The organism is Aureispira sp. CCB-QB1, assembly GCF_000724545.1.
In the GTDB taxonomy this organism is placed as follows: domain Bacteria; phylum Bacteroidota; class Bacteroidia; order Chitinophagales; family Saprospiraceae; genus Aureispira.
Genome location: NZ_JHBV01000008.1, coordinates 57672 through 173014, shown reverse-complemented (window position 1 = coordinate 173014; position 115343 = coordinate 57672). Strand labels below are relative to the sequence as shown.

At 35.6% G+C, this 115343-nt stretch carries 95 protein-coding genes (1 of these 95 only partly in view); 32 read left to right on the top strand and 63 right to left on the bottom strand.

What is annotated here, in order from left to right:
• Nucleotides 1-192: the 5' portion of a helix-turn-helix domain-containing protein gene (locus tag CG11_RS03800; protein WP_052593300.1), read on the bottom strand. 168 nt of this gene lie to the left of the window's left edge; only the first 192 of its 360 coding nucleotides appear in the window; it begins with the start codon at nucleotides 190-192; its stop codon lies off the left edge, out of view.
• A 111-nt stretch (nucleotides 193-303) separates the two neighbouring features.
• Here CG11_RS03800 and CG11_RS03795 point away from each other — a divergent pair, with 111 nt between their 5' ends.
• Nucleotides 304-693 (top strand): hypothetical protein, encoded by a 390-nt coding sequence (locus CG11_RS03795; protein WP_052593298.1) that lies wholly within the window; start codon nucleotides 304-306, stop codon nucleotides 691-693.
• An 11-nt stretch (nucleotides 694-704) separates the two neighbouring features.
• A complete protein-coding gene (locus tag CG11_RS03790) occupies nucleotides 705-1016 on the top strand; it encodes a monooxygenase (RefSeq protein ID WP_052593296.1) in 312 nt (103 codons plus the stop codon).
• 260 nt (nucleotides 1017-1276) lie between these two features.
• On the opposite strand, the gene CG11_RS03785 is transcribed toward CG11_RS03790, so the two are convergent.
• Together CG11_RS03785 and CG11_RS03780 are read right to left on the bottom strand one after the other, a co-directional pair.
• Nucleotides 1277-1753 carry an Lrp/AsnC family transcriptional regulator gene (locus tag CG11_RS03785; protein ID WP_052593294.1) on the bottom strand — a complete coding sequence of 159 codons (477 nt, stop codon included), beginning with the start codon at nucleotides 1751-1753 and terminating at the stop codon, nucleotides 1277-1279.
• A gap of 164 nt (nucleotides 1754-1917) precedes the next feature.
• Nucleotides 1918-2454 carry a cysteine dioxygenase family protein gene (locus CG11_RS03780; RefSeq protein WP_052593293.1) on the bottom strand — a complete coding sequence of 179 codons (537 nt, stop codon included), beginning with the start codon at nucleotides 2452-2454 and terminating at the stop codon, nucleotides 1918-1920.
• 160 nt (nucleotides 2455-2614) lie between these two features.
• On the opposite strand from CG11_RS03780, the gene CG11_RS03775 reads away from it, so the two are divergent.
• The 3 genes from CG11_RS03775 to CG11_RS03765 all read left to right on the top strand — a co-directional run bounded on the left by CG11_RS03775 (nucleotide 2615) and on the right by CG11_RS03765 (nucleotide 4605).
• A complete protein-coding gene (locus tag CG11_RS03775) occupies nucleotides 2615-4000 on the top strand; it encodes an aminotransferase class V-fold PLP-dependent enzyme (RefSeq protein ID WP_052593291.1) in 1386 nt (461 codons plus the stop codon).
• A gap of 93 nt (nucleotides 4001-4093) precedes the next feature.
• Entirely contained in the window at nucleotides 4094-4279 is a 186-nt protein-coding gene (locus CG11_RS03770) for a hypothetical protein (RefSeq protein WP_052593289.1), read from the top strand.
• The gene (locus CG11_RS03765; RefSeq protein ID WP_052593287.1) at nucleotides 4261-4605 is read left to right on the top strand and encodes a hypothetical protein; all 345 of its coding nucleotides are present in this window, start codon (nucleotides 4261-4263) and stop codon (nucleotides 4603-4605) included. The genes CG11_RS03770 and CG11_RS03765 overlap by 19 nt, the downstream gene beginning before the upstream one ends.
• Before the next feature lie 35 nt (nucleotides 4606-4640).
• Here CG11_RS03765 and CG11_RS03760 read toward each other — a convergent pair whose 3' ends face one another.
• The 4 genes from CG11_RS03760 to CG11_RS03745 form a co-directional block, all read right to left on the bottom strand.
• Nucleotides 4641-7562 (bottom strand): CHAT domain-containing protein, encoded by a 2922-nt coding sequence (locus tag CG11_RS03760; protein ID WP_052593285.1) that lies wholly within the window; start codon nucleotides 7560-7562, stop codon nucleotides 4641-4643.
• An 88-nt stretch (nucleotides 7563-7650) separates the two neighbouring features.
• On the bottom strand, nucleotides 7651-8781 hold the full coding sequence (locus CG11_RS03755; RefSeq protein WP_052593283.1) for a hypothetical protein: 1131 nt from the start codon (nucleotides 8779-8781) through the stop codon (nucleotides 7651-7653).
• Between the two features lie 312 nt (nucleotides 8782-9093).
• Complete coding sequence (locus CG11_RS03750) at nucleotides 9094-9486, bottom strand: hypothetical protein (RefSeq protein WP_052593281.1); 393 nt, start codon at nucleotides 9484-9486, stop codon at nucleotides 9094-9096.
• Nucleotides 9487-9761: 275 nt separating this feature from the next.
• Nucleotides 9762-10190: a hypothetical protein gene (locus tag CG11_RS03745; protein WP_052593280.1), complete on the bottom strand. Its 429-nt coding sequence runs from the start codon at nucleotides 10188-10190 to the stop codon at nucleotides 9762-9764.
• 350 nt (nucleotides 10191-10540) lie between these two features.
• Between CG11_RS03745 and CG11_RS03740 the strand changes: the two genes are divergently transcribed.
• On the top strand, nucleotides 10541-11671 hold the full coding sequence (locus tag CG11_RS03740) for a 5-(carboxyamino)imidazole ribonucleotide synthase (RefSeq protein ID WP_231512757.1): 1131 nt from the start codon (nucleotides 10541-10543) through the stop codon (nucleotides 11669-11671).
• Nucleotides 11661-12167, top strand: coding sequence for a 5-(carboxyamino)imidazole ribonucleotide mutase (purE, locus tag CG11_RS03735; RefSeq protein ID WP_052593278.1), 507 nt, complete (start codon nucleotides 11661-11663; stop codon nucleotides 12165-12167). The genes CG11_RS03740 and purE overlap by 11 nt, the downstream gene beginning before the upstream one ends.
• Nucleotides 12168-12458: 291 nt before the next feature.
• Here the strand turns inward: purE and CG11_RS03730 are convergent, their stop codons facing one another.
• The 9 genes from CG11_RS03730 to CG11_RS03690 all read right to left on the bottom strand — a co-directional run bounded on the left by CG11_RS03730 (nucleotide 12459) and on the right by CG11_RS03690 (nucleotide 28533).
• A complete protein-coding gene (locus tag CG11_RS03730; protein WP_052593276.1) occupies nucleotides 12459-12860 on the bottom strand; it encodes a hypothetical protein in 402 nt (133 codons plus the stop codon).
• A gap of 99 nt (nucleotides 12861-12959) precedes the next feature.
• Complete coding sequence (locus CG11_RS03725; protein ID WP_197043776.1) at nucleotides 12960-13391, bottom strand: ferritin-like domain-containing protein; 432 nt, start codon at nucleotides 13389-13391, stop codon at nucleotides 12960-12962.
• 88 nt (nucleotides 13392-13479) lie between these two features.
• Nucleotides 13480-13902 (bottom strand): hypothetical protein, encoded by a 423-nt coding sequence (locus tag CG11_RS03720; protein ID WP_052593272.1) that lies wholly within the window; start codon nucleotides 13900-13902, stop codon nucleotides 13480-13482.
• Between the two features lie 316 nt (nucleotides 13903-14218).
• A complete protein-coding gene (locus tag CG11_RS03715; RefSeq protein ID WP_052593270.1) occupies nucleotides 14219-15202 on the bottom strand; it encodes a PEP/pyruvate-binding domain-containing protein in 984 nt (327 codons plus the stop codon).
• Between the two features lie 103 nt (nucleotides 15203-15305).
• The gene (locus CG11_RS03710; RefSeq protein ID WP_052593268.1) at nucleotides 15306-16388 is read right to left on the bottom strand and encodes an AAA family ATPase; all 1083 of its coding nucleotides are present in this window, start codon (nucleotides 16386-16388) and stop codon (nucleotides 15306-15308) included.
• 267 nt (nucleotides 16389-16655) lie between these two features.
• A complete protein-coding gene (locus CG11_RS03705) occupies nucleotides 16656-25250 on the bottom strand; it encodes a T9SS type A sorting domain-containing protein (protein WP_052593266.1) in 8595 nt (2864 codons plus the stop codon).
• Between the two features lie 327 nt (nucleotides 25251-25577).
• Complete coding sequence (locus CG11_RS03700) at nucleotides 25578-26468, bottom strand: T9SS type A sorting domain-containing protein (RefSeq protein WP_052593264.1); 891 nt, start codon at nucleotides 26466-26468, stop codon at nucleotides 25578-25580.
• Between the two features lie 168 nt (nucleotides 26469-26636).
• A complete protein-coding gene (locus CG11_RS03695; RefSeq protein ID WP_052593262.1) occupies nucleotides 26637-27521 on the bottom strand; it encodes a T9SS type A sorting domain-containing protein in 885 nt (294 codons plus the stop codon).
• A 406-nt stretch (nucleotides 27522-27927) separates the two neighbouring features.
• Nucleotides 27928-28533 (bottom strand): hypothetical protein, encoded by a 606-nt coding sequence (locus CG11_RS03690; RefSeq protein WP_052593260.1) that lies wholly within the window; start codon nucleotides 28531-28533, stop codon nucleotides 27928-27930.
• Between the two features lie 138 nt (nucleotides 28534-28671).
• Between CG11_RS03690 and CG11_RS03685 the strand changes: the two genes are divergently transcribed.
• The 3 genes from CG11_RS03685 (at nucleotide 28672) to CG11_RS03675 (ending at nucleotide 31994) form a co-directional block, all read left to right on the top strand.
• Nucleotides 28672-30120, top strand: coding sequence for an RNase adapter RapZ (locus CG11_RS03685; protein ID WP_052593258.1), 1449 nt, complete (start codon nucleotides 28672-28674; stop codon nucleotides 30118-30120).
• Nucleotides 30121-30845: 725 nt separating this feature from the next.
• A complete protein-coding gene (locus tag CG11_RS03680) occupies nucleotides 30846-31430 on the top strand; it encodes a hypothetical protein (RefSeq protein WP_052593256.1) in 585 nt (194 codons plus the stop codon).
• A 75-nt stretch (nucleotides 31431-31505) separates the two neighbouring features.
• Nucleotides 31506-31994, top strand: a complete 489-nt coding sequence (locus tag CG11_RS03675; protein ID WP_052593254.1) for a hypothetical protein — start codon at nucleotides 31506-31508, stop codon at nucleotides 31992-31994.
• 310 nt (nucleotides 31995-32304) lie between these two features.
• Here CG11_RS03675 and CG11_RS03670 read toward each other — a convergent pair whose 3' ends face one another.
• From CG11_RS03670 to gyrA, 26 genes are all read right to left on the bottom strand, one after another.
• Nucleotides 32305-32775, bottom strand: coding sequence for a hypothetical protein (locus CG11_RS03670; protein WP_052593252.1), 471 nt, complete (start codon nucleotides 32773-32775; stop codon nucleotides 32305-32307).
• 192 nt (nucleotides 32776-32967) lie between these two features.
• Nucleotides 32968-33387 carry a hypothetical protein gene (locus tag CG11_RS03665; RefSeq protein WP_052593250.1) on the bottom strand — a complete coding sequence of 140 codons (420 nt, stop codon included), beginning with the start codon at nucleotides 33385-33387 and terminating at the stop codon, nucleotides 32968-32970.
• 203 nt (nucleotides 33388-33590) lie between these two features.
• Nucleotides 33591-33743: a hypothetical protein gene (locus tag CG11_RS30090; protein WP_156039646.1), complete on the bottom strand. Its 153-nt coding sequence runs from the start codon at nucleotides 33741-33743 to the stop codon at nucleotides 33591-33593.
• The gene (locus CG11_RS03660) at nucleotides 33740-34021 is read right to left on the bottom strand and encodes a hypothetical protein (RefSeq protein ID WP_052593248.1); all 282 of its coding nucleotides are present in this window, start codon (nucleotides 34019-34021) and stop codon (nucleotides 33740-33742) included. The genes CG11_RS30090 and CG11_RS03660 overlap by 4 nt, the downstream gene beginning before the upstream one ends.
• Before the next feature lie 13 nt (nucleotides 34022-34034).
• The gene (locus tag CG11_RS03655; RefSeq protein WP_052593247.1) at nucleotides 34035-34595 is read right to left on the bottom strand and encodes a hypothetical protein; all 561 of its coding nucleotides are present in this window, start codon (nucleotides 34593-34595) and stop codon (nucleotides 34035-34037) included.
• A gap of 2 nt (nucleotides 34596-34597) precedes the next feature.
• Complete coding sequence (locus CG11_RS03650; RefSeq protein WP_052593244.1) at nucleotides 34598-35212, bottom strand: hypothetical protein; 615 nt, start codon at nucleotides 35210-35212, stop codon at nucleotides 34598-34600.
• Between the two features lie 11 nt (nucleotides 35213-35223).
• Nucleotides 35224-35925: a hypothetical protein gene (locus tag CG11_RS03645; protein ID WP_052593242.1), complete on the bottom strand. Its 702-nt coding sequence runs from the start codon at nucleotides 35923-35925 to the stop codon at nucleotides 35224-35226.
• A 5-nt stretch (nucleotides 35926-35930) separates the two neighbouring features.
• Nucleotides 35931-36107 (bottom strand): hypothetical protein, encoded by a 177-nt coding sequence (locus CG11_RS30085; RefSeq protein ID WP_156039645.1) that lies wholly within the window; start codon nucleotides 36105-36107, stop codon nucleotides 35931-35933.
• Nucleotides 36100-36372 (bottom strand): hypothetical protein, encoded by a 273-nt coding sequence (locus CG11_RS03640; protein WP_052593239.1) that lies wholly within the window; start codon nucleotides 36370-36372, stop codon nucleotides 36100-36102. Before CG11_RS03640 ends, CG11_RS30085 begins: the two co-directional genes overlap by 8 nt.
• On the bottom strand, nucleotides 36365-37255 hold the full coding sequence (locus tag CG11_RS03635) for a hypothetical protein (RefSeq protein WP_052593237.1): 891 nt from the start codon (nucleotides 37253-37255) through the stop codon (nucleotides 36365-36367). Before CG11_RS03635 ends, CG11_RS03640 begins: the two co-directional genes overlap by 8 nt.
• Nucleotides 37256-37258: 3 nt before the next feature.
• Complete coding sequence (locus CG11_RS03630) at nucleotides 37259-38158, bottom strand: hypothetical protein (RefSeq protein WP_052593235.1); 900 nt, start codon at nucleotides 38156-38158, stop codon at nucleotides 37259-37261.
• A gap of 80 nt (nucleotides 38159-38238) precedes the next feature.
• On the bottom strand, nucleotides 38239-38970 hold the full coding sequence (locus tag CG11_RS03625) for a hypothetical protein (RefSeq protein WP_052593233.1): 732 nt from the start codon (nucleotides 38968-38970) through the stop codon (nucleotides 38239-38241).
• 60 nt (nucleotides 38971-39030) lie between these two features.
• Nucleotides 39031-39525, bottom strand: coding sequence for a hypothetical protein (locus CG11_RS03620; RefSeq protein WP_052593231.1), 495 nt, complete (start codon nucleotides 39523-39525; stop codon nucleotides 39031-39033).
• Between the two features lie 50 nt (nucleotides 39526-39575).
• Complete coding sequence (locus tag CG11_RS03615) at nucleotides 39576-39824, bottom strand: hypothetical protein (protein WP_052593229.1); 249 nt, start codon at nucleotides 39822-39824, stop codon at nucleotides 39576-39578.
• 24 nt (nucleotides 39825-39848) lie between these two features.
• The gene (locus CG11_RS03610) at nucleotides 39849-41783 is read right to left on the bottom strand and encodes a hypothetical protein (RefSeq protein ID WP_052593228.1); all 1935 of its coding nucleotides are present in this window, start codon (nucleotides 41781-41783) and stop codon (nucleotides 39849-39851) included.
• Entirely contained in the window at nucleotides 41780-42277 is a 498-nt protein-coding gene (locus CG11_RS03605; protein WP_052593226.1) for an LEA type 2 family protein, read from the bottom strand. The genes CG11_RS03610 and CG11_RS03605 overlap by 4 nt, the downstream gene beginning before the upstream one ends.
• Nucleotides 42278-42334: 57 nt before the next feature.
• Nucleotides 42335-42511, bottom strand: a complete 177-nt coding sequence (locus CG11_RS30080; protein WP_156039644.1) for a hypothetical protein — start codon at nucleotides 42509-42511, stop codon at nucleotides 42335-42337.
• A gap of 239 nt (nucleotides 42512-42750) precedes the next feature.
• Nucleotides 42751-42990 (bottom strand): hypothetical protein, encoded by a 240-nt coding sequence (locus CG11_RS03600; protein WP_052593224.1) that lies wholly within the window; start codon nucleotides 42988-42990, stop codon nucleotides 42751-42753.
• Nucleotides 42991-43012: 22 nt separating this feature from the next.
• Complete coding sequence (locus CG11_RS03595; RefSeq protein WP_052593222.1) at nucleotides 43013-43987, bottom strand: hypothetical protein; 975 nt, start codon at nucleotides 43985-43987, stop codon at nucleotides 43013-43015.
• 90 nt (nucleotides 43988-44077) lie between these two features.
• Nucleotides 44078-44434, bottom strand: a complete 357-nt coding sequence (locus CG11_RS03590) for a hypothetical protein (RefSeq protein WP_052593220.1) — start codon at nucleotides 44432-44434, stop codon at nucleotides 44078-44080.
• Nucleotides 44418-44837, bottom strand: a complete 420-nt coding sequence (locus CG11_RS03585) for a hypothetical protein (protein WP_052593218.1) — start codon at nucleotides 44835-44837, stop codon at nucleotides 44418-44420. Before CG11_RS03585 ends, CG11_RS03590 begins: the two co-directional genes overlap by 17 nt.
• A gap of 2 nt (nucleotides 44838-44839) precedes the next feature.
• Nucleotides 44840-46363, bottom strand: coding sequence for a hypothetical protein (locus tag CG11_RS03580; protein ID WP_052593216.1), 1524 nt, complete (start codon nucleotides 46361-46363; stop codon nucleotides 44840-44842).
• Nucleotides 46364-46796: 433 nt separating this feature from the next.
• The gene (locus CG11_RS03575) at nucleotides 46797-47360 is read right to left on the bottom strand and encodes a hypothetical protein (protein ID WP_052593214.1); all 564 of its coding nucleotides are present in this window, start codon (nucleotides 47358-47360) and stop codon (nucleotides 46797-46799) included.
• A 2-nt stretch (nucleotides 47361-47362) separates the two neighbouring features.
• The gene (locus CG11_RS03570) at nucleotides 47363-47677 is read right to left on the bottom strand and encodes a hypothetical protein (RefSeq protein ID WP_052593212.1); all 315 of its coding nucleotides are present in this window, start codon (nucleotides 47675-47677) and stop codon (nucleotides 47363-47365) included.
• A gap of 274 nt (nucleotides 47678-47951) precedes the next feature.
• Entirely contained in the window at nucleotides 47952-49259 is a 1308-nt protein-coding gene (locus CG11_RS03565) for a lipopolysaccharide assembly protein LapB (protein ID WP_052593209.1), read from the bottom strand.
• A gap of 503 nt (nucleotides 49260-49762) precedes the next feature.
• Nucleotides 49763-52375, bottom strand: a complete 2613-nt coding sequence (gene gyrA, locus CG11_RS03560; protein ID WP_052593207.1) for a DNA gyrase subunit A — start codon at nucleotides 52373-52375, stop codon at nucleotides 49763-49765.
• A 489-nt stretch (nucleotides 52376-52864) separates the two neighbouring features.
• Between gyrA and CG11_RS03555 the strand changes: the two genes are divergently transcribed.
• Together CG11_RS03555 and CG11_RS03550 are read left to right on the top strand one after the other, a co-directional pair.
• The gene (locus CG11_RS03555; RefSeq protein WP_156039643.1) at nucleotides 52865-53668 is read left to right on the top strand and encodes a hypothetical protein; all 804 of its coding nucleotides are present in this window, start codon (nucleotides 52865-52867) and stop codon (nucleotides 53666-53668) included.
• Nucleotides 53665-54534: a ChaN family lipoprotein gene (locus CG11_RS03550; RefSeq protein ID WP_052593204.1), complete on the top strand. Its 870-nt coding sequence runs from the start codon at nucleotides 53665-53667 to the stop codon at nucleotides 54532-54534. Before CG11_RS03555 ends, CG11_RS03550 begins: the two co-directional genes overlap by 4 nt.
• A 47-nt stretch (nucleotides 54535-54581) precedes the next feature.
• On the opposite strand, the gene CG11_RS03545 is transcribed toward CG11_RS03550, so the two are convergent.
• The 5 genes from CG11_RS03545 to CG11_RS03525 form a co-directional block, all read right to left on the bottom strand.
• Nucleotides 54582-55724 carry a VWA domain-containing protein gene (locus tag CG11_RS03545; RefSeq protein WP_052593202.1) on the bottom strand — a complete coding sequence of 381 codons (1143 nt, stop codon included), beginning with the start codon at nucleotides 55722-55724 and terminating at the stop codon, nucleotides 54582-54584.
• 132 nt (nucleotides 55725-55856) lie between these two features.
• Complete coding sequence (locus CG11_RS03540) at nucleotides 55857-56819, bottom strand: toxin-antitoxin system YwqK family antitoxin (RefSeq protein ID WP_052593200.1); 963 nt, start codon at nucleotides 56817-56819, stop codon at nucleotides 55857-55859.
• A 161-nt stretch (nucleotides 56820-56980) separates the two neighbouring features.
• Nucleotides 56981-59815 carry a gliding motility-associated C-terminal domain-containing protein gene (locus CG11_RS03535; protein WP_052593198.1) on the bottom strand — a complete coding sequence of 945 codons (2835 nt, stop codon included), beginning with the start codon at nucleotides 59813-59815 and terminating at the stop codon, nucleotides 56981-56983.
• A gap of 198 nt (nucleotides 59816-60013) precedes the next feature.
• Complete coding sequence (locus tag CG11_RS03530) at nucleotides 60014-60409, bottom strand: RNA-binding S4 domain-containing protein (RefSeq protein ID WP_052593196.1); 396 nt, start codon at nucleotides 60407-60409, stop codon at nucleotides 60014-60016.
• A gap of 208 nt (nucleotides 60410-60617) precedes the next feature.
• Nucleotides 60618-61391, bottom strand: a complete 774-nt coding sequence (locus tag CG11_RS03525; RefSeq protein WP_052593194.1) for a Bax inhibitor-1/YccA family protein — start codon at nucleotides 61389-61391, stop codon at nucleotides 60618-60620.
• A gap of 357 nt (nucleotides 61392-61748) precedes the next feature.
• Here CG11_RS03525 and CG11_RS03520 point away from each other — a divergent pair, with 357 nt between their 5' ends.
• Nucleotides 61749-63560 (top strand): ABC transporter ATP-binding protein, encoded by a 1812-nt coding sequence (locus CG11_RS03520; protein ID WP_052593193.1) that lies wholly within the window; start codon nucleotides 61749-61751, stop codon nucleotides 63558-63560.
• Nucleotides 63561-63631: 71 nt separating this feature from the next.
• On the opposite strand, the gene CG11_RS03515 is transcribed toward CG11_RS03520, so the two are convergent.
• From CG11_RS03515 to CG11_RS03505, 3 genes are all read right to left on the bottom strand, one after another.
• Nucleotides 63632-64768: a T9SS type A sorting domain-containing protein gene (locus CG11_RS03515; protein WP_052593191.1), complete on the bottom strand. Its 1137-nt coding sequence runs from the start codon at nucleotides 64766-64768 to the stop codon at nucleotides 63632-63634.
• 173 nt (nucleotides 64769-64941) lie between these two features.
• Nucleotides 64942-65301, bottom strand: a complete 360-nt coding sequence (locus CG11_RS03510; protein WP_052593189.1) for an MmcQ/YjbR family DNA-binding protein — start codon at nucleotides 65299-65301, stop codon at nucleotides 64942-64944.
• Nucleotides 65298-65963, bottom strand: a complete 666-nt coding sequence (locus tag CG11_RS03505) for a hypothetical protein (protein ID WP_052593187.1) — start codon at nucleotides 65961-65963, stop codon at nucleotides 65298-65300. The genes CG11_RS03510 and CG11_RS03505 overlap by 4 nt, the downstream gene beginning before the upstream one ends.
• A 116-nt stretch (nucleotides 65964-66079) precedes the next feature.
• On the opposite strand from CG11_RS03505, the gene CG11_RS03500 reads away from it, so the two are divergent.
• The 6 genes from CG11_RS03500 to CG11_RS03475 all read left to right on the top strand — a co-directional run bounded on the left by CG11_RS03500 (nucleotide 66080) and on the right by CG11_RS03475 (nucleotide 72629).
• A complete protein-coding gene (locus CG11_RS03500) occupies nucleotides 66080-66580 on the top strand; it encodes a hypothetical protein (protein ID WP_156039642.1) in 501 nt (166 codons plus the stop codon).
• Nucleotides 66581-67405: a hypothetical protein gene (locus tag CG11_RS03495; protein ID WP_052593183.1), complete on the top strand. Its 825-nt coding sequence runs from the start codon at nucleotides 66581-66583 to the stop codon at nucleotides 67403-67405.
• Nucleotides 67406-67598: 193 nt separating this feature from the next.
• Nucleotides 67599-69791 carry a PD40 domain-containing protein gene (locus CG11_RS03490; protein WP_052593181.1) on the top strand — a complete coding sequence of 731 codons (2193 nt, stop codon included), beginning with the start codon at nucleotides 67599-67601 and terminating at the stop codon, nucleotides 69789-69791.
• 16 nt (nucleotides 69792-69807) lie between these two features.
• Complete coding sequence (locus CG11_RS03485) at nucleotides 69808-71097, top strand: MFS transporter (RefSeq protein WP_052593179.1); 1290 nt, start codon at nucleotides 69808-69810, stop codon at nucleotides 71095-71097.
• 20 nt (nucleotides 71098-71117) lie between these two features.
• Nucleotides 71118-72215 carry an energy transducer TonB gene (locus tag CG11_RS03480; RefSeq protein ID WP_052593177.1) on the top strand — a complete coding sequence of 366 codons (1098 nt, stop codon included), beginning with the start codon at nucleotides 71118-71120 and terminating at the stop codon, nucleotides 72213-72215.
• 48 nt (nucleotides 72216-72263) lie between these two features.
• On the top strand, nucleotides 72264-72629 hold the full coding sequence (locus tag CG11_RS03475) for a hypothetical protein (protein WP_052593175.1): 366 nt from the start codon (nucleotides 72264-72266) through the stop codon (nucleotides 72627-72629).
• Between the two features lie 3 nt (nucleotides 72630-72632).
• Here the strand turns inward: CG11_RS03475 and CG11_RS03470 are convergent, their stop codons facing one another.
• The 4 genes from CG11_RS03470 to CG11_RS03455 all read right to left on the bottom strand — a co-directional run bounded on the left by CG11_RS03470 (nucleotide 72633) and on the right by CG11_RS03455 (nucleotide 79484).
• A complete protein-coding gene (locus CG11_RS03470; protein ID WP_052593173.1) occupies nucleotides 72633-73304 on the bottom strand; it encodes a 4'-phosphopantetheinyl transferase superfamily protein in 672 nt (223 codons plus the stop codon).
• A gap of 103 nt (nucleotides 73305-73407) precedes the next feature.
• Entirely contained in the window at nucleotides 73408-75132 is a 1725-nt protein-coding gene (locus CG11_RS03465) for a leucine-rich repeat domain-containing protein (protein ID WP_052593171.1), read from the bottom strand.
• Nucleotides 75133-75264: 132 nt separating this feature from the next.
• Entirely contained in the window at nucleotides 75265-76572 is a 1308-nt protein-coding gene (locus tag CG11_RS03460) for a hypothetical protein (protein ID WP_052593169.1), read from the bottom strand.
• Between the two features lie 8 nt (nucleotides 76573-76580).
• Complete coding sequence (locus tag CG11_RS03455) at nucleotides 76581-79484, bottom strand: leucine-rich repeat domain-containing protein (RefSeq protein WP_197043775.1); 2904 nt, start codon at nucleotides 79482-79484, stop codon at nucleotides 76581-76583.
• Nucleotides 79485-79826: 342 nt separating this feature from the next.
• Between CG11_RS03455 and CG11_RS03450 the strand changes: the two genes are divergently transcribed.
• The 8 genes from CG11_RS03450 (at nucleotide 79827) to CG11_RS03415 (ending at nucleotide 99163) form a co-directional block, all read left to right on the top strand.
• The gene (locus tag CG11_RS03450; RefSeq protein WP_052593165.1) at nucleotides 79827-80444 is read left to right on the top strand and encodes a TetR/AcrR family transcriptional regulator; all 618 of its coding nucleotides are present in this window, start codon (nucleotides 79827-79829) and stop codon (nucleotides 80442-80444) included.
• A gap of 50 nt (nucleotides 80445-80494) precedes the next feature.
• A complete protein-coding gene (locus CG11_RS03445; RefSeq protein WP_072010987.1) occupies nucleotides 80495-84802 on the top strand; it encodes a type I polyketide synthase in 4308 nt (1435 codons plus the stop codon).
• Between the two features lie 17 nt (nucleotides 84803-84819).
• Entirely contained in the window at nucleotides 84820-87321 is a 2502-nt protein-coding gene (locus CG11_RS03440) for an SDR family NAD(P)-dependent oxidoreductase (protein ID WP_197043774.1), read from the top strand.
• Between the two features lie 63 nt (nucleotides 87322-87384).
• A complete protein-coding gene (locus tag CG11_RS03435) occupies nucleotides 87385-94188 on the top strand; it encodes a PfaB family protein (protein WP_052593160.1) in 6804 nt (2267 codons plus the stop codon).
• Nucleotides 94189-94296: 108 nt separating this feature from the next.
• Nucleotides 94297-95598, top strand: a complete 1302-nt coding sequence (locus tag CG11_RS03430) for a hypothetical protein (RefSeq protein ID WP_052593158.1) — start codon at nucleotides 94297-94299, stop codon at nucleotides 95596-95598.
• Nucleotides 95599-95645: 47 nt separating this feature from the next.
• On the top strand, nucleotides 95646-97271 hold the full coding sequence (locus CG11_RS03425) for a PfaD family polyunsaturated fatty acid/polyketide biosynthesis protein (protein ID WP_052593156.1): 1626 nt from the start codon (nucleotides 95646-95648) through the stop codon (nucleotides 97269-97271).
• Between the two features lie 348 nt (nucleotides 97272-97619).
• Nucleotides 97620-98438 (top strand): outer membrane beta-barrel protein, encoded by an 819-nt coding sequence (locus tag CG11_RS03420; protein ID WP_052593154.1) that lies wholly within the window; start codon nucleotides 97620-97622, stop codon nucleotides 98436-98438.
• 83 nt (nucleotides 98439-98521) lie between these two features.
• Complete coding sequence (locus tag CG11_RS03415) at nucleotides 98522-99163, top strand: hypothetical protein (RefSeq protein WP_052593152.1); 642 nt, start codon at nucleotides 98522-98524, stop codon at nucleotides 99161-99163.
• Between the two features lie 85 nt (nucleotides 99164-99248).
• Here CG11_RS03415 and CG11_RS03410 read toward each other — a convergent pair whose 3' ends face one another.
• From CG11_RS03410 to CG11_RS03375, 8 genes are all read right to left on the bottom strand, one after another.
• On the bottom strand, nucleotides 99249-99707 hold the full coding sequence (locus CG11_RS03410) for a DinB family protein (protein WP_052593150.1): 459 nt from the start codon (nucleotides 99705-99707) through the stop codon (nucleotides 99249-99251).
• A 57-nt stretch (nucleotides 99708-99764) separates the two neighbouring features.
• The gene (locus CG11_RS03405; RefSeq protein ID WP_052593148.1) at nucleotides 99765-100472 is read right to left on the bottom strand and encodes a hypothetical protein; all 708 of its coding nucleotides are present in this window, start codon (nucleotides 100470-100472) and stop codon (nucleotides 99765-99767) included.
• Between the two features lie 33 nt (nucleotides 100473-100505).
• Nucleotides 100506-101210: a hypothetical protein gene (locus tag CG11_RS03400; protein ID WP_052593147.1), complete on the bottom strand. Its 705-nt coding sequence runs from the start codon at nucleotides 101208-101210 to the stop codon at nucleotides 100506-100508.
• 4 nt (nucleotides 101211-101214) lie between these two features.
• Entirely contained in the window at nucleotides 101215-102066 is an 852-nt protein-coding gene (locus CG11_RS03395; RefSeq protein WP_052593145.1) for an ABC transporter ATP-binding protein, read from the bottom strand.
• A gap of 2 nt (nucleotides 102067-102068) precedes the next feature.
• Nucleotides 102069-102734, bottom strand: a complete 666-nt coding sequence (locus CG11_RS03390) for a TetR/AcrR family transcriptional regulator (protein WP_052593144.1) — start codon at nucleotides 102732-102734, stop codon at nucleotides 102069-102071.
• A 170-nt stretch (nucleotides 102735-102904) separates the two neighbouring features.
• Nucleotides 102905-105172 carry a hypothetical protein gene (locus tag CG11_RS03385; protein ID WP_052593141.1) on the bottom strand — a complete coding sequence of 756 codons (2268 nt, stop codon included), beginning with the start codon at nucleotides 105170-105172 and terminating at the stop codon, nucleotides 102905-102907.
• A gap of 70 nt (nucleotides 105173-105242) precedes the next feature.
• Nucleotides 105243-106220 (bottom strand): tRNA dihydrouridine synthase DusB, encoded by a 978-nt coding sequence (dusB, locus tag CG11_RS03380; RefSeq protein ID WP_052593139.1) that lies wholly within the window; start codon nucleotides 106218-106220, stop codon nucleotides 105243-105245.
• A gap of 234 nt (nucleotides 106221-106454) precedes the next feature.
• Nucleotides 106455-107705 carry a VWA domain-containing protein gene (locus CG11_RS03375; RefSeq protein WP_052593137.1) on the bottom strand — a complete coding sequence of 417 codons (1251 nt, stop codon included), beginning with the start codon at nucleotides 107703-107705 and terminating at the stop codon, nucleotides 106455-106457.
• 461 nt (nucleotides 107706-108166) lie between these two features.
• On the opposite strand from CG11_RS03375, the gene CG11_RS03365 reads away from it, so the two are divergent.
• The 3 genes from CG11_RS03365 (at nucleotide 108167) to CG11_RS03355 (ending at nucleotide 110979) form a co-directional block, all read left to right on the top strand.
• Entirely contained in the window at nucleotides 108167-108976 is an 810-nt protein-coding gene (locus tag CG11_RS03365; protein ID WP_052593133.1) for a helix-turn-helix transcriptional regulator, read from the top strand.
• 62 nt (nucleotides 108977-109038) lie between these two features.
• Nucleotides 109039-110094, top strand: coding sequence for a two-component regulator propeller domain-containing protein (locus CG11_RS03360; RefSeq protein ID WP_197043773.1), 1056 nt, complete (start codon nucleotides 109039-109041; stop codon nucleotides 110092-110094).
• Nucleotides 110095-110322: 228 nt separating this feature from the next.
• Entirely contained in the window at nucleotides 110323-110979 is a 657-nt protein-coding gene (locus tag CG11_RS03355; protein ID WP_052593129.1) for a hypothetical protein, read from the top strand.
• 122 nt (nucleotides 110980-111101) lie between these two features.
• Here CG11_RS03355 and CG11_RS03350 read toward each other — a convergent pair whose 3' ends face one another.
• Nucleotides 111102-112904 carry a hypothetical protein gene (locus CG11_RS03350; protein WP_052593127.1) on the bottom strand — a complete coding sequence of 601 codons (1803 nt, stop codon included), beginning with the start codon at nucleotides 112902-112904 and terminating at the stop codon, nucleotides 111102-111104.
• A 194-nt stretch (nucleotides 112905-113098) separates the two neighbouring features.
• Between CG11_RS03350 and CG11_RS03345 the strand changes: the two genes are divergently transcribed.
• Together CG11_RS03345 and CG11_RS03335 are read left to right on the top strand one after the other, a co-directional pair.
• Nucleotides 113099-113635 (top strand): M20 family metallopeptidase, encoded by a 537-nt coding sequence (locus CG11_RS03345; protein ID WP_052593125.1) that lies wholly within the window; start codon nucleotides 113099-113101, stop codon nucleotides 113633-113635.
• A gap of 565 nt (nucleotides 113636-114200) precedes the next feature.
• Complete coding sequence (locus tag CG11_RS03335; RefSeq protein WP_052593121.1) at nucleotides 114201-115175, top strand: ribonucleotide-diphosphate reductase subunit beta; 975 nt, start codon at nucleotides 114201-114203, stop codon at nucleotides 115173-115175.
• Nucleotides 115176-115343 lie beyond the last annotated feature (168 nt).

Sequence of the window (115343 nt, the reverse complement as noted above, 5' to 3'; positions counted from 1 at the left end):
ATTGGATAATTTTTTAGGAGCAATCCCATCCAAAATTCTTTTCAACTGCATAAATCTCAGTGTGCCACTGCGTATCAATGCTCCTATGATTTGTATTTTCCATTTGCCTGAAAGTAATTCCATGGTATCCTTAATAGCTTTTAAATCTCGGACACACTCCTGTGATAGATCATCGTGTTGCTTAATTCTCATTATAATATTGATTATTAGTTTCCTAAAGGAAACTAGTAGTTTTTTTAAAGTTAGTATCAAAAGTAAACTATTTGATCTACATTTGAACTATAAATTAAAAAAAAAAGAATCATGAGCAACAAAACATTTTTGACCATTCATGGAATGGTTTACGCAATTTTTGGATTGGGTTTATTTTGTATTCCTAATTTATTATGGCCTTACTATGGTCTTCAACTGAATGATGAGTATAGCGTTTTCCTATCTCAGCATACAACCATTTTCTTAATGGGAATTGCAACAATCTCTTTTTTATTTAGGGATGTAGAAGAAAAAAGCGTTTATGCAAAGAAGATCTTAACAGGATTGTTATGGACAAATATTTTAGGAGTCGTAATAACGCTTTATGCCGTGTACATAGGAGTTTTTTATGGACTTGGATGGTCGGACCCTGCATTTTTTAGTTTTTTCTCTATTCTGTGTTTTATCAATCTGAGACGAAATCAACAACCAAACAATTAAAAATTAATACAATGAGTAAACAGAAAATTTGGGATTTGCATTTGAAATATAATGGTCCAATAACGGAAGAATTCATAGAAGGCAACAAGCAGTTGGCAGAGAGTATAGCAAAAGAAGAAGGTATTATTTGGAAAATATGGACGCATGAAGAAGGGACAAGTCATTATGGGTCAACTTATTTGTTCAAAAATTTAGATTGTTTAACTAAGTACAAAGAGATGCATATCAAAAGATTAAATGCCATTGGTATAACTGATATTACAGAATATACCTTTGATATTTTGGAAGATTTGAGTAAGATCAATCATGCACCGATAGAATGAACAGACCGATAATTACAGTACTTAGTCGCAAATAGCTTTGTAGTAAAAAAGGACTGTATTATGGTTAGAATTAAAACGGTGTTGGGAGTTAGGCTCCTAGCACCTTGTTCTTTTGTTTTCGGGTTTTATTTTCTTTTTCTAGATTGAATATGAAGCAAGTATTTCTAAAGTCTAGAGAACATTGCTGAAACAACTGTTAAAAAAAAAGTGGTTCAAGAACAACCTTGAACCACTTTCAATCAATTGATAATTGCCAATCTCTATTCTTTTTCTTTGTTCAAACCGCTAAGTTTGACTTTTGTCGAGTACTTGATTTCTTCTAAAACAATTTGGCTATCAATGTCGCTGATGTTTCGAATAGCCGCAACTTCATTGACTAAAAAATCTCTATACTCTTTAATATTTGCAAACCTCACTTTAGCCAAAAAGTCAAAACTTCCCGATGTGTGATAAAACTCAGATACTTCATCTAGAGATTCCATACTTTTTACGAACTTATCTCGTACTTCTTTATAATGGTCTTTGATAGTGATGTTCATAAAAACAATAATGTTTTTATGAAGCAAATCTGTATTCAGCAAAGCAACATATTGTTTAATATATCCTGCTTTTTCTAATTTCTTGATGCGTTCGTAAACGGGAGTAGTGGTTAAAGACAATTCTGTTGCCATTTCTTTGGCTGTTCTACCAGAATTGCTTTGAAGCATATCAAGAATTTTTAAATCAATCTGATTCATTAATAGTAAAATATTTTCTTTAGATGAACAATCCGTAAAACTTGTCTGAGTTTCAGTAGAAAATCACTATTTAAACTGCAAACGACTATTAAAGGTAATCAAAAAGAAAAAAAATTAGGCAAGTGAGTAGAGAATGTTTTGCAATCTAAAGACAAAATATTTGTTTAAGAAACTAACATACTCGTGTTCTTTTCTTGATGGGTATGGTAAGACATTTTTTTTGTTTCAAAGCAACCTTTTTGTGTATTAAATACTTCGCAAACATCAATCGGGGATACATAGATGTGAAGTGTCATTGCTCGTTGGTTGGCAATGTTTTCTAGAGCATGATACCCCATGCTGTCATTCATATAGGTTAGTTTTTGAGCAGACAATGTCATCTGATGGGTTTCTTTTAATCGTAAATTGAATGCTTGGTATCGAGTTTCTTGTATTGTTCCTTGTATTTGATAGACCCAACAATCTTTCCCACCGTGGTCGTGTATTGGTGTTTTGGCTCCAATATCCCAACACAATAGAATTAACTCATATTTTTCATTTCTAGCCAAACAATTTCGGGTGTAAGATTGATCAGACCATGTTGCACAATGTTCCAATTCAGAGGTATCTATCCTGATTCTTTTCATGATTTTTGAACATTCAGCAGGAGAAGCTTGATCTAAAATTTGGGTTAGTTGTGCAATAGTAGTGATATGATTCATATTAAATTAGTTGTAATTTTTTATAGCTGACTAAAAGTTGTATTTCGCCAAAAATAGCAAAAAAAACAGATGTTTTTTCTAAATTTGCCAATCTAAAATAATAGTTAAATTGATTTTCACTAAAAAAACTTAATTTTTTAGTGATTTAAACTTTTTTCTGATGAAAAATACACTTGATTTATTTCAAAGAATAACAAATGACCTCTTGAAGGACGAAAAGGAAAATCCTGTCACTCAATATATCCCATCTTCTGAACTATTTAAGACACTTGATTTATCGCTTAAGGATACTCCTTTGGATGAAGATGAATTTGAAAAAATAGTAAAGGAGTTGGTTTTTGCTTCGCCAAGAACGGCAACGAATGGCTTTTTTAATCAATTGTTTGGTGGTAGAAATGACAAAGCTATTTTAGGAGAATTGCTATCTGTGATTTTGAATAACAGCATGTATACTTATAAAGCGGCTGGTCCACAGATTGGGGTAGAAAAGGTTATCTTAAGAGAAGTATGCGATATGATAGGTTGGGACAAAAATGCAGACGGCACTCTAGCGCCAGGAGGGTCTATGACTAATTTTATGTCTATGTTGATGGCTAGAGATGCAGCCATTGCTACTGTGAAATATCAAGGTGTTCAACAAAAAATGATGGTTTATACCTCAAAAGAATCGCATTATAGCATTCCTAAAAACGCAGCTTTCTGTGGGATAGGTCGAGACAATGTTCGCTATATTCCTACCAACGAAAAAGGAGAACTAGATGTTACTAGCTTGAAAGAACAAATAGAGCAAGACGTGCAAAATGGAGGCATCCCAATTATGGTAAACCTAACTGCTGGTACTACTGTGTTGGGAGCTTTTGACCCAATTCGTCCTGTGAGCGAAATTTGCAAAAAATATAATATGTGGCTTCACGTTGATGGAGCGTACTGCGGCTCTACCTTGTTTAGCAAAAAGTATAGGCATTTGATCGATGGAATCGAATTGGTTGATTCGTTTAGTTTTAATGCACATAAAATGATAGGCACTCCATTGTCTTGCTCCATTATAGTTGCAAAAGATAAAAAACACCTATACAATTCTTTCTCTAATGATGCTAGTTATTTGTATCAAACAGATCACGATGAATTTAATTTAGGAAAAACGTCTTTACAATGCGGAAGAAGAAACGATGCTCTAAAATTCTGGACACTTTGGAAAAGCGTAGGAACATCAGGTTTAGAGAAAATCGTAGATCATCAGTTTGCCTTGGCAGATACCGCTCGTGAATATGTTCGTAATCATAAAGATTATGAAATGTATAGTTATGACAATTCAATTGCTATTTGTTTTAACTATAAGGGAATTCCTGCGCGTGATATTTGTACGTTATTGTACGAACATTCAGAGTTACTAGTAGGTTATGGTACTTTTCAAGGAGATGAGTTTATACGATTAGTAACAATTAATGCTCAAAATGACCATCAAGATATTTTAAATTTCTTTGAGAAACTAGAGCAATTTGTAGCCGTCAATCACAATTTATTCAGTTTGGAGGCAACAACTTAATTTTAGTGAAATCCTATTAAGCAATTGTTGGAGTATTTAGACAAAAAATAAAATATTTTCAACAATTGCTTTCACCAAAAAATAACTCAATTTATGGAAATTTCTAAATTGATAGCCTTAGGGCTTTATGTCATTATTTTATTTCTTATTGGATACTTTGCCTCTCGCAGAGTGAAAAGTATGAGTGATTTTTATGTAGGTGGAAAAAATATGGGATTTTGGGCGGTTGCTTTTTCAGCTAGAGCAACAGGCGAGTCAGGGTGGCTATTCTTGCTTTGATAATAGCTTTAGTTATTGCTGTTAATTCTCCTAATCGAACTGTTTTTTGGATGGTTATATTTGGATGGTCGGGGATAGCGGCTTCTTTTTGTCCTGTTATTATTTTGTCTCTGTTTTGGAAAGGGTACTCAGAGGCAGGGGCTATTGCTTCAATGATAACGGGCTTCCTCTGTGTACCATTTTTTAAGTTTGTAGTTGCGAATATAGCTGGTATTGGGCCTTATTTTGAGAAACTCGATGTTTTGGCACCTTCATTTTTAATAGCAATGATTGTAGGCTGGTTCTTTTCAAAATTATACCCTAAAAAAGAATTACAAGAGGGATAATTGGAGTGATAATATTAAGGACGAACCTTGTTGTGTTACTTCGATTTTTTTACCAAAAAGAGCCCAGCAGCCAATAGTAAACCTAGAAGTCCAGTACCCCAATAAAAAGTAAAGTTGTTTTTCTTTTTGATGGATAAAGGAGCGGTATTTCCAATCATAATAAAAGGAGACCAAAAGGAAGGATGGGCTAAAGAACCTTCAACCGAATTCATGTATTGCAATTTAGCTTGTCGAAGTGCTTGGTCTTTGGGTATACCGTTTGCCAAATTTTTATATAAGTTCTTCATAATTTCAGATGTAATGTAATCGTTGACTTGCCAAAGAGAAACAATCAAAGCAGAAGCACCTGCGTACATAAACGCTCTGGCTAGAGAAGCTACACCATTTCCTTTTTCAAACTTTCCATAACCTGTTTGACAAGCAGAAAGTACTACAAGATTGGCATTGAGCTGCATTTTTGATATTTCGTGTGCTTGCCAAAAATTAGACTCTATGCTGTCATTATCTTCTGTAAATGCTAATGAAGAAAGAACAGGTCTTTTGTTATCTAAAATTCCATGAACCGCAAAATGTAGAATGGCATACTCACTTGCTTTTTCTTTGACTATTTTTTCAGAAGCAATGCTATCAAAAGCAAAAAAGCCTCGATATTGTTTTTGTAGTGTTTCTACTTCCTTACGGGCGGAAGGAAGTGGAGGTAGTCCTTTTCTAAGTAATTGATTTGAAGGGAGTCTTGTGTTTGCTGTTTTAGAAGATAGCCGAATGTTATAATTGGCAGCAACAGCTAGAATTTGACCATTATTCATAGGAGTAGGGGCTTCCTTGTTCTCTCTCCAAAGAGCAGCAGAATGGTTGTACGAAATATTATAATGATTCACCAAATAATCAAGGTTATGATAATCTATAAACGTTTTTGAAGCGGAAGTTTTTAGAAAAACTTCGAATGGTAGATGCCCTAATTCTCCATCACTAACAACGATTAAGTTGCAAATGTTAGGCTTATTTTGTAATACAGGAGCGATAAGGTGTTGATAAAACCAATGTGCGGTTTGGGTGTAGTTTTGGTAAGCATGTTCTTCTTGAGTCATTGGGGTATACGTACTCAAGGAGTTGTGCAAAATGCTGATCTGTTCTTTTAATTTGGAGCGACTAATCAATGATTTTTCCCAACGTACTTCTTGTTTATCTACTAAAAAAATGTGTACCAAAGAGTCGCTAATCACATACTGTAATAAAGCCGTATGTTTATCTAAAAGCGATTGGATGTCGGAGACTTTGGCATCGTTTGGCTGATACTTTAATTTGTGATATTTAGGAAACTTTTCTTCAAGCATTTTTTCAAAATCACTAATTTCTTGGTTAATCTGATTTAATTCGTTTAAAAGGCTATCTTTTTCTTTTGCAGAACGTTTTTCCATTAACTTAGCTTGAAGTTCGCTTTGTTTTCGGAGTATTTCTTTGGATATCCTGATAAGAGATTTGGGTAGTTCACCCAAGTGATAAGCATTTTCTGACCTAGTGGCTTGCAAAAGTAGCACCGATTTGTTTTGGTCGCTAAGATGAAATGCCCTTTCATTATCTTTTGAAGGGGATAGCAAATGCAGGCTTCTTTGTAACCAATCGTCACTTTTTGCGAGCATTCGCAATTTGTCTTTTTCGTTGAAAACTCGATTTCTGGCTTTTGATAATAGAGTAAAAGCTAAATCTGCCACTATAATTTGTTTGGATGTACGATGCTCAATTCTAGTATCTTTTTCCAAGAACCAATAGGCATGCTCTAAAGAAGTAATCATGTTATCAATGTGTTCATTGGAATGAAAAGATGTTGCAATCACATTTTCTGACCACTCTTGACTGAAGGTATGCTTTAGGGAAGTGCCCAAACTAGAATTCATAGCTTGTTGTAGCACCTTCCAAGCCAAATCAAAATTTTCCATTTGGAGATACAAATCCACCAAATTATTAAGAGACATACTAAATCGAGTATGTTTTTTCCCAAGCGTTTTTTGAAAAATATTTTTAGATTGAATAAGGAGTGGTAGTGCCAAATCAAAATTTCCCATACTAGAGTGCAAATTAGCCAGATTATCAAGGGAAAGTGCAAATTTTGAGTGTTCTTTTCCAAGCGTTTTTTGAAAGATATTTGTAGCTTGAACTAAACTAGGCAATGCCAAGTCAAAAATACCTATTTCTGAATATAGATTAGCCAAGTTGTTTAAAAATACAGCAAATTCAGGGTGTTCTTCTCCTAAAGTTTTTTTGAAAATACTTTTAGCTTGAAGCAAAAGAGGCAGAGCTGAATCGACATCTCCTATATTTTGATATAAAAAAGCAAGACCATTGAGGGACATAGCGTACTGAGAGTGTTCTTCTCCTAGGGCTTTTTTGAAAATATCTTTGGCTTGAATTAAGAGCGGTAGCGCTAAGTCAAAATTCCCCATATCAGAATGAAAGAGGGCCAAATTATTGAGTGCATAGGCAAAATCTGGATGATCTGTTCCTCGTGCTTTTGCCCAAATATTCTTAGCTTGAATTAAAAGAGGTAGTGCTAAATCAACGTTTCCCATTTCTGAATATAAAGCAGCTAAATTGTTGAGCGATAAAGCGAACTTAAAATGTTCTTTTCCAAAAATTTTTTCATGAATATTTTTAGCTTGAATGCTAAGCATGAGAGCAGTATCTAGTTGACCGATTTTTGTATAAAGAAGCCCTCCCCATTGAATGTAATTGGCAAACACAGAATCTTGCCGACCAAAATCTTTTTCCGCTTTCTTGATGGCTATTTGCACAATAGGAATTGCTTTTTTGTAAGTGCCTTTGTTGTAATAAGTAGGCAAAAGGCTATCCAATTCTATATAGCTCAGTTGCAAAGGTTGCTGAATGGTTTGCGCATGACTAGCATTGACGTGCAGAAATAATGCCACTATAGCGGTGAAAAAATAGTTGAAGGAGTTCATAAATTAAATATTGAGGATTAAAACAATGCTTTCTATTTTTCTTTTTGAGAAACTTAACTGGGGAGTTAAAAGAAGCTAAAAAGCACACTCATTCTAAAAAATAAGTAGCCACTTTCCATTTTTTCATCTCTTGTTCTGTCATCCAGTGAACACCATCAAAAGGAGCTGCTTCAAGGGTATGGAAATAAAAAGCGGGACCATTTCTAGAGCCCATGCACATCGTGAAGTACTCAATTTGATGTTGATGTGCAGGATGTTCTTTGGGAATTTCAATAGCCGTCAAATCGCCTATACAACACCAAGAATGAATGCCTAACTGGGCACCTTTTTCTACAATACGTTCTACGCCAGCGCAAAATAAATCGACAGCTCCAGATGCAATTTTGCTATCGCTCAGCACTTTAGTGTTTAAACCTGCTTCTCGGAGTATCCTTCCCGTGTGCATATTAACGGCATCGTTTACTGAGCCAGAAATATTGCCTAATACAACTGTTTTTAGGTTAGGATGTTCTTGCAGTATACTCTTAAGTTGGTAATAACTACGTGTGCCGAGATCGCCATTGATGTATACTTCGTTGCCTTTAACTTCCATCTTGCTGTTTCCCATCGAACCAAAGTCCTCTGTAGCAGTATAATTTAGTGATTTAATTGCGCTAGACCCTATTTCAGTATAGTTGCCGAATACTTTTATTTTCTCAAAGTCAGCTCCTTGGAATTGAATATTTAAATCTCCTTGCCCAATGCTTATTGCTTTGATTCTTTCTTCTGTTAAGTCTTCATCTGACAACTCTAGCAAATTCCCTCTGATGAAAAGAGCATTAGATACAGCTTTCCCTTTGCGATCTAATTCTTTTTTATTGACAGTTTGGTAGATAGTTATAGTGCCTTTCTCATCTTCAAACATCGTAAGAAAGATATAACTTTTTCCTTGAGGCATAGGCATCATCATTTTTAAGGGGTAAGATTGTTGACCTATTGTTATCATAGTATTTTGGGCAAGTTCTATTTGCTTTTCTACCAATTTGTCGATGTCTGCTTTGTCAATACTAGCGTCTTCATAGTTTCGCCAGCATTTTTCATTATACCAATAACCACCTTGTTTAGTGCATGTTTTTGAAGATGTAATACCTGAATAGAGGAAAGGCGAAGAGCCCGTACAAGCTCCTAAAAAGAGACTAATAGACAAGGTGAAAAGTAAGAATAATTTGTTTCGGTTCATGTTTTTATTTTATCAAGCTATTTGAAATTATCGATCTTCACAAAAAAAAGCGCATACTTCAGCAGTCCCCAATGAGGTCTGCTGAAGTATGCGCCTTGAGGCACAGATTAGATTGATTGCTTACCCCCAATTTCTTCTTCAGCGTTGAGGTAAGAATCTTAAAGCTAATATAATTATTTTTTATCTGATAAAGAACCCCTTAATCACTTTTGCTGAAAAAGGTCATTACTTTTGGGGTAATTAGTAACATATAAATAGCATCAAAAGCATTAGGCTAAATATCAAATGCGAAATCACAAATTGGAGCGGCAATCAGTTAATGTCAGCGTCGGTAATTGTGATTCTACATTCGCAACTTCCAGATTCGCCAGGTTGAACAACTCTGTATTGCCAATTGGGGTGAGTAGGTTCCAAAACAAAATTTAAACTCAAAGAGTCGTGATTACTAATACTCGTACCAGCTGTATCTATACAAATAGAGGGGCAATCTCTAAAATTATTAACAGAACCATTTCGCTCAATAGTACCTTCTAGTATACGATGTGTATTGCTTGGAATTAGAATACTGTCTTGAAAGCAGTTGTTGGGGGGATTTACCCATATGTCATAACTCGAATTGTTTTCAATGATTCGGTCATAAGTAACACTTGGTGGGGTACAATTGAACAACAAGAAGAAAAGGACAAAGAAGCATATAATTTTCATAAAAAGCAGTTTTTTATACTATAAAATTTTCTAAATAGAATAGTCTAATGTGTTTTATTAATAATAGAACTTTTAGTAATTGGTCAATACTTATTATTTTCTTGACACTTACTTAGACATTAAACCGAATGAAAAATAACTCTCCCTACTTTTTGATTGTTTTTTTTACGTTAATTAGATTTTTATGATTGGCACTTATTGAATTTATATTTTTGCTGTAGATAGTACCTTACTTGTTTGTTTTTTATTTTTACTCAGTTAGTAAAATATCCCCATTATTCTATGCTAGAATTAGTAATAATTAACCGACACTCACAACTTCCTTTTTCTCCTTCCTGAAAAACAGTATAAACCCAGTTAGAATCACTAGGATAGAGGTTTATATTTAATCTCAAAGAATCTCTGTTATGAATTCTCGTTTCTAAAGTATCTAAACAAATGAAAGGGCAGTCTGCATGAAAGTCAACGGATCTATTGGTATTGACAACCTCCAAGACATAACTAGTTTTTCTTGCTACAGCAATGCTGTCCAAAACAATTTCTCGACATTCAGTAAAAGTATTAGTACTATCTAATGCTCTGTAATAAGGGTTGATAATCCAAATATCATAATCAGAATCGTTTTGGATGATTCTTTTATAATCTGTCGTTTTTTCACAACTTATAAAGGATATAATAATCAAAAAAAATATCAATCTATTCATAGAAAAATTTTACTCATTTAATAAAATACTCACACTTTGTTTTTCTGTCAAAAAAGTGCTTTTTATAGGCTTAATTCCTGTTTTTTTTCATTGAAGACGGATTCGTTTAAATTAACGTATGAATTTCCAAACATATGGCTATATTTGCATGAAATTGCGATTCCGTGCAAGAAAACTAGCTTAAAAGAAAGCAAATTACTTGTTTGATAAAATTTAAGGGATTGTTTATGAGTTAATTAAAGTTCTTTAAAAGGAGTCCAGAAATACAAGATGTATTTCTGAGTAAGTTACAAAATATTAAATACAGTATACAAATTAATTAAACAAGCAAACTACTAAAGCAAATCAAAGTGAAAAAAATAGCTATTCTAGGAGGGGGGCAATTAGGGCGCATGCTTATTCGATCTGCCATTGATTTTAATATAGAAGTTGCAATATTGGATCCAAATCCAGAAGCTCCTTGCAAAGAAAATGCAGCGGAATTTGAAGTTGGCGACTTAAATGATTTTGACACAGTTTATAATTTTGGTGCCAAACATGATTTGATTACCATTGAGATTGAGCAGGTGAATACAAAAGCATTGCAAAAATTGAGTGATGAAGGCAAAAAAGTATTTCCTCAGCCTCATATCATTGAAATGATTCAAGACAAGCGCATTCAAAAGCAGTTTTACAAGGACAATGGTATTCCAACAGCAGAGTTCATTTTGACAGAAAACTTGGAAGAAATTGAGGCGAACGCAGATTTTTTGCCTGCGGTTAATAAAATAGGAAAAGGTGGTTACGATGGAAGAGGAGTGCAAGTAATGCGTACCAAAGAAGATATATCTAAAGGATTTGATGCTCCAGGATTATTAGAAAAGCTGATTGATTTTGAAAAAGAAATCTCGGTTATTGTTGCTAGAAATGAAGATGGTGCTATAAAAGCATTTCCGCCTGTAGAGTTGGTTTTTCATCCAGAAGCAAATTTGGTAGAGTATCTCTTGGCACCAGCTCAAATCAGAGAAGATATAACTGATAAGGCTGTTGAAATTGCTACGAACTTAGCTAAAAAGTTGGAAATCGTAGGTTTGTTGGCTGTTGAAATGTTTGTGACTAAAAATGGAGAGGTTTTGGTTAATGAAATTGCACCAAGAACACATAACAGTGGGCATCAATCTATAGAAAGTAACATGACGTCTCAGTTTGAACAACAATTAAGAGCAATACTCAATTGGCCATTAGGTGATACTTCATTGTTTATATCATCTGCAATGATTAATCTACTAGGAGAGGAGGGACACACTGGAGTTGCTGTTTGTAAAGGTTTTAAAGAAGTCTTGGATATTCCTGGTTGTCACTTGCATTTATACGGAAAAAAAATGACGAGACCTTTCCGAAAAATGGGGCATGTCACGGTTAGAGATAAAGACATGGAACAATTAATTAAAAAAATTGATTTTGTCAAAAAAACTATAAAATTTGTATCCGATGAGCAATAAACCTTTAGTTGGAATTATCATGGGAAGTCAGTCTGATTTGCCTGTTATGAGGGCAGCAGCTGAATTTTTAGAAGAAGCCCAAATACCTTTTGAGTTAACCATTGTTTCTGCGCACCGCACACCACAACGGATGATCGATTACGCTACTTTGGCAAGAGAACGTGGCCTTAAAGTAATTGTTGCAGGGGCAGGAGGTGCCGCTCATTTGCCAGGAATGGTTGCCTCTTTAACCACACTTCCTGTTATTGGTGTTCCTGTAAAATCAAGTAACTCTATTGATGGATGGGATTCTATTTTATCTATTCTGCAAATGCCAGGTGGAATCCCTGTCGCTACAGTTGCATTAGATGGAGGAAAAAATGCAGGTATTTTAGCTGCTTCAATTGTTAGTACTTTCGATGATAAAGTAGCTCAATTTATGTTAGAATACAAAAAACAATTGACGAATAAAGTACTGAAATCTGTAGATGATGTTGCTGAAAATGGGTGGAAATAGTGCTCTCATTAATTCGTGATTGAGCTAAAAAATTATAGCTCAAAAAAATGCGTTGAGTTGATCTAATGATTGCACGCATTTTTTTTGAAATAGATGCTTTTCTAGAGTTTAATTTTACTCATACGTTAAAATATCGGAAGTTTATTAAAGGATGTGTGGTATTTTTTTTAATATGTTGTGTCTTGTAAAAATAACTTTGCCGATAGAGTAGAGGCTTTACAAAAAAAAGAGCCTTTTCGACTTTCGAGAAGGCTCTTGTGATAACTGTATAGAACAATATACTGTGCTTTTTTATACAGCAGCTTTAGGCATTTTTAGTTTTGGCAAAGAAATGAACTTTGCTTTAATTTTATATTTACTCATAATATTTTGAGTAAAGCTCTTATTACCATGGGGGGCAAATAGATATAATTTACCGCCTTTTCGTTCTGCTAAAAGGCTTAATAATTTCCATTTTGAAATTAGGTTTTGTTTTATTTTATTTTGAGTGGGTTTCGTTACGATTTCAAAATAATACTTTGAACCAAAACTAGTTGCTGTAATATCAGGAATTATTTCTTCTTCTTCAGAATCTTTTTTTGTAAAGCTACGAGGAGTTTCAAATCCTTCTGTATTAGCCTTAATATTTCTAAAACCTTTATTATTTGCCCAGTTGGTTATTTTTTTATAAAAATCTACTTTTTTCTTTTTCATTTTTTTTCTTTTTGTCTAGGTTGGGAGATAACCTGTTTATAAGGAAGTAATTGATAGTTACCAATTACCATATTGAATGGTGTGCAAGAAGGTCCAAATTTAGATCAAGTGAAGTTTGTTTTGCACATCACTAATTCTACTAGCTAATTGTGCCTGTATTTGTTGTGCTAATTGAGCCGTTGCCAATTGTTTGTTCTTTTCGGCTTGATTTTCTAAATTTCTTGCACTAGATCGAATCGTTTTACTATCATCAATAACCCCTTGCAAGATAGTTCGGAAATCCCTATTAGGAATTTTAAACTTAATATCAGAAGCTCGTTGCCATTTAGCCCAAGATCCTAGAGGCATCCCTCCAAGACTAATAATTTGGTCGATAATAGATTCAATTTGCCGCTCGGCTTCTTCACAATAAATATCTAACTCTTCATTTAGTTCAGGATGTTTAGAGGATTGAATGAGCCATTGATAATTTAAAAGCTTGTGCGCATATATTTTATAAGTTGCTAATAGAACGTTTAGTTTCTTTGTCATAGGGCTTGTTGATATTGTTGCACTACTGATCATTTTAATATTTTTTTAGTTATCAAAAAAGTGATGAGAAGAGGGTAAGGTTTAGGGACTAAAGTGCAAAAACTGGAATGCTTGTATGCAGTTTTGGATTACTAAAAATAGAACTTGTCAAAAATTCCTTTTCAGAAGGGAAAGCCAATGCACAGATATCTTTTTCCTCTTTTATTTTTTGTATTTCAGTACAGGGATGAGCTGTATTTTCAAAAAATAAAAACTTAATCTTTGAATAATTACTCATTGATTTGATTTCCTGCTGAATTGCTTGAAATGCCTCTTGATCTACTTCATTTTTATCAGAAAAATAAACCACTAAAATACTTGATTCTAATAATCGGGCAATCTTGCCCACTAATTTCAAGTGTTGAGGCAAATGATCAATGTCAACTAAAACATAAAGTAAAGTTTTAGTTGGGAAAAAAGGTTTTTCTGATACACGAGCAGCAGAACATGCTTTTTGATTAGAGGTATTCAAAGGTGGTCCTGCATTAAAATTAGTAGGGGGAGAACCGTCCTTGGTCTGTATTTTGCTAAAAGTAGAAGTAACTCACGTATTCAAATATGCTGCACATATTTGATTTTCATCTTTCTTAAAAAGAGGTGGTGTGTGTGTGTTATCTTTCTTTTTTTCTAGCAAATCGTGAATGTTGAGACAATTATTGATGTGTTTTAAGGACTACTTTAGATAAGGCAGTCTTTTATATAAACAGGAAGAAATAGAAAAAAGTTCACTGGAAGCTATTTTTTTTTAGAAATAGCAAAAAAGTAAGAGCTAAAAAGGTGAGAGAAAACTATTGATGAGTTAGTTGTAATTCAGGTTGTTGTAATTTCAATTGAAACTTCCCATTTAGTTTTTTTATTATAAATGTAAATACCGTATTATAGTTTTTATCAGATAACTTCTTATCTTTTCCTGCTCTCAAAATTGGATCTAAAACAATTGTCGCCTGTTGCAAATCACGAACAGTAGGCGTTAGAGAGGCATTATCAACAAAGACAGCTGCTTTTTTTGCTTTCTCATAGGTGCGATACCATTTACTATCAAATCTAGGAAAACCAATACGCTCAGTAGAAGATTCTCGTTTACTCATAATGTGGATAGATGGAAATTGCCCACTATAATCTGTTTGGACTCGTCCAATTGCATAACCATATTCAAAACCTTGAGTGATTAGCAACCCCAAAGCAAATTGTTTGTTCTCTTTATTTTTAAATCGCTCTTTTACAGCTTCTAATTTCCAAAAAGAAGCATAGACTTGTGTAATACTAGGTGAGAGATCTTCAAGAGAGGTCGAAATAGAAAATGTTTTGATAGAACTATAATAGTTTGGAGAACTACTAATCCTAATTTTTTTTCCTTTATAAAATTCTTGAATAGCATTTTTTAGTTGATTGCTCAGCCCTTTAGGAATGTCGGCAACTAGTATCGTTTCTCTTATTTTTTGAAGCCGTTTTGCCAATTCCTTTTCTTCCAATACATTGTATTCTTTTTCTAATTTTTGAATTAGTAAATCCGCACCACAATCTTCTATGGTCTTTTGATAAAAATAAACAGGAATGCCAAGTCCTTGATCTGTCCACTTAGGCAAAGCCTGCTGCATGAGCGCATAATTAGCCGCGTTGTGTCCTATAATAGCAGATTTTTGAACAGATGCTGAACCGATTCCAAAATAAGAAATGTATTGAACAGCAAAATCGGGTTTAGCATAACCTGACTGAGCTTGCAATCTTGCTAAAAAGAAGTATACTAAGATGATAGAAAAAAATAAGCGCATAATTAGGATACTTTTAGTTTAAGGAATTAAGCAATAAAAATATACTCTATTGATAACGAACTCTGAATCGCTCAAAAAGCAATGTTAATTTGAGCCTTATAATTTAATCCAATTCCTTGAATGCTCTATATAAATCAGACCATTCTTTTCTTTCTTTGACAACTGTTTCAAGGTATTCTTTCCAAATTTCGCTGTCTTGTGCAGGATCTTTTACTACTGCTCCAATAATACTTGCCGCTAAATCCCTAGCTTTTATCGTTCCGTCACCAAAATGTGCGGCTAGAGCTTGACCACTATTAATAACAGAAATAGCTTCAGCAGTACTAAGGGTAGAGGTAGGCATCTTTAGTTTTGTTTTGCCATCAATTGTCTTCCCATCTCTTAATTCCTTAAACATGGTAACCAAGCGTTCAATTTCTTTGATTGGAGCTAATTCAGCAGGTATATCTAGGTTTTTACCCAATTGATCTACACGTGTTTTAACAATGTTAACCTCTTCCTCCAAAGAAGAAGGTAAGGGGAGAACTACTGTATTGAAACGACGTTTTAAAGCGCTAGAAAGTTCATTGACTCCTTTGTCTCTATCGTTTGCGGTTGCAATAACATTAAACCCTTTTTGGGCTTGAACTTCTATGTTTAACTCAGGGATAGGAAGTGTTTTTTCAGAGAGTATGGTAATCAAAGTATCTTGAACATCAGAAGGAATTCTAGTTAACTCCTCAACTCTTGCTAACTTTCCTTGTTGCATTGCTAACATAATAGGTGAAGGAACTAAAGCTTCTTCAGAAGGTCCTTTAGCCAAAAGGCTAGCATAATTCCAACTATAGCGAAGGGTGTCTTCATTAATCCCCGCAGTTCCTTGAACTAACAATGTGGAAGTTCCTGAAATAGCTGCTGAAAGATGTTCTGCAACCCAAGTTTTAGCAGTTCCAGGAACTCCCATAAGCAATAACGCACGATCTGTTACCAAGGTAGCGACAGCAATTTCTATAACACGCCTTTTTCCAAAATATTTAGGATTGATGATAGTCCCATCTTCTAATTCTCCACCTATAATATACGTAACAACTGCCCATGGAGATAGTTTCCAATTCGCTGGTTTAGGAAACTTATCGTGTTTAGCTAATGCTTCTAATTCTTTTGCGTATTCCTGTTCTGCGTGATATTTTAACAGCGTTTCTGACATTCTTGTATAATTGTGTTTTGTTATTTGTAGAGCAATTTTTTGTAAAAATTAAGCAATATCGAAATTTTTCGTACTAAAAAAAGACTAGTGTTGCAGCTTGATTTTTGGGATCGCTTGCTTAATTACTTGGACTGCAAAATAATAATTTTTGATGGATCGAAATACTTTGATCTAAAGTTATCTTTTAATAAAACAAAAAAAGGTGCCAACAAGTTGATGAAACCTTGCTGACACCTAAATAATATTTAAATTACAATTGCTTTTTTCTTATTCTTGATTAATAATGACTTTACGTTGCGAAAAGACATGTTCATTATAAACTATAAATACATAAACTCCAGAAGGAAAATCGTAATTACTAATCTGAATGTCCTTATCTCCAGCATAAACCATCCCTGTCTGATGTTCTACACCATTAATTCCAACTAGTTTCCAGTTGTAATCTTGTTTTAAAGCCTTATCAAAAGAAACATTAAAGTAATCTTTCGCAGGATTTGGATATAGATTCATAGAGTTGATTTCATTTAGTTCTGGTTCAGCAGCAATTTGATCAACACCAACCCAATATCCACTAACATCTCTCGAGGTTGCAGCTTGGAATACTTCTCTGCTAAGTTCTGCTTGGATGAATACAACAGCTTGAAAATGCTCAGGACGATAAACAATTGAAGTTGCGCCATGATTCCAAGTTAAGGTTACTTTCTGAGTATCTCCAACTGCCCAAGAACGAGTTCGTATATTGGCTGCTTCATCATCTTTTCTAACAACAGCATGTACCATGCTATTACTTGCACCACCATACGTTAGTGAATCTTCAGTAATGACTGTATTAATTCTATAACGAACAGGATTCGGTAAATCTACCAGAGCTTTTACAGTAGCTTCTATCGTAAAGATGCCTGCATTGTTATGGTGGAAAGTATCAATTTCAATATCAAACTTCGGACTAGCTAACATTTCTTTCTCAAAATCTATATCCTGTAAATACCTAGATCTTGGAACGCCAGTAGTTTTTCCATCAATATACGCTCGCCCTGCTTCAGGAATTCCATAAAAATAAGTTCTAGCATCTGCTACGATTTCGTTATCCAAATAGAATCGATCATTGGCAACAGGTTCTGCACAATGATATTGTAGCATGATTAAATCCTTATTAATAGGACTGTTATAAATTAATTGATAAACGTGATCATTAATAATATCCATGTTTGGTTCATTGACGTTAGATGTTGTCTCTAACAACACGTTTCTAGTTCTACTGCCTACCCAGAAATTATCAAAGCCAAAACCATCGTAGAAGTTGCCTCCCAAGTTTACAGATGGCGAACCAAAAGCAACACGCAAACGCAAATTGTCGCGATTTCCTAAATGGTCTAATTTGTAACGAGCATCTTTCCAACCATTGCTTCTCCCTGACCAACCTATAGGCGCTAAATTTTGGTCTCCTGGTTGTCCTATAATAATTGAAGAGTTAAACCAATTAATACCTCTATTCGTTTCCCCTAGCGGAACCCAACTACCGTCTTCTTTCTGATATTCCAATACCGCACCATCTGCGGATCTTGTATCAGACCAATAGTCTAACTTAACCATCGGACGGGTAAGACTATCAATGTCAAAACAAGGACTATAAACCCATGCATCTTCACTTTCTGAATACGTACCATTTAGTTGCGTAGACCAGAATCGATTATTTCGATTGCTCGCAATTCCTTGATTGGTACTATCAATTCCCCATTCCCAAAGTAATGGATGGCTAGAATCTCTACTTTCTGCATACCAATTTCCATTAGATGCTTCAAATGACTCGTCATAAGGAAAATGAGAAACTCTAGGAGAGATAACTAAGCGGACAACTTGTGTGTCTGTACAGTAGGTTTGGTTGGTCACTAAGAGCTTTGTATTATAGACACCAGGGTTACTGTAAACGTAGCTAATTGTATCAATAGCATTATTTTGATGGTCTCCAAGTATAGCTACATTAGGTTCAAATTCCCAAGTAATGTTTGTAATCGAGTCAACTAGAATACCATTGACTCTATTATCTAAGCCCAAAATGATGTTATGAGGATGAAAAACAATACTATCTAGTTGGCATCCTCCATAGGTGTTAAAACTCACTTCTGGCATTCCAAATACAGAAAAAACGATGGTATCTGCATCTTTACATCCTGTTATAGGGTCTGTATATTCGTAAATAATAGGATGAGATCCAATATCTGCATACTCAGGTATAAAATAGGAGGTGTTATACGGAACCCCAAACCCTTTAAAATTACCATTAAAAGTGTCAGGGATTAGATGAATCGTATCCGAAGGAACTAGACAATAGATATTATCTGCATTGTATCGACTATCTGCTGTATCCGCTGTAAAAGATACTTGTGGAACAGGGTTAATAGTTATGAATTGAGTGTCAATGTCAGGGCAAGCTATATTTACTCCTGCTCGAATATACACAATAGTATCTGTAGTTACATTACTAATTATACCATGATAAGGTATATAATGATAAGTAGAATTTAATATAGTATCGCCGTTCTGAATGAATATACCTGGTTGAGGAGTTCCTGTAACCAAGAAGGAGTCTTGGGATTCGCAGAATATAGAATCACTTATATTAATAGAAATATCTTGGTATTCATCTACAAAATAGGTTACTTCATCAGTACTAGTACAACCATAAAGAGTATCTGTAGCTGTATAAATAATTGTATGAGAACCTCGCCCTGCTAGGAAAGGTATAAAGTAATAATTTGTATCATGAACGATATTGATGCTAATACCTGTAGGAGTAGTTACAGTATCTCTTCTGATAACTTCAATGGTATCCATAACAGCCCCTGGGCTTACGCTACTAAAAAAGTCCCAAACTCCCGTCGTGTTAGGTACTAATAGTTGGCTTGTATCTGTACTGCAAAATGTTGTATTATTACTAGGACTTAGCACATCAGCTACTGGTAATGCACGAACAGTTATAATCTTAGTAGTATCAACAGGGCAGACCAAGCTACCCGCATTATGTACGAAAGTATCATTTAACATATAGGTTATGGGATAGCTTCCTTGTCCCGCTTGTTTAGGATTAAAACCATAATTATTGCCTAAGCTAATGATACCTCGACCAAAGAAAACACCTCCAGAAGGATTACCTACAATATTAATAGTATCATTTTCTTCACAATATACTGGATTTAACCCCGTATAATTAGGTGTCTGTGGTTTATAAACTAAAGTCCTAGATGTAAGGGTATCGGCACAAGTGGTGTTAGGATCGGTATAAATATAAGTGAATACTTTTATCCCCGCCGTATCTTGGTCAGGGTCAAAGAAGATGCTATTTCCACTACTCGTAAATCCAGGTGAACTCGATCCTACCAAAACACCTGAAGGGAAGACGGATATGTTGTCTTCAGGCGCATTAAAGCAATAAGCAGAATCTAAGCCATCAACTACAATTTCAGGGGATGGGTGGATATATATATTAACACTATCTGTATTCGAACAGCCTACCGAATCTATGAACGTATAATAGATTGTTTTTAGACCAGAACTATCCCTGTTAGGAGAAATAATCCCCAAAGCAGTATCTGAAATAATACTTCCTCCAAAATAATAATAAGAACTTCCGACAAGTGGCAGGTTAAAACTTTCTAAAGTATCCTCGGCGGCTGCCGTACAGTATTGAGTTTGGTAACCTCCAAAAAGGGGAGTTGGCAAACCATACACTATTGTAGTGTCATATGCTGTGCTTTGACAAGAATTTCTATCTTCAAAGGTATAAAACACTACTTTTTTGCCAGTACCCGCTTGAGAAGGTGTGAAAACGCCTGTATTAGGGTTAACTCCTGGACCACCGTAGAAAGTACCACTGGTTTGAAAGTTACTATCAGGTAACCCTACAAATTGATCTATAGGATCATCAATACAGTATTTTAGATTTAGCCCCGTTAGAGAAACTTCGGGAACGGAATCTATTCTTACTACTTCAGAAATAGTATTGGTGCAACCATACACATCTGAAAATGTATATTGAACTGTATCAAAATGAAGACTATCGACTAAAATAGTACTAGGATCATAATAGTAAACACCATTGATCAAAACAACTCCATCACCTCTAATCGAACCATTTTCTGCTTGGAAGTTACCAGAAGTATCTCGTACAAAACCTTCAATAGTAAAAGCAGGGTCATTACCACAGTATCTCTGACCAATTATAGAACTATCTAATCTAAGAACTGGAATTGGTCGAATGGTAAGCGTTACATCATCTCTTCCTTGACAACCAAAACTATCTGTATAAATAACAGAAATAGGTGAGGTTCCTCCATTACTTCCTGGAAAAATAGCACTAGGGTCTAAAGTATTGCCTGTTACCCCTGCACCTAAATAAACAACGGTGTCTGCTGGATTTCCTGATAACAAAATAGTACTCAGAGGTACATTTATTTCATTAGAACAAAAACCTGTTCTATGGGGATTGTCTGCTTGCAACTTGATTTGCGGAGGTACCCTAACAAATAGAGTGTCCGTAAATTCGCTCCGGCAACCAAAATTATCAATCATTTGCAATGTTGCTAAATGATTTCCAGGACCAGGAACACTTGGGTCAAAAAGTTGTGTTACAGTATCTAATCCTGGTCTAGACAAGAATGTAGCTACGACTGAAAATGGCGTAAAGCTACCAGGAGCAAATGTGGGCAATAATGGGGTTGGGAAATCACTTGTACAATAAGCAGGTTGCGGATAAAAAATAGGTTGAACAGGCGCCACGATTCTTGTATAAGCAGTGTCTTTATCAACACAACCATATCGATCTACAACATAAATTAATTGAACATTTAGATGCCTATCTTTTAACGGAACATGTTTATCATAATGGTAACTAGGATCGAATAAGGTATCTTGTTGCAAGGTGTCTAGTAAGTTATATCCAAAGGCATCATCTCCTCTAAATTCAAAATAGGTTCGTGCATTATATTCAAAGTCAGGCGTAGTTTGTATGGCTACGGTACTCGCATTAGGGCAATAAGTACTGTCTAGGTTTAGAATTTGAGGTACGGGTCTATCTTGCATGTGTATTGTATCAAAAGCTATAAAACTGTAGCTTCTTGTCGTAGGGCTACCAGGTGGGTTTCCTGATCTTGTAACGATAGTTGTTATTGTTGTTGTGTACTCCATTTGCATGGCAACAGTATCTGCACTCAAAGGGATATTGATAGGCGTAAAACGATATCGCTCATTATTAGGAGCTGTCGTAATAGTATCAATGGCATTTTGATAAGCACTTATATCTGTGGTAACTCTAGTAATTTTATTATACTCATAAAACTGTAGTACTGTAATATTAGAAAAACTGTACAAAACTGTATCTCTCCTATAAGCATAATCTGATAAGGTATCTCTTGTAAACTCAAAAGGAGCAGCTTCTGAGCAGACTGTATCGAGTAAACCTATTATTTGCAAAGGAGGATAAACATCTATTGTCCCTGTTGCTTCTCCTATACAGCCATTGTTGTTGTAGCGTATCGTTACAGGGTTATTACTGTTGGCTTGGTCTGTAAGAAATTCATATCTATTTGCTGCACTGTCAAAAGTTACATAGGTTCCTGAAAAGGAGACCGGATATCTAAAATTAGCGTCAAGTAAATTAGGGCTAATACTATTAATTGTACTTGAATTTAACTCTAATACTTTATTGGGACTAGGAGGGTCTGCAATAATATAATTGAAGACAACTTCGTCTAATCTGTTATCTCTAATATTTACCCATTTTTTTTTATTTACAGATTGCAAACAGGGAGTCCCATTAATATAAGAAGGTGTATAACTGTAATTTACAACTATTCTTTTTAGTGAATCATTAACGTTACTCCAGTTCGCTGCTCTACCATAAATCCTATTATTCACAATTAGATTAGGATAAGGTTGGGTGTTAAGCAGTGTATCAACAGAAAAAATACCTCCACTGGGAAAACCAATTAAAGGCACTGTGTCGGTAGCACAGATGGGGCTAGTTTGTGGTAAAAAATCCAGTTTAGGATTATGAACCACTAAGTTTCCGTTAAAATTATAAACAACCGTATTGTTAAATAAGAGTCGCACATTACCAGTTCCTGCATTCGTAGGAATTGTTAGGTTAATAGTACCGTTTCGGGTATTCCCAGAACCACTTGTATTCGTTGGGCTAACATTTAAGATCAAAGCAGCACCAGTTGTATCTCTAAATTCAATTCTGTCTGGATGGTCACTCAAGTTAGCATAATTAAATTGAACGTCAGAACCTGGGCAAGCTTCGAAAGTAGTAGGGGCACCAGGGTCCAAATTAATGTATCCTACATTTTCAGAAAAACCTAAAGCAAAGTATCTATCATCAGATAACACAACACCAGAAAATGTGATTTCATTATTGTTGACAGATCCTGTGTATTGGTTTATGCTTCCAGCAGTAAAATTTTGATTATCACTTACAATCAATCGAACATCGGATAGACTTTGACCAATTAGCGATGGTGGTACGGGCAGCGTTACTGTTACGGCGTTAATTTTGTTGTTGTAGTTCTGAACTTTCCACCGTTTTTGAGATAATTTATATCCAGATGGTGCACCAGATGAGGTAATATTATCATAAGTCCCGTTATTAGCCCCCCAGATCAAATGACAGATATCGCTCGCAAATATACCCGTGTGTTCAATGACGACTTCCGAAGTTGAACCATTTTGGCTTTTAGATTTCCTCTGATCTAAGTTAAAAGCGTCATCGCGACCTATTCCTCCTATATTTCTGTGATATGTATTGTTTGAGCTTTGATCCCAAGTCGTAGCGAGCGTATTCCCATCGTAAATCTTATAATCTCCTGATAAAGTTATCCCATATTTTATAGCCAAATAGGATTCAATCGCATCTCGATCGTTATTACTAACTCTTTTATTAAAGACAATGGCTTCTGCAAAATCTCCTTCGTATTCTTGGTTTGCCTCGAAACTGCCTATTGTATAACTTAAATCGTCTTGTTCTTGTCCAAAAATTAGTCGACCTCTACTATTAATTACAGTGTTGTTGTGGTAATTCTCACTATCCTGATCGGCATCTACCCGAAGATGATCCTGATTACCATTTCCTCTTATATTCGAAATAATATGAGGAATATTATCCTCTATATCATAATTATCTTCATGACCACCACTAAGAGCTCCTGCCTCCACAAAAACTTCTACATCTGAAGGATTGTCTATCAACCATTCATTGGCTTGTGCTGTACTATTTCCTACGGCATAGGACATCATTGCTTCTGTACTTGTGTTCTGTCCATCTCGCCTCAATACCATAAAAATAGAAGTGCCACTTTCTCCAAAACCAGTAAAATTATCTCTTTCTAAAAAATTGCGATGATTCCCTTGATTGAAGGTGGCATAAGGATGGAAATTGATGGCAGAGTTCGCACTATTGGGTATGTATAAGGGAAGGTTCCCAGAGAGTGCATAACTATTCATTGTATTCACTCCTAATACATAATCATAATAACTATTAATTGCGTTTCCTGAAATAGAGTTGTGGGTTGGGTCACCCTTGACCCATAAAGCAGCATCCGACCGAGCAATTGTAAAAAAGTCACCATCATTCAGCAGAACATTACTAGCATCAAAATTTAACAAGGGGTAAGCTCTTAAATTTGAATTAAAAGAAGCATTATCCGATACCAGTAAGAAAATATTGTTCGTATTAAAGCCACTTGGCAAACTAATCCCATTGTCAATATTAATGCTGAAATTGTTAAAAGCTCCCGTTTTTTGACACTTCCAAATCTTATTTATTCTCATCCCTTTTCTCAAGAAACTATTTCCCTCTTGGAAAGTCACAGCACTTCCTGTTGCTCCTCCATTATTACCAACCAATAAAGCTTCTCCGTTGGATGCACTATTAGATATGGTGATTAGAGAACCTACATTCACACTTTTAGATTGTGTTTGATTTAATCCCGAACCGTTATCCCTAGCTATGCCAACAATATCATTATCAAATCCTGTATTCGTTCCTTGATCCCAAAGAACAGCCCCAGTACTACTCAAATAGTTATGGGCAGTTATAGTTATTCCATATTTAATGGCTAGATAAGAATTGATTTGGTTTCTTTGGGTGGGATTAACAGCTCCTCTATAAACAATAAATTCTGCAACATCCAATACATCCGAACCAGGACCAGAAGTTGTTGCTGTATTATCTGTCTTACCAATAAATATTCCTTGATGTGTAGAATCTGTTCCGCTTGTCGGGGTGCTAACAATTGCTCCAGTTGTTGGCAATGTGGCGACACTAGCTCCATTAACAAAGATCAAGGAATTGGAATTATGTATACTATTAATGTGGTTTAAATAAACCCTATTCGTATTATCCGCTCCTGTATAGGGGCTGTCAGTAGTTCCTCCTGTCGTCATGCTACTGCTAGTTGCTTGCCGACCTTTGTTGTTACTACTTTGAGAAGAGATAACCCCATTGCCCCACAAAGGAGTATTTCCATTGGTTCTAAGTCTATAAACCATAAAAACATTAAGGTCGTTAACGTTGATATCTAAAGGACTATCAAACCATTCGTCATTGATATGTAGAGATTTGTTGAAGTTGATATCTTCAACTACTTCGTAATGCACGGTATTAGGGTGAAATTGGGCGTCATTAGTCGAGTGGGCATCTTGCCAATTGGCTGTTTGGTTAGCACCTAGAGGGAGACCATCTCCTTTTAACCATAAACCTAAATTGGTAGAAAAACCACCAGGTGCTTGTGCTTGAAGCAAGGAAGCACTAGTTACAATGCTAAAGAGTAAAAAATAGACTCTTTGGCGACCTAAAAATAGAGACATAATTCTGATTGTTGGGTGAATAATGGTTGTTCCTAAATTACGTTGAATTAGCTAACAAGCTTTAATGATTTGTAGAAGCAAGCCGTAGCTTAGCCAAGTAATTATTTCTAAAATTTCTATAGCACTTAGAGAAAGGAAATTTGCACACGAGTAAACCTAATCGTATCCTAAAATATTAAGTCAATTCAATAGCCCATTTTTATTGACTCAATATTTTTTCTTAATATAAAAAAATCCAAAGAAAGGAAGTGTGTATTGGGAGAGTTTAATTTCAGAAATAGAAGGGACTTAGAGCTTTGGTAATTCATAGCACTAAGCCACTTTTTTCTATTGTTTAAGCACCTTAATAGTTTTGTTGCCTTTTTCGGTTTCAATTTGAATAAAATACCAGCCTGGTAGTCCTTGTATGTTTAAGTCAAGGCGGTTTTGGTTAGTATAAGTATTAGTTTGTAAAAGCTGCCCAATCGGATTAGAAATAGTAACTTTAATGGAAGAAAAAGTTGTTCCTAAATCTATCGTCAAGGCATTTTTCATTGGATTAGGATAAAAATGAGCTTGTATCTTGTTTTTTCCTAAAGCTTCAGTAGTACCTAAATAAAAGCAGTTGGTGCTAAAATATGCGTTGGGGTCAATATTAGTCCAATTAGAAGTAGAATAAGTAGAATCATCTACTTCTATACATTGTAATAAAGGGTTTCCATTTACAAGGAAATTAGTCATAGAAGTGTTGTTTCCATTTCTTATATCCAAAGCAACTAAAGAACTATCTGATCTACAATCCAATTCTGTCAAATTGACATTATTGGATAAATCTAGATGAGTGATGTTCGTTCTTTGGCAAGTTAAACTTACTAAATTGATATTATTGGATAAATCTAAAGAAGATATAGGATTATTAGAACAACGCAAATGCGTAAGCATGACATTCGCACTAACATTTAAAGAAGTAATAGGAACATCTTCACAATATAAAAATGGAAGAGATGTAAATTCTTCTAAGCCTGTTAAATCTGTAATTGCTAATCCTGCTATATTAATAGTTCCTGTATAGTTTTGAGCCTCCGATACTTGTATTTCAAAATCTTGATTTGAATTTACAGGAGAACTCAATAAATAATTCTTAAAAGTTTGATCAGGAATATGAACGTTCTGTGCTTTTAAAACAGAAGCTTGAATACATAAAATAAACGCCGCAAGGAAGGAAAAGTACTGTTTCATATAATTGGATGATTTTAATGGGAGATGCCCCACTATGATTGAATAATGGATATAAAGATATGTTATTTTTTTTAATCTCCAATATCTGCGGGGCATACAGTTGTTAAGCATTTTTAATTTTTACATTACATAGATGTTAGTTTGTGTTTTTTAGTTGTGCTAAAAGGATTACCCTTGCTTGAGTACCTTGATAGTTTGGTTGCCTTTTTCGGTTTCAATTTGAATAAAATACCAGCCTGGTAGCCCTTGTATGTTTAAGTCTAAGGAAGCAATATTTTTGTAATTCTCAGAGCTTACAATTTGTCCAATAGTATTAAGAACCGTAATCTTGGCAGATAAAATAGTCTCTCCCATGTCTACAGTTAATGTCTTAGTAGTTGGGTTGGGATATGCTCGAAATGAAGGTAGTTGACCTACAGTATTAATGCCCGTAAAACAGCTTGTACTAAAAACAACTCCAGCGTCTATATTCGTCCAGTTGGCTGTTGAATAAGCAACACTATCCACTTCAATACAAGTCAGAGCAGGATTATCATTAGCAAGGAAGCTGGTGATTGCTGTATTGTTACCATTTTTAATATTAATTCTCGTTAATAAACTATCTTGCCTGCAATCTACTTCTACTAAATTGACATTATTAGACAGGTCTAGTTCTGTTATTTTTAAGACGTAGCATTTTAAATTTGTTAAATTCACATTGTTAGAGAGGTCTAAAGAAGTTAAGTCGTTATTGCCGCAATGCAACTCTGTCAACATGACATTAGCGCTTACATCTAAGGATGTTATGTTTGTTACTTCACAGTATAACCTAGTTAATTTTGTAAATTCTTCTAAGCCTGTTAAATCGGAAATTGCAAGACCGTTAATGTTAATTAACCCTGTAAAATTTTGAGCTTCTGATATTTGTATTTCAAAATCTTGATTAGTGTCTACTCCTCCAGTAATCAGATAATTCTTAAAAGTCTGATCAGGAATATGAACGTTCTGTGCTTTTAAAACAGAAGCTTGAACACATAAAATAAACCCCGCAAGGAAGGAAAAGTACTGTTTCATATAATTGGATGATTTTAATGGGAGATGCCCCACTATGATTGAATAATGGGGTAAATATATTCATTTTTCGCATTAATAGTAGTGGTTCGTTGCTTTTTACTATTTCACTCAAAAGACAAAGTTGTTATTATGATATTTCTTTATGCTTTTAGCCGATTTCAACAGGTCCACATAGTTGCACACTCTCATCATATTGAGGTACATTCTACCATAATTTTTATTGGCAAAAGAGATGTCTTTCGCAATACCCACTTTGATACCATTTTTCGTGTTTTTGATTTGCAAGCAAAAGTATAATAATCTGTAAATGTTATATCAGCAGACTTCTCGTGTACCTCCTCATTGCTTGAACCAGAAACAACCGTATACTTTGTTCCATGATAGAAATATTTATAAAATTAGTATTTCATAATGTATAGTAGAGTTGCTGTGCCTTAGCGTAAGAGTATGGTAGACCTGCTGTTTGAAAAGGTAAGATCTGTTTGAATTGATTTTTAGTAACTAGATGCCCGCGACCTGCCCCAAATTCTGTTGGAGTATTTTTTAGAATTTTATTCCCTCGTTTTTGCTTTGCGATCAAACGTTCCAAAGATTCTATTGCTTCGATATAAATAGCGTAAATAAGCTCTGTTTCCCCCTCTTCAAATGCATAAAAATTCCCATGAAAAGTAAGGTTTCTGATTCTCCCTGCATAGTTGAATAATAATTCAATAGAGACACGCAATGCCTTATTTTTTTTTAATAATTGTATCCAGTATTGCTTGTTGTTTGCCCTTTGATTCAACAAAGTAAGCACCATCTTTCGAAGTTGATCTTCATTACATGGAATCCATGCCTTGGTAATGTAACTTTTTGCTTCTTTGTATTTTGCTCCGTTCAACCGCAAAACGGTTAATGCAATATACTTCATATATGTTTCAAAAAATCGGTGCATTTGATCTATCTCCCTAGAAGTTTTGGGCATTCCTATTTGATCTGCTATATAGCGGTTAATGTGTACTTTGGTGTGCATGTCGGTGCATTTTTATTAGATTATAAGATTAATAATTTGTACAGCATCTTATAAGTGTGTTGTAATGCTTCGTTTTTTAAGAACAATTGCTAAGTTTGTAAACTGACTTAACTATTTTAACCATAAAAAAACATTAGATTGGATACTAAGTTACAACAGCAAATTAGTGCCTTATTTGAATCTTGGGCAAAAGAACCTATTCAAAGTATGCAAATACTTCCACAATCAGGATCAGACAGGCAATATTTTAGATTAAAAGGGGCTCAAAAAACAGCTTTAGCCGCTTTTAATGCTAATTTTGGGGAGAACAAAACCTTTGTTGATTATACAAAACACTTCTTAGAAATGGGAATTCGGGTACCTCAACTGTATGCCCCAAATTTAGAAAATAATATCTATCTATTGCAAGACTTGGGAGATCAAACGTTGTTGCAACATCTAGAGATAGAGCGAAAAGATGGAATTCCTTCCGATAGCACTATAAGCTATTATAAGAAAGCATTGTCAGCTTTAGCAAAAATGCAAATCAAGGGAATTCAAAATTTACCTGTTGAAGTATATCATACTCCTGTTTCTTTTAACGAACAGGCTATGTTGTGGGATTTGAACTATTTTAAATACTGTTTTTTAAAAACAACAAAAATAGAATTTGATGAATATGCACTAGAACAAGACTTTCAACGTTTGACAAATCATCTAGCGCAAGAATCCCAAGCTTTTTTTATGTTTAGAGATTTCCAAGCTAGGAATATAATGCTACACGATCAAACGGTCTATTTTATAGATTACCAAGGAGGAAAAAAGGGACCATTGCAATATGATGTTGTCTCTCTTTTGTTCCAAGCAAAAGCTAATTTACCAAATAAACTACGCCAAGAGCTATTGGATTATTACATCCAAGAAGCATCAAAGTTAACAAGCATTGATACTCAAAAATTCAAAGGCAATTTTTACCTTTTTGCCTTATTAAGAACATTGCAAGTCTTGGGGGCTTATGGTTTTAAAGGGTTATATCAACAAAAAGAACATTTCATAGCAAGCATCCCATTTGCTTTAGCCAACTTGGATTGGCTAATAGAAAACATTCGTTTCCCTATTGATTTATCTTACATCAAAGAGGTCTCTAAACAGTTGGTTACCCAACATTCGTTAAGACTAATAATTGCAAAACAAAAAGCAGAACAGTTAACTGTTCAAGTAAAAAGTTTTTCATACAAAAGAGGTATCCCAAAAGACGATTCGGGCAATGGTGGCGGATTTGTTTTTGATTGTCGATTTATCCATAACCCTGGTCGCTATCAGCCATACAAAAAATTAACAGGCAGAGATCAAGCCGTTATCGATTTTTTTGAAAAAGAGAGTACTATTCATGACTTTATTGAGCAAGTCAAAGGGATTATAGATGAAGCAGTAGAAAATTATATAAAACGAGGATTTGCTAATCTTTGCATTAATTTTGGGTGTACAGGCGGGCAACATCGTTCCGTTTTTTCTGCAGATAGTATAGCCAAACATCTGAAAGAGAAATACCCTATAAAAGTAGTTCTCCACCACCGAGAGCAAGAACTCAAAAACTGGCAAAATTAATACATCTGTGACGTTATAAATATTAAAAAATTGAAAAAGTCCTAACATAAAAATGTTAGGACCAATTAAATTCCCTACTGTTATACTATCATGATTTTTTGTATAAAATCAGCCCCTTTTTGTTTCAAGTATATAACCTAGTATCATTGGATACTGCATTTAATGCAAATACGTCCTAGATATCCAATGTACAAATATTAGGGCATTACTATTCGGAACAACAGCCATCGATTTAGCCTTGTTCAACATTTTCGAGCTTAACTAGTAAAATCCTTTTTTTCTAAAATAGAAGCATTTAAAAGCAAACTATAAATTGTTTAAGCAGATGCATTCGGTCATAAGCATCCTCTTTCATTTTCTCAAAACCGTTAAACAAAAGCCAGATTTCTCAGAATTTAATTGAACAGAAATTAGCCAGCCTAAATAAAAACCATGCTCCTTTTTCTAAAGAATGGGCAGAGGTACTAAAAAACAGTGCTTCTCTCAAAGAAGTAATTAAATTACTTATAGAACAAGATTTTGCCGTTGAAAAATTATTTCAATATTTTTTAGGAGGAAATAGCAAAGAAGGAAAACAGCAAAAGATTTATTTTGTAGGTCAGCACATTCTAGACAACAATGAATTTTTTCTAAACGAAAATGAGACACATTGTTCCGCTATTCATAAAAAAAAGCAAGGCACTGATTTAAAACAGCCATTTTACCACCTTGATTTATTTATTTCTTTGGCAGGAGAACGCCGTTTAGTTGTTGGAGAACCTGTTATTGGGTTACCTGACGAGGTATTGGGGTACATTGATTTGGAAACGCTTGGGCTTATCCACCACCAAGTTCATAGAATGCGACATTATATCAATCGAGCCATTGAAGATTTAAGTTCATCAAACTTCGAGATTCACCGCATTCCCATGCCACTAACATATTACAACTACTTGGATGGGAAAGGAAACCTAAAGTTTGCATGGTTTTGGGCTGCCTATAATAATTGTTTGGTTGAAATTGATCGTGAAGGGAATAAGAATGTTTGGATTCCATCTTTTTCTAAAAACATCTATCCTCGTAGTAATCCAAGTATTGTCTTTCCTTCCGAATGGCAAAAAGCATGGAAAGATTATTACAAGGACGAAATGATATCAAGAAACAGCCTTAAATACGCAGAATGGTCAGAGTTGCAACCTCACCAAGAGCAAGTTGAAAAAACATGGAAATATTTAGGTTTTTACGTCGAATTTATACAAGGCAACTTTAATTGGTATATCCAGTACTCTGGTTCTTTAAAATGTTTCTCTAATTGTATAAAAAGGATTTAGAAACCAAAAAATAACGTGGCGGACACCGAAAAGCCCCAATAGAGTAGGTATTAACCATTAAAATATTTTAAATCTATGAAATTTAACGAAATCAAATGCACGAACACAACATTAACCATAATTCCTACAATTGGCGAAAACGTAACACACAATCTATCCAATGGTCTGAGCATAGAAGTCACTACTACAGGTGACTGGGATGTGATTGTTAACTCAAATCCAGATGTTAGCAAATACAAACATAATTCAAAAATTCCTTTTGGAAAAGCAGGTAATTTAGGGGAATTGAAGTTTGGGAAAATCAATTCAGTTATAGATTTTGGGATACAAACATTGAGAACGAGCTCAGTTGAAGATGACCATGCTCTGGCTGTAAAACCTGTTTTTTATATGCTTGTTATTGGCGAAGATGAAACTCTTGGAGGAACAATAGGAACAGATGACATGAGAAATGGTAAGGCAAATGTAAACGTTTTTTCTTTGGAAGGAGCAAAAGATATTTATTTAAAAATGACAACCTCAGGAAACGATTATTTTCTTGAAGTAGGGTATCAGCCCAATTAGTACAAATTGTTTTTTTTAGAATACCTATGACCTGATTGTGGTAATACGTCACAATTAGGTCATTATTTATTTATCAATAATTCATTATTGACTGCTTTAACTTCCTAATTATTAGAATACGCTTTTTTTATAACAACCTTAATGTCAAATAATTGCAAGTGACCACCCCTGTGAAGAATACGAAGGCGTTATAGTAATAAAAAAGGTGCTTTTTCCATCTGAAATGTTGATTTTATCTAACTTTGGTAATTTTTGCCTATAATTTATATTATGTTTTTTGATGTGTTTTAAGCCTTTTAAAAAGGGGAGGTTAACCTTCGCTTCTTCTCCACTTCTTCATAACATCTTCAAGAAAAGCCGTATTATTTTTATAAGATATTTCTACTTCTAATGATCTTATGTATCTTGCTCCTGGGGAATGAAAACGTTTCATTTTGACATTTTCAATATTTCTATTATTATCAAAAGCTCTATCAACTTTTTTCAGAGAGTGAAAAGTTTTTGTTCCAAAATCAATTTTGACTTTGTTCTTATTAATCTTTACAGATTCTAAAGAAACGCCCCTATTCATAAAGTAATCTTTGTACACTTTCTCATAATTAACACCGCCATTACTAGAACAAGAACCAGGAGAGGGAAAAGAATCTGAATAGCGGCCATTATTACAAGGTATCATTTCTTTAGTACCTCTATCGTGCATCTTACCAATACCAGGCTTTTTTTTTCTATTCAACAAAGCAAGTCCTCCAAACAACAAACCTATTTTTAAAAGATCAGACATAATTAATTTATTAGTTTTGAATTGTACGCTAATTTTTGGAGTATTATTTTAAGTATCTGCCTTAATGGTATCTTAAAGGCATTTTATTTTTTTCTGCAGAAGTGAGATCCAAGGAAATTGAAAAGCTTTAGAAACGTACACTATTTTTAATGTTACAAATTAATTAGGTTCGTTACTAGTTTGTAACCCACCCTAATCGCCTAAATTACCACTTGTGTTTTTATCCTTTCCTCCCAATCCGCCAGAGCCGTCACCGCCACTTTTTTCCTTCCCTTTTTCAACAAATCCGAAAATCAAGAACAGAACAGCTAATGCAAGAAAACCTATTGTAAAAACACTTCCTATTAATGATGCACCTAATGTCAAAGAAAATATTGTCGCCATCAGAGATACCAAAGAACAAAGAGTACTCAAGAAAAAAAGCAAAGTGCTAGTTTTCATTTTCTTATTTTGCATCCTTTCTCTTTGAATCCTCTTCTTTTTTATTCTCCTCGAACTCGCTTTCTTTTTAGTATGTTTTTCGACTGGTGGAGCATATACAACACTATAAGCTAATGAACAAGGAGCATACCCAATAAAAGCTAATAATCCAATTATCAATAATCTTATCATAATAACTTATTTAAGTGGGACGGATAAACAAAAGAAGCGCAAAAGGATTATAAGTGGGTTGTCAAACAAAAATACCGAACAAGAAGTTATGTATTCCACTTATAATCCTTTTGCGCTATTACAATTAAGGATTTCTTGTTCTCATATAATTATTTTTTGCTTGACAACTACAAGTATACATCTATTTTTTTAATAAAAAAAATTCAAGTATCTTTTTTTATTAAATCTGCTGCAATCGGTATACGGTCATTATTAGGAGTATGTGCTACTTTCTTGCTGTTTTTATGCCATCTGATACCCAACAGGACAACTAAAATTAATAGGTTAATGATGATGTATTTTTTTAATCTTTTCATGTCTTACGATTATTTATCAAACGTTCAATCCTATCGTTAAGTCGATTAAAATTTTTGTCAATATAAATCATGGATTTTGCATTTAATCGACGCTCTATTTGGATTAGGTGTTTTGTAGTTTCTCCCTTAATTTCATTAATGACTGTTTCTGTTAAGTATTCGCTTCTTATACTCTTTGTACTTAGTTTTACAACAACCAAAACATAAAGACAATAAAGCAAAGTTGTTGCACAAAATCCTATAACAAAATCTAGGACAATTTCCTCTAAAGGGTTCATTCTTTCCTTATTTTTATAACAATTGGTAAGCTGTTTCAAATCGAGGATCTGTCAAGATGTCTCTACCATTTTCAAACTTAGCAATCGCTTGTGACAGCTTTTTAAGCGTGGGTTTATCTGCTTGGAGAACTTGATTCTCACCATAACCAGTTGCACCAACTAAAAACGCTGTGTAATGGGGTGCGCCTAAATCCCAATACTGAATAATTTTTTTAGGCGTGTTGCGCCCTTGATTAATGTAATTTATTAAGAGCTTTATCATCGCTCTAGCTCCTAAGGGGAAAGAAGTAAATTGTTCAAATGTGCCGTCTGTATTTTGAGAAACAGGTATTTTCCCTTGCCAAGGAGAATTGCCTATTTTTAAATTACCAGGGTTGTTATTACGCATCCCTCTAGGATTGTTTGTTCCTAAAAATGATTCGTTAATACTCCCTTCGGGGGCTCCTGGGACAATCCCCCCTGTTGGTGGTTGCGGGCCTGGTGTATTTGTATTGGCTTTTGATTGATTAGGAAGTACTAACAGAGCCAAAACACCCAATCCAACTAAAGCCGCTTTTTTATTCTTAGAATCCATAATTATAAATTTTCAATCCAAGGCGCACGACCGCCAGTTTGTCGAATGCCTCCATGATAACTACATGAACCACGCCCTTTAGAATCGGTGTACTGACCATCATAACATTGTACATTATGATTAATGTCTGGGCGGCTCTTAATACCACTAACTGCGAAATCACCACTTAACACCTTTTTTAATTTTTCAATAGTCAAAGCGTTTAATTGTGCCGTAGTAAATGGAAAATTGGGGTCGTAAGAAGATGAAACGGTTAATGTATACTTTGTTTCTATCTGCTCTATTAAATCCGCTTTTCTTTGGGCAGTATTGGCAATAATAGTTGAAGTAAGTCCCAATCCTGCATTGAGCAAAGTCATAAAAATATCAAAACCTTGTTGAGTAGTAATATCAATATTGCCTGGGCTTGTCATTCCGTTGCTCTGAGCAGCTTGTATAATATCCGACTTTTTAAACCATTTGCCATTGTATTTAATATAGCCGTATTCAGGCAATTCAGATTCTGGAACATCTCCAACACCAGGAACAAAAAACATATTCTCTGGCTCTGCTTTTGGAGTCATATAATAAATGGCAGCAGCTCCAAATATTAGGATAGCTAATGTTTCATTATTCATTGTAAGTAATTTTAAAGTGCTTTATAAAGTTTTGTTCCTCCATAACCAATAACTGCGACCGCAGCAAAAGGTAATAGTTTAGAAACCGTTTTTGTAGTGTCTTTGACACCTTGAGAAACATTTTGTGCTGATTCTGTTAAATTCAAAATTACGTTTGATAAATCGCAAACCGTGTTAGAAAAAAGATTGCCTATTTCCATTCCTTTACTTGCAAAGTATTCTACAAAATCACAATCGTAACGACAATTAGAAGTAACAGGACAAATAAACTGCCCTAAAGCAAAACAGTAATTATCTTCGTGCAACCAGGCACTTTTCCAAATACCATTGGCGGTTGTTGTGCTTTGGTAATAAGCTTCTAATGCTTCGTGCCACGCTTGCCAGTCGGCACAATTCCAAACATAAATACTATGATATAGATTGTAAAATGTATCATAGCTTGGGGTATCGTTCCATTTTATAGGCGTAGGAGCTGCACTCACTAGAGGTAAATCTACTCTTTGAGGTACATAAGTTACCAGGCTAAAAATTAAAGCTTCAGGAGTTGGGAATAATTCAAAAAAAACATTCCCTTGCGTATTCCAATCATCCCAAATTAATTGAGCAGCATCTTTAAAAGAATTGTTTGATCTGTACTGATTGAAATTTTGCACCCAAACTTTGCGAGCTGGAGCGTCCTTTGAATCTATGATAGTTAGTATTGGATCACTCATTTTATTTATAGATTTAGTGGTGTTGGTTTGGTTCCATCTGACATGGTGGGCCCTTCTGATGCAGGTTCTGTAACATCTGCATAAATTATCTTGCTAGGTGGTTTTTTCTGCCCCTTTTTCGTAACTGCTAAAGCAGCGAAAAACAAGGCACCACCATATAATATTTTTGTTCTCTTAGTCATGTTGTTGGACTGTTTTAATTTTTATGTTGATAGAAGTAGTTGTTGTCGGTATAGAAAATTCAATCTTTCCACTCATGGGAGCGTTTGGACTTGGATAAACATCTTCTTCGTTAATATCAAGTTCGAGCTTAGAGCCACCAAAATTGTATTGGATAACGCCATTACTTTTATTTTTAATTGCAAGGAATGTTGTATTACAATACTCAAAAGGTGTGGGATTGTTTTTTATTTGTAGACCGCTAGGCATTGCTTTTTTATTACTCATGAGCTTTATTTTGCTTGATTTGGTTGTACCGTGTTTGGACGGCAGATAAAAGCTGATTTGATTCTTCCTCAGATGCACCCGCCAACACCACAGCCATTTTATAAACTAACATTTCGGGATTGTTTACTTTAGTAGATAGCATACTTAAAGAGCTATCTAGTAGTTGTTGGTTGCGGTTATCCTCTACTGGATAACCTTCTTCTTCCTCGGCTTCTTCCTCTTCCTCGTATGGTGTGTTTTTCCTCGTTAGAAAAAAGCCTATTATGTCTTTTATTTCCCCTGGTTCAAAAGCACCGATTATTTCCCTAAAAAGACTTTTGTTGCTGTTTTGACTAGCTTCGTTTTGTTCTTTTAATCGTGCAATTTCTTGCTTATGCTTATACTCTCTAAACTTGTGTTCTCTTTCTTGACTTTGAAGTTTAAGCTCTGTTAATAAAGCATTGTTTTCTTCTCTTCTTGCTCGGCTCTCTTCGTTCATGCTATTAACCATACCAATCATAAATTGCATCATATTGTTGTTTCCTTGAGCTTGAGGTATATTTCCTATTTGGTGGGTTTTGTTGTAATTGTATGGAGCTTGGTAATATGGATTTTCAAAGTTATTCAATACGCCACTATCTCCCTTTTGCGTTCTTAATCGAACCGCAAAATATTTGACATGGGTACTATAACTCATGCAGTCCATTAGGTGTTTTAAGCTCGGCTCTAGTCCTTCTATGGATAAATTATCGCAATTAGTGGCCGCATTTTTCATAGGTTTTGAACTGATAGAGGACAGTTCATAAATAGACCAGTAGCAAGGTTTGCTTTCTAAATCGCCCATCCTGTTAGATTTCATCCAACCCTCTATTTTTTGAGCAATTATTTCAATTCTTTCTTCCATAGTCTACATGTAATAAATGGTCAATAAATAGGCTGTATTATCTTGAGTGAGTGCTTTGCTAGGTAAGGTTATTTTACACTGATTCCAGTTGAAATATTGTGCTTGTGTTGGCTCGATAGGAAAATAAGGAAAGCCAACATGGTAGAAAGCTCTCAATTCTGTTAGAGGGAAATTTTCTAATAGGTTCCTTGAGCCAATGCGCATTGTTAAAAAAGAAGCTCCTAAAGCTGCGGGGATAGCGGGAAAAGTAGAGCCTTTGGATACGTTGGTTCTTCCGTCTGTTGTTTCAAATTCAAACTCATCATATCGCAAGCCTACAATTTTATCACAGTTAGACAATGGATTCGTACCTATGGCAAAAGATTGCTCATTTGCTTTTGCATTGATTTGTATAGTTTTCTTCTTTACAGCATTGTATTTAAAATCATTGTCAAAAATGATATTCGGCTCAATGGGTTCTTGGCAGTTTGTGATATAATAGACATTAAACTCCATGTCCTTTGTGCCATCAAAAGCAATAGAAGGAGAAAATTCTATACTTGATTGTGTCCATTTGATATTGCAAGGGGGAATAAAGATTCCATAAAAATCTTGCTCGTTTGATTCGGTGACCATCAACCATAAATTATGGTTGTACAAAATATTGGTATTATTGCCGTTATCTTCTACCAAGTTTAGATAACCGCTTCTTGTTTCTGAAACATTTAAAAGAGGTCTATCATCAACCGATTTGTAAGCTAATGAAGCAATAGAAGCTTTATTGTATCTAAAGGCAATGGCAACGATTTTATCACTTTGCTGAAAAGTACCGTTAAAGATTCCCAAATTATAAGAATTAACACCATTTGCTGTTGGTAGTGTTAATAGTTTGCTGCTTAGTCCGTGTATTTTTGTTGGTTGCATAGTGATTGCTTGAAAGAGTTAAAAGAAAGACTTGAATAAGCTTACTCAAGCCTTTTTTATAATAAAAAAAAGATTAGAGTTTAATCAACACATTTAATTTCGCAATCTAAAGACTTGTAGTCCTTTGACAAACCGCTAATGTTAAATCCCATTAGTTGCAAAATTGCGTATGTTTTTTCTGTTGCAGGATTTCCACTTGCCGAAGCCGTGTCAGCCGATGGTACATCAAATTTTACCTCGTTTTTATTACTCCCATCTAAGAAAGGGAACTCAGTCATCATGAAGTATTTACCATTTTGGTAGTAGTAAAATCCTTCTATTTTTCCTTGTGGCACTCGTTTCAGCTCTCTTGCGGGAAATTCGTTAATAATATTACCGTTTCCAGATAGAAAGCTAGCTTTTGAATAATATAAAGATTCTAAAGCTTTGGCTTGGCTTACTGCTCCAGTAGCCGTATAAGTGAAAACGGTTTCAGAATTAAAATAAATAATCTGTTGATTTTCGATTGATTCATATTGCGTTCCAGAGATTAAAGGTGTTTTGACAAAACCCAAAGCAATACCAAAAGGAATAAAAACATCATTATTTACTATTGGCGTTTCGCTGTTGGAATCTCTCGCTTGATTACTCAAATCAAATTTTAGATTCAGTATTCCATTTTTGATTTCCTCGTTCTTTTGAATTAAGCGGATCTGTGTTTCATAATTATCTACATCAATGTTATACTTATTCATTAATACAGATTTCATCTTCTTTCTTGCTGCATCGTATAAATTGGGGCTGCAATTAACTTGAACTATTGTTTGTTCCATGATTTTCTATTAAAAAGGAATTGAATTAATGTTGTTAAATGTGAGCTTGGTCAAAGAGGACTAATACTCAACTCTTACTTTACTTGTCTTTTGCTTTTGGGCGTTTTGGCTATTGTTGCTTAGCCCTAAATTCATTCTTGAGCTATCGGCTCTCCCAATATATTTGGGGCTTCCGTTTCGCTGTTGGTTTCCTGCAAGATATTGGGGATTCCCATTTCTTCTAATGCCTTTGATTCCTGCGGTTGGATATTGCCCTCTAATCAATTCTTTTACTCCATAGATAGCCATACCTATACCCGCACCTTTTGCCAACGGCTCATCAGGCATAAACCAGTTTAGAGCGACCCCTGCCAAAGCATAACCACCGTTTCGCATGGTGTCATTTTCTGCAATTGCTCCTGTTTTTTTAGTGCCGTCTTTCTCGTACACTAGCATATTGTCAATGTATGCAGTAGCTACATAACCACCTACTGCACCACCCATTAACATCATGTCTGCTTCATCCATGCCCTCGATGCCTACATCTTGGTACCCTGTGTTACATCCACAACTCATAATTTATATTTTTGGTTAATAATTAAATTTATAAATGCCCCTAGAAGGGTTTATTTTTTTCGTTTTCTGATTGGCGTGCAAGTGTCCGCTTTTCTCGCAACCTTTTCAGCTTCTCGGATAGTTTTGCCTTTTTTTACTGCATCATCCACATAATCTTGTTTTGCCTTTGCAACCGCTTTTTTGTTGGCTGCTGTTGGGTTTTTACAGTTTTTGGATACTGCCTTTTGTAACTTTTGGTATTTCGTTACTTTTCGTCTTGTACCCGATATTTTTTTTCGGGTTTTTCTTGCTTTTGCCATATTTATAGAGCGTTAATTTGTGAATTATTTTTTCTTTCTGTTGTTGTATGTATATAATCCAAGACCTGCGAGTACCCAAGGTAGTATAGAGCCTTTTTTCTTGGAATTGTTGTTCCCTCCACTAGAGCCACCACTACCACCGCCGCCGCTATTACTTCCACCACCAGAGCCGCCGCCGCTTGGAGCTAGAGGTGTAAAGTCGCTCATATTTGGTAATGTGCTTCCTGATTGCGGTTTGAATCCTGCCGTATTTTTTGAAGCATCATCTATCTTTGAAGCATCACTAATACCACCATTAGCGAATGCTATTACGGCTGGCAACACAGCCGACAAAAGAGAGGCAACCGCAGCAATTATAGTTGATATAGGTTCTCCAACATTGGGGTTATGTCTTTTTAGTAAGGCAGATAAGATTATTTCTGGTGACCTTCCACCATTGTCGAAAAGAATCCCATTTTCCGACATATCTTCAAAAACGGTTCTTGAGATAGTAGAAAAATTGACACAACTATCTATATATTGTTGTTGTAAAACCATTTTTGTTTGTACAATACTAGGGAAATTCCCTGGGGTAATTCCTGCAATTTGTGTTACATAAGGCACAAAATTGTAAAGCATACCAGTACCAACTGTACCATTAGGGCGGGTATTGTCAGCTCTGAATAGGTCATTAGCCCAATTGGACAAAACAGGCATTTTTTGTTTTAACTCTTCAATTAAAGCATCATAGACGCTACTGTTAGCAAAATTATATACAAAATTGTTATTTATTTTTGATGTTGCGTTGGGAAACTTGGTGACAAAATTGTTTAAAATATTTTCAAATTGAGACCAAGACTGCATATAACTCGTTCTAAATTTCGCTGTATTTCTGCCATAGAAAAAATAGTGATTTGAAGAACCTTGTGACAAATAGAATCTAGTGTTAGAATTACAATCAAAAGCAGCATCGCCCGAAAATTGATCGTAAACAAAAGGATCAACAGTTGTTCCCGTCCCCCCTTGTTGTCTCCACCATAGACTAGCCAAACAAACCAAACCTTGACGACCAACAAAACTACTTTCACTCCCTGCTTTGAGTTTCAAAAAGTCAAGTAATCGACCTCTAGCACCATGACCAACCGCAGAGCCATTGAGGGATAAGTAATGGTTAATTCTTGCTGCTACTCCTTGCAGTTCATCGGGAATAATACCGCCTACCTTGCCGTTTTTAATGCTATTTCTAACTAGTCCAATTCCTTTCTCTGTGGTCGCCTTTTGCTCGTCTTTCATCACCCCAATTATCTTGAGCTTACGAATTAACAATTCTGCGAGAGCTGCGCCTTCAGTAAGATTTCCAAAATTAATTGGCGGCTCTGGTTGCACATACTGTTTGCGTTGTTGGATTTCCTGGTAACGCTTTTGAGCAGCTTCTTGCGCTTGATAATATAAATCTTCTCCTATGGCTCTACTGATATTGTGGCCTTCAATGGTGGATATTTTAGTCATAAAATCTAGTTCTTTAAAAAAAGGAGCTTCTTTGTTGAAATAATCGTAAACGCTATCTATTGGGATTTTTTGACCGTTTAGAATAGCAATACTATAAACATGGGTATAATCGCCTTTATCAAACTTTACAAACCGTGTGATATAATCTATACCTAAGCATTTAAGCACTTGATTTATAAAGAGGGTTTTGCTTTTACAATCTCCTTTCCTTACTTTCCAAAGAGCGGCAGGAAATTTTATATCTTGAGTGCCAAAGGCATCCGTTTTGTATTTGATTTGGTGCTTTGTGAATTTCCAAAGCTTTTTTAAACCTGCTTTAGTTGGTTCAAATTGTTTAGCAAATTCACAAAAACGAGTATCGTTTTTTTTATCTGCTAACAAGATTACATCTATAATATCTTGAGTAGCTCCGTTGTGATGGTGAAGCTCTCTAACATAATTAGACGGAGGAATAGTACTAGTATCTATCATATAATTTTTATTGTCGTTTCAATGGGAATTTTGACTTGACCGAAGAAAGAGCCACCCAAAACAAACAAATCTCCCTTGAGATAAATTTTGTCTAGTACAGCACCGAAACCGCCATTTTGAGCAGATAAAAACACCCCTTGCACCGTGCTTGAAATATTGACATCAAAAAATAAATTTATCGCAATGCTTTCACCTGAAATCAATGTAAATTCATCAGGGATCAGTATATCCCCCAAGGGAACAGAGCCATACGCCACAGCTCCAAGAAACTTATCTATTTTGATACTAAATTCGTTTTCATTCAATATGAACACGGGTAGTTTTATTTCAACAATACCACTACCAATTCTAGCCAAACTTACAGTCGCCCGCCCTAGCGTATAGGTAATGTTTTCAATCGTTCTATTTAGACCGTATTCAATAGCTCCCTTTGCTAGTGTTACGCCACCAGCGAGAGCCAAACCTCCAATTAATATATCCTTTGCTTTTGCCATAGTTGTAAAATAAGACAGCAACTATTGAGAGTTCTCAATAGTTGCTGTTTGGTGAAATTATGGGGCGACAGTACCCGTAAACGTCATAATACTATAAACGTCGTCTAGTTTTACCGTTGTCACGGAAGCAATATCATTAACAACACCGCCAAACACTTCGTTTAAATCAATTTCTAGGGGGTTCTCAGAATCTCCTATATCTGCATTTTTAACTTTGATACTAAAACATAGCATAGCTTTTATTTTTGGTTTTAAAATCGAATAAAGACTATAAATAAAAACTATACATCTGAGAAAAACAAGCCGAATTTTTGAGATTGCGAGATAAGGGAAAGATAAGGGAAAGATAAAGGCACGATAAAGGAAAGCAAGCAAAACTTTAACATTTAGCCGTCAATTATGGAGCATTTTTGAGGCATTTTTGAAGCAAATAAGACTCTATTATGAGTAGAGTATATTAATAAAAAGAGGGACTATTGCCCCTCTTTTATCTTTTCTACGTTCAGTAAATCATTTAAAAACTCTGTTATAATTCTTGATTGGTGGAGATTGAATACTCTTATTTTTTTAAATTCATCCAAAGACTTAAAACCAAGCTCTTTTATAATTTCCTTGGTTAGCACCTTTTTGTAAACCATTTTCATAGATGAATAGCCAAGCCGATGAACTATATCTTTTTTCTTAATCAAGAATGGTTCGGATTCTTTCTTCATAACTTTACAGTTTTAGGATTTTCTAATTTAGTGCTTCTAGCTCTGCTTGGGTTATAGTTGAAGTAGGGAGTGCATCTATCAAATATTTGCCTTTGGCTCTATCTATTGATTTAGGCTCTGGGTTCTCCTGGATAAACTCGACTACACTAAGAATGTAGCACTTCGACTCAAGCCAGTTTTTACCTTTTGGAAAAGAGAAGTAATCTAAGAGTTTGAGTTCCTCTAATTTTTCCCAATATTTATTTAAGGCTTCTTTTCCTTCTCTTATTTTAGGTTGGTTGTTTAAGTTATATTGCCTTTTTGCTGCTTCTTTACGGTCAAAATAAGTATCGTTTCGTTCTCCTATATTCCGAGGCAATACAATTACTTCTCTGCTTTTATTTCGATAGTGGCTTAGTACTTTTTTAAAGTACGCAGCTTCTTTGTCAGAAGTACAGGCAATCGCATCTTTTTTGAAAGAATAATTACAAGCTAGAGTAAACTGAAATCTTAGCTTTGAAATCTCTTCACAATGCTTTACATACTGTTTCTTTATTTTTGCGTTATTTAGAATAACATAAAGAGCATATAAAAGGAAAATAATGGCTAGTGTACATTTTAGCTCAAAGTTATTGATAAACAAGAATATAGGTAGTACACTTTTTAAAGTTTTCGTACTTTTAGTGTTCATTTCCCGTTTTTTTGCGTTCATTTCTGAAAGCAATCCTTTGTATCTGTACACTGTTGTTCTACTGTAACCAGTTTTCTTACTTATTTGGGTGGGGGTTAATCCTTGTAAAAGAAACCTCTTAACTATTAGCACCTTTTCTTCATCAGAGCCTGTTGCTTTTACCTTGATAAGCTCTTGTTCGTCTAGTTCGACTATTGTAGAAGCATCTACTATATACCACGTATTTTCTTCCTCTTTAGACGGTATCGCTTTTATAATTTTAGTTTCACCAACTAGGAATGTTCCTTTTTTAGTCCTCTTTATTTTATTTTCTGCTGCCTTTTGCATAGTTTTGCTTTTAGTATTAATTAATCTTTTTCCGAAAGGGTTAATTTCGGTCTAGCTTTCTTTCACGGGGGGCTAGGCTTTTTTTTTGTCTTATGCCATTTTCTCAAGTAATCTTTGTGAGAAAATCCATGTGTAAGCCTCTTTGTGATCCCCTAATAGTTTTGTATGATAATATTCTAATACGCTGCTCAAAGCGTAGTATTCCGAACCGTTTAATTTTAGTGTATAGTTCTTTTTGTCTTTTTTATCTAGTATTTTTTTGAGTACAGACATTAGGGCATAATAGACACACTTTTCATTATGAGGGATATTTGAATTAGATAGCTCCCAGTAGTTGTGCGTAAACCTTAATATCAGTTTGGCAAGCTCTAAAGAATCGCTTGCACTTATTTTCATAGAGAATTTAAACTCTACTATTTTTTGTTCTAGCTTATAGAAATTTTCCATCCTGGTACGTTCTAATTACTTTGTTATCCAAATAGGCTATAACCTTCAATACATCATCATTACAATAGTTGGGCATATCTTGAATAGAAGCACCGTAAACAGGCTTAAAACGGTGTTGCCCTGTTCTGTTTTTGTATTCCTGTGTAGGTACTAAATAAAGGTTAATTCTACTTTTATTGAGCTGTTGTTTGTATTGCTCGAGGTCGAGCTTTAAAACTCCTGTGCTGTTGTGGTAATAGTGCAGCTTTTCGCCATTGTGGTAGATAATAGCATATTCCCAAGCACCAAGATTTTTTTTAAGGTTTCTCTCAAATTTTGTGATACTTCCCTCTAGGGTAGATATTCCACGAAGAGAAGCTTCTCCTTCTGCGTTGTAGTATTTCGTCCTTAGTAATGTTCCCATGATTAAGCAGTTTTTGTATTTTGGTATGTGGATCCATGCGCCTTATTTTTGGCGGCTGCTCTCAAGCGTTCCTTTTCTTCTTGAGATAAAGAACTGAATAGGGGAGCAAATTTTGTTTTTATCAAAACATTGAGGGCCTTCTTGTTCGATTCGGTGAGAATCGTATTTTGATTTATTTTCGTTTGGAGCTTTCCACAGGCTTGTAAACTTTCAGTATAAGCTAGGGCTATGCTTTGGCTTTGATAAGCTAAATCAAGGATGTAAGTGTATATTTTGCCAACCATTCCAACTATTGTACAATAGGCTGAATAAGATTTGTGTTTGATAAAAAAGTTATCATTAATCTTGCGCCAATCGCTGATAGAATAATTCAAAGCATACTCAAAATTACTTGAGGTGAACAATTGTACTGGGTCGTTATTGTGCCGTTTGATCTTGCAAAGGTATCCTTTGCTTATGGCGTTCTTTTCTTGCTTCTGAATGGCAAAGCTCATTATTTCAATGGCTGCTCTGTATGGGGTTGGTAGTTTTTCCCGATACTTTCGCAGCATCCACTCTTTACGAGTAGAATTTTTATACTTCTCTCTAGCCGTGTAAGTTTTGACCTTTTCAGAATTGTAAGCTTCAACCGCTTCAATAGTTTGTTTGATTCTGTCCTCGATGGCCTGGAGAGATCCTTTTTCAATTACATCTGTGAACACTCGACCGTCAAACAATCTAGCACGGCAAAGCTCTAGTAATTGATGGGTATTAAATTCCTTTTTGCTGTCAAATTGGCGGGGCGAAATTTTGTTTTTTTGAGATAATCTGCGTCCTAGTTCCTTATTTATTCTTGTCTTAGACTCACTCTCGGCGATAGCCGAAGCCTTTTGATTATTCACATTAGTAGGTTTATCTATTATTGTTTTATTAAGCTTTCTTTTTAAATAGAAAGGGTTTACCCTATATTGCTGAAAAGAATTGTTTAAATACGTTTTTAGGCGGTCAAAAGCAGAGTTGAAAACAAGTACTTTGGGATTGAAAAAATATTGTACTTTTCCTCTTCCTTTTGGGTTCAAGTCGGAGGGTAAAGGGTTCTCTAATTCGCCATTTTTTGCCCTTCTAAGGTTGTAATTTCTTTTTTCTATCAAAACCCCTGCTTCCATTAATCTTTTGAGCTGATTGCCTATTGTTTCGGGTTTTAATTCTGCTGATATGTGTTTTCCTCCTTTATTGATTTTGGATATAAGAGTTTTCCTATAAATGAAAACAAATATCTTCTCGTCCAAGATTGATTGTACAAATAGTTCTGGTTGTTTTTTTCTGACATCCTCCATTGTGGGCCCTACACAATCTAAAATAGCGTGCAGCACATCGTATGTACTTGATACAATCCCGCCTCTTTCGTGTCCTTTCTGATTATTCCATTTTTGTTGGAATAAATCAAGCATACCAGAAGCAACTTTAACACTCTCTTTCTTGTTTAGCATCTGAAAAAAGCCTATATTTGAGGCATGAGAAAGCCTTTCTATAAAATTGTCTTTCATTTTTATAGTTCGTTTAATCTTATAATAATGATTGCTTTAGCCGTCAATCATTTTAATCTATCTGTTTAAAATCCGAATATATTTAAAGCTGCTCGGTCAGCTTACAGCAATCTGCTGTCCTTGTAATAGGGTAGGAATCGAACCTACTTTAAAAGCCTTTCTTTACTATTTAGTGTACGATTCAAGTACACTTTTTTTATTTCTGCACTTTTCCTTTCTTTTTTATTCTTTCCAATTGAAATCATATAATTAGTTATTTTACAATGACTTATATTTTTTACCTGGTTCAGCTCGAGCTTCGGGATCTGTCCAGGAGCTGAGCGCCCTCAGTCAAATTTCCTGTACTATTCAAAAGTGGGGCGGTATCGCTGTGTCTAGGGAAATTATTACCAAAAAAAACGCTAGACAACCGCCCCACAGTAAACCCCTGTTTTTATAAGAATCCTAGATTCTCTAGTTTTTGGTGCATTAATGAATTGGCTCGGATCATAGCAGGAGCTTTAACTTCTACTAAGATTAATTTGTCTTTTGCTATTTCCTTGAGATTTACAGCTTGGTAAACAACTCTATCATGCTCTTTACCAGGAGCAGGAAAACGCCCTAATTCATAGCGGATACTATCTTGCTCGATAAAGCGAGGTAAGCGGTTAAATAAATCATTAAAAAATGCCTCAACTTGAATGTATAGGGGAGTGCCTGCTTCGTGTATGCTCTCAATAATTTGCTCAAATAGACCGCCTTCATTTGTGAATGATAGTATTAGATCATTTGCGCCTTCTTTTACTGCTACAATGATTTTCTCTATACCGTCTTGGTTTACCAACTTTGCGGATTTTACTTTCAAGTTTGCAGGAAGAAAGTCTGGTTTAACTTCTATTGCTTTCATTTTGTTGTTATTTGATTTTTTAATTAGTTTTTGGTTCCTTGGAAATGGATGTAAATAGAATAATATAAATTCCAATGGTGCTAGTCCTTTTGGTATTCTTGCTTTTTCCATTATCAAACTATCTTTAGATTCTTGTCAATTCGGTATTCATTTACTTTCTTAAAGGTGTATCTAGTATTGCCGTTGGTCGCTGTCAAATCGTATTCAATGATCTTTCTGACAGACATATAAGCGAGGCTCAATTTATTATCATCGTCTTTACCTAAATGGTATTTTCTGTCTCGTTTAGGGCTTCTGCCAACCCTTAAAAATTGTCTTGTATAAACAGCCATTTCGGGACTCATAGCCGCAAGTTTTAACTTTTGGAGTTTCCATTCTTTAGGATTCTCTCCAGGAATCCCAACTAAAAAATCATAATACTTTATCATCCCTTTAATTCATAGATTAAATGTTTGACAAGTTTTAGAGCTTCGGCTCCTGTGGCTGTGCCAAAAACTGTTGGTATACGTGTTCTTTTTCTGTCGTTCATTTTTTGCCTATAATTTATATTATGTTAAATAGAAGTTTCGTTTTTTGCACCCAATATCCCCTTTTTCCTTGTTTTCTAATAAAAAGACTGCCCGCAAGACGAGAAGAGTACAATAAAAAAAGCAAACTTGGAGAGTCCAAGTTTGCTTTCAGAAATTGAAAAGATTTTCAATTTTATTTTTTCAATTTTTCAACTTTTGCTTTGTATTTAAGGTAATTAGCTTCATCATCTTTGCGGCTATAAACTTCCTTTAGAGCTATAGCAACACCCAAATCATCTGGGTTAATCTCTTCAGCAGTTTGCAAATGTGCTAAGCCTAAATCCAACAACTCATTATAACGAGCTTGATATTCTTTAAATTTAGGGTCCTTCATATTTGTAATTTCGTTCATTGCTTTTGCGAATGAATTTGAGTAATTTACATGAAGTGCTCCTAAGCTATAAGAAGAGTTAAAATGCTTAGGGTCTATTTCTGCTGCTTTTTTATACCAAGAGACAGCTTTGTCAAAGAAATCTTTCGCCATTTCAGCGTCTCCAGCCTCCAATTTTTCTCTAAAAATGCCATCATAAACGTTCCCAAGCACGAAATGCAGCTCAACATTCTCTTTGTCACCTTCAACTGCTTGCTTCAACTTCCCTTCCAATTCTTGTAGTTTTCCTTCAGACAAAGCGATATTGATTTCAGCAATCAGTAAGCTTTGATTGGTAGGATACTCTTTTCTAGCTTTAGACAAAACTTCTTTAGCTTTCTTGTTATCTCCTGCTTTTTGCCAAGCTCCTGCCAACATGCTGTAAGTAGTAGGAATTAATTTTTCGTCAATTTTTTTACCTTCAAGAAGTGGCAATAACAAAAATTCTGCTTCTTTAGGTTTGCCTAGTTGAATAGCAGACATTCCTCCTAACCTAGCAGCTTCTTTTTCCATATCAATTTTGCTAGCAGTAACTAAGCTTACAGGCTTTTTAGCTAATCCCTTAGCAGTTTTAGGGCGAATTGTTAGAATTCCTGTAAAAGATTCGTAAGCCAATTGATAATCTTCTGCGTTATAAGCATCTGCTCCACCGTTGTACAAAGCACGGCACGCCCCTTCAAAACCTGATTGAAAATCTGATTTTCCAGGAATTTTAGAAATATCTTTACCTTTAGTTTTTAGCTTTTCTGCTTCAAGATCCCAAGCTTTTGAAAAAGATTCTAATGCTAGAACACCAGCATTTTTGTTGTCCGCCTTTAATTTGGCGTTAAAAGCAATACGATTATAGATTTTTCCTCTGTATCTCCACACTTTAGGATCACCAGCCGTTGTTTCGTGTGCTGCTGCATAATCAATATCTTCTTTCGCCTTTTTCAACTCCTCTATTTTTGTTGGGTCTGTATCATACATTTCCAAACTCATCGAAGCATTTACCATTGACGTTCTGGGATTCTGAGCATTAATAGTTGTGGCACTTGCTATTGCTAGAAAGCCTAAGAAAAATTTCTTCATTATCATATTTTATTTTTATCTAGAAAATAATTTTTATGGCTCTTTTACTTTTGCCATTATATTCTAATGCAAAAATAGGAAAATACCTTGCCATTTTTTTTTTCAATTCATTTTTTTTAACACTTCCCCCCTATTTTGTTCTTTTACTAAAAAAATAAATCAACTCGTTTAAGCTGACAGCAACTCATAAGTATTTAATTATCAATTATATAGACTGAAATTTTGTTAATATTATCTTAAAACACAAACCACATTAACAAATAAAAGAGAAGAGTACCAAAACAACTGTAAAAAACTGCGATTAAAGCTTTTTTAGGTGAAATTACAAAACCAAGTACACCCGTCGCAAATGCATTCACCTACAAGTAATCAAATTCTATAGATGCGGTAAAATCGCACTTTGGCGTATGTCATCTATCAACAAATGATAGATATTGAAAATAAAAAGCAGCTTGAAAAAATCAAGCTGCCCATAGAATTTATTTTACATCGGTATTGCAAAATTAAACTTCTTCCGAGTTGTCATTTTTTGAAGAGTCACTTGCATTCTCATCTGTAGAATTTTCGTTTAACTCTGTTCCTTCTTCATTTTCCTCATCTTCTTGCTCCAATTGCCCATCTATAATCAATCCTACATCAGCGATTGCATCCTTTCTTAAGTCAATTAATTTGACCCCTTGAGTTGCTCTACCAGTAGTTGGAACATTCTTCACAGCCAAGCGAATAGTAATTCCCGATTTATTGATAATTACCATATCGTCGTTATCGGTGGTTGCTTTTATGGCAATCAAGTTACCTGTTTTAGCAGTAACATTAATTGTTTTAACACCTTTTCCTCCTCGAGTCTGTGGGCGATACTCGTCTAAAACCGTACGTTTACCAATACCATTCTCAGAAACTACTAAGATTGTTTTTTCACCATCTTCAGCTACGCAAACCATCCCAACTACAACATTATCCTTGAATGTACCTAATTTAATACCTTTCACCCCCGTAGCTGTACGCCCCATTTCTCGAACGTCTTGCTCGTGGAATCGAATCGCTTTACCTTCTCGAGTTGCTAGAATAATGTGATTGGTACCATCAGTCAATTTAACCTCAATCAATTCATCATCTTCACGGATCGTCAAAGCATTTACACCATTGGTTCTAGGTCTAGAATAAGCCGTAACGTCCGTTTTTTTAACAATACCTTTCTTCGTTGCAAAGATAAGATTATGAGATTTTAAGAACTCTTCATCTTTCAAATCTTTGATAGGGATGTACGCTTTAATTTTATCATTTGGCTGCAGCTGAAGCAAATTCTGAATTGCTCTACCTTTAGATGCTTTTGCCCCTTTAGGAATTTCAAAGACTCTTAACCAGTGACATCGTCCTTGTGAGGTAAATAACAATAAATAATTATGCGTATCTGTTACAAAAATATGCTCTATAAAATCTTTATCCCTTGTTTTGGCAGCGTTAGCGCCAACTCCACCTCGGCTTTGAGTTCTATATTCAGTTACAGGAGTGCGCTTAATATATCCTAAATGAGAAATTGTTACCACAACTTGCTCATTCTCGATCATATCCTCTATGGAAATTTCGCCTTCGGCATAAGTAATATCCGTGCGGCGAGCATCTCCATATTTATCATTGATTTCCGTCAGTTCTTCTCTGATAATATCATATCGGCGAGGCTCTCTCTCTATAATATCTGTTAAGTCGGCAATTTGAACAATTAATTCGTCAAATTCACCAACCAATTTATCTCTCTCTAGACCTGTTAAACGTTGTAAACGCATATCCAAAATCGCCTTAGCTTGTTCTTCCGAGAGTTTATTCCCTTTTAAAGGATGTTGTCCCAAGAAACTATCCAAAGCATCACCTTTAGGCGTGAAATCGAAAGCCATCAATCCCTCTTTAGCTTCGTCTGCATTCTTAGATGCTCGAATCAGGCTAATAATTTCATCTAAACGATCCAATGCTGCCAAAAGCCCTTGTAAAATATGCGCTCTTTTTTCTGCTTTCTCTTTATCAAATTTAGCACGTCTAAGAATTACTTCTAAGCGAAACTTGACAAATTCTCTAATGATGTCCTTCAAGTTTAGCAATTCTGGGCGACCATCTACCAAACAAATATTATTAACACCATAAGAAGTTTGCAAAGGACTATATTTAAACAACTTACTTAAGACTACATTTGGACTAACATCACGTTTAAGCTCAATAACGATGCGCATTCCTTTTCGATCCGATTCGTCCCTCAGATCAGAAATTCCTTCTATCTTTTTCGAGTTGACCAATTCAGCAATTTTGATGATCAAATTAGCTTTGTTAACTTGAAATGGAATTTCGGTAACAATAATCCGTTCCTTTCCAGTTTTGGTTATCTCTATTTCTGTTTTTGCACGAACGACTACACGACCACGACCAGTTGCCAAGGCTTGATGTACCCCATCAGTACCATAAATTGTCCCTCCTGTAGGGAAATCAGGTCCCTTTACATGTTCAATCAATTCTTCAATAGTAATATCTTGATTATCAACATAAGCAAGGATACCATTAACAACTTCTGTCAGATTATGGGGCAACATATTAGTAGCCATCCCCACGGCAATCCCAGAGGCACCATTGACCAATAGGTTAGGAATCTTAGTTGGTAATACAGTAGGCTCCTTGATCGTATCATCAAAGTTATCTTGAAAATCTACGGTATTTTTACCTAAGTCAGCGAGTAAATCATTACTAATTCGCTCTAGTTTTGCTTCCGTATAACGCATAGCAGCAGGGCTATCACCATCAATAGAACCAAAGTTCCCCTGCCCATTAACTAAAGGATAACGCAAAGACCATGGTTGCGCCATTCTTACCATTGTATCATAAACTGACGAGTCCCCATGTGGGTGGTATTTACCCAAGACCTCCCCGACGATACGAGCTGATTTTTTATGTCCTTTAGAATAGGTTAAGCCTAGTTGAGACATTCCATACAGCACCCTGCGATGAACAGGCTTTAAACCATCTCTAACATCAGGCAATGCTCTAGAAACAATCACCGACATTGAATAATCAATGTATGCGGATTTCATTTCCTCTTCAATATTAATTGGTATTATTTTTTGGGTTGAATCCATACTTTTTTTTGTTTATTTTTTTTGGTACCCCATTCACGATGGGTCTAATTGAAATCAACCTTGCAAAGGTACAAAAACGAGTAGTATTTTCCTAATAAAAAAAAGAAATAAATAACACCTAAAAACTTGGAAAACATCTATTTATATATTTTTTAATAACAAACATGTAAAACTTGTTCTTTCGCTTCATTTTTATGCTTTTTTAGCTCGTCAAAAGCCCCAACAGTGAGCAATTCGCAGATGAAGCAAAATAAACGTTTAAACCATTTATATATCACCTCAAAAACAAGAATTAGGAGCTCCCTTGAGTTTACAAAAATAGAAGAATTCGAATCCTGCAACTTTATAAACTAGACCGTTCTATGCAATATTATTTTTAATTAAATATTAATACCACAAAAAAGGAACCTAGAATTTAACAAAAATCCCTATCTTTCTATAAGCCCCTTTGGCAAGCCTTACCAAGGCTACTCATCTTAATTTGGCACTATGATGTATCTTATTATACTTATCCTATCGCTCAATTCTACAATAGCAACAGCCCAGTTAGATGGAATTGACAACGGCAAAACATTTCAAGCTAAATTTGATCTGCGAGTACGAGGAGGGATATCAATTCCTCTAGGCAAATATCGTCTACTAACCAATATTAGTGATGATCGCTCCGCAGCAGACATCGGAGGACACGTAGAATTGTTAGGTAGTTTTACACCAATGCCATCTTCTCCATGGAGAATCGGCTTGACATTCGGGTACATGCACCACAGCTTTCAGTCTGAAGCATCCCGATTGCATTTTTCTCTTTTCAAGTTGGAAGGAAGTCCTTGGAACTCTCTGTACAGCTTGATTGGCATTCATTTTTCCAGTAAAAAAAAGCTCTATTATAGTATAGGAGCAAGTGTAGGGATACTAGGATATTCTGGAGGAAATATTACTAGTGCAGATATAATACTAGATACATTAGAGGTATTGACTTGGTCTTACGGAATAGATCCCGTGGGGGCTGTGCAAGCGAGTTTCTCTGTCGGTTATCATTTTACACCTAAATTTAGTATGTTTGCTAATGCTGCTATTTTATATGCCGCAGGTTTAAGAAAAGGGGACTTACTGGAAGAACGATTTGCCTTAAACGGTCAAAACATGGTGCAGCAACCTGTTTTGGAACAAAAGAGTTCCGTTGCCCAAAACCAAACTACCATTTTTACATTGAATATTGGAATTGGTTGTCGGTACAAATTTTATGAAGCCCCCGAAGAATTTAATTACAAATTTAATCTAGAAGAAAATCAATGATCACAATTACTCGAATTTTATGTTTACTCTTAGCTTTGTCAACAACTACTTTTGCACAACCTAAGGCGTACAATCTATTTAATAATAAAGGAAAAGAAGTTGCTTATTCTAAAATGATAAAAGACTTAGAACAAGCTGATATTGTTTTTTTCGGAGAGCTGCACAACAATCCTATTTGTCACTGGTTACAATTAGAAGTTACCAGAGATTTATATGCAAAAGAAATTCAAAACCTTGTCTTGGGGGCTGAGATGTTTGAAACAGATAACCAACTACTCCTAAACGAGTACATAGAAAATTTCATTTCTGAAAAAAGCTTTGAAAAAGAAGCGCGACTATGGTCCAATTACCAAACAGATTACAAGGGGCTCGTTTCCTTTGCCAAAGAGAACAGTTTAAGCTTTATTGCTACAAACGTTCCTAGACGTTATGCATCTGCTGTGTTCAGAAATGGCTTGGAACATCTAGAAAAATTGCCTGAATACTCCAAAGTTTTTATTGCTCCCTTACCCATAAAAGAAGACTATGACTTGTCTTGTTACAAAAGCATGTTAGAAATGAACATGCATGGAATGACTGAGAACCCTAAATATTACCCACAAGCGCAGATGATTAAGGACGCAACTATGGCGCATTTCATTTATGGCAATTGGAGTGAGGGGGAGTTGTTTTTACATTTTAATGGTAACTTTCATTCTGATAACAAAGAAGGTATCGTCTGGTACTTACGCCAATTAAAACCAGATTTAAAAATTGTTGTTATTAGTACGGTAGAGCAAGAACGAATAGATAAATTAAATCAAGACCATATCAACAAAGCCGATTATATTTTAGCAGTTCCAGAACGCATGACAAAAACGTATTAGGCAATCATTTGAAGCTCTAGGATGTATTTCTAGAGCTTCAAATTTTATTAGCGTTTTACAATATCATTTTTTGCCATCCAAAGATACATGTCTTCCTTTTTGAGTGCAGCAGCCATCATACTTGGAAACAAATCAGGCGTACAAGCAAAAACAGGAATATTTAAGTTGGCATAACGAGCGGCTACTTGCTTATCGTAGATAGGTGCCCCTTCATCACTCAAAGCCAATAGCGAGATAAAGTTCACGCCTTTTTTTTGTATCTTTTTAGCTTGTTGGAGCATTTTTTCCTCATTTCCACCTTCGTACAAATCTGAAATTAAAATTAGAATAGTATCTTCTGGATTCCGAACCAAAGTCTCCACATAATTCAACGCTTTGTGAATATCTGTTCCCCCACCCAGTTGCGTACCAAACAATAAATCTACAGGATCATCCATATCTTTGGTTAAATCAGCTACAGCAGTATCAAAAACAACCATATGAGTTTTTATAGCTGGCAAAGAAGCCAAAACAGCAGCAAAAATACTAGAATAAACAACAGAACTAGCCATAGAACCACTTTGATCAATACACAAAATAATTTCTTTTAATGCCTGCCCTTTTTTCCCATAACCAATCAATTGATGTGGGATAATAGTTTTATATTCTGTTTGATAATGTTTTAAATTGGCACGAATGGTTTTGCCCCAGTTTATTTCTTTAAATTTAGGTCTTCTATTACGAACAGCTTGGTTTAAGGCTCCTTTAATAGCTTCTAATAATGGATATTCTAAGCGTTTTTTTAAATCCTCTACAACTTTTCGAACAACCAAACGAGCAGTTTCTTTAGTTTTGCTAGGAATAACGCTATTCAGAGATAAGAGTGTCCCTACTAGATGCACATCGGCATCAACACTTTCTAGCATTTCTGGTTCTAGCAACATTTGTTTTAGCCCTAAATTTTCAAGGGCATCTTTTTGCATTACTTGAACAACTTGAGACGGGAAATATTTTCGTATATCCCCCAGCCAACGATTAACTTTTGGTGCAGAATTTCCTAGACCGCCTTTTTGTCCAGATTCGTACAACGCATCTAAAGCTGCGTCTATTTCCATCCCTTCTGCACTCAAAGCAATTTGATCTTCCTCCTCTGCTTTTTTGCCCAACACTAGCCTCCAGCGTTGCGAACGATTAAAACGAACATCTTCCATTAGGTATATTCTTAATTAAGCTAATGAGTAATTATTGATACAATTTTCATCGCGATAAAACTCCAAACTAAAAAAGGAGCGCATCGCACTCCTTGCATCTTATTTATCAAAATTATATTTGCTTTCAACCTTCTAAGGCATTTCTACCGTCAGTAATTGACCACTAGAGTATTTCTCAGACTTAGTAACAGTACCGTCTTTGTACCAGTATGTCCAATACCCTTGACGGGTTTGGGACCATTGGTGGATACTTAAGGATTGTGGCATATCTGATTTTCCTTGCATTTTAAGTTGACCATTGGACCAGTAGCTTTTGATTAAAATCTTCTTTTCGTCCGTCAATTCTATAATTTCCCATAACAACTTTCCTTCTTTGTCCCATTCTCTATACTCCCCACTCATGACATTATTTATAGAAAAAAATTCTCGTTGCTTATTTCCGTTGGAGTACCAAGAACGATAAGAGCCATGCACTCTGGTATTTTTCATCATGACATCCTCTTCTTTTTGCCCATTTTCATACCAACGTTTTACTCGCCCATATTGTTGACCATTTTTATATGGAATTGCAGATTTTTTCTCTCCACTTTCGTACCATTCAATCTCCATTGAACGACCGTTTCCCTCATGAATTGTCTCATATTTTAACCAACCATCTTTTGCCCAAACTTTTTTATTCCCCATTGGTTTGCAATCGACGTACTCTGCTTCCTCCATTTTTTCTCCTGTCTTGTACCACTTTACTAACAATCCTTTGGGGCAACCATCTTCGTAAGAAGCAGTGCCCTTTTTCTTTCCATTACTATAATAAAAGGTCCACTTGCCATTACGAACAGAAGATTTGTCATCTATAGCCGAATTTCGACCTTTTCGAATAACATCAATTGATTTTCCGGCTTCTTTTCCGTTATAATTGCCTTCCGCTTCTAGATTGCCGTTTTTGTAATAATATTTCCAAACCCCTGTTTTAAACTTTGCCGAAGTGTATGCTCCTTCTGCCTTAGTTCGTCCATCGTCATAGAGTTCTTTTTTTACATCTTGAGCTAGCAATTGGAAAAAAAATAAACTGCAAAAAAATGTTGTAAGTACTTTCATTATATAAGGGAATTTGCTTTTGAATCATTTGTTGGGACTATCAAAGTAAAACAAATTTAACATTTTTTTGAAGAAAAGGAAATAAGATTTTTTTTTTACTTCACTCCTTATCATCATTTTATCAAAAAAATAATTAGAAATCCTTTCCGTGCTTATCGAATCTAATTTGCAGACCGAATAATATGAATATATCCTTTAAATGGCTTTATAGCCTCACAGGACATACAATTTTGTTCCACATTACAAGTATAAAAATAAACACCTTCTGGCAAATCCTGTCCCGTATTCTGATCTTTTCCATCCCAATTGATGGCAGGGTCGTTGGTTTCAAACACCACTTGTCCCCAACGATTCGTCACTTGAAATTCTACGCTTCGGACATAACGATAAATCAAACAAGGTTTAAAAAAGTCATTAGAACCATCTCCATTGGGGGTAAACGTATTTGGTAAATCGTAAAATGGGCAGTTGTCTGTTCGGATAACATTACTTGGATCACTTTCATTTCCGCCTCCATTTACTTCTACAGAATCAACAGATGTAATATAATAGCAACCAGCTAGATTCGTGGGAGAAGGAACATGTTGAAAAGAGGTGTCTGTCAACCCTTGAGACTCATAAACCAGTGTATAATTCCCATCACAGTAAGGAGCAAAATAAACTTTAAATTTTGCGACATCACTAGCACAAGGATCTGGGTTATTCGACCAAGTAATTTCATTATACAAGAAATCTGGGTTTGTTATATTTCCTTGGCAGGGTTGTCTATCTGGGTTATTTGAATCGTCTTGTAGTTTGTTACAACTAGAAATAGCAACAATTGCTGAAGGATCAGGCGGACATGGTGCAATGGTATCTAAAGGTACACCACAAGCTTTTTGTGATTTATTAAATAAAGAATCTGGTGTTGTATTGGTATTATAAGAACCAATGCTCATCACTCGATAACAATATTCTTCTCCATTCGTTAACCCCGTGTGCCGATATGCTGGGACTGTTACAGTATCTAATGCTATATAAGTATTTGAACCAAGAGGAGACTCTTGATAAACCACATAAGCTGTGTTTTGCCAAGGAACCATCTCTGTCCATGAAAGGTTATTTTGTTGATTAGTAGATGCAACCTCTAGATAAATAGAAGATGCATTTTTCGTTGTCCCAATGGTGTCTGTTCCTGCAAAGAACATCACATGATAACTGTAAGGCTTGTCTAATGTATTTAAGCCTGTTGCGGTAAAGAAAGTGTCATTTGCTAAGTAAAATGCACTATAAGAAGGGGACGAATAAATTGGAGTTGTTCCAAAATTATTTCCTGCCATATCATCCGATTGATACAATTCATAACGGTATGGTGGTACATTGAATAACGTATCTAACTCCTCGGCTATTGGTTTTGTCCAACGCACAAAAATTTCTCCTGCTGTCGGACTAGTACTTTCTACATCGACATTAATAATTGTGGGCAAGTCTTCCCTTGTTTCGATACAAATTTCATCTGATGTTTTGCCTGAAACTGGACTATGGTAATTCGTGACCACACCATTATAATAAATTGGAGTTGCAAATTCCCCTAAGATTCGATAACTATAAGATGTTCCACTTTGTATTGTATTATCAATATAGGTATAACTTCCCCCTGCAGCTCCTGTAACAAAGCCACTATTAATTTGTGTATATCCTTGCCCTCCTAAGCCTATTTGGCAAGAATCGGGTACAAAGTTATCACATCCCGTTTTACGCCATACCGTAAAGCCAAAGAAATTAACTGAATTTTCACAAATATAAGGAGCGTCCCAAGTCAGAGCAGCTTGATTAGTAGTTACGGTAGCTTGCAAGTTTTGGGGAGGGGGAGCTATTATTCTAATTTGAACCACTTTAAACGTAGCCAAAGAAGCGTTGGTACTTCCTTGCATATAATCATCCTTTGCTTTAAAAACAATTTGCCAAGGTTGTTGTTGAATATGCTCGCAAGCTGTTTGCCAACGAAAAGTACTTGTTAAAGGGAAAGCGGCTGGAGCAGTTCCTGAAACATTGGTAAACGTTGCTGGCGACACAATAGAAGGAGACAAAGCTCCACCTGTTGCGGTTAACGTTACAGTTTGAGGAGGCAGGTCTATATCCCAAGCTTTGACATCAAACTCTATCAGTTTTCCCGCTTCTACACAGATATCAGCAATCACTTCCAATTCTGGCGGTCGATTGACCGCTGATTCTATTTTTATTTGAATATCTCGAACGATTCCTCCTAGATATTGCCCATTCCTATACGACTTGACTAGTATCGCAATATTATATTCTCCTGCTTGTTGTGGAGCATTCCAAGTAAACAACCCCGTGGTTACATCAAAAGAAAATTGATTATTTGCACCAGGAGAAATATCCGTCACCAATTGATATCCAGGCACAGCAACACCCCTATCTTGCATTGGGGTAATTAATTCGTAAGCAATGCTATCCCCATCTGGATCAAATCCGTTAGGTGTATGCTGAAATACTTGCCCAACAACACCAAAATCTACAGGTTTCTCTAAAAGAATGGGAGAGCTATTGTAACCAAAAAAAGAGGGGTTAAACAAAAACACCTCCGTTTGTAGGTAAAACTGCACGTTAACAGATGCCCCTCCATTTATATTAAGGATATTGTCATTTCGATTGGGGTCTTGCATAGAAATAACATATGGTTGCCCAGGAATAGGGTTTGCACCAGGGTAAGAATGTCTTCCGATATAAACATTCTCCTGTATGTCATTAAAAATGGAAACAAAGCTCGTTCGCAAAATTTCTTCTTCTGGACTTCCATCCCCCCAATTAACAGTTAATCGATCTCGGTCTGCTTGAATACTTTGACCACTTGTTTTAGTATATGTTGTAATTGTTAATTCTATGGTGTTTTGACCTATTTGTCGGTAGGTCATTTCTCCTGATCGATTGTGCGTTGCCCATAATGAAAGCGGTAGGGCAATGATTAAAAGTAATAAGCTAAACTGTTTCTTCATGGTAAATATCCCGTTGGTGATTGTCTATTCAAGATAGCTCTGAAATGTAGACTCTGACTAAAAGTTGCTGCAAAAATCGCCCCAAACTAACGATTTTTAAAGATTGATTGGGGCTTTTGCTATAGTATAGTAAACTAATTTTAGCATAAGTTAGTTGGGTAAAACCCCTTAAATTTCAGAAGAAGAACTAAAAATAGGTTATTTATTCTTAAACTTATCCATTTCTCTTCGCTCTCGCTTAGTTGGGCGACCAGCTCCTTTTTGCCTTACCTCTGCGCTTCCTTTGTGAAACAAATACCAATCTTTAAATTTGTTAAGCTCTTCCTCTGGAGTTAGGTTTTCGTAACAAGGCTCTGCTAAAGTTGCAGATACTCTCTTCTCCAATAAATCAACTACTTTATAGGTCATATTATAGCCTTCTTTTTTTACTTGTAGCGTCATGCCTCTTTCTATTGAACTAGAAGGCTTCAATGCCACTCCGTCAATCATTACCTTGTTACTCTTACAAGCATTAGTAGCTAAAGTACGACTTTTAAAAATTCGCACTGCCCATAGCCACTTATCTACTCGTACCTTTTCTAATTTAGATGCCATTTTTTATTATTCAATTTGTATAAGTGCTCTCTAATATTTAAAGAACAATCTTATAGATTGCCTATTACGAGTACTTATTAACTATATTTTTCTAAATAATTATTAAAAAACATAAACTTTTTACACAGATAGCCTTCTGATAATAAAAAAATAAACCTGCTAGAATAGTTGTATACTAGCAGGTTTATAAAAGAGATTAAGATTTTAATTAGTCGCTACTATTGGCAGCAATAACTGCTAATAGACGTAGAATTTCGATATAAATCCATACTAAAGTAATTAAAAGTCCTAATGCAGAAACCCACTCCATGTACTTTGGAGCACCCATTTGAGCACCTCTTTCAATGTTGTCAAAATCAAGAATCAAGTTCAGTGAAGCAATTCCAATGATGAACAAACTAATTCCAATTCCAATAGCTCCACCTTCGTGTAGATAAGGAATAGTAATGCCAAACATTCTCAATACCATACTCAACAGATAAATCATCATGATAGCACCTGTTGCTGTGGTAATAATGGCACGGAATTTTTGAGTTGCTTTAATCAAACCTGTTTTGTAGGCAACCAACATAGATCCCAAACACAGCGCTGTTAACAAAACAGCATTTAGCACGATTGAGGGATCAATCATTTCTGCAAAAAGGTATGAAATTGTTCCTACAAAAACTCCCTCGACAACAGCATATAATGGTGCCGTAATTGGAGCTAATGTTGGCTTCATAAAAGAAGCTAAAGATAATCCCAAGCCAACAAACATAGTTCCGTAGAACAAAGGCATGGAAAAGGGCACATAGATGGCTGAAACCATTGCTGTAATAATTAAGATACCTGTTAGTATCAAAGATTTATTTACAGCGCCTTGTACCGTCATCAGCCCATTAGAAGAACTCTTAGTAATTCCCAAATCTTGTTGTGCGCTTTTAGCAAAGGCTTGTTCGCCAACAAAGGGGTTAGAAGAGGACATAAAACGATTCTTTGACATGTTTTTTTGTTTTTTATTTGAATAAAGGGTTTGTAACGTTTTTATTATTTTTATATTAATACGCTAATATAATAAAAAATCTACCAAAATAGTTTCCTCCTAGGTTCATTTTTAACAAAAAAATAAGCTCGTCCACAAGCAGTCAATTCAGTTAGAGCTTTTTAGCTACCTTTTGGTATTTTTGACTTTGTTAAGGTTTTGTTTTGATAGAAATTACACTATATTTAAGGCTAGCAAATTCGTGGATTAAATCCACTACATCTACATGACACTAATTATAGACAAACGAAACTTATTGAATAATTGTTTCAGAAGAACGGGTATTAAAAAGCATTTTTTAGCAAGATTTTGAAAAGCATGGGAAATAAAGACCGAAAGGTATTGTTAGAGGTACGGAACTTAAAAACTTATTTCAAGACAGATGATGGGGTTGCAAAAGCAGTTGACGATGTAAGTTTTACCATTTATAGAGGAGAAACTGTGGGAATTGTAGGGGAATCTGGTTCTGGAAAATCAGTTACTTGCTTATCGATCATGCGCTTGATTGCTAGCCCCCCTGGGTACATTGCAGGAGGTGAAATTTTGTACCATCGAACCGATGGCACGGTGGTAGATTTGGTGCAAGCTAGCAAAAGAAAAATGCGCTATTTTAGGGGAAATGAAATCTCTATGATTTTCCAAGAGCCAATGACTTCATTAAACCCTGTCTACACTTGTGGAAACCAAGTAACCGAAACGATTTTACTACACCAAGACACAACAAAAACTAAGGCAAAAGAGTTAACGCTAGAGCTTTTTAAGAAAGTAAAATTACCGAACCCTACCCGTATTTTTGATGCCTATCCACACCAATTATCAGGAGGGCAAAAACAACGCGTTATGATCGCAATGGCTTTGTCTTGCAATCCTAATATTTTGGTTGCTGACGAGCCTACTACCGCTTTAGATGTTACCGTACAAAAGGCAATTTTGGAATTGATGGATGACTTGAGGAAAGAAATTGAAGCATCCATTATTTTTATCACGCACGACTTAGGGGTTATTGCTGAAATCGCTGATCGAGTCATTGTTATGTACAAAGGGCATATCGTTGAAGAAGGAAACGTTCTTGATATTTTCCAAGCCCCCAAACATCCATATACCAAAAGTTTGCTTGCTTGCCGCCCCCCTCTAAAATTTAGAATGAAACAGTTGCCTGTTGTCAGTGATTTTATGACCGTGAGTTATAATGAAAACGAAGAACGAATTATCGAAGCAAAAGATGTTTCGGTAAAAGAAGTCGTAGATCAATTTAAAATTACCTCTTCTGTTACAGAACAGCGACTAGATGCCTTGAAAAAAAACACACCGATATTAGAAGTGAAAGGTCTAAAAACCTACTTCCCCACAGCAAAAAACTTCTGGGGCAAAACAACTCACTGGGTCAAGGCTGTTAACGACGTTAGTTTCAAAGTTTATCCTGGCGAAACATTAGGCTTAGTTGGGGAATCTGGTTGTGGCAAAACAACTTTAGGGCGAACGATTCTTCGTTTAACCGAGGCAACGGAAGGACAAGTATTGTTTGAGGGGAAAGACATTCTGACAATGACACCCAAAGAGCTAAAAAAGATTCGAAAAGATGTCCAAATAATTTTCCAAGACCCCTACTCTTCTCTCAATCCTAGAATGACCATTGGCAATGCTATTATGGAACCCATGCAAGTCCATGGAATATTAGAAAATGATGAAGCAAGAAAGGCAAAAGTTATCGAATTACTTGAAACGGTTAGTTTGGAGGGCAAACATTTTAATCGTTATCCTCATGAGTTTTCGGGAGGGCAACGACAACGAATTTGTGTAGCACGTGCCTTAGCCTTAGAACCTCGTTTTATCATCTGTGATGAGTCGGTATCCGCCTTAGATGTTTCCGTTCAAGCCCAAGTCCTTAATTTGCTATTGGAGTTGAGACATAAATTTAATTTTACGTATATCTTTATTTCCCACGACCTCTCCGTTGTAAAATTCATGAGCGACCGTATGATTGTTATGAATAAAGGAAAGATAGAAGAAATGAATACAGCGGATAACATCTATTCAAATCCAGAAAAAGAGTATACACAAAAATTAATTGCTGCTATTCCAAAAGGAGAACTAGAAGATATCAAACAACGTATGTCCTATCCGAAATAAATGAAAAAAGAAAGCGGCTAATTTTATGATTTAAAAATTAGTCGCTCGCTTTCTCTATCTTTTATACTTTATTATTCTTTGACTACTTTTAGCACTCTAGTTTCATTGGCTGTTTTCACAGCAACAAAATAAATCCCTGTTGGCTCAGGCAACTCTGTCGTAGTAGTTACAGCATTTTCTATTGTTTTGTCTAAAACAACTTGCCCTCTTAAATCTGTTACTTGGATTTGAACATGCTCATATAACTGACCAAATTCTAATCTGATATTTTGGGAGGTTGGATTGGGATAAGCTCTGATGTTAACACCATTGTTAATTGTTGTTGTACTGTTGTATAGGCTACAGTCTGTGCTGAAGGTAGCTATAGCATCTATATTTAACCAATTATTTGCGGAATAGGTGGAATCGTCTACTTCGATGCATTGTAAGTTTGGGTTGTTCGCCGCATTAAAATCCGCCATATTTGAATTATTTCCATTTTTTATATTCAAGCTGCTTAGTTGGTTATTATCCCCCTTAAAAAATCCCAAATTGACATTATTGCTCAAATCCATGCTACTTATTTGGTTATTCTGACAGTGTAAGGCCGTCAAAGCAGTATTACTGCTCAAAACTAAACTACCTAGTTGATTGTGGTTGCAGCGCAATTGTGTCAAGTTAGTATTATTACTTAGATCTAAATTACTTATTTGATTGTAATGACAATATAAACGAGTTAAATTAGCATTATTACTCACATCTAAACTACTTATTTGGTTGCTCTGACAATATAATTGCGTTAAATTAGTATTGTTACTCACGTCTAAACTGCTTATTTGGTTATTGTGAAAATATAATTGCATCAAATTAGCATTGTTACTCACATCTAAACTGCTTAACGAGTTATTATAACATTGTAAATGGGTCAAATTAGTATTGTTACTCACATCTAAATTGCTTAGCGAGTTATTATAACAATTTAATTGAGACAAATTAATAAAACTCTCAATACCTGTCATATCACTGATACTTTGGTTAGAACAATTTATAGTTCCTGTAAAAGCCGCAGCCTCCGAAACTTGAATTTCACTATCTCCATTGGTATTAATAGACGAGTTTCCGACCAAATAGGCCTTAAAATTAGCATCAGGAATGTTTACATTTTGAGCCATTGTTGTTCCTGCATAGAAAACACAGCCAATAGCAACGATTGTAGTTAATATTTTCATTTAAAAATTCTTTATGAGGTTATAAAATTATTCCCACAAAGGTAATCTCTATTTTATAATTAAAAAAGTACGCTTTTTAAATCGAGCAATTTATCTAACGAAAGGTACATTTCAACCGCTGAAAAGTACATATCAAACAACGTATGTCCTATCCGAAATAAACGAAAAACTACTTATCCCATTTCTTTTAATTCTTCTTTCAATTTTTTGGTCAAGCCTTTTACAACCATCTCATAAGAATGATCAATCAATTCTTTCAAAAAAGAGTTTCTTAATCCCGCCTCAAAGTCAACGGTATTCCAATGCTTTTTACTCATATGGTAGCCTGGTTGAATCGCCATATATTCTTCCCTTAACTCCAAGGCTCGATCTGGGTCACATTTTAGGTTGACAGTAAAGCCTTCTCTACTTAAAGAGGTTAAGGCAAACATTTTTCCCATTACCTTAAACACCAAGGTATCTTGATCAAAGGGAAATCCTTCTTCGGTACCTGGTTTCGATAAACAATATATCCTAAAATCTTCTATGTTCATTGTTCTTTAATTTTATAATTCTCAAAATCATTACTATCAATAATCCAATCGGCTTGTTTTTGAGGGGTACATTCCTCTAAGTACAACTTAGATGCAGCGTGATAACGCTCTATAAATTTTAGTTTAGCAGCTTCTCTACTTCCAAAAATCGTCTGATCTCGAGCGATACCTCGCTGTAGTGCTACTTCAAAATCAGCATATAAGTATATTTTAAAATCCCAATAATCTTTGAAGATGGGTTTAAACAAATAAGCACCATCGGTTATTATAATTGCTTGGTTTGGAATTTGAATTGGGGGCAAATCTAAATAAGCATCACTTTCCAAATCGTGGGTTGCAGCAATATACGTAGGATTATTTTGTTGCGAAGCAACTAAAACCTTAGTTACAAAAGCTTGGTCGTTGTAAGAATCTTCATAATAACCCTTTGCTGAATTTCTACCTTGCCGATATCGGTGAGCTTTATTGTAATGAAAACCATCTATCGACACATGAATTGCCTGCTTTCCGTTGCAATTGAGATAAGCACACAAAGCAATAACAAAACTCGTTTTACCAGTCCCTTCTATCCCACTAACTGCAATTCTTAAAGGTTTTTTTCTTTGATTTTGCAACGCAATAATGTGATTCAATAATTTTCTAAAAAGTACTTCTTGCTGCATTCTTATATTTTCTATGTAGTTTTAGTTGAATACTCTGTTGTTTTTTTAGTTAACCGTTAGTTTTATCACTGCTGCAATTGAGTGTTTAGTTTTTTTATATAAAAATCAAAATGGAAATGAAAAATAGTTATTTTTCTAAAGTTTGGCAAACGAATAAATTACTTTTTGGGGCGTTGTCTTTATTTATCATAGGACAATTCTTTTTTACATACAAAGGTGTAGAAACACTCCCCTTTTTTAACTATGGTATGTACTCTGCGCCTATTCAACAACAAAAAACATACACAGCCATTTCATTATATAATGAAACCGACACCTATGTCAATTTATATACGACCAAAGCACCTCGCTTCTGGCAATATCAACTCGCTTATTATTCCTCTTTTGTGAAGAACAATTATCAAGATCCTACCCTAGTCACTATTTATCAAAGATTTGGAAAAAGCACCTTGAGTGCTCACTTAACCAAACATCTCTGCAATGACAAAAGTTCGGCATTGCATCTCTCCAAATTTTTGATACAAAAAATAAAAATTAAAGAATCAAAAATTTGCCGAGAAAATTTCGAATGGGTAAAATCAAACTTCAAAAAAGTAAATTCCATACAATTGAATTAAATGAATATTTCTGTACAAAAAGATCAGATACAAATAACCCAATTCATTTGGCTGTTTTTTTGCTTGACTTGGTTGCTAAGATGCTATCAAGGTTTGCTGCTATTTCAACTGCATCAATCTCCCTTTATTAGCCCCAAAGCAGATAATTTTTTCTGGCTCTATCACGCTTTACTAATACCTCAAACAGTATTGGAACATTATTTCTTAGCACTATTCTTAGATTTTATGTGGATTATGCTTGGTATTGCAGGACTTTTGGGTATACAAAATCGCTGGTTAAGTACTTTAGCTTACCTTTTGTGTATCAATTATATGGTCACCTACAATTCAGCAAGTACCCACCATGAGCATATTTTGGTGGGATTACTATTTTGTATGCCACTCTTGCTGATCCGAAATCAAACAACATTTGTTTTAAGCTTTGCTGCGATTCGATACTATGCCATTTTTACACTTGCTAGCGCAGGGCTTTGGAAACTCTACCGAGGCAGTTGCTTTGTCCCAAATCAAATGAGTGAATTATTAAAACACCAACATATTGATTACTTAATTAGTTATCCTGACAGCTACTTTAGCTCCTTTATCAGTTACTTAATCAACCATCCTCTTTTGGCAAATCTTTTTTGGTATGGTGGTTGGACTATAGAACTTATCTTTCTTATTGGTTTCTTTACTCGCCGCTTCGATAAGCTATTAGGTGGGTTATTTATCCTATTTTTTGTAATGGATTATTTATTAATGCACCTTTGCTTTGCCGAATTTAGTATCTTTGCCCTCACATTCTACCCTTGGAGAGGCATTTGGAAACATTATGAAACCATATAACGCCATTAAGAATACTAAAAGCTAATTAACTTAATAATGCATATGACAATAGTTCGTTGGGAACTTTATTAGTTTGATAATCAACAAATTATAGTCTCATTGCATTTTATGTTAAAATTTTGGCTATCAAACTAATATAAATGTGCTTTTTTGTCTTTTTGGTAAAAAAGTAAAAAATCAACGAACTGCTAATATGAAATACTTTGTTTTATTTATTCTTTTCTTGAGTCAATCCATTTTATGGGCTCAATCACCCAATAAAATCAAAAAAGAAGCTGAAAAGCTTTTCTTAGAAAAAGAATACGAGAAATCTTTAACTGAGTATAATAAAATAAAAGAAAAGTACATAAAGGAGATTGAGTTAAAATACAATATTGGGATTTGCTATTTTCACCTTAACAATATGGATGAAGCCATCGTATATTTAGAGTTTTATAGCAAAAACACCAACAAACCTGCCCCCAAAACGTACTACTACTTAGCCAAAGCACATCATGCTCTAAACAAGTTTAGACAAGCAGCTTTGTATTACAAAAATCACCTTAGAACCTTGGATGCTGATGATCCTCAAAGAGCACAATTCAAACGCTTAATCGTTCAATGCACCAGCGGTCCTAAAATAGAGCAAATTAATTCAGCTGCTATTGTTTCGACATTAGGAGTAGAAATTAACAGCTCTTATGACGACTATAGAATTTGTTTTAATCCTATGGAGCCCAATACTTTATTTTTTTCATCAAATAGAAGAACAGCAACAGGAGGCAAACTAAACAACAACAACCAACCCGATCCTATTAATGGCACCTATCGTTCTGACATTTACAAATCTACTCTTGTACAAGGTACTTGGAAACAAGTAGAGGCACTTCCAAAACGATACAATACCCCCATGAGTGAAGATATTATTAGTTTTTTTGACGGGGGATATCAAATGTTATTTTCCAAAGGGTTTGCAGACGGACACAAAGAAGTAGTAAAAGAAAATTATGATGAGGATACCATTGAAGTTATTCTTCCTTTTGCAATAGAAGCCAGTTCTAACTATTGGGACGGAGATCATTTTTTCATCAATGACTCTGTTATTATTTTCGCAAGTAATCGTCCTGGAGGATATGGAGGGAAAGATATTTATTATGCTGCTCAAAAGGATGGTTTGTGGCAAACTGCTGTAAACTTAGGTCCCAATGTCAATACCGAATATGATGAAATTGCTCCGTTCTTGGCCAAAGATGGTCGAACACTCTATTTTAGTTCTAATAATCCTCTTTCGATGGGGGGCTACGATATTTATAAAGTTGTTTTTAATGACTCTACTCGAATGTGGCAGCGAGCAGAGAACATGGGCGTACCCCTTAACTCTTCGTTGGATGACAAGGATTTTTTCTTAGACGAAAGTGGTTTAAAAGCTTACTTTTGTTCCAATAGAATAGAAGGCTTGGGTGGCTTTGATCTTTACTCTGCTTATTTTCGAAGCCCTAAACAGGAACAACTGCAAAAGAATGTTTCTAATACTTTTGTAGATGCCTTGACCAATATTACCAGTTTGGCAGAAAATAATGCAAGTACAAATGCACTAGAAGAACTAACTCCCGTAAAAAACACCAATACGCCGGTAGAAGATGGAGAAAAAGTAACTTATAGTATTGCTCCTATTTATTATAATGCAGAAACTGGCAAAATAGAAGGTTCTAGAAATACAATTCTAGCCCTTCAAAAGTTGTTAACAAAGCATCCAGAAGCTACGATTCTCCTTTCTGCTCATTCAGACAATAGTGGCAATAAGATTAATGACCTTTACTTGACCATCAAGCAGTCCGAAAACTTGGCAAAGCAGTTCATCGAAAAAGGAGCCAACAATAAGCAAATTTGGATTCGAGGCTGTGGTCAAAATTACCCCATCGCCAATGATCAGAATTTTGATGGTAGCCCCAATCCTATTGCCAATAAAATGAATCGCCGCATTAATGTTGATGTCTACAATATTAATCATTTAAAAAATCAAGTAGCTATTAACATTGTAGAACCTAAAGTAAGTTCTGTTATGCAAAATAGAGCTTATGAGCGCCATCAAAACACCCTAAAAGGATTGAGTTACAAAGTGCAAGTTACTGAAACTGCAACTCTTTTTAACCATCCTATATTCACACAATTTGCAGACGCTACTACTGAAAAGCATCCTAAAGATATTAATGTTAAGTACATGCTTGGATTGGAAAAATCCTTTGACAAAATTAAACGTATTTTAGATCAAGTCATACAACAAGGCTTTTCTGATGCTAAAATTATTCCTTATGTGAATGGCGTCCGTATAACTGAAGATCAAGCCCAAGTTCTATTCACAGAATATCCCGATTTGAAACATTTTCTCGAATTTCGCTCTAATTAGAAACACACAACAATCAATGCAAAAAAACGATCCATACGCAGCACTTCGGTATTCAGAATTTAGATTATTTTTGTTCGTTCGATTTGCTCTGGTATTTGCATGGTCAATGCAATTTGTTATTATAGAATGGGAGGTCTATCGAATAACCCAAGACCCTTTGTCTTTAGGGATTATTGGTTTGATGGAAGTAGTCCCCGCTGTCGGGCTAGCTCTCTTTGCAGGGCACCTTGTGGATCAAAAAGAAAAAAGAAACTTGCTTGCGATTTGCGTTATCGCTTTTTTAGGGCTTAGCATTGGGCTTTTTTATACGACTTCGCCTGCTTTGATAGGACAACCCAATACCTTGTATCTTATTTATAGCTTAGTTTTTTTAGGTGGTATTGTAAGAACATTTATCAATCCAACATTATTTGCATTGATGGCACTTATTGTTCCTAAAGAATTATACCCCAATGCTGCCACATGGAGTAGCTCTATATGGCAAATGAGTGCCGTGCTAGGACCAGCTTTGGCAGGTTTTACAATTTTTTGGATGGGTACACATTATTCTATGTTTCTCATTATTGGATTTATTATTTTTGCTTTAATCCTATTACTACAAATCAAACCAAAAGCTATTTTAAATCCTAAAATTGGGGAACCTGTTTTTCAGAGTTTACGAGAAGGCGTTAAATTCGTTTATCAAACAAAAATTATACTAGGTGCCATTACGCTAGATATGGTTGCGGTTTTGTTTGGTGGAGCAATTGCCTTACTACCTATTTTTGCAACGGATATTTTGGGAGTAGGTTCTGAAGGTTTTGGTATTTTGAGAGCAGCGCCTGCGGTCGGTTCTTTTTTTATTATGTTTGCTGTAGCTTATTTTCCTATTAACAAAAATGCAGGTCTAAAATTGCTTTTCTCTATCTTTGGTTTTGGTCTCTGCATCATCGTATTTGGTCTCTCGACTAGTTTTTGGTTGTCCGTTTTTGCCTTATTTATGAGTGGTGTTACTGATGGGATTTCTATGGTCATTCGACAAACTATTTTACAGCTGTATACTCCCGACAGTATGCGCGGAAGAGTTTCTGCTGTCAACTCAATGTTTGTTGGTTCTTCCAATGAACTAGGAGCTTTTGAAAGTGGTTTCACAGCTAAGCTAATGGGAACTGTAACGGCTGTTGTTTTTGGAGGTAGCATGACCTTAATAACTGTTGTTTTGACAGGATTGTTTTCAAAACAAATGCGTACCCTGGATTTCGAACAAGACTTAAAAAAGGAAACCGAATCAGAAATTACAGATAATAGTGATCATTTAATTGCTTAAAAACTCATACTAAATCACCTATGAAAAAATTACTAATCATTTTGTTCTTGCTAGGCTTATCAAAAAGTCTTTTTTCGCAGCATCACACCTCAGAAAAAACGTTGAAGAATGCTCTAAAAAGCATAAAAAAAAACGATGGAGGTAGTAGTTTAACATATATTCGTAAACTAATCGAACTTTCTCAATTCTACAATCATTCAAAAGATTACCAAAATGCCCTAAAGCAAATTAGTATAGCGGATAAATTAATAAGCAAAAAAATCACTCAACTAAAGTACCAATATAATGCTCGACTCTCAAATCCTTCCACCATCTATACCTTAGGAATAAAAACATTAATCACACAAACCAAAATCTACAACAATATAAATTACAACACCTTAGCTAAACACCTTTTGCATGATGCTGCTTGGATAGATGAGGCTTTGCGTTCAACTGACCTAAAACTTGTTGAAACTATTCTAAGCGAGTTGTTTTTAAATTTTAATCTCGAATTCCAATCCCCATTTTTTCAAAAAAAATGGAATATTGCTTGTGCCTCTCAAGTTGAGGTTCCCAAAGAACTCAGATTTCTCAAGCATATAGAACAAGCCATCCCATCTAACCACCATGAATATTCCAATAAACAAAAAGATATTATTATCAACTTAGCCATTTTTTATAAAAAAAATCAATTCGTAACAGAATTAGATAGCATTCTGCCAGTTGTGGAAGCAATAGCAGCGGACACAATTTCTAAAATCGACATTAATACTGATCGATTGCCTAGATTTCCAGGATGCGAGGTAAAAGAAATGTCTATCCAAGAAAAAAAACGTTGTGCTGATCAAAAATTTTTGAAGTTTATTTATTCTAATATTCAATATCCCGAAAAAGCTTATAAACAAAAGATGAGCGGCATAGTTTTTATTAAGTTCACCGTTACAGCAACAGGAAAAATTATTAATACATCTATTACAAAAGATATTGGGGGTGGATGTGGAGAAGAGGTCTTAAGAGTTATTAACTTGATGAACGATCTCCCCAATCCTTGGATTGGTGGCACAAAAGACAATCAACCTGTCCAAGTAGAATATGAGCTACCAATTCACTTCGACTATAGTAATATGTATGAATAGTTCAACAATTAATACAACTCCTAAAACTCTACAATAAAAACTACTAATATGAATACGTTACTAACCGTTGCTATTATTTGTCCAAAATGCAACTCAAAAGCCTCTTACTTTTATTCAAAAGCCAACACATATCGTCAGCAAATAGTCCCTCAAGGAAAAGCTATCTGCTCCCATTGTGCTTATATCAATCCTAGTTTCCACTTCTCCAACAATTGCTATTATTATAAAATCCAAGTCAAAAATAGATTTCTCTACGCCCGAAATCGTGAAGGGCTTCAATCTATCATGACCTATTTCGAGCAAGATAAAAGAAGGACCTCAAACCCTGACTTAGATTTCCCTAAATTGTTTTATCAAAACAGGTTGGTAATCATTCAGCAAATAAAAAAATTACTAGATGCAGAACAAATCTAATGCTTACTTAGTATCCAACAAGGCATCTACATCATTTAAGTTTTCCAAAACAAAATCCGTTGCTAAGTCAGTACACAAACAAGCATAAGCTGAACTTCCGCCTATTTCAAAAGTATTTAGATTCCAAACAGATTCAGTAGAAACATCAGAGTTGTAAAAGTACGCAGTAGTGGCATCTTTGATGTCTATATTTAATAGTTGTCCTAACCCCGCACCATTTGCTTTCAAGATCGCTTCTTTTTGAGTCCAAAATTGATAAAACGTGTGCATACTTGTATCCCCTTGAATCGAAGACCATTCTCTATCGTTAAAACAATGACGAAAATGTGCTCTCGCTATCTTTCTTGGATATTCTACATCCAGACCAATTTGTCCTGTTGGCGCAAACGCGCAAGCCACCAAATCTTTTGAATGGGAAATACTAAAAGACATTTCCTTCAACAATGGTTTGCCTTCTTTATTATAAACGATTTCATTCAAGAGCTTTTCAGGCAACCCCAATGCCCCTAAGGCTTTTTTTATCATTAATCGCCCCAACACAAAATTATAAGCATCCTGCGAAAATTGATATCGTAACGCTCGTTCCCTAAAATGCGCTGGCAAATTTATCAATAAATCTTTCAAGGAAATTTGAGTCTCGATTGTAGAAGATATGGCGTGGTAAACTGTAATCATTTCATGAATTTTAAAATATCTCAATTGGAACTTTCAGTAGAAAACATGGATGCTTCCCCAAATTAAGAACTTCAAGCAAGTTGCCCAAACAAGATGCTATATTTTAAAAACCAACATGGATTATAGTGTTGCAGTTGGGCAGCATTTTTTCAAATCCCAATTCTATTTTTTCTTTTAGTACTTCTTCGCTTATTCCAACCTGATTATTTATAGAGAATCGACCTAATTCTAATCTTTTAAGATGTTTTAATTGTTGCAATGGAGCACAAAGCGTAAAAACTCCATCTATATCTTCCGTTTCATTCAAATAATAAACACGATGTACTTCAAGCTCCTCCAATTGAGGCAATTGGTCTATATTGTTAAAGAAAAAGCCCCAGTCCAGTTGTAAATTTCCTAGCCTAAATACTTTCAAATTTGGCAATAATACAGGAATTCTTACTTGATGTTTTTGGTCACTGCCTTTAGCCCTAATCTCTTTCCCAATTACAATACGTTCAATAGAAGGGGTGTATTCTAAAAAATTCCAAAATGTTGTCGAATTAGTTATTTCACTAAATTTCCCCACCCATTCCATTGCTCGAATCGAAAAATCACCCAATTCTGCTGGCAAAACATCCAACGTAATTTTTTTATCAAAAAACAACACTTCGTTTCGAATGTAAAAGGATAAAGCCCTTCTTTTCACTGCTGGCGGAGCATTCTTAAGAATTAGCCCCAAATAAACAGCGTATCGCTCTGAATTAATCCTATCCTTTAACACATAATTGTACACATTTGCTTTATCTTCTTCTGTTCCATGCTCTAGTATAAAACGAATGCCTTCTTTGTTTTGAGCAAACGCACGTCTTGCAATTTCTAAAGGAGTCGTCCTAATAGGATCATCATAAGTTCCTGTTATTCTAGTAATAACTGGCAAATTACCCCATGGACGTTGGCTGTTGCTATCTGTCGGATCTCTAAGTGTCAATTCCAACAGGCAATTTGTTTTGAGATTAAAAAAGCTGCTAGGAATTTCATCCACATTTGCACGATAATCCATCATTCTACCAATAGATAGTTTCTCTAAGTTTGGAATTTGCGTAATAACTGTTGGGAATTTTTTAAAAGAATTATACCCCAAACTCAACTCTTTTAGCCTCGTCAAATTTGCCAACTCGTCAGGCAATACTTCTAATTTATTCCAGGCTAACTCCAACACTTCCAAATGTTCCAGCTTTCCAATATTTTTATGTATTTTTTTGACCTCGTTTGATCTAAGATTTAATTTTCGCAAAGACTTTAAATGATGGATTCCTGTTGGAAGAGACTTTATCTGATTGTAAGATAAGTTTAATTCTTTTAGATATGTTTCTTTTAATAATGCCTTTGGAATCTTCGTAATTGTTTTTCGTGATAATGTCAGTCCCGCTGCTTCTATTTTTGTTTTTAAAATAGGAGTAAGTTCATTTTCTGGTAATTCTGAAAATAAAAACTGAAATCCACTATCGTATTTATTATAAATAGCCAAAGCCATTTTTTTCGCTTCTATCGAAGGGCAAATTTTTGCAAAATTCTTAATATTTTTAGAAGAAGTTCGGCTATCTAAGTAAGCTCTACTTCTCAAAGCTTCCTTCAAACCAACAATGCGTTCGGCTACCGCATCCAGTAATCTCTTGGCTATACGACTATATGTCCGAACATCCATTTTATATATTGCAAATAGTTCAGAAACAAAATATTCAATATAATTTCCCTGCTGAATAAGTTCAAAAGCAATTTCCAGATTGCGTTCGTCAACGCTTAACAATAACTGTGATAGGTTTTGAAGTTCTTCTTTACTTAACATTTTTCTCTTTGGTTATTCCTTCCGTTAGCACTCGCCACAAGTTATCTATTTTTTTAACTAAAAAACAATCTTACAGTTAAATATTAAATTTTATCCCAATTAAAAGTATTTGCATCCATTCCGAAACACTTTTTAGTTCTTAATATCATCAGATAAGCGATGACTCCATTTTAGATACAATGCTCGAATTCGTTGCTGGCTATCAAACTTCATCTCCTCTAAAAGTCCCTTTTTTAATCCGTTATTCTTATACAGAGTAGTTAAAATCTCTTCTCGGCAAACCCCACAGTTTAGGCGACCATACAACCTCTTCAGAGGTAACATGCATTCTTTGGTTGAATTAATTTTATAAATTGCTCTGTAGTGATAATTCAAATCATGCAATTCCTCCGAGCTCCATTTCTTTTGTAATATCTCATCTAACAACAGATGATCGCCTGATTTATAGTTGTACTTTAACAAAGGTAAATAAACTAAAATATCTTTCTTTTTCTTTAACCTCTCCAAGGCGTAAGAACGAATCTGATCCGATTGGAACATAGCAAGTGCTTCTACCGCAGGAGCAATTAGTCGCTTAGGAGATTGTTTTTTTTGTTCCACAAAATCAAATAAAATCTGAGAATCCAGAGGAAATTTTCGTTTAGCAAAGAGTTTCAAATAACGTTCTTGAATTTTAAATTTTGTTTCTTTCATCAATTCCTCTGCTAACTTCTGCCACGTCTTGTCTTTTATTTCATCTACCCATGGTCCTGCCCAAAAGAAAGTAGCCGTTTGTATTCGTTTTTGAATGGCTTTATAGCCCAACTTTTTCTTCGTTCTTTTCCTCTTCTTAGAAGGTTTATTGTTCCGCTGCACACACTCCCAATACGTTTTGATAAAAGGATCTTGTAAACTTGCTCTCCTCAATAATTTACGTCCATTTAGTTTTGGATAAAGTTCATCAAACTCACTAATTAGCCCACCAAACTCTATTTCACTAGGTCGCTTTTTTAGGTACTTCCCTTTTAGTCTCGCCAAGCCTAAAAGTGCTTTTTTGCCAGCAATTCTAAGCAAAGCATTCTCCCCATTCCAATCATCTCCTTCAGCATATTCTTGCTTAAATCGCTCCCAAATAACCTCTCTTGCTCTTTCATTGCCGTCCTCTGTTGCTGCTAATGCTGCAATTTCATACAACTGAGTAAGCACATACCAATCATCTTGTTCCTTTGCCAGTTCTTCCAATACAAATTCAATCAAAGCATCTTTTTGGGGAGTACCACAAATTAGTTGATAATAATAATCCCCCCAAGGTCCCTCGCATTGACCATCGTAACACATTCGCTGAAGCACATTTCTTTTTATTCTTTTGCTAAAATCAATATTAGGGTGCTCTAAAATAATTAGATATGCCTTTCCGATTCCGCACCCTATAGCTTTTCTAAACTTTTTATGAACACTCATTTATTATCTCACTCAAATGTAACAAAACCAATATTTTTAAACTCTCTCAAGATATTTTTTTGCTGTTCTGCCGTATATCGGTTTCCTCCCAAACTTAAAAAATTCAGAAATCTCAATGTTTTAAACTCCTCTGGAAAATCTTTTAATTCGTTATTATCCAAAATCAAGCTTTCTAAACTTAAAAGCTTTGGTAATGTTTTGGGAAACTCAACAAACAAATTATCACTCAAATCCACATCCGTTAAATTTTCCAAATCATCAAAATGCTCTGGCAAAATATCTAGCATATTATCCGCAAAATCTACATTTTTTAAAGAGTTCAACTGACAAATTTCTTTTGGTAATTCTGTCAAATCATTATCAAAGCAACTTATTTCTTCAATTACTTTCCAATTTTCTATACTCAATGGTAATTCCGACAGCGCATTGCTGCTCATATACAGCTTTCTGAGGCTTGGCAAATACCCAATACCCGCTGGCAAGGTGCTAATTTGATTATCACTAATATCTAGTTCCCTTAATTTTAGAAGCTGGCTTATATTTTCAGGCAATGCTTTTATCTCATTAAATGAAATATCTAAATACTCTATAGAAGCCAACAAACCTATATTTTTAGGCACTTCTAGCAAGTTATTTGAATTTAAATTCACACTTTTTAAAAGCTTGCATGAAGCAAGTTCATTGAAAAGCAATTCTAAATCAGGCTGTTCTTCTTGATCAACCAACGTCAAATACTCCAATTGCTTTAGATTCGAAAAAGTGCCTTTTTGTATCGGTACTTTCAACTCCGAAACTTCTAAAAAACGCAAAGAAGGCAAAGCTCCTAAATGAGAAAAATTAGATGACTCTCCCATAATGGAATGATAATTAGCAACGATACTTTCTAAGTTCCTTAACTTTTTAAAAGCTTCAGGAAGCAACACTTTATTAAAAGCCGAAAGTTCCAATTCTTGCAAATGAACAAGTTCCCCTATTTCTTGAGGCAGTTCACCTTGGAGACTTTCACTTGCCTCTAAAACTTCCAATTGTTTCAACTGATTAATATGCGTTGGAAAGGCAAATGCTGCATTATTGGCGACATTCAAATATCTCAACGTATTGTTTGTTTTTGATAACTTAGGAAGACTAAGTAATTTGTTCTCTGATAAGTTAAGTCCCCACAGCATTCCTCCAAACAATGTTTCAGGCAATTCTTTTAGTTCATTGGCACTCAAATATAAATACGTTAATTGGGGGTGATTTTCTATTAAAAAACCATCTAGATTCTTTAATTTATTTTCCCCTGCCAACAAAACCCTCAGATTCTTCAATTCTGCCAAATTATTCGGTAACTCAACTGAACCATTCCCTCCTATACTAAGATATTCTAAACTTCTAGGCAACATCAATTTTCCTAATTTAATTTTATTATCATTAAAATAGGCAACCTTAAGCTGATCCAACTTAGTCCAATCGCTTGGTATAGTTTTAATGGCATTAAATTCTATATTCAATAGCTCTAGTGCTCTTAAATTACTAATAGAAACGGGGATTTCCTTTAAGCTATTTCCTTGAACATCTAAAAATAAAAGCTGTTGCAACTCTCCAATAGACTCAGGTAAGGTATGAATTTCATTGTATGCTAAATCCAATTTTTTGAGATTTTTTAGCTGACTAATTTCCTTGGGCACCACCTCTAAATCCTCTGATACGATAACCAATTTTTCCAATTTATTAAATTGAAATATCCACGACCAATTCTTCTCCCAATCTAATGTACCAACAAAATCCAGTTCCAATGTTTTTAGGTTTTTATGAGCAACAACGGCCGTTAAACTCGTTTTTAGATCCACCAACTCTAAAGTCTCTAAGGTAGCTACTTCTAAGGCTCGCTCCAAAACTGCCTGCTCATTAGCCAATTCGCTAAGCCTCAACGTTTGCAGCTCCTCCAATTTAGCAAATTCCTTTGGTAAGTTCTCCAAAGGGTTTTCTCGAAGCTCCAACACTTTTAATTTTTTGAGTTTTTTGATGCTTGGAGGCAATGTTTTCAGACGGTTATTACGCAAAGACAGTAATTCTAAGGCACTCAACTCTCCTATGGACTCTGGCAATGCAGTCAATGCCCCCGCATCAACCTGTAAACTCCTAAGTCCTTTAAGGCTTCCTATATTATCAGGGAGCACCCCCAATCTGTTATTACCAAGTATCAATGTTTCTAAATTAGATAATCCTTGCAGGTGCTCTATCGTCAACGACAAATCTACATACGACGTACTTATATTAAGTTTTTTGAGCTTTTTGAGTTCTTTAATATTAGAGGGTAGTACTTCAAACGAGCCTCCTTCCAAATCCAGTGTTTCTAATTCTGCCAATTGAGACAAATACCCCATCGCTTTCTCCCAATCAAACCTTCGATTCGTAATACGAACTATTGAAAGCTCTTTCAGTTGTTTTAATTGGTAAATTTCTTTTAAATTTTCTGGAGATTGCACGTTTTGGATACTCAGTTTTGTCAACATTTTTAGTTCTGACAATACTTCATAGATCTGCTTGTAGTTGGGTTCCTTCCCTAAGCTTAAGTGAAGGGCTGTTAGATTTTTAAACTTCTTGATTGTATTCGGTAGTTCTACAATTTCTTCATTGTACAACGTCAATTCTTCAATCGTCTCTATTGTTGCAATTTTTTCGATGGCACTTCGCCAATCAATCGCATCACTCTTAATACTAATTGACTTCAAGCCATCCAGTTTTTCTAAAAAAAGAGGCACATAATCTCCTAGTATATACGAATCGCAATAGTGCAGCTTTTCACAAACACCTTCCAAATACCCCACTCTCGAACTTCCCCACAATTCTTCATTACTCAATTGTTGCCCACAAAGATTATGACTCATCATTAGCAAAAAAGTAGCAACCCAAAGCTGAAACATCATTTTTATCATGGTTTTAAATGTTTAGTAATTCACCCCAAAATATAGAATACATTTTTTATCTCTCTAATTTAAAATTTTAATTCCTTAGTACACTGCTCATTTTCTAGTTTTTTTTAATAATCAATAAAGACACACTAAAAAGAGTTCGATCAAAACCTCACGCCCAGATGATCCTAGATGTGCTTATCTTACTATGAATAGAAATCATGCCAAGCGTTAATTTTATGTAAAAAACACCATTTAAAATCTTCAAAAATTGGAGATGTAAAAATTCTTTTATTTCTTTGTGGTACTGGCGGAACTAAAAAATTACCACTAGTGTTATAAAAGAAAAAATAAAACATGGTTGCTAGAGAAAAAATAATCGAAGTTGCTTCACTACTATTTGTAGAACATGGTGTTAAAAGCATCACGATAGATCGTATTGTCAAACAACTTCATACATCAAAACGAACCATTTACAAACATTTTGAAGATAAAACGGCTCTCCTTGAAGCTTGCTTAGCCAGTTATCACAAAGAGATACGCAAAGAAAATGATGACATTATCCAAGCCTCTGAAAATGCAATTCAAGCGATGGGGTACTTGCATCAACGCATTGTCTTTAGAGCCAGCCAAACAAATCCTAATTTCTTTAACGACATCCTTCATTACTACCCAGGTCTATTACAAAAGTCCTATCGAAATATGGGCAACTTTGCACATTCCGAACTAGAATACTTGGCTAAATGGGGTATTAAGGATGGTCTATTTAGGGAAGACATGGACATTCAAGTCACTAGCAAAACTGTATTAGCATTATTAGAAATGCTAAAAGATACCAATCGCTTCCCTGTAAGCGAATACAGCAAAGAACGCTTAACATTTGGGATTATGCTTCCCTACTTAAGAGGTGTTTGCACCGAAAAAGGAATACAACAACTAAAAATGCAAGAAGAACTTTTTAAAGTCTTGCTCTAAGTCCAATCCATTCATCTTATAGATATCATACCAAATCAATATAAAAATCAATGAACTTAAATAATTCTCTTAGAAAAACTCCAGTCGCCGTTATCGGTATGTCTTCGTTATTTGCAGATGCAAAAAACATAGAAGACTTCTGGAATAATATTATTCAAGCTAAAGATAGCATCACTGATGTACCTGAAGACCGTTGGCGAATAGAAGATTACTACGATCCAGACCCAACAGCTCCAGACAAAACATACTGTAAACGTGGTGGCTTTTTGCCAGACATTGATTTTAACCCAATGGAATTTGGTTTGCCCCCTAACATTTTAGAGGTAACTGATGCTTCGCAACTATTGGCTTTAATTGCTGCTCGTGATGCCTTTGAACATGCTGGATATGGCAAGAAATCTGCAAAATTCACCGCTGAAGTAAAAAGCAAAACTGGTGTTTTGCTAGGTGTTGGTGGCGGTCAAAAATTGATTACGCCTCTAACTGGACGTTTACAATATCCTATTTGGGAAAAAGCATTGCGTTCTTGTGGTGTTGCCGAAACCGATATTCCACACATTGTAGACAAAATGAAAAAAGCCTATATTGGTTGGAATGAAAACTCCTTCCCTGGTATGTTAGGAAACGTCATTTCAGGGCGAATCACTAATCGATTTGACTTAGGAGGTATCAACTCTGTTGTAGATGCAGCTTGTGCCGCCTCTTTAAGTGCCGTAAAAATGGCTTTAAGCGAATTAGTCGAAGGACGTGCAGACATGATGTTGACGGGTGGTGTTGACACGGATAACTCTCCTTTCATGTATATGTCCTTTTCTAAGACACCTGCTTTTTCCAAATCAAATGTTATCAGTCCATTTAGCGACAAAGCCGATGGTATGTTAATTGGTGAAGGCTTGGGAATGGTCGTATTAAAACGTTTGGAAGATGCCGAACGTGATGGGGATACTATTTATGCCGTTATTAAGGGAGTTGGAACTTCTAGTGATGGACGTTTTAAATCGGTTTATGCTCCTCGCCCATCAGGACAAGCTATGGCGATGAACCGTGCTTATGAAGAGGCAGGTTTTGAACCTAAAACAGTTGGCTTAATCGAAGCACATGGAACAGGAACCAATGCTGGAGATGCTTGTGAAATGACTTCTATGGGAATGGTTTTTACAGCCAACAATCCTGAAAAATCTCACATTGCGCTTGGAACTGTTAAATCTCAAGTTGGTCATACCAAGGCTGCTGCTGGTGCTGCGGGATTGCTAAAAGTTATTTTAGCCCTACACCACAAAGTATTACCTCCAACCATCAATGTAGAGCAACCTACTTCCAAAGTAGATTTTAATAACTCTCCTTTATATATTAATACAGAAACTCGTCCTTGGTTGAGCAACAAGCACCCTCGACGTGCGAGTGTTAGTGCCTTTGGTTTTGGTGGTATTAATGTGCATATTGCCTTAGAGGAATATAAACCACAACCAGTTCAGAAAAATTATAGAATTCACGAACCGTATAAAACTGTTTTATTACAAGCTAACTCCGTTACCGAATTAAAAACATTGTGCCAAAGTCACCTAGAAAAACTATCTACGGTAGATGCAGAAATTGCCTTTTGGGAATTGGCTAATGAAAAGACAGATGTAGTGCCTAGTAATGCTGCTCGTTTAGGTTTTATTGTAACAGACTTAGAACAAGCAAAAGAATATTTAAAACTTGCTATTGATAAATTAGCTACTAGCGATCAAGCTTGGGAACATCCCAAAGGTGTTTTCTTCCGTCCAAATGGAATGAACACAACAGGAAAAGTAGTGGCACTCTTTTCGGGACAAGGTTCTCAATATGTTGGAATGGGACGCCAATTAGCAAATGCGTTTCCACAATTGCGTACGGTAATAGAACAACAAGATAAGCTATTTGCAAACGACAATAAAGCCCCTCTTTCACAAACGATGTATCCTATTCCTGTTTTCAACAAAGAGGATGCTAAAACTCAATTATCAGCTTTAACTCAAACACAAATCGCTCAACCTGCGATTGGAACACTGAGCATGGGCATGTACAAAACGGTTCAAGATGCAGGCTTTAAAGCGGATTTTGTAGCTGGTCATAGCTTTGGTGAATTGACCGCCCTGTGGGCAGCAGGGGTATATAATGATCAAACCTTTTTAGCTTTAGCAAAAGCAAGAGGAGAAGCAATGGCAGCTCAAAGCCCTAATGCAGATGCGGGAACCATGCTGGCTGTAAAAGCAGATTACAACAAAGTTCATGCAGCTATTAAGCCCTTACAAGGAGTCACTATTGCCAATGTAAATTCCAACAATCAAATTATTTTAGGAGGGAGCAAAGCAGTGATTGCCAATGTTCAAGAAGTTCTAAAAAAACAAGGATTTACGGTGATTCCATTACCCGTTTCCGCTGCTTTTCACACAGAATTTGTAGAACACGCACAAAAGCCTTTTGCAGCGTTTGTTAACTTGCAAACTTTCCAAGCACCCAAAGTGCCTGTTTACTCCAATACTACAGCAACGCCTTATCCTAACAATCCTTCAGAGGTAAAAGAAATTTTGAAAGGACAAATTTTAAAACCTGTCTTGTTCAAAAATCAAATTGAAAATATTCACCAAGCGGGTGGACGCATTTTTATTGAATTTGGTCCCAAAGGAGTACTATCAAACTTAGTCAAAGATATTCTTAAAGACAAAGAGCATATTTCTTTGGCTATGAATGCCAATGCAAAAAAAGATAGTGACCTACAATTCCGTCAAGCGGTTCTACAACTAAGAGTTTTAGGTTTAGAACTAAAAGATATTGACCCGTTCAAGGCTCCTAGCACAAAACCAGCCCCCAAAACAAAAATGACTATCAATATGGGGGGGCACAACTATGTTAGTAAACCAACTCAAAAAGCTTACTATGATGCCTTAAATGATGGGTATCAAATTCAAGGTGGCAATGGAAAAGTGGTCGAAAAAATAGTTGAAGTTATAAAAGAAGTTCCCGTCGAAAAAATTGTAGAAAAAATCGTCGAGGTTCCTGTAGACAAAGTAGTTTATTCCAATCCAATTAATCAAGAAGAAGACGAAGAAATGAACAAAGAATTGATTGAAACGCTAAAAGCAACTGTTGAAATGGTAACATCTCAACAAAATAAGTCTTTAGAATTGTTCCAAAACTTTTTAAGTGAACAGAACAAGCAGTCTCAGATGTTATTACAAATGATGACGCAACAAATTAATTTCGCAAACCAGCCTAGTTTGGATGGCAATACGCAAACATCTATTGCAGCTCCTAAGGTTGAAAAAATTGCAGCTCCTACGTTTCAATCGAATACTGTAGAGACCAACCAGCCCATCATTACACCTGCGCCAAAGGCAACAGCACCTGCTGCTACTATGCCAACAACAACAGATGTCAGTAGCTTAAGCACTAGCAAATTGGAAGAAATTTTGTTGACTGTTATCAGCGAAAAGACAGGCTATCCTACCGAAATGTTGGAACTAGACATGGATATGGAAGCTGACTTGGGTATTGATTCTATCAAGCGTGTTGAAATTTTCGGAGCAATGACTGAAGATTATCCAGAAGTATCAGGCGTTAATCCGCAAGAACTAACGGAATTGCGTACGCTTGGGCAAATTGTTGATTACCTAGCTGGTAAAGCTGGCGCTACTACTACGCCAACACAAACAACGACAACGTCTACAACAACTACCACTCCTGTTAACAATACGGTTACTACTAATACTAATAACGATGCTGGACTAAGCACTAGCAAATTGGAAGAAATTTTATTGACTGTTATCAGTGAAAAGACGGGCTATCCTACCGAAATGTTGGAACTAGACATGGATATGGAAGCTGACTTGGGTATTGATTCTATCAAGCGTGTTGAAATTTTCGGGGCAATGACTGAAGATTATCCAGAAGTATCCGGCGTTAATCCGCAAGAACTAACAGAATTGCGTACGCTTGGGCAAATTGTTGATTACCTAGCTGGTAAAGCTGGCGCTACTACTACGCCAACACAAACAACGACAACGTCTACAACAACTACCACTCCTGTTAACAATACAGTTACTACTAATACTAATAACGATGCTGGACTAAGCACTAGCAAATTGGAAGAAATTTTATTGACTGTTATCAGTGAAAAGACAGGCTATCCTACCGAAATGTTGGAACTAGACATGGACATGGAAGCTGACTTGGGTATTGATTCTATCAAGCGTGTTGAGATTTTCGGGGCGATGACTGAAGATTATCCAGAAGTATCCGGCGTTAACCCGCAAGAACTAACGGAATTGCGTACGCTTGGGCAAATTGTCGATTACTTGGCAGAGAAAGCAGGTAAAAAAAAAATCCTAGCCTAGAGGCTACAAAAACAACTGTGAAAGAAGATGTGACTGTAAAAACTTACCCAAAGAATAGTACAAGAACATCTTCCTTTCATGGTGTAGAACGCAACGAAATTGGTTTGAAGTACTTACCCAAACCTGATTATTTGGAATTTACTTTGCCCGATACGCACGTTGCACTAATCACTAATGATGGTTCAGAACTAACACAACAAGTTATCCTCGCTTTAGAAAAAGAAGGTAATAAAGTAGTTGTTCTGAACCTTCATCAAGTGAAAAATCCTTCTCAACACAATAGTGTTACCCTTTCTTCAAACACTGATGAAGCCATTAAAGCTGCGATTGAAACTATACAACAGCAATATGGTGCTATAGGTACCTTCATTCATCTACACCCTCATTTTGAATTTCAAAATGGCAACTTTACACAGCATTTCGCAGTTGAAAGAGACCTCGTAAAAGCCATTTTCCTTATTGCAAAGCACATTCAACCTTCTCTTAATGAATTAGGGAAAACAAATCGCGCTAGTTTCTTGAGCATTACTCGTCTGGATGGGCAGTCTGGTCTAGGCAAACGTGGCAATACTTCTATTATTGGAGGTGGGTTAAATGGCTTGGTCAAATGTCTAAATCTCGAATGGTCTCAAGTGTATTGTAGAGCTGTTGATATTCAACCAGAATTAAATACAAAAACAATTACAGAACATATTATTAGCGAATTGCACGATCCTAATACTTCTGTTGTAGAAGCAGCAGTGAATGAAAATGGTAGAGCAATGCTTAACGCTGAAAAAGTAACGGTACAAGAACATCAAAAAATCGAAACGACTGTTAATGAAGATTCTGTCTTTCTAGTGAGTGGCGGTGCTCGTGGTGTTACGGCGAATTGTGTCATTGAAATGGCTAAAGCATTTCAAGCCAAATTCATTTTATTAGGGCGTTCTAACTTTGATTTTGAAATACCAGAATATGCTCAAAATGAATCGGATGATGGCACATTGAAGCGCTTGATTATGACCGATATGAAAAATAAAGGTTTGAAACCTAACTTGGCAGAGGTTAAAAAAATCTTTAACAATATTATTGCTAAAAAAGAAATTGATGCTACGATCCAAGCCATCCAAGAAAATGGTGGCAAAGCAGTTTACATAAAAGGTGATGTAACAGATGTTACGACTGTAAAACCTCAATTATTAGCCATCACCAAACGTTGGGGAGCCATTACAGGTGTTATTCACGGTGCAGGACGTTTAGCTGATAAGTACATTCAAGATAAAACGGAACAAGATTTCTTAAATGTTTTGACTGTAAAATTGGATGGTTTGTTGACCTTATTACAATGCGTTAATATTCACAAGCTAGACCACCTTATTTTATTCTCTTCTGTAGCTGGTTTTTATGGTAATGTGGGGCAAACTGACTACGCTATTGCCAATGAAATTTTGAGCAAAGCCGCACATTTATTTAGAACCAATCATCCCAACACACAAGTTTCAGCGATTAACTGGGGCGCTTGGGATGCTGGTATGGTTAGCGATGCCTTGAAGAAAAAATTTGAAGAAATGGGTGTTGTTCTAGTCAATAGCCAAGGCGGTCCCGCTATGATGGTAAATGAGATGAATGTTCAATATGCTAATCAACCTCAAGTTATTATTGGTGGTACTTTGCCTGCTGGCATTTCTTATACGGATGGTCCTTTGGAGACACACCGCATCCGTAGAAACATGACTTTAGCGGAGAATCCTTTTTTGATGCACCATGTTATTCAAGGAAATGCCGTTTTGCCTGTTGTTAATGCTGTTGGTTGGATGACCAATACTTGTGAACAAGTATTCCCTGATTTTAGAGTCCACCTTGTAAAAGATGCAAAGCTATTCAAAGGGATTGTTTTTGATGGTACAGAACCTACTGACTACATTATTGAACTAAAAGAGGTTCAAAAAGATGCCGATACAATTGTATTAGAAACGACCATCTTGAGTCAAGCTGCAAATGCAAAATTACCAACCTACCATTATAAAGCACAGGTTACTCTAGTTGCCAAGAAAAACAAACTAGAAGCTCCTAAATTTCAGCCTTCGTTAAGTAACACCTATACTCCTACTGATGGAGCTGTTTTATACGAAAATGGAGCGTTGTTTCACGATCAATATTTCCAAGGAATTGAGCAAATTGTAGATTGGACAGAACAACAAATTATTCTAAAATGTAAAGCACCTCAAGTTCCCGCAAAGGATCAAGGACAATTTCCAGTAATTGGAGTCAATACCTTCTTTGCAGACATCCAATATCAAGGGATGGTTATTTGGGTACAACGTTATAATAACAATGCTAAATCGTTGCCTCTATCCACCGAATCAGCAACTGTTTATAAAACAGTTCCATTTGGGAAAGAACTTTTTGTGCACATAGAGATTGTTGAAAGCAACGAATTCAAAATGGTAGCCAATTGTACTACTTATGACGATGAAGGAAACGTTTACTTGTTTACAAAAAATGCAGCTGTAACTGTTTCTAAGGAATTGGAATGGTAAAATTGAACTGTTTTGGTGTGGAATAAAGTGTTCCACACCAAAACGCCCAACATCAAAAAATATATGAAAATAGCAATTATAGGAATGTCAGGTTTATTTCCAGGTTCTTCTACTAACGAAGAGTTTTGGGATAACTTGGTCGGTGAAAAAAATTTAATTGAGTTTGCCAACGAAGAAGACTTTGGAGTTGTCCCCGATCATTTTTACCAATCGGGCAAAGGGATTGTTGACAAATGTTATTCTTTGCGAGGTGGCTATATCCGAAATTTTGATTTTGATCCGAATGGATATGAACTCTCAGCCAATTTTGTAGCCCAACAAGATAAGTTGTATCAATGGTCGCTCTATGTTGCCAAAGAAGCTTTGAAAGACAGTGGTTATTATAATAACAAAACTGTTTTAGAAAAATGTGGTTTGATTCTAGGAAATTTATCGTTTCCTACTGGCTCTTCACATAGATTATTATCAGACGTTTATACCAAAACAACTGAAAAAGCACTTCAAGAGCTGCTGCACGATAAAAATTTCAAAATTCCTGCCAACAACTTCCCGCCTCCTAACAACGAAGTTCTCACCTATACCCCATCCGAAATGGTGGTCAAAGGTTTGGGTTTGGGTGGTGGGCATTATGCCTTAGATGCGGCTTGTGCCACTTCTTTGTATGCAATCAAACTAGCTTGTGATGATTTGGTAACAGGTAAAACGGATTTAATGTTGGCTGGGGCTGTTTGTGGTTCTGACCAATTGTTCATCCATATGGGTTTTTCTATCTTTCATGCCTATGCCCCACACGATCAAAAATTTGCACCATTGGACAAAAACTCTGGCGGTTTAGTGTCATCAGAGGGAGCTGGTATTGTTGTTTTAAAACGATTGGAAGATGCTCAAAGAGACGGCGACCAAATTTTGGGCGTTATTGGTGGTATTGGCTTGTCCAATGATGGACGAGGAAAATTTTTGTTAAGTCCTAATCCAAAAGGACAAAATTTAGCCTTTGAACGCGCCTATCTATTGGATGATGTTTTGCCTCAAAATACTAGTTATTTGGAATGTCATGCAACAGGAACGCCACTTGGAGATGTCACAGAAATGAACTCTATTTCCAACTTCTTTAAGCAGCATGATACGCATCCTTTATTGGGTTCTGTCAAATCCAATATGGGGCACTTGCTAACGGCAGCAGGAATGACGGGCTTGTTTAAAGTTTTGCTTTCGATGAAAAAAGGTTTTATCCCTCCTAATGTCAACTTGACACAAGCTGTTCAAGCCGACAACCAATGGATTCAGGATAAGCACATTATTACCGAAACAACGCCTTGGAAAGGCAATCAAGCAGGGATCAATTCCTTTGGTTTTGGTGGCACCAATGCCCATATGGTTATTCAAACCTATGAAGGACAAAAAGAAACTAACTCTAGTCCTATACCCCCCGTTCCTATGTCTATTGTCGGAATGGAAGCCTACTTTGGGGATTGTACCAACCTAGAAGACTTCTATGCTACAATTTACAATGGTAAACAGCATTTTAGAGAACTACCCTCCGAACGTTGGAAAGGATTTGATGCCAACGAGGCATTGCTTAAAGATTACGGTTTTGAAAACGGCAAAGCTCCTAAAGGGGCTTATATCAATGCATTTGAAATAGACCTATTGCGTTATAAAATTCAGCCCAAAGAAGCAGAAACATTAGAGCCTCAACAGGCTTTAATTCTAAGTGTAGCCGATAAGGCTTTGCAAGATGCAGGAATTCAAGAAAGCCAAAATATCGCTGTATTGATTGCCATGGAATCAGAGTTGGCTATTCACCATTACCTTGCTCGTTGGGATAGTACTTGGCAATTAGAACAAGCATTAAAAAATAGCAATATTTCTTTGGATGAGGAAAATAAAAAACAATTAAAGGAAAGCTGCAAAAATGCTATTTATTTCCGTGAGGGAGGACAAACACCTAGCCAACACACCAGTTTTGTAGGTAATATCATGGCTAGTAGAATTGCGGCATTATGGGACTTTTCTGGTCCAGCCTTTACCGTTTCTTGTGGCGAAAACTCTGTCTTTAAAGCCTTAGAAGTTGCTCAAAATATGCTGTCTTTAGGTGAAGTAGATGCCGTAGTAGTTGGTGGTGTAGATTTTTGTGGTGGCTTAGAGAATGTCTTACTTCGCAACCAAAAATCGCCTGTTAATACAATAGACAAACCGAGCCTTAGTTTTAACCAAGATGATCACGGCTGGCTAGTCGGAGAAGGGGCAGGCGCCATCGTCTTAAAACGCAGTGAAGATGCTCAAGAAGATAAAGTTTACGCTACCATTGATTCTATTGGACAAGCAACAAACAATCTAAATGTAGGCTACCAAGAAGTTGTCGCCAGCGGCATTTCGACACAAGATAATCAAGAAATACTACAACTCTTGCAAACAGAGCAAGCGCAACCTGTTGCCTTGGGGTCTGTTAAAGCTAATATTGGGAATACTTGTGCTGCTTCTGGCATTGCAAGTTTGATAAAAACAGCTTTGTGCCTCCACCACCGCTTTATACCTGGCATTCCTAATTGGAAAGCACCCAAATTTTCAGAAGAGTTTGCTACTACTAATTATTATTTTCCAAGTCAATCTCGACCTTGGCTCTTGAATGATAGCATTGACAAACGCAGAGCTGCTATTAATGGCTTAGATGGCTTACAAATTCAAATGGTGGAAGCCAACAATTATGAAGTAAAAGAAACACCTTTGACGCACGGGCGCATTGCAAGCGTGGTTATTTTGAAGGGAAATAACGAAACAGAGTTAGAGCATCAAATCACCCATCTCAAAACAACGGTTGAAGACAGTAAAAAAACATTGGTACAAATTGCGGCGCAATTTTATCAAGCTGCAAAGCAGCAAAAAACAACCTATTGTATGGCGGTTGTTGCCAATAATAAAAAGCAATTGTTACAAGAAATAAAGTTCCTTCAAAAAGGCTTAAAAAATGCGATTGCTCAGGGCAAAGAAATTAAAACACCAAAGGGATCTTACTTTACAGGAAATCCTTTGGCTCAAAAAGGAAGTGTTGCCTTTGTCTATCCAGGATCGGCTACTGCTTACCAAGGGTTGGGGCAAGATATTTTTCAACTTTTCCCTCAGTTGCATACTCATTTTGAAGCAAAGGTGCCTAATATGGCTGATTTTGTGGGGACGAAGTACCTGCACCCACAAACGCAAAGCATCACAGACGAAGCACCCAACATTCACAAAGATGCTGTAGGCATGATGTCGGCTGGTGTTTTCTCTTCTGCTATTTATACCTATATACTGCGCTCTTATTTCAAGTTAGAACCCAAAATGGCTTTAGGGTACAGCATGGGAGAATCAGCAAGTATGTGGTATTCTTTGGATGTCTGGAGTCCTGATCGTACGGCTACGTTTAGAAATTCTAATTTATTTTTAACAGAGTTAGCTGGTGATCTCAATCTCATTGCAAAAGTCTGGAACATTAGTCCTGAAGAGGCTCGTCAACGATGGATTAGCTTAATCGTTTTGGCTCCTAGAGAAAAAGTAGAAGGCTTGGTAGCTCGTTATGACAATGCTTATGTTAGTTTTATTAATACCAATAACGAATTAGTTATTTCTGGAGAAAAAAGTGTTTGTTTGTCTATTGTAGAACAATTGTCTTGTCCTTCTGTTGAAGTTCCTTTTCAAAATGTCATTCACCACGATTTTTGCAACTTGGTATACGATGAATTGATAGAAATGCACCGTTTTCCTTTGGATCAACAACCTACTATTGATTTCTACTCTAGTATTAATGCAAAGCCTCTTCCTTTTGACAGTCAAAAAATTGCCGAAAACTCCACACAGGTTTGTTGCCAAGCCGTCGATTTTCCCAAATCGGTCGCAACAATCTACGATAGAGGAGCTCGGATTTTTATAGAATTAGGCGCCAATGCCACTTGTACCAATTGGATCAAAGAGAATTTAAAAGGTCAAGAACATTTGGCACTTAGCATGAACAAAAAAGGCAAATCTGAAGCTCAGAATATTATGGAAGCGATTGCGCAACTACTGAGCCATGGCGTAGAGCTGGATTTGGACATTTTGTACAAACACGTGTCTCTAAAAGCAGAGCCTCGTTCCTTTAAGAAAAAAATTATTACAGGTGGAAAGCGTATTTTTGATGTCTTGCTCAGTGACTCTAACAAAGCTACTTTTGCAAATTTACCATCTCAAAATAAGCGAAAAGAACCTGCCTTAGCCCTCGCAACAGCAGCTACAGAAGCTACTTTTGTCACCTCTAGCGCTACCGTTACGAGTCCAATAGAACAAAAAAATATTTCAATACCTAGTGCTCAGTACACCGCTGAGACAAAAAAATCAGTCGTCGCCTTGGAAACAAAAACAGTTGAAACAACAAACAACAAAACCTCAAATCCAAAAGTTGGTGAAAATGGTTTGTCACTTCAAGATTTTAGCTCTGGAGAACATTTAAAAGGAAAGACTATTGTCTTTTCGCAAGAAGATTTACAAGAATTTGCTACAGGAAAAATTGGAAAAGTATTTGGTCCTGAGTATGATATTATTGACACCTATAGCCGACGCGTGATGCTACCAATGGATCCTTATCTATTGGTCAGTAGAGTAACGGGTTTGAACGCAAAGAAAGGCGAATTTAAGCCTTCTACAATGCAAACCGAGTACGATATTCCTTACAATGCTTGGTTTACAACAGACGGTCAAATTCCTTGGGCTGTTTCTGTTGAATCGGGGCAATGCGATTTATTATTGATTTCTTATTTAGGAATTGATTTTGAGAACAAAGGCAATTTGGTCTATCGTTTGTTGGATTGCACCTTAACCTTCGTCGATGATTTGCCTTTTGAAGGACAAACTCTACGTTATGACATTTCTATCAATTCTTTTGTTAGAAATGGCGACAATCTACTCTTCTTCTTTAGTTACAATTGTTACGTTGAAGATCGTTTGGTTTTAAAAATGCGCAATGGTTGTGCTGGTTTCTTCACAGATGAGCAGCTAGAAGAAGGTTTGGGTGTTGTTTATAGCAAAGAAGAGTTAGAAGCAAAAGTAAATGCTAGAAAACCTAAATTTACGCCATTACTCAACACAACAAAAACAAGTTTTTCGAAAGAAGATTTGCGTCATCTAATCAACGGCGATATTGAAAAATGTTTTGGCAATGTCTCTTATTATGCTAATGGGAGAAATAAATCTCTGTGCTTGCCTCCTGAGGAAATTTTGATGCTAGACCGAATTACTTCTGTAGATTTAGAAGGTGGTGCCTATGGGCTTGGAAGTATTGTGGCAGAAAAAGATTTGAGTCCTACCGATTGGTACTTCCCTTGTCATTTCCGTGATGATGAAGTATTAGCAGGTTCTTTGCAAGCCGAAGGAGGTGGAAATTTATTGCGTTTCTTTATGTTGATGCTTGGATTGCAACGATTAACCAAAGATGCTCGTTATCAACCTATCTTTGATTTGCCACAAAAGGTTCGTTGCCGCAAGCAAGTTGTTCCAGGAAAAGATACCAAATTGATTTACAAATTAGAAGTAAAAGAAATTGGCTTAGTTCCTAATCCTTATGTCATTGCTGACTTAGAGATTATTTCTAATGGTGTTATTACGGTACATTTTGAGAATTTAGGTTTGCAACTGAGAGAAAAAGACAACCCCAAATATTTGGAAAAAGAAGCCGGTGTCCAAATTTCTCCACGTTCCAAAGATGCCCTATTGAATGAATTGGACATTACGACCTTCGCACTAGATAATTTATCCAAAGCCTTTGGTCCTGATTTTGCTTGTTACGATGGTAGAACGGTTTCTCGTCAGCCCAACACAGATTTACAGCTTATTTCTAGAGTTTTAAAAATCGATGGCGAACGCTTGAATTTCAAAAAACCATCTACTATTTACGCAGAATACGATGTTCCTGTAGATGCATGGTATTATGAGCAGAACTCTACGGCAACGATGCCCTACTCTGTTTTGATGGAAATAGCCTTGCAACCTTGTGGTCTATTGGGAGCTTATTTGGGTTCTACGTTACCTTTTTCTGACAAAAATCTATTCTTCCGTAATTTAGATGGTACAGGAGAAATGTTCGATTTGCCTTTTGGAACAGATTGGAGAGGAAAAACAATTCATAACAAATCGATATTGGTTTCTTCCGTTGCATTGGGTGGCACTGTCCTACAAAACTACACCTTCGAATTAAGTATTGATGGTCAAGTCTTTTATAAGGGAAAATCATCTTTTGGATTCTTCCCTGGCGAAGCTTTAGCACAACAAGTTGGCTTAGATAATGGCGTAGAAGTTCCTGCTTGGTATGTAAGTCAAAATTTGCAACCTAAAGATTATGTCTCTATCAATTTAGATTCGTTATATGGCAAGATGAAACTATTCAAAGCGCCAGCAGACAAACCTCATTATCGCTTGGCAGGTGATCAATTGTTATTATTAGATAAGCTAAAAATTGTCAAAGATGGCGGAGAATATGGCAAAGGCTATATCCACGCTAGCAAAATTGTTAATACATACGATTGGTTCTTTACCTGTCACTTCTATCAAGATCCTGTTATGCCTGGTTCTCTGGGAGTTGAAGCGATTCTGCAAGCTATGCAAACATTTGCTTTGCAACAAAACTTGGGTAAAGCATTTAAATCTCCTAAATTTGTGCAATTAGATCATCACAAAACTGTCTGGAAATATCGTGGGCAAATTTTGTTAGGCGTAGAAAATATGCATTGTGAGGTACATTTCAAAACCATTGAAAAACGTGGCGACACCCTTGCCATTATTGGCGATGCTTATCTTTGGAATGAGGGTACTCGTATTTATCAAGTGACTGATTTAGCACTAGGTATTAAAGAGGCTTAATGGTATATATTAAACCATCTTACAATAATGCATTCCTTTGTGTTCCTTGTTTGCTTATTGTAAGGTGGTTTTAAAAAATATATTACTGATTATTACAGGTATTCACCTATGAAGATAAAACTATCTGGTATCACCCGTTTTTTTATTTCTTCTCCCAATGCTAATATTGTTACAGGAATTGAATTAAATACTCTGGTTACCAAAGAACAACTAAGCCAAGCCTTGATTCCCATTCTTGAACAGCAACCTGTTCTTCAGATGGTTCCTACTGTTGATCAAAAAAATGATGTTTATCTTGTTTTTAAGCCAACAGCAACCCCCATCATTAAAGTCTATGAAGATGTTTCTTATACCACTTTGGCGCAGGAAAATTTACAAACAGTTCATCGACTTAACGAAAACGTTCTAATACATTTTGTCTTAAATCAACACCGTGGTTATAGTGATTTGATTGTGGTTGCTAATCATGCTATTTGTGATGGGATTTCTTTGAATCATATCTTGCATGACTTAATTGCTGTCTTAAATGGAGATGCACTTGCGCCTCTCCGACCTGTAGGCATTTTAAAAGAGTTGATCCCAGAAACCGCAGCCCCAAAGTCGCTAGATTGGGCGATGTCTCTCGTCAATCGCTTGTTAGGCAAAAAAGATTTTTTGCTCACTCAAGATATGATTGATACGATGTATGCCAATTATTGGGAAAATCGAAAAACGAGCTTGTGGATAGAAGAGTTAACAGAAGAAGAAACAACAAAGCTTGTTCAGCATTGCAAGCAAAATGCTTATTCTGTCAATACTTTTTTGGCAACATTGTTCTTGTATACAAGGGCTGATCTCCCTAAAAAATACCCTTCGGTTTACAATTATATTGTTACTGTCAATCTTCGAAAAAAGCTAAAAGTAGACCCTGGGCACAATATGGGACTTTACGTGAGTTCTATGAAATTTGACTTGCCTAAAAACACTCAAATCCCCTTCAAAGCTTTTGCAGGAGGACTGCAACAAAAGATAAGTCAATGGTTTGACTCTCCTGATTTGTTTGGGGTTATCAGTATGGAAGGCATTAGCCCAAGTTTTATTGATATTGCTAATTTGAACAAATACAATATTCGTAACGATTGGTTCATTCAAAAATTGATCAAAAAACTAGATTTAACTCGGATTAACACCGCTTTTATTCTAACCAATTATGGTCGCTTAAATTTTGATCAGACAAAAAAATATCATGTCAAGCACTATCTTCCTGTTGTGGTATCTTCTGCAATGACAATTGAGCACTATATTAGTGTTTATACTTACAACAATAAGATGCGAATTGGACTGTGCTATGATGGCCATGTATCTTCTAAGAAGGAAGTAGATGCTTATGTTAAAACATTCAAAAAATTATTAAAAAAACACATTCTTTGACACTAGTTGACGAATGCAAATACATACTTAAAATTAAATACAACAAGATGATTAACTTCACAGGAATAAAGCAAAAATTGTATTGGAAAGGCTCTCCTAGAGCAATTTCCTTTGATGCTGCTGGCATGGAGCAAAAGCTAAAAAACACAAGCGACAACTGTTTTGTTGTTTTAGATCATGCAGATAGAATTGGAGTAGCCAATGCAGGGGAATTGACCACCAATGGTAATGGTCTACAAGTTTTAGGTATGGTAGCTCCTATGACTGCTCAACAATTGGGAGATCCTACCTTTAGAAGAGATTACCAACTAAAGTACGCTTATAAAACAGGAGCTATGGCAAATGGGATTGCCTCTGAGGCTTTGGTTATTGCAATGGGCAAGGCTGGATTATTGGGATCTTTTGGGGCAGCAGGCTTGGTTCCTAATCGAGTAGAACAAGCTATTAATACAATACAAGATGCCTTAAAAAAAGAACATTATGCGTTTAACTTAATCCACAGTCCTAATGAGCCTGCTTTGGAAGAAGGTGCTGTTAAGCATTTTTTAGCTAGAGGTGTACAAGTTGTAGAGGCTTCTGCTTTCTTAAACTTAACGATCAATATTGTACACTATCGTGTAGCTGGTTTGACACAAGATGCAGAGGGAAATGTGGTTATCAACAATCGCGTCATCGCCAAAATTTCACGCAAAGAAGTGGCAAAGCACTTTATGCAACCCGCTCCTAAAAAATATCTAGATAAATTGTTGGCAGCTGGAAAAATCACAACTCTACAAGCAGAATTGGCAGCTAAAGTTCCTATGGCTGATGACATTACCGTTGAAGCAGATTCTGGCGGACATACCGACAATCGTCCACTGGTTGCTTTGTTGCCTTCTATCATTCGTTTGCGTGATGAATTGCAATTAATCCATCAATTCAAGACAGCCATTCGTGTTGGAGCAGCTGGTGGAATTTCTACTCCTGAATCTGCCTTATCTGCATTTATGATGGGAGCTGCTTATATTGTAACTGGTTCTGTAAATCAAGCTTGTGTAGAAGCTGGAACGTCTGAGCATGTGCGCAAATTATTGGCTAATGTCTCTCAAACGGATGTCATGATGGCTCCTGCTTCTGATATGTTTGAAATGGGGGTTGAACTACAAGTTCTGAAACGTGGTACTTTGTTCGGTCCTAGAGCCAAAAAATTGTATGAATATTATATGAAGTATGAATCTATTGATGATATTCCAGCAGCAGAACGAGAAAAACTAGAAAAACAGACATTTAGAAAGCCTTTGGAAGAGGTTTGGCAAGGTTGTATTGAGTTCTTTCAAGAGCGTGACCCTCATCAAATTGAACGAGCTCAAAACAATCCTAAACGAAAAATGGCTTTAATTTTCCGTTGGTACTTAGGCTTGTCTTCAAACTGGGCAAACGCAGGTATCAAAGAGCGAGTAAGTGATATGCAAATCTGGTGTGGTCCTGCAATGGGTGCTTTTAATGATTGGGCAAAAGGTACTTATTTGGAGGCCTACGAAAATCGTACAGCAGCCGATATTGCTGGGCATATCATGGAAGGCGCTGCTTATCTTTATCGTGTTCAAGCCTTACAAACGCAAGGAATACACTTACCAATCGAGTGGGCAACTTATGTTCCAAACGAAAAACACGTTGCTGCTCTGCTTAGCTAATACTAGTCCAATTATAATATCTTTTAAGCAAAAGGGTTGTTTTTTTTGGGGAATTCACAGGCTTTAACACCTTGTTATCAAGCCTTTCACAAAAAAAACAACCCTTTTTATTTTGATAAATTGATTTTTTTGAACTTGCCTCTAGAGTAGGATTCGTTTATTATAGTAAGGTAGGTATACTATTCTCTTCAGAATAATACAAACTGAGAGAGCAGGTACCGAGTTTTATCTTCTAATAATTGAAGCATAAAACAACTACTATTTTACACTGATGCTTCGTGGATTTTTGATTTTTCTCATAAGAATAAAAAAAAACTACAAAGTAATTTCACACCAAACGTCCTGCTTATGCGTATTTTATTTTTAGTCATTTGTGCTTTTAGCTACCCTTTTTTTTCATTTTCTCAAAAAGGTTTAGAGCTAACTATTAACAATAGCATCAATTTTTCATTTATACTCAATCAAAATGATCAACAAGAAGCCTCTATACTTTCTAGAACTAGTATTGGAAACACTAGTTTGGTAACAGTTGGTCATAATTTTAGTAAAACTCTAGGCATTGCAACAGGATTGGGGTTTACTTATTTACAACAAAACTACGTCCAAACGACTACTGCTAAGCAGTTAAAAATATTGCAAGAAACAAGCTTTAGAGCCTTAACCTATATTAGACTTCCACTTTTGTTTAGAATTAGCAGCTCACCTAATGCTCCTGTTCAATTTTTCATGCGCTTGGGACCACATTTAGATGCTTTAATAACGGCAAGAGGACGAACTAAATATCCTTTCAATTCAGGACGTTCGGATAAAAAAATAGATTATAGAAATCAGTACGGCAGTACCGAACAGCCCTTAAACATTTTTAACAGCTTTGTCTTTGGCGTATCTATTGATTTGGGTGTCAAAATCCAACTGAGCGAATTGTTTGATTTACTTATTTTAGCGCATTTTGAAAGCTCTTTAACCAATTTAGAAGGAGAAAGTGCACCTCAATATTTCCCTGCTGATTTTCGTGCAGTTACGCCCAACAATTACATTTTGGTTCGCCATCATACACACGGTTTAATGGTTGGCTTAAACATTGGTCTAACCTATAGATTACAATCTGATAGTATGTTTTACCAACCTAGAAGTCGCTATCGTAGCCGCTATTGGAGAGCACAATAATAAACTCAATACTAAAAATTTTAATTTGTAAAAAAAATCGTCTAATATTGTACTATACACTAACCCTACTAAAACAACATGAGATGAAATACGATAAGGTAAAATACAAAGTTTACGATTGGAAAAATTGGATGGTTTTGCATTGGATTCTAAACCCAGGTCTTGCTTTTAATGAATTAATTTTAGGGCAACGAATGCCTAAAGTTACCCTAGAAGATAAGACAATTGATAAACCTAGATTTGAAAGAAGTTTTGTCCCCTGTCCTCACTGTGAAACACTTCATGATGGTAGGACTTGGTCTATAGAAAATGGCACTGCCTTTAAAAATTGGTTTGGGCTTTACTGCAAAAACTGCGGCAATATAATCCCTTGTTTGATAAATGGGCTAAGTTTTTTAACCCTCCTTATCACATTTCCTATTTGGGGTTGGTTCAGAAGCTACTTAAAAGCCAAATGGTTAGAAAAACAGCCTAAACGCTATGAAAATATAAACATTGAACAGGTTCCCAACTTATTTGGTAAAAAGAATTGGATAAAATCAGGATTAAGTTGGGGGCTTTGTATGTTTGTTTTAATGTCTGTTTTCAATATTCAAACCATTAGCTTTGGTACCTTGTTGGTGGAATTTATTATCTGGATGGTTGCTGGACTTTCGTTTGGATATATGATGAAAGTTTTTTTCAACCAAGCAATTCACAAAAAAAACAAAAACACTACATCTTAAACAACTAATCAATATCAAGGAATTAAATCCTTTGACCGCTTACTAAGACAAACTATTAATAGAAAAAGACCTAATCCTTTAACTCTTACGAACGTGTAATATCTCGAATAATTTTCAAATGATGTTCTGTATGAATTTCCAAGAAACGAAACGCTTGATTTTTATTCAATAAACCAAAATAAGGATGATCAAAATACGCATTAGGAGCTACATTTTGCATCGATCTTAAAGCTTCTTTGCATTCTTGCATCAAATTTAGCAAAGCTTCTTTAGTCATTTCCTCTTCTTTTGGACGAACGGTCTTGGGAGATTTTCCCTTTCCTCTAGGTATTTTATTGGTCAAAAAGATAATTGTGCGTGTAAGATTGAACTTTCGCTTATACTTCTTGGGATCGGATTTTTCAACTGTCTTTGCGACTCCATAGATCACTTTTAACGTATGTCCTATTTGCCATCCAATCGTAGACTTGGAAATTTTTTCATTAACCAAAGATGCTTTATCTACATAGGATTCCAATTCCTCAATAGCCTTTAATAATTTCATATATCATCTATATTTTTGTATTTTAACGGTTGCAATATATGAAAAAATAAACTACTTCTAAGTAAAATGTCGTTTTATAAAAAAACGCATCAAAGCTCCTAAAGTAATTGATGTAAATACAAATCCTACGATTAAAAACAACATATAGCTTCCTTCGATGATCAGCTCATACATTCCTGTATAAGCCCAAAATGTAGGAATAAAAGAAAAAGCATATTTATAATCTGGCACAAAAAAGGCAGCTAAGGGCAAACTAACCACTAAATTAAGTCCTTTGAACCAAGTCATACCTTCTATTTTGTTGTTTGCCAATCCCGCTACAGACAAGGCCAGCACAGGAGCCAACAAGCCAAATAAAGCAGCAAATAAAAAAGTTCCCAAAGGATTTAGGCTGTATAAAGGCTGTAGAATTAAAATAATGAATGTTGTAATCGTAGATAATAAATACGGTGCTAATAATCGGGTAAGTAAAAAGCCATTTTTAGAGATGGGTAAGATGCCATACATTTTCGCTACTTCAGTATCCCTTTCATCCAAAAACACAACGCTATATATAAATCCATACATTGTTGATGCTTGGGTGCAAGACATGATGACGATATATACAACATAATCACTTATTTCGGGATACGTTTCTTTCAAATAAGGGCACAAAAAGCAGACAACTAATAAAATTAAAAGAGGCATTACTAAGAAAACTCTTAAAGAGGCATCTCTAAATATAAGCCTAAAATCGTTGACTGCGGTAGTTAAAAATTGTCTCATAATCGTTTTGTTTAATAGGCGATTGCCCTTTAATTAAGTCCGAACAGATTTATAAAATACCTTAAATGCTCCCCAGTAAAGAACAACTATCCAAAAAATCGTAGAACCATAAGCGAACAGCAATTCACCAGTCGCCAAGGGGCTTTCATACGAACTTATTAGCAAATCTGTTGCTCCTTGTGTTGGAATCAGCTTGAACCAAGCTATATCGGTTAGATGGTAATAATTTAACAAAGGTAAACTTAACAGCATCATAACAGGAATAGACAACAGCATATAGTTTAAAAACTCACTTGTATAACTAATTAAAAATACACCCGCCAAGCTAAAAATAAAACAAATACCAATTACTCCCATTGAGCAGTGCAACCAGTTAAATGAAAAGCCCAAAGCGGCAACGACCATTCCCAAAGCACAAAACCAACCGATTATTGTTAGAGCAATTGTTCTTGACAATAAATAATGGTGAATACTCATTGGTGTAACTAAAAAAGCAGGCAATACTTGCTGGTTTTTTTCCAAAATAACAGCCAAACCAAAAAATAGTAACCCAATTAAACTAGGGTCGTTATAAACTAGCAATGTTAATGCTTTTTCCATATAAGCAAAATCCTTGAAAATATAGAAAATGATGGCATATAGAACTGTTACACCGACACTTATATTGATCAAATTGTTGCGCTGTAAGATAACAAACTGCCACTTTAACTGCTCCGCCAAATGTTTTAAGTTGTCCATGTCTCTAGATTTTTAAACTGGTACCCGTTACTTTAATAAATACTTCCTCTAGAGTAGCTTCTAACGTTTCTATTTTCATTAGATCTTCTCTTTTTATCAACTCCAAAAACATTTGATTGTGCCCAATATTTTTCACAGGAAACTCTGTCTTTTCCCAATTATTCATCGTTACTTGAATACATTCTTTACCGTGAATGTGCTTTAAATTAGAAGGCGTATCTGTCAAAACAATTTTTCCATCAACAATAAAGGAAACTCGATCGCACAATTCATCAGCCGTCGTCATATCATGAGTAGTAATAAAAATCGTCTTTCCTTGCGCTTTTAGATTTTTTATTTGCTCTTTAACTTTGTGTGCATTGATGGGGTCTAAACCTGAAGTTGGTTCGTCAAAAAAGATAATATCAGGATTGTGCATAATCGACCGAATAAAATTTAACCGCATTTTCATTCCTTTCGAATAATCCTCTACTCTTTTGTCGATATGTTCTTCCATCCCAACCGCTTCAAATAATGTTTCCAACTTTTGTAGCTTTTCTTCTGGGTAAAAAGAGCCGAACAAGGTTAAGTTCTCTCTAGCGGTCAATTTCATGTAATGATTGGGCAGTTCAAACCCCACACCAATCCTAGTATAATAGTCTTTACCCAAAGTATCCAAAGATACACCATCTATTAAGACCTCTCCCTGATAGTCGGTCAAGATTTTGTACAAAATCTTTTGAGTCGTACTTTTTCCTGCACCAGATGGTCCTAAAAAACCAAATATTTCTCCACTCTCGATGGAAAAATTAAGGTTATCCAAAGCAAAGCTCTTGGCTCCTTTGTAACTATAACTAAGTTTTTCTACTGCTATCATATTCAATTATTTTTAGCGTTTAAAGCTCCTTTTAACAGAGCAATTTGCTCATCTACAGCTTCCATCAAAGCTGCTTTGTCCAAAGCAAAAACAGGTTTTCCATCCTTTATATTTCCATCAAAATCGATGTGGTAACGATCCCTTAATACATCACCAATCCCCATGCTTACCGACACCAAAAAGTAAGTCATTGCTTCTGCTGAAATATCTTTTCTGAAATGTCCCAAATCAACTTCTGCTTGAATAACATTAATATACGCCTGAATCGCTTGATGCTTCCATTCTTTCATATAATCCTGAAGAGCTTCAGAAGTTTCTTTCTCTCCTATTCTATATAAGAAACGACTCTCTAGTGGATGTTCTAAATCAAATTGAATTCCTGCTTTGTATTGTGCTCTATAATAATCCCAAAATGTAGGATAATCTGCTCGTCTAATTCCCAAGACATAATGCATTTTTGTTTCTTCACAACGAGATTTTAAATAGAGGTACAAATCAAGTTTGTTTTCAAAGTATTGATAAACCGAACCTTTGGCTATATTTAGCTTTTTGACCACAACTGAAACTGACGCTTTGTCGTAATTTTTGGCAGCAAATTCTTCTAAAAATCCTTTTATAAAAGCTTCCCGTTTATCTAAAGGCAATTTTTCAAATGTTGGTTTTGGCATTTTTTATACATTTAAACATAGATGACTATATAGTCACATGACTACACAGTCACAATTATAAGCCATCGAAACTATAAAAGCAAGTTTTGAATAAAAAATTGTCTGTTTTTTATACTGAATAAGTAAGAGGTAGCAAAAAAAGCAATGTCAAAATCATTAATACCTAAGCACTACAATGCGCCATTTTCCTTATGTGCTTTATAGTTTTTGTCTACTTTTGCCCCTACTTTGATCAACTTTAGGGGAAATTTATTAGTAACCTCTAATTTAAAGTTATCTTGTTCCCATTTGCCCAAATCACCATGCCACAACACAACGGCTTTTTTGCTTTTTGTATCAACAATTTTTACCGTAATGTTATCTTCTCGATTAACTAATACTCTGTGCTTAAATTGCTCTTTTAATTCTTTGGCGCCCATTTTTTTTGACAACGTCTCTTCCACCAAAACAGCACCTCCTGCTTCAACCACATAATTCCACGGAAAATCTGTGTTTAGAAGAGTATCTTGAATGATTTTTCGGTCAAACTTACAGGTTGTTAGAGCAACCTCAATTGTTGTGTTAAATAACTCATTAGGAGCCTGCCATTTCCACTCCACTGCATTACTCATGACGATATTCCCCTCCAGATCTGTCACCACTGCATTTAATGACAAACGAGTTCCGCCTACTATATTTCTATGCGGAAAAACGACATAGACACGTCCACTGTCTCTTGTCAATATAAAATCATCTTTTTCGTGTGTCAACATCCCATCCAAAAGAAAAGCTTGAGAAGAAGTTCCATTTTTTTGAATATCAAGTTTTAACTTCGTTTTATTTACAAAAAATGTAGGTACTTCTAGCTTCAGCTCTATGACCTGTCCATAATTCTCCAACCAAAATCGCTCTCCAGCTTTCACCAACTCTAAAGACACGTCTGTTCCTTGAGAACGATTAGACAATGGCTCTGTAAACTTTTGTAAAATATTCATCGCCACGTCAGGGACTAAATCTACTTGAACAGCTATTATTTCATCTGTTAAGCTAGCATAAGGGATAAAGTAAAACAACTTATCTGCTATTCTAGGATTTTCTGTGATATGCTCTTTTTTTATAACTGCTGATAAATCATCCCCCATGATATGATAAACTGGAAAAGTCAAAGCATCGCCATTAGCTTGATAAAACTTCACATACAATGGAGCGTTATCATAGACATTGAGCAATTCATAATATACTTGAAGCTGAATTCCCTTGGCACCTTGATACTTATAATCATGCTCTACTTTCATCCCAGCATCTATCACCCAATCCTCGAACTGAATAGGCTTGTAAAGCGTATGGCGAGCAGCTTGTATTTGCTCTTTATTATCCAATTCAAAATAAAATTCGACATTTTTACAAGCCTCTTTCCATACATAAAAAGGAATAAAATATTTTAACTTACCCTTTACCTTTAAATCTATCTTGGCATCTACAGCGGGTGTTTCTTCTATAGGATACAACACTGGCACATCTAAACGAATCCCATTTTTATCGTAACAATTTAGATGAATGGTTGCTTTTTCACCTTGGTAAGCTTTTGCCAAATCATATTCGATCGTAATGGCAACCCCTTCTTTTTTACTATACAAATAATTGGGATCGCTATAAATTGAAATGGACTGCCGAGCTTGTGCACGTTGCGCATAGTCAAATTCTAAGTTTTTAATGTTTCCAAACATTTGTCCGTAAACATTGTCAACGTATTCACCATTAGGATTTAGCTTCGTATAAGTTCCCAATAACAAATCATTACTACCATCTCTATCATAAAAAGACCATGTCAACTGTTCTCCTTCCAAAACATAGAAAGACAGTTTTTTAGGTGCTATTGAATATTGATTATGTTGTACTTCTGAACGATAAACAGGCTCTGAACCTTCATTGGTTGTAAAGGTGTAATACACATCTGGGAGCCATTCTTTAGGATTAGAACCTTCATCATAATGCACCAATTGCTCTTTGACAGCAGCACCTTTGAGATTTATCTCTACTTTATACCGAAGCGGTTGCTGTATGCTCAACGTTCCTCCATAGTCTAGCAAATTCTCTAAAGTAATATTTAATTGTAGTCCTTCATGAAAGCCATTGAGTAGATTGATGCCCCGATAAGGAATAAAGACCTGCGCTGTTGACCACACATTATGAGACAGAACCAATATTTTTGTTTCGTTGGCATAAACTTGCATTCCATTTTTTTCTAATGTTACAGTAGGAACAATAGAAGTCAAACGGCTACTAGTGTTTGTATACAAATACTCGAATGTCAGCAACAGACCTTTTGTCCCATAATCAGCACGATAAACATCTTTTTGAAGCTGAGGATTTTTGAACTCAAAATTTGCATTAAGAGACTGTCCCAATATTGACACAAAGGGAAGAGACAATAGTAAAAGGTGTAATAGTTGCTTCATAGTGAAATGATCTTCTAGTGCTTCTCAGTCTATTGCTAAACAATATACTAAATTATTCTATATTTAAAAATTAAGAATATACTTGTTCTACCTCATCCAATAAATCAAATACCATAGCAGCCTCATCTGCTTGTACTAGTTGAGCACGGTAGGCTTTCACTCCTTTTAATCCTCGAAAATAGTTGGTATAGTGTCGGCGCATTTCCAAAATTCCTAATTTTTCTCCTTTCCAAATCACAGACTTTTCCAAATGCTCTTTAGCTGCCGCAACACGTTCTTGAATTGTTGGTGGTGGCAAATGTTCGCCTGTTTTAAAATAATGTTTAATTTCTCTAAATATCCAAGGATATCCAATAGCAGCACGTCCAATCATAATTCCATCTACCCCATATTTATCTCTATACAAAGCTGCTTTTTCGGGACTGTTGATATCCCCATTTCCAAAAATAGGAATTTTAACCCTTGGATTTCTTTTGATATTGCCAATTTTTGTCCAATCTGCCTCTCCTTTGTACATTTGTTTTCGAGTCCGACCATGAATAGACAAAGCTTGTATGCCGACATCCTGCAAACGCTCTGCAACATCCTCTATAAAAATTGTATTATCATCCCACCCTAGACGTGTTTTCACTGTGACAGGTTTATTCGTTGCTTTCACAACCGCTTCTGTCAATTTAACCATCCTAGGAATATCTTGAAGAATTCCTGCTCCAGCCATTTTACAGACAACTTTTTTGACAGGACAACCAAAATTGATGTCTATTACTTCGGGATTTGCTTCTTCTACAATTTCTGTTGCGCGAATCATCGAATCCATATTAGATCCAAATATTTGGATTCCTATTGGTCGCTCATAATCAAAGATATCTAATTTTTCAACACTTTTGGTTGCATCTCGAATCAATCCCTCTACTGAGATAAATTCAGAATACATCATATCACAACCTTGTTTTTTGCACAACGCTCGAAAAGGGGGATCACTAACATCTTCCATTGGGGCCAACAATAGTGGAAAATCTCCTAATTCTATATCTCCAATTTTAACCATTATTCTATATTATTTATATCGTCTATGATTTTTTGTTTAATAAAAGTTCATTTTGTACTTTTTCTAAATGCACAAAGATACAAAGTTTCTAATGCTTTTAAAAATTAGCAATCTGAGCAAATTTATAGTTTTTGTCAAAATAAACATCTCTGATAAAAAAATAAGCTCAACAGGTTGTGTTGAGCTTATTCTTGCCTTAATAAAAGGAACATTTTGGGGATTCGTGATTTTATTTTACTCTAACAACGTTGCGGTTGCAGGTTGCGTTGATTGTGTAATGATTCGAGTTAGCAACTCATTCAAATATTCTACTCTATACTCTCCTACTGTTGGCTCAACATGCCCATTTCCAACGCCACTATGATCGGTCATAAATACATAAGAACCATTTGTTGTTAATGAGAAAAAGCGCATCAAAAATTCTGTCTTTTTATCAATTCCACTAGAAGCAATAGGAATTAATTTTATTCCTTTTTCGGCAGCGCTAGTAATGCTTTTTTGAATGCTTTTGAGGCTCTTACTATCATGGTGTGGCGGAGCATCTAACAACAAGAAAACGATACGAGTTCTAGCTGATTCAGACCAATTTTGCATGGAAACAGCTTCTTCCAAAGCTACATCAACTGCCTCTGGATAATCACCGCCACCATCTGCTGACTGACCATTGATAAAATTGATAGTCGCATCAGTATTGGCAGACAAGGCACTAGAGCGAGTTACATACTTGTCGCCTTCATCTCTATAAAAAACGGACCCAATTTGAAGGGCTAAATCAGGTTGTTCTGTTTTCACCTGCGCCACAACATCTTCCAATTCTTTTTTAAGGTATGCAATTTCATCTTCCATTGATCCTGTTGCATCTACAACAAACATGACATCAGCGCGATTTTCAGGCATGGTTGATGTCATTTTCAACTTAATATCGTTAATCCCTTCCATGAATGTTTGGGGAGATTTTAAGGTCTGCTTTTTTCCTTTGTAATCAATAACTATAGTATTCTTTAAATCTTTACCTTCTGAAAATGGTTGCGCCCACAACTCAGCAATTCCCGAATTATTTGTTCTTGCTTCCCATATTTTTCGATTATCTTTTCCTAACAATTGTACCCGACAATCCATTACAGATTGCCCCATATTATCTGTTATTCGAACCGAATAGCGTTGAGAAGGAAAAAATTGCCACTCTTGCTGATATTCTGAAAAATTCTTCTTTTGCATTAATGACTGCCAAAATTTCCAGTTATTCAAATCATTCCATTCTCCTGCCGTCAAAGTGCCAGCTTCCGCATTAATATCATCTCCTGAAATTGAGCCATGATTACCATTATCAACAGCAATATCATCTCCTCCATTGCCTCGAATCGTCAATGCATTTATTTTATAGGGATCAACAACGATATCGGCACTAGAACTTTCTGTATCAAAAGAACAGCTCACTAAAGAAAAAAGAGCGATACCACATGTCAAGTATTGTATTTTTTTCATAAGAAGGTGATGTTTATTTTATGGGATTATACATTCTATTTATTCATAGAATTTTGCTAGAGATGTGTAGAATATAAGAACTAGGGCTCTAAGACTTTAAAACAAAGTCCTATTTCCACAAAAGTATATGACTTGAATGATTCAAATGTTACCTGCAATGTCAAAAAAAGCCAAAAAAAGTTTTTTTCTAAAACTCCATTTTTGCATCTTTTTCGTATTTTCTTGTATGCCTTTTTTAGAAATTTTCTCTTAATTTCATTAAAAAGTTTTTTCAAGAAAAGGTAAAAAACCAGATCATGCCTTAAAAAGCAGACTAAACTTACAAAAAAAAGCAATATAAAATCACTTTATTCATTAATAATCTATTTTTTTTATCTAAAAAAAATTAAGTCTTTGTTCTTTTATCCTCCTTGCTAATTAAGTAATTATACAATCATACTGCCTACAAATAAAAATATCTATTGGAATTTAAACATTATCAAATCGTACAAATAAAAACTAGTAACGAAGATCGTGACTTGGAACCCCATCGCCATCTTTATTATGAACTCTTCTTCTTTTTTGCAGGAAGTGGCACCCATCTTATTGACTTTAAAGATTTCGACATCAAACCTCCTAGTATTCAACTAGTTGGTCCTCATCAGCTGCATCAAGTCAAACATTCAAGGGATTCTCAAGGTTATGTTATCAAAATTCAACCAACTCTAATTGCCTCCAATCCCTTTTTGAATAATTTCTTTAATTTCATTCAATACAATCAACATTTTGAGGCTGGTGTCGCTATAAATAAACAAGAAGCTAGGTTATTAAAAGATAGTTATTTGTTTTTAAAATCGTACAATAACAACAATTCTAATGACTCTATTTTTGCTGCCTTATCGGCACTTAATTTATACATATCCATTCTTAAAAAATATCAAAAATTAAGCAAACAAGCAGAAACAAGTCCCAACAACGAATACTTCAATCAATTCTTGGATTTGGTAGAACAAAATTATCACATTGAAAAAAGCACAGACTTTTACACCCAAGCAATGAACCTCTCTCTCAATAGACTAAATGGCATTGTAAAGGAAAGAACAGGCATGACGGCTAAAAAATTTCTCATTACTAGAGTTTTGTTGGAAGCCAAACGTTTGATTATTCATAGTGAAAAAACCGTTAAAGAAATTGCTTACCAACTCGACTTTTTAGAACCTGCTCACTTCTCCAATTTTTTTAAAAAACACTTAGGAATGACTCCTAGTACTTTTCGAATAAAGTTTCGATAATACATCAACCAAATGTAATCCCAAATATGTTCTTGTTTAATTCTTTTTTTAAATTTTCCCTTTTGCCAATCATTTTACCTTTTCTATTGGTCTCTTGCAAAGGAGCCTCCTCTTCTAATGATAGTACTTCCTCTACAAAAGAAAGTACCTTCGGGCAAATAACATCCGACTTTGACTACAAGGCAATGCTTATTTTCCAAGATAAACAAGAAAACTATTGGTTTGGAGGTAATGAAAAAGGGCTATACAAATATGATGGTGAAAAGTTGATGCGTTTTACCAAAGAAGATGGCTTATGCAGCCATGCTATCATTGGAATACAAGAAGATCATTTAGGAAATGTATACTTTGATACTCCAGAAGGCGTTTCTAAATTTGATGGTCACCGATTTACTACCTTAACTGTCATAGAAAACGATTCTTCTAAGCACCAATGGAAATTAACCTCTACTGATCTATGGTTTAGGATGGGTTGGTCTAAAAAAGGTCCCTATCGTTACGATGGCAAACATTTATATTATTTAGAATTTCCTCCACCTAAACTTGCAGAAACATTCTATGCTAAACACCCCACTCCTTCTTATTCTCCTTATGGCATTTATTCGATGTATAAGGACCGCAACGGACACCTTTGGTTTGGCACAAGCTCATTAGGACTTTGCCGATTTGACGGTTCAACTCTCCAATGGCTTTATGAAGAACATTTATCCTTAACCCCAGAAGGAGGTGAATTTGGAATCCGAGCAATTATCGAAGATCAAGAAGGCTATTTTTGGTTTTCTAACAATCGTTATCGATATAAAATTTCTCCAACAACATCCAACAGGACAACTCTAGACTATCAGAGAGAAAATGAGATATTACCCAACGATAAAGCTACTATTTATTACATGTCTATCGTTGAAGATAATAATGGCGCTTTATGGATGGCTACTTATGATGATGGTGTTTGGTGCAAACAGCACGACCAACTAACCCATTATCCAATTAAACGTTCTAAGAAAACTCCTTTAATTTTCTCGATTTACCAAGATAAGCAAGGCAAACTTTGGCTTACGACACATGATTCAGGTATTTATTGTTACAATGGAAAACAGTTTGAACCATTTTATTTCTAACAAGCACCTAATCAGATAGATTTTATACAATTTTATGATAACCTATCGTATTTTACTTTTTTTTGCAAGTCTTGTATCATTTTTTGCATCGACTTCCCATCCTTATTCATATACCTTTGTATTGTAATCAAATGATAGATCGAAATAAGCAATTATTGGCAGTTAAATTTTGCTAATCATTTACTTAAACCATCTACTTATTTTAATTAACTATAACAATATAATTATATGAAAAAAAGTATCTTATTGGGTTCCATTGGCTTACTACTGACCCTTGTAATTGGTTGCCAAAACAACGAAATTATTAATCCAACCCCAACTACATCTGCCATAGGCACTTCCAACACCCCTTCAAATACTTCAAATACGATTACCAATCAATCAATTGCACCAGCACTTTCCAATCTCAATACCGCCACTGCAAAACCAAGTGCTTCTGATGGAGACTGCCAAGTAAGACTCCAGGGCACTTGGGTACTTACTGACGTATTGGACCACGAAGGCAACAGCACTAGTTGTGACATGATTTATGCACACCTTCCCGACACGCTAAGTTTTACCTATAATCATAACATTCGCTTAAATTGGATTGATGCGACTGGCTTTCATTTACTAGATTACACCCCCAACATTCCACATGAATGCTATCATGGTATGTATCAAGTAAATTGCACTGATTATTTGTTGGATGTAGCAGCATTGTATTGCTCTGATCCTAGTCCACTAGCCGCTCGATGCGGTCCTCCTCAATATGGGCGTTTCAGAATTTTTAGATTAAGTAATAATGTACTGATCTTAGATAGTTATGAAGTTGGCTGGTCGGCTGTAGATTACTATCCTATTCCTCCAGAATACATACAACGTTATATTTTTGAAAAAGTATAGAAAGAATTCAGTTGCCCGTTAGCTACACTGTCACTACGTCTATTGAAATTAGATTAAACCACTTGCTACACTCAAACAAACACTTAGCCCGTTCGAGTGTAGCAAGTATTCTTTCTTTGAAATTAAAACAACTCCTTGGGAACAATCTCCATCTTACGCATTAGAAATGTTGCATTCTTATTTTTGGCAATGCCTCTATTTAGTTTGTAATCAAAACTCAATTCATCATTTTCAATAATACTTTCGAAACAAAGATTTTCGACTTGATCCGGTAAATCGTCTTGCATATTTCCTAATTCTAGATCATGTGTAGCAACCATCGCTAAGCAATTAAAGTCTAAAAAGTGTTGCACTAACAATTGAGAACCAAGCAATTTATCTTCAGAGTTCGTTCCTTTCAATATTTCATCTAAAATAATAAATGTAGGCTTCCCTTCTTTTAAGGATTGAATTATATACTGCAAACGCAACAATTCCGCTTGAAAATAAGAAGTCTGCTGGCTGATAGAATCCTGCACCCGCATAGATGTCATAATATCCATTATAGAACACTTAAATGAAGTTGCACAAACGGGTGCACCACATTTTGCTAACAACAAATTTATCGCTACACAACGTAAAAAAGTACTCTTGCCCGCCATGTTTGATCCTGTCACGACAAAAACTTTGTGTTGGCTTCCTAGTTTTGTATCATTACACACCCGTTCTTGCACAGAAATTAAAGGATGCCCTAAGGCTTCTGCATGCACATACAACTTGTCAGATTTTTCTAACTGAGGAAAATTTAATTCAGGATTATTATAATTAAAAGTAGCTAGACTAATCAATCCGTCCAACTCCGCTACACTATCCAACCACTTTGTCAAAAATTGTTTGTGTTTTTTCTTCCAAGCTTCTAAAGCAAACAAGCAATGCACATCGTACAAAATAAGTAGATTTAGCCCTAAACCTACAAATATATTTAACCGTTGATCGAAATAATCCACAATCTTAGTCAATCGACCAAAACCAGACTGTGCGGCTTTAGCCGTTTCTTTAATTTCATTCAATATCGCAGCATCTCCAAAATCTTCTTGATTTGCTAAGTCTAACAAGGAAACATACATTCTTAAAATTTCTTGGCGCTTCCCTATTTCTGTGTGTTCTTTTCCTACATATTTGCTTTTTACGCCTAATAAGGCAAAGTTCAACGTCCCCATTACCACCAATGGAAGGTGATTAAAAGTTATGATAAAATAAACCAATGCGACAATAGACAACAAAGGCAAGATAATACGAGCAATTCTCCAAGGAATTGATTCTAAAAAAGCAACAGGAGCTTCCGCCCAAGCTTGCAAGTAAGCAATGTCATCCAAAGTATCTTCTGTAATTCTACCATTTGCCATAAAAGCTTGGCGAAAATCAACCTTAGGACTCAACACCTTCACTGCTTCTTGCTGTGTATAAATGGTTTTGGGGTTTTCAAAAGGTTGTTTAAATAAATTTGCCAGCCGTTCTTTTCCTTTTGCGGTTGAAGTTCGATTGACAAAAGCAAATAATCCTGCCGAACCAAACAAATCTAAATCTGAACAATAATCGTGTCTAGGATCATCAAATTCACCTCCTCCTTCAAACTGCGGTCGATTGGTTTCTAATGCCTTAAGCTCTTTCTCATTAATAACAACCAACTCATCAATCCTTCTTTTTTCATCAAAATGACGTTGATGCAAACGAATGAAAAATATAAAAACAGGCAGCACTCCCAAGAATCCCCACCACCAATACATCGTTTCAAACTCTGAACTAAAAAATTGGACCAAACAATACACCATCAAAACAAACAAAGCAACTCGAATATTTCCAATTTGGAACATCTTACTTGCTTTCCCTTTTTGCTGTTTCAAGAAATCATTTAAACGTTCTTGATATATTTTTTCTAAATTCATTTTTATTTATTATCCTAATAATATCTAATATTACTCCGTTGAAAATCGTATTAGTTTGGTTAAGTATGAAATCACAATCAGTTGATACTTGCTCCAAATTTACCCTAATGTATAGTTGTATAGCAGTTTCCCCTATTACTATAACAAACTATTGTGCATGCATTCAATTTTAAAAATCCTCAATATCTCAAAACATGCTTATACCTACAAATATTCTTACAGAAACTGTACAAACTCGTCGACACATTCACCAATATCCAGAACTTGGCTCAGAGGTTTATCAAACAGTTGCATTAGTTCGACAAGAATTACTTGCGTTGGGCTTAGAAGTTCATTCCAATATAGGTAAAAATGGTTTATATGCCGATTTAAATGTTCCTAATGCAGGAAAAAGAATTGCATTGAGAGCAGATATGGATGCCCTTCCAATTCAAGAATTAGGAGATAAAAGCTATCAATCTACCATCAAAGGTATTGCACACATGTGTGGGCACGATGCTCATACAGCCATGCTTTTGGGCGCTGCTAAATTAATTGTTCAATACAAAGATCGACTTCAACATAATATCCGCTTTATTTTTCAACCCGACGAAGAAAACATTCCTGGCGGAGCAATTCCCATGATTGAAGATGGCGTTCTAGAAGGTGTTGATGCTATTTATGGTCAACATGTTTGGCCAACCTTAGAGACAGGAAAAATAGGATTGTGTACTATCGCCATGCAAAGCTAAGCTATTTTTGTTGCGCTTGTTCAATTTTTCCAATCATTACTGGTTAGATTTGCTAGCCGCTTATTTTCCCTATTTTTATTCTTATCCCAAAGACTGTTATCCTTCTTTTGGGGGTATAAAATTCCCCTTTCAAAAAAGTTATCCACATTTTACAACAATACTATTTTCTTTTACAAAAAAAAGTTTCAAAAAATTAATGAATATTTTTGTTTTTACACCCTTTTTTTAGTATGAAACTTTTTAGATCTTTTAGTATGAAAATGGCAAAAAACATAGCGAAATCAAGGTACTAAGTTAGTTATTCACAAAATATCTGTTGATAAGTGTTTTTTGAGCATATCATTTGAAGAATATTTTTATTTAAGTTTTAAATAATTGATAATCAAACCAATAAACTCTTAACATTAAAATAACAACAAAAGCCAATTTGGGCGATTGGAATAAAAACTATAAATTTGATAAGCACAAAAATTAACCCGGACAAGTACCTGTTAAATATTCCTTTTTAACTTATTCACGAGATCATTTCACAGAGACTTATCCACAACAAATTGTTTTAAATCAAATGAATAATAAAGAATTAATTCTTACAGAGAGTGACGATCGTTTTGTTTTGTTTCCAATTCAACATGATGCAGTATGGGAAATGCGAAAAAAAGCCTTGGCTTGTTTTTGGACTACAGACGAAATTGATCTAGAAGCAGACATCGTTGATTGGAATGAAAAGCTAAATGACAATGAGCGCCATTTCATTAAACATGTCTTAGCATTTTTTGCAGCTAGTGATGGCATTGTTAATGAGAATTTAGTTTTAAATTTCTACAAGGACGTGCAAATTGCGGAAGCGCGTTCTTTCTACTCTACCCAGATACAGATTGAAGATATACACGCAGAAACGTATAGCCTTTTAATAGATACCTACATCAGAGATACCGAAGAAAAAAATGGTCTATTCAAAGCCATGAACACCCTTCCTTGTGTTCAGAAAAAAGCTAAATGGGCTTTAAAATGGATTGATGAAGCACCATCTTTTGCTCATCGCTTGATTGCTTTTGCTGCGGTAGAAGGTATTTTCTTTTCAGGTAGCTTCTGTGCTATTTACTGGCTTAAAAAACGTGGTCTAATGCCTGGTTTGACGTTCTCTAATGAGCTTATCAGTAGAGACGAAGGGATGCACTGTGATTTTGCTTGCTTGTTGTACTCTATGTTAGAAAACAAACTAGACAAAAGAGAACTTCAAGATATTATTACTGAAGCGGTTGAATTTGAAAAAGAATTTGTAACCGATGCGCTTCCTGTTTCTTTAATTGGAATGAACTCAGGTTTGATGAACGAATACATCGAATTTGTAGCAGATCGCTTGTTGGTTTCCTTGGGCAACGATAAGGTTTATGGCACGGCAAATCCTTTCTCTTGGATGGACTTAATTTCCTTGCAAGGAAAAACCAATTTCTTCGAAAAACGTGTGGGCGATTATCAAAAAGCTGGCGTAATGGCAGATCGTGAAAAGCAAACGTTCTCTCTAGACGAAGATTTTTAGCAAAATGAATTGGTAAGAAATCATTGTTTTAAACGCTATCTATTTTTTCTTACACAACTTCTCATAGTCTGCCAACTGACTTCACGTAAGCACTAGTTTGTTGGGCAGGCTATAATTATAACAAAAAGAAACAGATCAACTTGTTAAGTGGCTATTGAAGCAGCTGAA

Excerpts from the sequence above, each read along its gene's own strand:
- CG11_RS03795 (WP_052593298.1), top strand. The coding sequence starts at position 304 with ATGAGCAACAAAACATTTTTGACCATTCATGGAATGGTTTACGCAATT.
- CG11_RS03790 (WP_052593296.1), top strand. The coding sequence starts at position 705 with ATGAGTAAACAGAAAATTTGGGATTTGCATTTGAAATATAATGGTCCA.
- CG11_RS03785 (WP_052593294.1), bottom strand. The coding sequence starts at position 1,753 with ATGAATCAGATTGATTTAAAAATTCTTGATATGCTTCAAAGCAATTCT.
- CG11_RS03780 (WP_052593293.1), bottom strand. The coding sequence starts at position 2,454 with ATGAATCATATCACTACTATTGCACAACTAACCCAAATTTTAGATCAA.
- CG11_RS03775 (WP_052593291.1), top strand. The coding sequence starts at position 2,615 with ATGAAAAATACACTTGATTTATTTCAAAGAATAACAAATGACCTCTTG.
- CG11_RS03770 (WP_052593289.1), top strand. The coding sequence starts at position 4,094 with ATGGAAATTTCTAAATTGATAGCCTTAGGGCTTTATGTCATTATTTTA.
- CG11_RS03760 (WP_052593285.1), bottom strand. The coding sequence starts at position 7,562 with ATGAACTCCTTCAACTATTTTTTCACCGCTATAGTGGCATTATTTCTG.
- CG11_RS03755 (WP_052593283.1), bottom strand. The coding sequence starts at position 8,781 with ATGAACCGAAACAAATTATTCTTACTTTTCACCTTGTCTATTAGTCTC.
- CG11_RS03750 (WP_052593281.1), bottom strand. The coding sequence starts at position 9,486 with ATGAAAATTATATGCTTCTTTGTCCTTTTCTTCTTGTTGTTCAATTGT.
- CG11_RS03745 (WP_052593280.1), bottom strand. The coding sequence starts at position 10,190 with ATGAATAGATTGATATTTTTTTTGATTATTATATCCTTTATAAGTTGT.
- purE (WP_052593278.1), top strand. The coding sequence starts at position 11,661 with ATGAGCAATAAACCTTTAGTTGGAATTATCATGGGAAGTCAGTCTGAT.
- CG11_RS03730 (WP_052593276.1), bottom strand. The coding sequence starts at position 12,860 with ATGAAAAAGAAAAAAGTAGATTTTTATAAAAAAATAACCAACTGGGCA.
- CG11_RS03725 (WP_197043776.1), bottom strand. The coding sequence starts at position 13,391 with ATGACAAAGAAACTAAACGTTCTATTAGCAACTTATAAAATATATGCG.
- CG11_RS03715 (WP_052593270.1), bottom strand. The coding sequence starts at position 15,202 with ATGCGCTTATTTTTTTCTATCATCTTAGTATACTTCTTTTTAGCAAGA.
- CG11_RS03710 (WP_052593268.1), bottom strand. The coding sequence starts at position 16,388 with ATGTCAGAAACGCTGTTAAAATATCACGCAGAACAGGAATACGCAAAA.
- CG11_RS03705 (WP_052593266.1), bottom strand. The coding sequence starts at position 25,250 with ATGTCTCTATTTTTAGGTCGCCAAAGAGTCTATTTTTTACTCTTTAGC.
- CG11_RS03700 (WP_052593264.1), bottom strand. The coding sequence starts at position 26,468 with ATGAAACAGTACTTTTCCTTCCTTGCGGCGTTTATTTTATGTATTCAA.
- CG11_RS03695 (WP_052593262.1), bottom strand. The coding sequence starts at position 27,521 with ATGAAACAGTACTTTTCCTTCCTTGCGGGGTTTATTTTATGTGTTCAA.
- CG11_RS03690 (WP_052593260.1), bottom strand. The coding sequence starts at position 28,533 with ATGCACACCAAAGTACACATTAACCGCTATATAGCAGATCAAATAGGA.
- CG11_RS03675 (WP_052593254.1), top strand. The coding sequence starts at position 31,506 with ATGAAATTTAACGAAATCAAATGCACGAACACAACATTAACCATAATT.
- CG11_RS03670 (WP_052593252.1), bottom strand. The coding sequence starts at position 32,775 with ATGTCTGATCTTTTAAAAATAGGTTTGTTGTTTGGAGGACTTGCTTTG.
- CG11_RS03665 (WP_052593250.1), bottom strand. The coding sequence starts at position 33,387 with ATGATAAGATTATTGATAATTGGATTATTAGCTTTTATTGGGTATGCT.
- CG11_RS30090 (WP_156039646.1), bottom strand. The coding sequence starts at position 33,743 with ATGAAAAGATTAAAAAAATACATCATCATTAACCTATTAATTTTAGTT.
- CG11_RS03660 (WP_052593248.1), bottom strand. The coding sequence starts at position 34,021 with ATGAACCCTTTAGAGGAAATTGTCCTAGATTTTGTTATAGGATTTTGT.
- CG11_RS03655 (WP_052593247.1), bottom strand. The coding sequence starts at position 34,595 with ATGGATTCTAAGAATAAAAAAGCGGCTTTAGTTGGATTGGGTGTTTTG.
- CG11_RS03650 (WP_052593244.1), bottom strand. The coding sequence starts at position 35,212 with ATGAATAATGAAACATTAGCTATCCTAATATTTGGAGCTGCTGCCATT.
- CG11_RS03645 (WP_052593242.1), bottom strand. The coding sequence starts at position 35,925 with ATGAGTGATCCAATACTAACTATCATAGATTCAAAGGACGCTCCAGCT.
- CG11_RS30085 (WP_156039645.1), bottom strand. The coding sequence starts at position 36,107 with ATGACTAAGAGAACAAAAATATTATATGGTGGTGCCTTGTTTTTCGCT.
- CG11_RS03640 (WP_052593239.1), bottom strand. The coding sequence starts at position 36,372 with ATGAGTAATAAAAAAGCAATGCCTAGCGGTCTACAAATAAAAAACAAT.
- CG11_RS03635 (WP_052593237.1), bottom strand. The coding sequence starts at position 37,255 with ATGGAAGAAAGAATTGAAATAATTGCTCAAAAAATAGAGGGTTGGATG.
- CG11_RS03630 (WP_052593235.1), bottom strand. The coding sequence starts at position 38,158 with ATGCAACCAACAAAAATACACGGACTAAGCAGCAAACTATTAACACTA.
- CG11_RS03625 (WP_052593233.1), bottom strand. The coding sequence starts at position 38,970 with ATGGAACAAACAATAGTTCAAGTTAATTGCAGCCCCAATTTATACGAT.
- CG11_RS03620 (WP_052593231.1), bottom strand. The coding sequence starts at position 39,525 with ATGAGTTGTGGATGTAACACAGGGTACCAAGATGTAGGCATCGAGGGC.
- CG11_RS03615 (WP_052593229.1), bottom strand. The coding sequence starts at position 39,824 with ATGGCAAAAGCAAGAAAAACCCGAAAAAAAATATCGGGTACAAGACGA.
- CG11_RS03610 (WP_052593228.1), bottom strand. The coding sequence starts at position 41,783 with ATGATAGATACTAGTACTATTCCTCCGTCTAATTATGTTAGAGAGCTT.
- CG11_RS03605 (WP_052593226.1), bottom strand. The coding sequence starts at position 42,277 with ATGGCAAAAGCAAAGGATATATTAATTGGAGGTTTGGCTCTCGCTGGT.
- CG11_RS30080 (WP_156039644.1), bottom strand. The coding sequence starts at position 42,511 with ATGCTATGTTTTAGTATCAAAGTTAAAAATGCAGATATAGGAGATTCT.
- CG11_RS03600 (WP_052593224.1), bottom strand. The coding sequence starts at position 42,990 with ATGAAGAAAGAATCCGAACCATTCTTGATTAAGAAAAAAGATATAGTT.
- CG11_RS03595 (WP_052593222.1), bottom strand. The coding sequence starts at position 43,987 with ATGCAAAAGGCAGCAGAAAATAAAATAAAGAGGACTAAAAAAGGAACA.
- CG11_RS03590 (WP_052593220.1), bottom strand. The coding sequence starts at position 44,434 with ATGGAAAATTTCTATAAGCTAGAACAAAAAATAGTAGAGTTTAAATTC.
- CG11_RS03585 (WP_052593218.1), bottom strand. The coding sequence starts at position 44,837 with ATGGGAACATTACTAAGGACGAAATACTACAACGCAGAAGGAGAAGCT.
- CG11_RS03580 (WP_052593216.1), bottom strand. The coding sequence starts at position 46,363 with ATGAAAGACAATTTTATAGAAAGGCTTTCTCATGCCTCAAATATAGGC.
- CG11_RS03575 (WP_052593214.1), bottom strand. The coding sequence starts at position 47,360 with ATGGAAAAAGCAAGAATACCAAAAGGACTAGCACCATTGGAATTTATA.
- CG11_RS03570 (WP_052593212.1), bottom strand. The coding sequence starts at position 47,677 with ATGATAAAGTATTATGATTTTTTAGTTGGGATTCCTGGAGAGAATCCT.
- CG11_RS03565 (WP_052593209.1), bottom strand. The coding sequence starts at position 49,259 with ATGAAGAAATTTTTCTTAGGCTTTCTAGCAATAGCAAGTGCCACAACT.
- gyrA (WP_052593207.1), bottom strand. The coding sequence starts at position 52,375 with ATGGATTCAACCCAAAAAATAATACCAATTAATATTGAAGAGGAAATG.
- CG11_RS03555 (WP_156039643.1), top strand. The coding sequence starts at position 52,865 with ATGATGTATCTTATTATACTTATCCTATCGCTCAATTCTACAATAGCA.
- CG11_RS03550 (WP_052593204.1), top strand. The coding sequence starts at position 53,665 with ATGATCACAATTACTCGAATTTTATGTTTACTCTTAGCTTTGTCAACA.
- CG11_RS03545 (WP_052593202.1), bottom strand. The coding sequence starts at position 55,724 with ATGGAAGATGTTCGTTTTAATCGTTCGCAACGCTGGAGGCTAGTGTTG.
- CG11_RS03540 (WP_052593200.1), bottom strand. The coding sequence starts at position 56,819 with ATGAAAGTACTTACAACATTTTTTTGCAGTTTATTTTTTTTCCAATTG.
- CG11_RS03535 (WP_052593198.1), bottom strand. The coding sequence starts at position 59,815 with ATGAAGAAACAGTTTAGCTTATTACTTTTAATCATTGCCCTACCGCTT.
- CG11_RS03530 (WP_052593196.1), bottom strand. The coding sequence starts at position 60,409 with ATGGCATCTAAATTAGAAAAGGTACGAGTAGATAAGTGGCTATGGGCA.
- CG11_RS03525 (WP_052593194.1), bottom strand. The coding sequence starts at position 61,391 with ATGTCAAAGAATCGTTTTATGTCCTCTTCTAACCCCTTTGTTGGCGAA.
- CG11_RS03520 (WP_052593193.1), top strand. The coding sequence starts at position 61,749 with ATGGGAAATAAAGACCGAAAGGTATTGTTAGAGGTACGGAACTTAAAA.
- CG11_RS03515 (WP_052593191.1), bottom strand. The coding sequence starts at position 64,768 with ATGAAAATATTAACTACAATCGTTGCTATTGGCTGTGTTTTCTATGCA.
- CG11_RS03510 (WP_052593189.1), bottom strand. The coding sequence starts at position 65,301 with ATGAACATAGAAGATTTTAGGATATATTGTTTATCGAAACCAGGTACC.
- CG11_RS03505 (WP_052593187.1), bottom strand. The coding sequence starts at position 65,963 with ATGCAGCAAGAAGTACTTTTTAGAAAATTATTGAATCACATTATTGCG.
- CG11_RS03500 (WP_156039642.1), top strand. The coding sequence starts at position 66,080 with ATGAAAAATAGTTATTTTTCTAAAGTTTGGCAAACGAATAAATTACTT.
- CG11_RS03495 (WP_052593183.1), top strand. The coding sequence starts at position 66,581 with ATGAATATTTCTGTACAAAAAGATCAGATACAAATAACCCAATTCATT.
- CG11_RS03490 (WP_052593181.1), top strand. The coding sequence starts at position 67,599 with ATGAAATACTTTGTTTTATTTATTCTTTTCTTGAGTCAATCCATTTTA.
- CG11_RS03485 (WP_052593179.1), top strand. The coding sequence starts at position 69,808 with ATGCAAAAAAACGATCCATACGCAGCACTTCGGTATTCAGAATTTAGA.
- CG11_RS03480 (WP_052593177.1), top strand. The coding sequence starts at position 71,118 with ATGAAAAAATTACTAATCATTTTGTTCTTGCTAGGCTTATCAAAAAGT.
- CG11_RS03475 (WP_052593175.1), top strand. The coding sequence starts at position 72,264 with ATGAATACGTTACTAACCGTTGCTATTATTTGTCCAAAATGCAACTCA.
- CG11_RS03470 (WP_052593173.1), bottom strand. The coding sequence starts at position 73,304 with ATGATTACAGTTTACCACGCCATATCTTCTACAATCGAGACTCAAATT.
- CG11_RS03465 (WP_052593171.1), bottom strand. The coding sequence starts at position 75,132 with ATGTTAAGTAAAGAAGAACTTCAAAACCTATCACAGTTATTGTTAAGC.
- CG11_RS03460 (WP_052593169.1), bottom strand. The coding sequence starts at position 76,572 with ATGAGTGTTCATAAAAAGTTTAGAAAAGCTATAGGGTGCGGAATCGGA.
- CG11_RS03455 (WP_197043775.1), bottom strand. The coding sequence starts at position 79,484 with ATGATGTTTCAGCTTTGGGTTGCTACTTTTTTGCTAATGATGAGTCAT.
- CG11_RS03450 (WP_052593165.1), top strand. The coding sequence starts at position 79,827 with ATGGTTGCTAGAGAAAAAATAATCGAAGTTGCTTCACTACTATTTGTA.
- CG11_RS03445 (WP_072010987.1), top strand. The coding sequence starts at position 80,495 with ATGAACTTAAATAATTCTCTTAGAAAAACTCCAGTCGCCGTTATCGGT.
- CG11_RS03435 (WP_052593160.1), top strand. The coding sequence starts at position 87,385 with ATGAAAATAGCAATTATAGGAATGTCAGGTTTATTTCCAGGTTCTTCT.
- CG11_RS03430 (WP_052593158.1), top strand. The coding sequence starts at position 94,297 with ATGAAGATAAAACTATCTGGTATCACCCGTTTTTTTATTTCTTCTCCC.
- CG11_RS03425 (WP_052593156.1), top strand. The coding sequence starts at position 95,646 with ATGATTAACTTCACAGGAATAAAGCAAAAATTGTATTGGAAAGGCTCT.
- CG11_RS03420 (WP_052593154.1), top strand. The coding sequence starts at position 97,620 with ATGCGTATTTTATTTTTAGTCATTTGTGCTTTTAGCTACCCTTTTTTT.
- CG11_RS03415 (WP_052593152.1), top strand. The coding sequence starts at position 98,522 with ATGAAATACGATAAGGTAAAATACAAAGTTTACGATTGGAAAAATTGG.
- CG11_RS03410 (WP_052593150.1), bottom strand. The coding sequence starts at position 99,707 with ATGAAATTATTAAAGGCTATTGAGGAATTGGAATCCTATGTAGATAAA.
- CG11_RS03405 (WP_052593148.1), bottom strand. The coding sequence starts at position 100,472 with ATGAGACAATTTTTAACTACCGCAGTCAACGATTTTAGGCTTATATTT.
- CG11_RS03400 (WP_052593147.1), bottom strand. The coding sequence starts at position 101,210 with ATGGACAACTTAAAACATTTGGCGGAGCAGTTAAAGTGGCAGTTTGTT.
- CG11_RS03395 (WP_052593145.1), bottom strand. The coding sequence starts at position 102,066 with ATGATAGCAGTAGAAAAACTTAGTTATAGTTACAAAGGAGCCAAGAGC.
- CG11_RS03390 (WP_052593144.1), bottom strand. The coding sequence starts at position 102,734 with ATGCCAAAACCAACATTTGAAAAATTGCCTTTAGATAAACGGGAAGCT.
- CG11_RS03385 (WP_052593141.1), bottom strand. The coding sequence starts at position 105,172 with ATGAAGCAACTATTACACCTTTTACTATTGTCTCTTCCCTTTGTGTCA.
- dusB (WP_052593139.1), bottom strand. The coding sequence starts at position 106,220 with ATGGTTAAAATTGGAGATATAGAATTAGGAGATTTTCCACTATTGTTG.
- CG11_RS03375 (WP_052593137.1), bottom strand. The coding sequence starts at position 107,705 with ATGAAAAAAATACAATACTTGACATGTGGTATCGCTCTTTTTTCTTTA.
- CG11_RS03355 (WP_052593129.1), top strand. The coding sequence starts at position 110,323 with ATGAAAAAAAGTATCTTATTGGGTTCCATTGGCTTACTACTGACCCTT.
- CG11_RS03350 (WP_052593127.1), bottom strand. The coding sequence starts at position 112,904 with ATGAATTTAGAAAAAATATATCAAGAACGTTTAAATGATTTCTTGAAA.
- CG11_RS03345 (WP_052593125.1), top strand. The coding sequence starts at position 113,099 with ATGCTTATACCTACAAATATTCTTACAGAAACTGTACAAACTCGTCGA.
- CG11_RS03335 (WP_052593121.1), top strand. The coding sequence starts at position 114,201 with ATGAATAATAAAGAATTAATTCTTACAGAGAGTGACGATCGTTTTGTT.